Genomic DNA, 111,837 nt, shown 5'->3' on the forward strand with positions numbered 1-111,837 from the left:
CTTCCACTGGCGCGGGATCACCTCCAGCGTCCGCGTCACGTCCTCGCCGATCTTGCGCAGCCGCGTGCCGCCACAGCACGCGCAGGCCGCCGGGGGATCGATCACCACGCGCTCCCGCGGCAGATGCTCGGGGAAGGTCTGGCGCTCGGCGCGCTTGCGGGTAAAGCCCCGCACGGTCGTCGTCTGGGCGGCGGCCTGTTCGGCCGCGCGTTCGTCCTCGGTCGCGCCCGCTTCGAGCTCCTCGAACGCCAGCGCCAGCTGCTCGATCAGCCGTGCCGCACGTTCCGACCGCTGGCCGTAAATCTGCCGCTCGAGCTTGGCGATCTGCAGCTTCTGATAGGCGATCAGCGCCTGATCTTCCGAGGCCTTGGCGCGCGCCACCGCAAGGTCTGCGGCGACCTCCAGCGTCTTTGCGCGCTCAGCCGCCAACGCCTCCTTCAGCGCGGCGAGTTCGGCGGCAGCATCACCATCGGCGTCCATGCATCCTATGGAATCACATCTTCGCCGCGGTGTGACGTGCAAAGTGGAGCGTCGCCGCAATTATTTGATCAGCCCGCGCTCTGCGGCCGCCATGTGTGCTGGGGATTGCGCCAGTCGATCGCCTCGAGCAGATAACTCATTTGCGCCGCCGTCAGCGCCACCGCGCCGTCGACCGTGGCCGGCCACACGAAGCGCCCGCGGTCGAGCCGCTTGGCGTAGAGCGACAAGCCGATGCCGTCGTGCCACAACGCCTTGATCAAGGTCCCGGCGCGGCCCCGGAACACGAAGACGTCGCCGCCGAACGGGTCGCGGCCGAGCCCTTCCTGCACCAGCAGCGCCAGGCCCTGCATGCCCTTGCGCATGTCCGTATGTCCGGTCGCGATCCAGATCCGCACGCCCGCCGGAACCGGGATCATCGCAGCGCCTTGAGGGTTGCCGTCACCAACGCCGCCGGCGCAGACGCGCCGATCTCAACCCGCACGCCGCCGGCCAATTCCACGACGATCGCGGCGCCGTCTTCCCTCGTGGCCGCGGCCGTCCCACCGGCCTCCACGACGATCGCGCGGGCGAACCCAACCCCGCTCGTCCCGTCGCCAACCTCGTGCCGCCATTTGTAGATCAGGCTGGTCGATACCCCGTAGCGCCGTGCTACGTCCGCCACGATCGCCTCCGGCGCAAACGCCGCCGCCACGATCTCCCGCCGTTCCTCGCCGCTCCACCGCCGGCGCCGCTCCGGCCCCGTCAGCACCGTCATCTGGCTCATGCTGCGCTCTTACGCGCGCTCGTAAGAGCGCTCCTATGCGCGCAGCATCCGCGAAGCGCGAGGTCCCACACAAGGCGGCCCACGCCGGAGGGATACTGTAGCAACGGCCGTTCACAAACTTCTTGGGGCCAGCAGCCTCTTGTCGCCGGCAATGTCGGGCCCGAATCCTTTTCCGTCATTCCATCCGCCATATTGCGCGCATGATGACAATTCGGCCCGCACGCGACTGTGATGCCCCCGGTTTGCCCGGGATCGAGCGCAGTTCTGGTGAGATATTCCGGCAATCGCCGGGACTGGAATGGATCGCCGACGACACGGTCCAATCGGAGGAACAGCACCGCGCGCTGATCGCGACCGGCGTCGCCTTCGTTGCGGACCTGCCGGGCCATGGAATCGCGGCGTTCCTGAACGGAGAGGTGATGCCTGACGCCCTGCACATCTGGCAAATTGCCGTCCATCGCGACCGGCAGGGGCGCGGCATCGGCCGGAAACTGATCGAAGCGGCAGAGCAGTTCGCCGCCGATCATGAAATCCCTGCGCTGACCTTGACCACCTTCAGGGATGTGCCCTGGAATGAACCCTACTATCAAAGGCTTGGGTTCGTCACGCTGGAACGCGGAGACCTCGGCTCCCGGCTGAGGGCCGTTCTGGACGCCGAGGAACAGGCCGGGATGCCGGCAGCACGGCGCTGCGCCATGAGGAAGCCCCTCCACCAGGGGCATGGCTTGATGGCGGCCGTCACGGTCTGACCGCTGGAGCGACGGCGCCCCCGAACACCGCCACCAGCCCGCCAGCCGATGACTCTGTTGGAGCGCCATCCGATCCGGTTCCCGGCCGATCCGGTCGGAAGACCGAAAGCGATGCCGCCGAAAGCCCCGGTTCCGCAAGACCCCCCCCGGCACCGGGATTTTCGGCGATCGGAATGCGGCTCTCCGGTCTTCAGGCCGGAGACCGGATTATACCAACGGCCCCGAACGCTGACGCGTGGGGCCGTTGACACTCGCGGATTTTCTTTTGGGAAATCAGAGATTTCGCGAAAATCCGCGACCGGAGCCAACGGTCCGCTTTCGCGGCCGTTGGTATTACCCCGGCTGGTGCAGGCCGAAGGCCGGGTGATGAACCAGCTCGCCACGCGGCTCACTGTCGTCGAAGGGCAGGGCCTGAACCACCTCGGGGGGACAGCCGGTCACGCCCAGCCCAGGGAACGCGCGAAAGCCGAACCGGCCATAATAGGCGGGGTCGCCCACCAGCGCCGCGCCGCGGCTGGTCCGCCGCAGCCGGCAAAGGGCTTCCGCCATCAAGGCCGTGCCGATGCCCTGGCGGTGCCTCGACGGCAAGACCACGAGCGGGCCGATCAGCCCCCAGCCGTCCTGCGTCCCGACCCGCGCCGCGGAGGTGGCGAGATAGCCGACCACCTCGCCCGCGTCCTCCGCCACCAGCGAGAGGGCGAGCGCGCCCTCCGCCCGCAGCCTCTCGACGATGCGCGCCTCGGTTCCGGTGGATTGCGCAAGCATCAGCAGCGCTTCGGTGACAAGCCGGCCGATCGCCGGGATGTCACCGGCCGTTTCGTTGCGGATCAGCATGTCAGGCCCCCTGATTGTCGAGTTGGGCGCGCACGAAGGTGCGGCCGCGTCGCGAAATCCGGTATGGGCCGCCCGAGCGGGATTCGATCAGCCGCTTCTGCCGCAGCCGGTTGAAGACGGTCAGGTCGAAGTCGGCAAGGATCATCGCCTCGCGCGTGACGCACATCACGGACGTGATCTTGGGGCCGTCGCCACGCTCGTGAAGAATGCAGCCGCCGAGGGCCAGAACGTGCAGCGCACGTTGCTCATTGCGTGAGATGTTCATGGGATTCTTGTATGACAGACGTGAAAAGACACCCCGGGCGACTGCACCCGGCGGCTTTGACTTCACGCGGCTCTCTGCGATTCAGAGAGCCCTGTCACACAAGCTCTGACATCCAGTCCCCAGTTGGGGCGCGGCGAACGGTGCCGCCACGCACCCTTGAAATATCGGGGGCACACGCCGCTGACAACCGGAAACCCGCTGGGCACGCGCGCCGGCCAGCAGCCGATGATCGACACCGAATTGAGCCTTTCGGGGTGGAGCGGGTAGAACGTCACCCAGGGCGATCCACGCCGCAGGGTTACGGTCATGACACGCTTCCTGCACACGATGATCCGGGTCAGCGATCCGGAGGCCACCATCCGCTTCTTCGAACTGATCGGCCTGCGCGAGACGCGGCGGATGGAGAGCGAGAAGGGGCGCTTCACGCTGATCTATCTCGCGGCCGACGAGGACTTTGAAGCCGCCCGCGCCCACCGCGCGCCGGAGGTCGAGCTGACCTGGAACTGGGATCCGGAAGACTATCAGGGCGGCCGCAACTTCGGCCATCTCGCCTTCCAGGTCGCCGACATCTACGCCGTCTGCGCCCGGCTGATGGCGGCCGGCGTCACGATCAACCGCCCGCCGCGCGACGGCCACATGGCCTTCGTCCGCACGCCGGACGGCATCTCGGTCGAGTTCCTGCAGAAGGGCACGCCGCTGGCGCCGGCGGAACCCTGGGCGTCGATGCCCAATACCGGGAGCTGGTGAGCCGGCGGGGGGAGAACGCGTCTCCTATGACGCCGGGCGAAGCTTCGCCGTCTCGCGCCAGCGGGCGAGGCGGCGCATCGCCTCGGCCAGCGTCGCCTCGGTCTTGGCGAAGCAGAAGCGGATGTGGCTGCGCACGTCCCGCGCCCCGTAGAAGGACGACAGCGGCACCGCCGCCACCCCGGCCTCGATGGCGAGGCGGCGGCAGAAGGCGAGATCGTCGCCCTCGGCGTCGAGACCCTCGATCGGCGCCACTGCGAAATAGGTGCCCGCCACCTCGGCCATCTCGAAGCCGGCGGCGCGAAGGCCGGCGCCGAGCTGGTCGCGCCGCCGGGCGAGGTCGGCGCGCAGCCCGTCGAAATAGGCGTCGGGCAGATTGAGGCCGAAGGCCACCGCCGCCTGCAGTGCCGGCGGGGTGGTGAAGGTCACGTACTGGTGGGCGCGGGCGATCGGGCCGAGCAGCCTGGCATCCGCCGTCACATAGCCGACCTTCCAGCCGGTGACCGAGAACGTCTTGCCGGCCGAGCCGATGCGCACCACCCGGTCGCGCACCTCCGGGAGGGCGAACAGCGTCTGGTGGCGGCGGCCGTCGAACACCAGATGCTCGTAGACCTCGTCGGAGATCGCCACGAGGTCGTGCTCGAGCATCAGGTCGGCCAGCAGGCGCAGCTCCTCGGCCGAGAACACCTTGCCGATCGGGTTCATCGGCGTGTTGAGGACGAGGGCGCGGGTGCGCGGCGTGATGGCGGCGGCGATCTCGGCGCGCGGCAGGTTCCAGTCGGGCGGGGTGAGGCGGATTGGCACCGGCACCGCACCGGCACGGCGGATGATCGGCATGTAGGAGTCATAGGCCGGCTCGAACACCAGCACCTCGTCGCCGGCATTGAGCAGGGCGAAGAACGCATCGGCCAGCGCCTCGGTGGCGCCGGAGGTGACCAGCACCTCGCGCTCCCAATCGACATCGAGGCCGAGCCAGCGCTTGGAGCTCGCCGCCACCGCCTGACGCAGCGCCGGCAGGCCCATCATCGAGGGATATTGGTGCGGCCCCTCGCGCATCGCGCGGCTCGCCGCCTCCACCACCTCCGGCGGCTCCAGCCCCTCGGGGAAGCCCTGGCCGAGATTGACCGCCCCGGTCTCGGCGGCAAGGCGCGACATCGCCTCGAAGATGGTGGTGCCGGCCTCGCCGAATATGGGGTTCACCATTGTGCTGCCTCGCGCCGCATATGCTCGTGCTCTCGAAACCCTGCGATACGGTTTCCGGCCGATCAAGCGGGAGAACCGTGTCCAGCCCATGGAACCAACGGCCGGCTGTCGCCGCCGTTGGTCTCAACCCAACCCGCCGGCCTGGGTGATGAAGCGCACGATATCGTCGACACCCTGCTGCTTCGCCAGGCTGACGAACGCGAACGGCTTGTCGCCGCGCATGCGCTTCGTGTCCCGCTCCATCACCTCGAGGCTCGCGCCGACATGGGGGGCGAGGTCGGTCTTGTTGATCACCAGCAGGTCGGAGCGGGTGATGCCGGGGCCGCCCTTGCGCGGGATCTTCTCGCCCTGCGCCACGTCGATGACATAGATCGTGAGATCGGCAAGCTCGGGCGAGAAGGTGGCGGCGAGGTTGTCGCCGCCCGATTCGATCAGGATCAGGTCGAGCGCCGGAAAGCGGCGGCGCATGGTGTCGATCGCCGCGAGATTGATCGAGCAGTCCTCGCGGATGGCGGTGTGCGGGCAACCGCCGGTTTCCACGCCGAGGATGCGGTCCGATGACAGCGCCTGCATGCGCATCAGGATCTCGGCATCCTCCCTGGTGTAGATGTCGTTGGTGATGACGCAGACCTCGTAGCGTTCGCGAAGCGCAACGCAGAGCGCGGCGACGAGCGTGGTCTTTCCTGAGCCGACCGGGCCGCCGATGCCGACGCGCAACGGACCGTGGGGACTGTTCATGACCGGAAGATCCTCGAATACTGGGTTTCGTGGCTGAGCGAGGCGAGGTCGGCGCGCAGCGTCGCGCTGCCGAGATCGCCAAGCGTGAAGCGGGGAGCGTGGTGCGCCCGATCCCGCAGCCGCGGCAGCAGTGCGGCGATGAGGCGCTGGCCGTCGGTCTGGCCGATGATGTTCAGGCGGATCGCGGCGGAGGCGAGATTGGCGACGAAGGCCACCCCATAGGCCAGCGCGGTGCCCTCCAACGCCACACCATGGCGCGCCGCCACCGCGCCGACCGCGACGGGATAGGCGATGCCGCGCTCGGCCAGCGCCGGCAGGGCGTCGAGCCCCGGCGCCGGCCACGCGGCGCGAATGGCGGCAACGAAGCTGCCGCCCTGCGTCACGGTTTCCAGGTGCCGCTCGGCCGAGGGCTGCAGCGCGCACGCCCAGTCATTGGCGAGGCACACGCCGGCGTCATCGCCCTGGGCCGCCGCCCGCCACGCCGCGGCGAGCAGGATCTGATCGGTCCGCAGCGAGCCCATGGCGATGAGGTCGGAAAGCCAGATTTCGAGATCGGCGCGCGTGGCGAGCCAGCCGCGCTCGACCGCCTGTTCGAGCCCGTGGCTGTAGGCGAAGGCGCCGACCGGAAAGGCCGGCGACAGCCACACCATCAGCTCGATCGGCACGGCGATCGCCGGTCCGCCGGCGTCAGCCATGGTTGCGGTGCGCACCATGGGGCACGCCGCCATGCGCGTGGTGGCCGTGCTCATGATGGCCGTGCGCGTGATCGTGGCCATGGTCGTGATCGTGGTGATGATCGTGACCATGATCATGGCGATGATCGTCGTCGGTGCCGTGATGATGGCCGGACACCAGCGCGCCCTTGCTGCCATAGGCGCCGCCTTCGGGCTCGAACGGCCGCGTCACGGGCCGCACCGCAAGCCCGAGCCCCGCCGCCATCTCGGCCAGCACGTGATCGGGCTGGATATAGACCGCCTCGCCGGTGATCTCGGCCGGGGTGTGGCGGTTGCCGATGTGCCAGGCGAGCCGGGCCAGCGCACGGGCATCGGGCGCGGCGATTTCCAGCAGCGCCTCGACCGCGGCGCGAACCTCGATCAGCCGGCCGTCGTCGAGTTGCAGCGCGTCGCCCTGCGCCAGATAGGTCGCGGCATCGAGGTCGAGCAGGAACGCCACGCCGCCATCGCTGGTCATGGCGATCCGCCGCCGGAACCGCGCCTCGCGGTCGAGCGTGATGGTGTCGGCGCAGGCGCGGCCGGCGCGTTGGTCATGGCGGATCACGGTTGCGGCGCGCAGCATGGAAATATCCCTATCGGTTTCCGGCCGATCGCTTCGCGACGCCGGAAACATCTCGCTGAAATTCCCTTCGTGGATAACACGCGGGCCTTCGGTTTTGACCCGCCCTCGTCATGGCCGGGCTTGTCCCGGCCATCCACGTCTTTGCATCAATATGAGTTTTTAGTCGTGGATGCCCGCGACAAGCGCGGGCATGACGAGTCACATCTTACGGCCCCTGGTATTAGAGGATTTTCAGCGAACGGAATGCGAAACGCCGGCCCCTGGGGCCGGATTTCGCATCAGAACAAGAAATACCGCTGCGCCATCGGCAGCTCGGCCGCCGGCTGGCACACCAAAAGCTCGCCGTCGGCGCGCACCTCGTAGGTTTCGGGGTCGATCTCGATATTCGGCGTGGCGTCGTTCAGCACCATCGAAGCCTTCGAAATGCCGCCGCGCACGTTCTCGACCGCGACGAGGCGCTTGGCGAGCCCCAGCCGCTCCTTCAACCCGCCATCGAGCGCCGCTTTGCTGACGAAGGTGAGCGAGGTCGCCTCCACCGCCTTGCCGAAGGCGCCGAACATCGGCCGGTAGTGCACCGGCTGCGGCGTCGGGATCGAGGCGTTGGGGTCGCCCATGGGCGCGGCGGCGATCACCCCGCCTTTCAATACGAGGTCCGGCTTGACGCCGAAGAACGCCGGCGACCACAGCACGAGATCGGCGAGCTTGCCGGCCTCGATGGAGCCGATGTGCTTCGAGACGCCGTGGGCGATGGCGGGATTGATGGTGTATTTGGCGATGTAGCGCCGCACGCGATAATTGTCGTTGCCGTTGTCCTGCGGCAGCGGCCCGCGCTGCAACTTCATCTTGTGCGCGGTCTGCCAGGTGCGGATGATCACCTCGCCGATGCGGCCCATCGCCTGACTGTCCGACGACATCATCGACAGCGCGCCGATGTCGTGCAGGATGTCCTCCGCCGCGATGGTCTCGCGGCGGATGCGGCTCTCGGCGAACGCCAGATCCTCCGGAATGCGCGGCGACAGATGATGGCACACCATCAGCATGTCGAGATGCTCGTCGATGGTGTTGACGGTGAACGGCCGCGTCGGATTGGTGGAGGACGGCAGCACATTGGCGAGCCCCGCCACCTTCATGATGTCCGGCGCGTGGCCGCCGCCCGCGCCCTCGGTGTGGAAGGCGTGGATGGTGCGGCCCTTGAAGGCGGCGATGGTGTCCTCGACGAAGCCGGATTCGTTCAGCGTGTCGGAGTGCAGCATCACCTGCACGTCATAGGCGTCGGCGACCGCGAGGCAGTTGTCGATGGCGGCGGGCGTGGTGCCCCAGTCCTCGTGCAGCTTGAGCGCCGCCGCACCCGCCTCCACCATCTCGGCCAAGGCCGCCGGCAGCGCGGCATTTCCTTTGCCGGCAAAGCCGAGATTCATCGGGAACGCCTCGGCGGCGCGCAGCATCATCTCGATATGCCACGGCCCCGGCGTGCAGGTGGTGGCGAAGGTGCCGTGCGCCGGGCCGGTGCCGCCGCCCAGCATCGAGGTCAGGCCGGCATTCAGCGCCTCCTCGATCTGCTGCGGGCAGATGAAATGGATGTGGGTGTCGAAGCCGCCGGCGGTGAGGATCTTGCCCTCGCCGGCAATGATCTCGGTGCCCGGCCCGATGACGATATCGACGTTGGACTGGATGTCGGGATTGCCGGCCTTGCCGATGCGCGCGATCAGCCCGTCCTTCAGCCCGACATCGGCCTTGATGATGCCGGCGACGGCATCGACGATGACGGCGTTGGTGATCACGGTATCGACCGCGCCATCGGCGCGCGAGGCCTGCGACTGGCCCATGCCGTCGCGGATCACCTTGCCGCCGCCGAACTTGACCTCCTCGCCATAGGTGGTCAGATCGCGCTCGATCTCGATGATCAGGTCGGTGTCGGCGAGCCGCACCTTGTCGCCAGTGGTGGGGCCGAACATGCCGGCATAGGCGGCGCGTGAAATCCTGTAAGGCATCTCTCGTCCCCCGATCAAACGTCCAGCTTGCCCATCACCGCCTGGCGGAAGCCAAACACGGTGCGCGCGCCCGCAAGCGCAACGAGCTGCACGGTGCGCGACTGGCCGGGCTCGAAGCGCACCGCCGTGCCGGCCGGAATGTCGAGCCGGAAGCCACGCGCCGCCGCGCGGTCGAAGGCGAGCGCGGGATTGGTCTCGAAGAAATGATAGTGGCTGCCGACCTGGATCGGCCGGTCGCCGGTGTTGGTGACCTCGATGGTCGTCGTCGCGCGGCCGGCATTGAGCTCGATCTCGCCGTCCGCCGTGAACACTTCGCCAGGAATCATGACGGCCTCCGTCAGCGGATCGGATTGTGGACGGTGACGAGCTTGGTGCCGTCCGGGAACGTCGCCTCGACCTGCACGTCGTGGATCATCTCGGCAATGCCGGGCATCACCTGATCGCGCGTCAGCACCTGCGCGCCCTGCTCCATCAGGTCGCGCACCGGGCGGCCGTCGCGCGCGCCCTCCACGACGAAATCGGTGATCAGCGCCACCGCCTCGGGATGGTTGAGCTTGACGCCGCGTTCCAGCCGCCGCCGCGCCACCATCGCCGCCATGGCGATCAACAGCTTGTCCTTCTCGCGTGGTGTGAGGTTCATCGCTTCCTCCTCCGTCTCGCGGCGGCTCCTGGTTGTCGCATTTTCTTTCGCAAAACCGGTATCCGCTATTGCGGAAAATGCTCCTATCACATCATCCAGGCGCGCGGCATCGGCGCGCCGCGCAGGGCGTCGAGCGCCACCTGCATCGCCGCGCGCATGCGGCCGCCGCAACCGGCCAGCGCGCGCAGCACCAGCTTGCCCTCCCAGGCGCTGGCCGCGATCTCGACATCGCCGAGGCCCACGATCTCACGCCGCACGCGCTCCAGACAAGCTTCGGCCTCGGGCGCGACATGGAGCAGCGTGCCGATCACGTGCGCGCCCCCGGCTATGGCCGGCCGCGCCAGGGCGTCGGCGATCGCGCCGTCGAGCCGCACGGCCTCGGCGTGGACGAGGCGGCCGCCGCGGCGGATCGCCCACAGATCGTCGAGCATGCCGGCCTGCATGCGCTCGCCCGAGCCGTGCCGGCCGAGCACCAGGATGTCGAGCAGACTCAGAGTGGCGGTCTCCGCCATCTCGACCTCGATGCGGCGCGCCAGTCGCGCACCCGAGGACAGGATGGTCTCGCGCGGCAGCCAAGCCAGGGCGCTGCCGGGGGCAAGGCGGAGCGCGGTGGCGATGCGGGCGGGGACGTCGAGCGCCCGGTAGACGCGCTCGCCCGCGGCGCTGGTCGCTGTCACCCGGGCGCCGGGGCCGAGGTCGAAGTCGAGCCGCACCTCGTCGCCGCCGGCAATGCCGCCGCCGGTGTTGAGAATCACCGCCTCGCAGTCCGCGCCGGGGCCGGTATCGGGGAAGCGCACGCGCCAGCCGTCCGCCTCGTGGACGGTGGCGGCGAAGGTGCCGCGCGGGCCCGCACGGAACGCCGCCCGCACGCCGCCTTTGACGCGCAGCGTCTGCAGCGCCTGCGGCGAGGACTCAGATGGCGAGCTTGCGGCGGACATCCTCCTCCACCATCCCGGCACGGGTTCCCGACAGCACGACCTGACCTCGGTCGAGCACCGCGAAGCGGTCGGCGAGGTCGCGGGCGAACTCGAAATACTGCTCCACCAGCACGATGGCCATATCGCCCTTCGAGCGCAGATAGAGGATGGCGCGGCCGATGTCCTTGATGATCGAGGGCTGGATGCCCTCGGTCGGCTCGTCGAGCACCAGCAGCTTCGGCCGCATCACCATGGCGCGGGCGATGGCGAGCTGCTGCTGCTGCCCGCCCGAGAGATCGCCGCCGCGTCGGCGCAGCATGCCGTCGAGCACCGGGAAGAGGTCGAACACCTCGCCGGGAATCTCGCGCTCGCGGCGCGGCAGCACGGCAAATCCGGTCTCCAGATTCTCCTTCACGGTGAGCAGCGGAAAGATCTCACGGCCCTGGGGCACCAGAGCGATGCCGGCCTTGGCGCGCTGCTGGGCGGAGAGGCGCTGGATCTCCTCGCCGTTCCAGACGATGCGGCCGCGCGAGATCGGATGCTGGCCGACGATGGCGCGCAGCAGGCTGGTCTTGCCGACGCCGTTGCGGCCCAGCACGCACGTCACCTGTCCCGGCTCGGCGATCAGCGAGACGTCGCGCAGCGCCTGGGCCGCGCCATAGTGCAGATCGATGTCCTCGACACTCAGCATGCGGCTCCCCGTCAGAGCATCCAATCTGACTGCGCCAGATCGGATGCTCTAAGTTTGTGATTTATCGCATTCTCTTTCGCAAAACCGGTTCCCACTTTTGCGGAGAATGCTCTAGCGGCCGAGATAGACTTCGATGACGCGCTCATCGGCCGAGACCACGTCGATCCGGCCTTCCGCCAGCACCGATCCCTCGTGCAGGCAGGTGACCTTGACGCCGAGCGCGCGCACGAACGACATGTCGTGCTCGACCACGACGACCGAATGCCGGGTCGCGATCTCGCGCAGCAGCTCGGCGGTGTCCTCGGTCTCGGCGTCGGTCATGCCGGCCACCGGCTCGTCGACCAGCAGCAGCTTGGGATCCTGCGCCAGCAGCATGCCGATCTCCAGCCACTGCTTCTGGCCGTGGCTGAGGTCGCCGGCCGGCCGGGCGCGGTGCTCGATCAGGCGCACGCGGCTCAGCACCTCGTCGATGGCGTCGTCGGGGATGCGGTTGCGGGCGCCGAACAGCGCCGAGCGGGTGGTGCGCGGCCCCTTGAGCGCGAGGCGGATGTTGTCGGCCACGGTGTGGAACTCGAACACCGTGGGCTTCTGGAATTTTCGGCCGATGCCGAGATTGGCGATCTCAGCCTCATCGAGCATCGTCAGATCGTGGGTGCCGTCGAACAGCACCTCGCCCTCGTCGGGGCGGGTCTTGCCGGTGATCACATCCATCATCGTCGTCTTGCCGGCGCCGTTGGGGCCGATGATGGCGCGCATCTCGCCGGGCGCCAGCACCAGCGACAGCTCGTTGAGCGCGCGGAAGCCGTCGAACGACACGCTGACGCCGTCGAGATAGAGCACGCTGCCCTTGGCGCTGGCCTTCCTGGCCGCCGCCTCCTTCTGGGCGGCATCGTCAAGCAGGGCGTCGGTCATGTTGCGCTCTCCGCCTTGCCGGCCGCGGGCGCCTCGGGCGGCGGGCTCGGCTCACCGGCCTGTCCCCGCTTGGCCTCCCCGCGTTTCGCCAGCCAGCCCTGCAGCGTGCCGACGATGCCCTTGGGCAGCGCCAGCGTGACCAGCACGAACAGGCCGCCGAGCATGAACAGCCAATAGGGCGCGAGCAGCCCCGAGGTGAAGGTGGTCTTCATCGCATTGACGACCACGGCGCCGAGCGCCGCGCCGGTCAGCGTGCCGCGGCCGCCGACCGCCACCCAGATCACCGCCTCGATGGAATTGGCCGGCGCGAACTCGCCGGGATTGATGATGCCGACCTGCGGCACGTAGAGCGCACCGGCCACGCCCGCCATGCAGGCCGAGACCACGAACACCACGAGCTTGTAGCTCTCCACCCGGTAGCCGAGGAAGCGCGCCCGGCTCTCGGCATCGCGGATGGCGACCAGCACCTTGCCGAAGGTCGAGGTGACCAGCACGCGCGCCACCGCGTAGGTGAGCGCCAGCACGGCCACGCTGATCAGGAACAGCGCGATGCGCGTCGGCTGCGCCTGGACGTTGAAGCCGACGATGTCCTTGAAGTCGGTCAGGCCGTTGTTGCCGCCGAAGCCCATGTCATTGCGGAAGAAGGCGAGCATCAAGGCGTAGGTCATCGCCTGGGTGATGATCGACAGATAGACGCCGGTGACGCGGCTGCGGAAGGCGAACCAGCCGAACACGAAGGCGAGCAGCCCCGGCACCAGCGCCACCATCAGCATGGCGAACGGAAAGCTGTCGAAGCCGTGCCAGAACCACGGCAGCTCCTTCCAGTTGAGGAACACCATGAAGTCGGGCAGCACCGGATCGGCATAGACGCCGCGGGTGCCGATCTGGCGCATCAGGTACATGCCCATGGCGTAGCCGCCGAGCGCGAAGAACGCGCCGTGGCCGAGCGAGAGGATGCCGCAATAGCCCCACACCAGATCGAGCGCCACCGCGAGCGTCGCGTAGCACACATACTTGCCGAGCAGCGCCACGATGTGGATCGGCACATGCAGCGCCGAGCCCGGCGGCAGCAGCAGGTTGGACAGCGCCACGAACAGCGCCGCCACCCCCAGCAGGCCGAGGAAGATGAGGCTGCCGCGGTCGCCGAGCGCGGAGACGATCATGCGGGTGATCATGATTCCACCGCCCGTCCCTTGAGCGCGAACAGGCCACGCGGCCGCTTCTGGATGAACAGGATCAGCAGCACCAGGATGAGGATCTTGGCCAGCACGGCGCCGGCCACCGGCTCCATCAGCTTGTTGGCGATGCCGAGCGCGAAGGCCGAGACGAAGGTGCCCCACAGATTGCCGACGCCGCCGAACACCACCACCATGAAGCTGTCGATGATGTAGCTCTGGCCGAGATTGGGCGACACATTGTCGATCTGCGACAGCGCCACCCCGGCCACGCCGGCAATGCCTGAGCCCAGGCCGAAGGTCAGCGCATCGACGCGCGCGGTGGGAATGCCCATCGAGGCGGCCATGCGCCGGTTCTGGGTGACGGCACGCATGCGCAGGCCGAACGAGGTGGCCTTGAGCAGCAGCAGGAGCCCGGCGAACACGACCAGCGTGAACACCACGATCCACAGCCGGCCATAGGTGATCTGCATCCCCCACAGGTCGAAGGCGCCGGACATGAAGCTGGGATTGCCGACCTCGCGATTGGTGGGGCCGAAGGCGGTGCGCACCGCCTGCTGCAGGATGAGGCTGACGCCCCAGGTGGCGAGCAGCGTCTCCAGCGGCCGGCCATAGAGGAAGCGGATGATGCCGCGCTCGATGGCGATGCCGACGAGGCCCGAGACCAGGAAGGCTAAAGGCAGCGCGATCGCCAGCGAGAAGTCGAAGGCGCCGGGCGCGTAGGCTCGGAACAGCTCCTGCACCACGAAGGTGGTGTAGGCGCCGAGCATCACCATCTCGCCGTGCGCCATGTTGATCACGCCCATCACCCCGAAGGTGATGGCAAGGCCGATCGCCGCCAGCAGCAGCACCGAGCCGAGCGACAGGCCGTACCACACATTCTGCATGGCGGTCTGGATCTCGAGCCGCTTCTCGATCGCGACGATGGCGCGGCGCGCCTCCTGGGCGATGGAGAAGGGCGCGCCGGCGGTGGCGGCGCGCAGCGCGGCGATGGCGTCCTGGTCGGAGCGGGTGCGCAGGACGGAGATGGCGAGGAGCTTCTGGTCGGTGGAGGATTCGGGGCTCGCCAGCACCAGCGCCGCCTCGGTCTCGCGCAGAACCTTGGCGATGACCGGATCGTGCTCGCGCGACAGGGCGGCGCGCACTGCGGGCAGCGCCGTGACGTCGCGGGCGCGCAGCACCACCTCGGCGGCCTCGCGCCGCTTGGCGGGGTCGGCCACCTGCAGCCGCAGCGTGCCGAGCGAATTCTCGATCTGCCCGCGCAGCTTGTTGTTGGTGCGCACCAATTGCGCGCCCTTGGGCACGGCGGCGACCGGGTTGCCGATCAGCGCATCGAAGGCGCGGCCCTGAGCGTCGGTGAAGAACACGCCGCCGTCCGGCGTCACAGCGAGCCGGCGGTTGAGCAGCGCGTCCATCAGGCCCACCGCCTGCGGCGCGCCGGACTCGGCGATCTCGTCGATGGCCTTGGCGGTCTCGGAAAAATCGTTGGCGGCGAAGCGCGCCAGCGCCTCCTGCAGGGAGGCGGCCGCGGCCGGCAGCGCCAGCGCCGCGAACAGCGCCAGCACGGCGAGGACGCGCACCAGCGCCCGCCCGCCGCAATCCCGCAAGGCCGAGAGGCGGCCGGTCTGTCTGCCCGAAATGAAGGTCACCGTGATGGTCCGGAACGATGTGCGAGGGACGTCGCCGCGGCGGCTTGGCGCCGCGGCCGGGCGGGAGGGGAGCGGCCCTGAGCCGGCAAAGCTTCCGGCCGCGCCCTTGTTCATGCGGTTTCCGGCCGATCAGGCCGGAGAACCGCATTCCGGTCGCCGAAAACCCCGCTTGCGAAAAAAGGGTTTTCGGCGAGACCGTTTCCGGTATCCCGAAGGGATCAGCCGGAAACCGTATCAGGTCAGACTCAGCCGCCGCACTTGCCGGTCTTGGTGTTGAAGTTGCCGCACTTCTTCTCCACCCAGTCGGCCTCCAGGTCCTTGGAGCCTTCCAGGAAGTCCGACCACGCATCGCCCGGGACGAGGTCCTTGGTCTGCCACACCACGTCGAACTGGCCGTCGTCGCGGATCTCGCCGATCATCACCGGCTTGGTGATGTGGTGGTTGGGCAGCATCTTCGAGGTGCCGCCGGTGAGGTTGGGCACCTCGACGCCGATGATCGCGTCGATCACCTTGTCGGGATCGGTGGTGCCCGCCTTCTCGACCGCCTTGACCCACATGTTGAAGCCGATGACGTGCGCTTCCATCGGGTCGTTGGTCACGCGCTTCGGGTTCTTGGTGAAGTCATGCCACTTGGCGATGAACTCCTTGTTGTCGGGGGTGTCGACCGACTGGAAATAGTTCCAGGCGGCGAGGTGGCCGACGAGGTTCTTGGTGTCGACGCCGGCAAGCTCCTCCTCGCCGACCGAGAAGGCGACGACCGGAATGTCGGTGGCCTTCACGCCCTTGTTGGCGAGCTCCTTGTAGAACGGCACGTTGGCGTCGCCATTGATGGTCGAGACCACCGCCGTCTTCTTGCCGGCCGAGCCGAACTTGACGATGTCGGCGACGATCGTCTGCCAGTCGGAATGGCCGAACGGCGTGTAGTTGATCATGATGTCCTCCTTGGCCACGCCCTTGGCGAGCAGATAGGCCTCGAGGATCTTGTTGGTGGTGCGCGGATAGACATAGTCGGTGCCGGCGAGCACCCAGCGCTTCACGCCGCCGCCCTCCTCCGACATCAGATAGTCGACGGCGGGGATCGCCTGCTGATTCGGCGCGGCGCCGGTGTAGAACACGTTGCGCTCGCTCTCCTCGCCCTCATATTGGACGGGGTAGAACAGGATGCTGTTCAGCTCCTTGAACACCGGCAGCACCGACTTGCGGCTCACCGAGGTCCAGCAGCCGAACACGGCGGCGACCTTGTTCTGGGCGATGAGCTCGCGGGCCTTCTCGGCGAACAGCGGCCAGTTCGAGGCGGGATCGACCACCACGGCCTCGATCTTCTTGCCGAGCAGGCCGCCCTTCTTGTTCTGCTCCTCGATCAGCATCAGCATGACGTCCTTCAGCGTCGTCTCGCTGATCGCCATGGTGCCGGACAGCGAATGCAGGATGCCGACCTTGATGGTGTCCTCGGCACGGGCCCCGCCGATCCCAAGGGACAGGGATGCGAGCAGTGAGACGGCCCCAAGCATGCTGCGCCTGGTGAATGACATGAAAGTGCCTCCGGCTATTGGTTGGCTGCGCCTTGCCATGGGCAACCGCCGTGCCACATGGCCGACCACATGGCCGAGCGCGCCTCGCGCTGCAGCAAGGCGCTGTTCATGCTGCGATGCCAACCGTTCGCCGCAGGTCCACGCACCGGCGACGCCGACCGCCGCCTGCCCAATCTGACGACAGAACGGGCAGCGCGATCAAAATCTGGGCAGACGCCCGCCCACGCCATTGGCTGTCATCACGAAAACGTGCATGCGGTGCCGGCGGCCGCCCCCACGCGGCGCCGAGCCTGACGCAGCGGGCGGCAGCGTTGCCCGCCGAACGGGCAATCTACTCCCCCGCCTCACCCCCGCACGTAGGTACCCGGCGCCGGCGCGATCTCGGCGAGGCCGAGGTCGGGCCGGCCCATCGGCGGCGGCGCGGCCGGCGGGCCGGAGCGCCGCTTCAGCCATTCGAACCAGGACGGCCACCACGAGCCGGTCTGCGGCGGCACCTGCCGCACCCACGCTTCGGGGTCGATGTAGCGGTCCTGCTCCTGGCGGGTGGCGATGCGGAAATGGCGGTCGTGCCGGCCGGGCGGCGAGACCACGCCCTGATTGTGGCCGCCATTGGTGAGCGCGAAGGTCACCTCGCTGTCGGCCAGCAGGTTGAACTTGTAGACCGAGCGCCAGGGCGCCACGTGGTCCCACTCCGTGCCGAGCGCGAACACCGGGGCGCGGATGTCCTGCACCACCACCGGCCGTCCATCGACCAGGAAATGGCCGCGGGCGAGGTCGTTGTTGAGGTACATCGAGCGCAGATATTCGGAATGCATGCGGTAGGGCATGCGGGTGGCGTCGGTCGCCCAGGCCATGATGTCGAAGGACGGCTCGGGATCGCCCATCCAGTACTGCTTGACGATCTTCGACCAGATCAGGTCGTTCGAGCGCAGCAGGTTGAACGTGCCCTGCATCTGCGGCGCGGCGAGCACGCCCTGGCGCCACATCATGTCCTCCAGCAGGCTGACCTGGCTTTCATTGACGAACAGCTTGAGCTCGCCCGCCTCCTCGAAATCGGTTTGGGCGGCGAGGAAGCTGACGCTGGCCAGCCGGTCGTCGCCGTCGCGCGCCATCGCCGCCGCCGTGATCGCCAACAGTGTGCCGCCGAGGCAGTAGCCGACGCCGTGCGCGCGGCGGGCGCCGGTGATCGCCAGCGCCGCCTGCAGCGCCGGCAGCAGGCCGAGGCGGCGATAGTCGTCGAAGCCGACGTCGCGATCCTCCGGCGTCGGGTTCTTCCACGAGATCATGAACACGGTGAAGCCGGCCTCGAGCAGGTGGTTCACCAGCGAGTTGGCGGGCGACAGATCGAGAATGTAGTACTTCATGATCCAGGCCGGGATCATCAGCACCGGCTCCGGACGCACGGTGCCGGTGCGCGGCCGATACTGGATCACCTCGCACAGCGGCGTCTTCAGCACCACCGAGCCTTCCGCCGTCGCCACCGTCTCGCCGACGACGAAGGCATCGGTCGATCGCGGCCGCTGGCCGCTGGCCCGGCGCACCCAGTCCTCGGTGGCATTGAGCGCGCCCTCGATCAGACACCGGCCGCCGGTCGACATGATCCGTTCGAGAATCTCCGGGTTGGTGGCGGGGAAGTTCGACGGCGCCACGGTGTCGAGCACCTGGCGCGCGACGAATTCGAGCAGCGCACGGTCGGCGGCGGCGATCCCGTGGCCGCCGGTGGTCGCCTCGCGCCACCAGCGCTCGATGCCGAGAAACGCCTCGGCATAGAAGGAGAATGGCGCAATCCGCCAGCTCTCATGGCGGAACCGGCGGTCCTGCGGCAGCGCGCGCGCGGCGGGCTCGGACGTGCCGTCCGCCATCGAGGTCTGCATCGCCAGCCCGGCGAAGCGCGTCCATTCCTGGACCATCAGCAGCGACAGCTCGGCCTGCCGCGCCGGCGAGGTCGCGAGGTGCGCCGCCCAATTGTAGAGGGCGGTCTGCAGCGGAATTGGCGAGAAGCCGCCGGTGAGCGCGGCGAGGCCGGCGTGGAAGTAGCGGTCCCAGTCCGACTCCGCCGGCAGGATGGAGGCCGCCCGCCCGCCCTCCGGCGCTGGCGGGGTGTGCCGATGATCCGATACCGCGGTCTGCATGCTGATCGATCTCCGCTCGGGTCTCCGCGCGCGGGAGGCGTCCCGGGCCACGCTGTCGAGTCCCACTGGCGAGGCGCACCCGTCCAGGACGGGCGGCGGTTCATGAACGCAAATTATGACTCCGGTCCGTGACGCGGGGAAGAAATCCCCGGACGCGACGTCCGGCCGGCCACACGCGGGCACGCCGCCGCATTCCAAAAATCGCAGTTTCACCCATGGCTTACGGCGCAGGCTCGGCCACGGGCCACGATCGCTCGATCGCGCGGCCCGGCGGGGCGCCGGCCGCCCGGACGGGCCGGACGCCGGGCCGCGCCGTAGGGCCAGCCGCGGCGATCGGGCCTCGCGGCGACAGATTCGTCATGACGGGTGTTGATTTCGATGTTGCTTCGATATATCTAATTGCCATCGAAACCCAGAGAGGGACAGATGTTTCCGATGCACACGAACGGCGGCCGACAGCGCCGCCACTTTTCGGGCCGGACCGGCCCAGCGGCCGAGGAGCCCACTGGCGCCGACGCGCCGGACGGCGAACAGCGGCGCATGCGCCACCAACGGCGACACCAGCGAATGATGATGGAGAAAGAGATGTTCAATTCCAGGCCGGGAGGCCCCGGCGGCTTCGGCGGACGGCGCGGCCGCGGCCAACGCGATTTCGAGACCGACGGCTTCGCCCCCTGGGGCGAACAGCAGGGCGGCGGCCGCGGGCGGGGACGCGGCGGACGCCTGGGGCGCCTGTTCGCCCATGGCGACCTTCACCTCGTGGTGCTGCACCTCATCGCCGAGAAGCCGCGCCACGGCTATGAGCTGATCAAGTCGATCGAGGCCGCGGTGAACGGCGCCTACAGCCCGAGCCCCGGCACCATCTATCCGGCGCTGGCGCTGCTCGAGGAGCAGGGCTGGGTCGAGGCCGTCAGCGCCGAGGGCGGCAAGAAGCTCTATGCGATCACCGCGGCCGGCCGCGCCTATCTCGACGCCAACCGGGCGACGGTCGAGGCGATGCTGGCCCGCATGGCCGAGATCGGCGCCAGCCGCGCCGACGTGCCGGCGCCGGTGATCCGCGCCATGGAGAACCTGAAGCTCGCGCTGCGCATGCGCATGGAGCGCGGACCGCTCACCGAGGACGCCGCGCGCGCCATTGCCGAGGCGCTCGACCGCGCGGTCGCCGACGTTGAGCGGAGCTGAGGCGATGGAGCCAGGGATCCGCAAGCGGCTCCACGCCCTGTCGCGGGCGGGCAAGCTCGGCCGGCGGGTCGATGCCGGCCCGGTGGTGCTGGGCGAGGCCGCCAGCCCGGCGAACGGACGCGCGCCGGACCCCCGGCCGGCGCAGGCGCCGCCCGCGGAGGCCGCCGCCGGGGCGGAACGGCCCGAGCCTCTGCCGCGCCGTCATCCGGCTTGCGTCTGACCCGCTGCCGATTACCCGGGAGCCGGTCAAGCAGAAGGCCCGGCACGCGGCCGGGCCTTCGGGTGTTGCGAGATCTTTGGCGGTCCCGGCGCCTGCCGAGCGTGCTCTACCCCGCCGCGCGCCCGCGTTCGAGCGGCACGCCGTCGTCGCGCAGCAGCACATAGATCGCCGGGATGACCAGCACGGTCAGCGCGGTGGACGAGGCGAGGCCGAACACCAGCGAGATCGCCAGCCCCTGGAAGATCGGGTCGGTGAGGATGAACGCCGCGCCGATCATCGCCGCCGCCGCCGTCAGCACGATCGGCTTGAAGCGGATGGCGCCGGCCTCGACCAGCGCCGCCCGCAGCGGCACGCCGCGCGCCCGCACATGGCGGATGAAATCCACCAGCAGGATCGAGTTGCGCACGATGATGCCGGCGAGCGCGATGAAGCCGATCATCGAGGTGGCGGTGAACGGCGCATCGAACAGCCAGTGGCCGAGCACGATGCCGATCAGGGTCAGCGGCACCGGCACCAGGATGACCAGCGGCAGCCGGAACGAGCCGAACTGCGCCACCACCAGCAGATAGATGCCGAGCAGCGCCACGCCGAACGCCGCGCCCATGTCGCGGAAGGTGACATAGGTCACCTCCCATTCGCCGTCCCACAGCAGCGTGGGCTGGGAATCATCCTCCGGCTGGCCGTGATACTTGACGGTCGGCGGGCCGCCCGGCCCCCAATCGATGCCCTTCAGCGCATCCTCGACCGCGAACATGCCATAGACCGGCGCCTCATACCGTCCGGCGACCTCGGCGCTGACCATCTCGGCGAAGCGACCGTTGTGGCGGAAGATCGGGAAGGAGGCGAGCTCGCGCTTGGCCGTCACCACGTCGCCAAGCTCGACATTGGCGCCCTGGCGCGCGGTGCCGCCGGCCGGCAGCGGCGTCGACAGCACCTTCTCGCCCGGCGTCATGCCGGCGCGCGGCAAGGCGACGGTGATGTCGATCGGCTTCAGGCCGCCGCCGCGCTGCGAATAGCCGATCTTCACGCCGCCGATCAGCGCCGCCAGCGTGTCGTAGACCGCCTGCTCCTCGACGCCGTGGAACTCCAGCGCGTCCTGGTCGATCGAATAGCGCAGGCGTTCGCCGCGGGTGCCGAAGCTGTCGTCGACATCGACGACGAAATCGACCGACTGGAACGCCTGACGCACCTTGCGCGCCAGCTCGCGCCGGGTCTCGGCGTCGGGGCCGTAGACCTCGGCCAGCAGGGTCGAGAGCACCGGCGGCCCCGGCGGCACCTCCACCACCTTGACCGCCGTGCCGGCGGGCGCCGGCAGGTCCGCAAGGCGCTTGCGGATGTCGAGCGCGATGGCGTGGCTCGGCCGCTCGCGGTCGCCCTTCGGCACGAGATTGACCGACAGGTCGCCCAGCTCCGGCGTCTCGCGCGAATAGTAGTGACGCACCAGGCCGTTGAAGTTGAACGGCGCGGCCGTGCCGACATAGGCCTGGATCGAGGTCAGCTCGGGTAGGTCCTTCAGCCGCTCGGCGGCCGCAGTCAGCACCCGGTCGGTCTCCTCCAGCGAGGCGCCGCGCGGCAGATCGACCACCACCTGGATTTCCGACTTGTTGTCGAACGGCAAGAGCTTCACCCGCACCGTCTTGGTGGCGAACAGCGTGCAGGCGGCGAGCGTGGCGACGCCGACGACGGTGAGAAACACCTTGGAGCGGGTGCGGCCCGCGAGCAGCGGCCGCGCCACCCAGGCATAGAAGCGGCCCATGGCGCCGACATCGTGGCCGTCGCCGCCCGCCGTGCCGCGCTCGCGCTCGAAGCGGCGCCGCGCCACCTTGAGCAGCAGCCACGGGGTGATGGTGACGGCGACGAAGAACGAGAACAGCATCGCCATCGAGGCGTTGGCCGGGATCGGCGCCATGTACGGGCCCATCAGGCCGGACACGAACATCATCGGCAGCAGGGCCGCGACGATGGTCAGCGTCGCGACGATGGTCGGGTTGCCGACTTCCGCCACTGCTTCGATCGCCGTCTCGACCAGCCCTCGGTCGCCGCGCATCTTCCAGTGGCGCACCACATTCTCGACCACCACGATGGCGTCGTCGACCAGGATGCCGATCGAGAAGATCAACGCGAACAGGCTGACGCGGTTGATGGTGTAGCCCATCAGCCACGCCGCGAACAGCGTGAGCAGGATGGTGGTGGGAATGATCACCATCACCACCACGCCCTCGCGCCAGCCGATGGCCAGCGTGATGAGCAGCACGATCGACACGGTGGCGAGCGCGAGGTGGAACAGCAGCTCGTCGGCCTTCTCGGTCGCCGTCTCGCCATAGTTGCGGGTGACCGCGAACTCGATGTCGTTGGGCACGATGCGGCCCTTGACGATGTCGAGGCGCTTGAGGATGTCCTCGGCCACCACCACCGCATTGGCGCCCTTGCGCTTGGCGAGCGCGATGCTCACCGCCGGCCGCTTGTCGAGCCCGCCCTCGGCGTTGCGCGTCAGGGTCCAGCTCAGATGCTCCGGCTGGGCGGCGCCGACCTTCACGTCGGCGACATCCTTGACATAGACCGGGCGGCCGTCGCGCGAGGTCAGCAGCAGCAGACCGATATCGGGCATGCCCTGCAGCGTCTGGCCGGCGACCACCGGCACCGCGCGGCCCTGCTCGCGGAAGGTGCCGAGCTGGAACGAGCGGTTGGCGTTGGTGAGCTTGTCGACGAGCTGGTTGAGCGTGATGCCGTAGAGCGACAGCCGCTCCGGATCGGGCTCGACGCGGATCTGGTTGGCGCTGCCGCCGACGATGTAGCTGCCGCCGATCGAGTCGACCTTGCTCAACTCGTGCTGCAGCTCCTCGGCCACCTGGAACAGGCCGTTGTCGGTCCAGGCCGCCGCGCGCTCCGGCTTCGGCGACAGAGTGAGCACGACGATGGCGACATCGTCGATGCCGCGGCCGACGATCAGCGGCTCGGGAATGCCCTTGGGCAGGCCGGTGATGTTGGCGCGGATCTTGTCGTGGACCCGCAGCACCGCGGTATCCTGACTGGTGCCGACATAGAAGCGGGCGGTGACCATCACCTTGTCGTCGAGCGTCTGCGAATAGACGTGCTCGACCTCGTTGATGCCCTTGACGATGTCCTCGAGCGGCCGGGTGATCAGCTCCACCGCGTCCTCGGCCTTGTAGCCATCGGCGGACACCAGGATGTCGACCATCGGCACCGAGATCTGCGGCTCCTCCTCGCGCGGCACCGACTGCAGCGCGAGAAGCCCGACGATCAGGCTGCCCAGCAGCAGAAGCGGCGTCAGCGGCGACTGGATGAAGGTCTTGGTGAGACGGCCGGACAGGCCGAGCCGAACCTCGGGCTGGGTATTGCCGCTCATGGCGTCACCACCACTTCGCCGGCCTGGAGGCCGGACAGGATCTCGATCTGGCCATCGCGGGCCTCGCCGGGCTGAACGACGGCCTCGGTGCCGTCCTTCAGCCGCACGAAATGGGCGCCGGCCCGGGCATAGACGGCTGCCGCCGGCACGACGATGGCGCTGCGCCGGCCTGTCGTGACATAGACCCGGGTTCGTTCGCCGACGAAATAATTGCCGAGGCCCTCGACCTCGACGTCGGCGACCACGAGGCCGCCCTGGATCTCGGGATAGACGAGGCGCACGCGGCCCGTGCGCAGCGCCTCCTCGCCCTTGCCCTTCAGGTCATCGCTCCCCAGGCCGCGGGCGCCGATCCGGACGGGATCGCCGGCATGCATGATCTGGGCGTGGCGCTCGGGCAGGCGCAGGCGCAGGATGTAGCGGTCCTCGGCCAGCGTGGCGATGGTCTCGCCGGGCAGCACCACGCGCCCCACCGACACCGGCACGGTGAGCACCCGGCCGGCGCCGGGCGAATAGACCACGCCTTCCTTCATCTGCTGCTCGATCACGCCGCGCTCGGCCTGCATGGCGGCGAGCGTGCGCTCGGCAACGTCGAGTGCGGTGCGGGCCTGATCAAGCTGGGTCTGCGAGGAGACGCCGCGGCGCTTCAGCTCCTCGATGCGATCGAAATCGACCTTGGCCTGATCGCGCTGCGCGGCTTGCGAGCGGATGCGCTGGTCGGAGACCTTCATCTGCAGCAGCAGCTTCTCGTCGACCACGGTGGCGACCTCGGCGCCGGCCGGAATCTCGTCGCCCTCCTTGACATTGAGCTTGTCGATGGTGCCGCCGATGCGGGCGCGGGCGACGAGCTGGCGCACCGGCTCGACGGTGGCGAACACCGCCTTCCAATCCTCGACGGACGCGGGCTTGACGACGATCTCGGCCGCCGGTGCGGCGGAGGCGAACAGGACGCAGGCAAGGCCGGCGATGAGCGGTGTCGGACGCATCGGGTCTCTCCAGTGGCGTTTGACACATATATTAGAATACACTAATATAACAAGATGGAATTTGAGACGCTTGGCACCCGGGCCGCGGATGCGGAGGCCTTCCTGAAGGCGCTGGCCAACCGCCACCGCCTGATGATCCTGTGCGAGCTGCACAAGGGCGAGCGTTCGGTGAGCGAGCTGCAGGAAGCGATGGGTCTCAGCCAGTCGTCGCTATCCCAGCATCTGGCGCGGCTGCGGCTGGATGCGCTGGTCAAGACGCGCCGCGAGTCGCAGACGATCTATTATTCGATCGCCGCCGAGGGCGTGTCGCGCATCATCGCCGTGCTGTACGATTTGTTCTGCGCTGGGGCCTGCGGCGTCACGCCGCCGAAGGCACTGGGAGCGCGGGCGCGCCGCACACCCCCGTTTTGACGGCATGTTGTCCGTGAGGCCGCACGTCGGCACCCCGCATATCGAGATCCGCCGGCGCGCGGCGAGGCTTGCATCGCCCGCGCTTCCGGTGAATCGTCCCTCATCAAACCAATGACACGCCGGAACGAGCCGATGACCTCTCCCCTGCCGCACGCCCCCAGCACATCCCCCGCACCGTCCGCGGGAATCGTCGATGCCGCGGGCGTCGCCGCCGCCATGGCGCGCGATGCGATCGTGTGGGACGTGCGCGACGGCGCAAGCTTCGCCCAGGGCCACATTCCCGGCGCCGTCCATGTGCCGGGCGGCGAGCGCCTGCTGCGGCTGCCGACCCCGGAGGAAGGCGGCGAGCTGGCGTGGGTGGCGAACAGCCTCGGTGAGGCCGGGCTCGATCTCGAGCGCGAGATCATCGTCTATGCCACCCGCGGCAGCCCGTTCGCCTATGCCGGCGCGTTCGCGCTGCGCTATTTCGGGGCGCGCCGCGTCGCCACCTTCCATGACGGCATCGAGGGCTGGCGCGAGGCCGGCGAGACGGTCGAGACCAGCGAGAGCCGCCGGCAGCCGGTGACCGTCGAACTCCGGCTCGATCCGGCGCTTCTCATCCCGACCAGCGAGGTGCTGGCGCGGCTCGGCGCGTCCGACATGGTGCTGCTCGACGTGCGCACCCCCGGCGAGTTCGCCGGCACCGACGTGCGGGCCGCCCGCGGCGGCCGCATTCCCGGCGCGATCAACATCCCGTTCGAGGCCAACTGGCGCGATCCGGACACCGCCGCCAAGCTCGCCCGTGGGCTGGTGGCCGACAGCACCGGCATGCAGCTGAAGCCGCTCGACGAATTGCGCGGCCTCTATGCGGCGCTCGATCCGGCCAAGGAGATCGTGGTCTATTGCCAGTCGGGCGTGCGCGCCACCGAGACCGCGTCCGTGTTGACTGAGCTCGGCTTCGCCAGGGTGCGGCTCTACAAGCGCTCCTGGGTCGAGTATGCGGCGCAGCCCGAGGCGCCGGTGGTGACCGGCGGGGTCTGATAGGGTTTCACACCGGGCAGGTCGCGGCCGGCGCGCCGGGATGGGCGGCGAGCAGGTCGCCGGCGTCGTCCAGCGCCGGCTGAACGCTGGTGCCGCGGTTCAACCGCCCGTGCAGCGTCACCACCGTGCCGACGATGATGATCGCCGGGCCGCGCAGCGCCGCCTCGCGCACCTTGGCGGCGAGCGTGCCCAGCGTGCCGGTGACCACCGCCTGATCGGCGCGGGTGCCGTTGTCGACCACCGCCGCCGGCAGATCGGGGTCGGCGCCGCGGACGATGAATTCCGCCATCAGATCGTCGAGATGGGCGAGGCCCATATAGATCGCCACCGTCTGGCGCGGCTGCAGCAGGGCCTGCCAGTCGAGATCGACGAAGCCGTCGCGGCCATGGCCGGTGACGAACACGCAAGCCTGGGCGTGGTCGCGGTGGGTGAGCGGGATGCCGGAATAGGCGGCGCAGCCGCTGGCCGCGGTGATGCCGGGGCAGACCTGGAACGGGATGGCGTGCGCGGCCAGCACCTCGATCTCCTCGCCGCCACGGCCGAACAGGAACGGATCGCCGCCCTTGAGCCGCAGCACCCGCTTGCCCTCGCGCGCCAGCCGCACAAGCAGGCTGCAGATCTCGGCCTGGGGCAGCGTGTGCTGGCCCGGCGCCTTGCCGACGAAGATGCGCTCGGCCTCGCGCCGCACGAGATTGAGGACGCCGTCGTCGATGAGGCGGTCGTAGACCACGACGTCGGCCTTCTGCATCAGCCGCAGCGCCCGGAAGGTGAGAAGGTCGGGATCGCCCGGCCCGGCGCCGACCAGATAGACCTCGCCGCGCGGCGCCAAGGCGTGACCTTCGCCGTGAGTTTCGCCATGGGTTGCGGCGGCCTGTTCGAGCGCGGCCCGCAGGCTGGCGTCGGCGGCGCGGTCGTTGCCGGCCAGAGCGAGGTCGCCGACCGCGCCGTCCAGCACGTCCTCCCAGAACCGGCGCCGCGCTGCGGGCGAAGACAGCCGGTCGCGCACGCGGTCGCGGAAGCGGCCGACCAGACCGGCCAGCCGGCCATAGGCGGCCGGAATCGTACTCTCTAGACGCGCCTTGAGCATTCGCCCAAGGATCGGCGAGGCGCCCGAGGTCGAGATCGCGACGATCAGCGGGTCGCGATCGACGATCGCCGGCATGATGAAGTCGCACAATTCCGGCCGGTCGGCGACGTTCACCGGCACGCCGGCGCGTCTTGCCAGGGCGCCGAAGGTTTCGTCCCGGTCCGGGCTCGGGGTTGCGACGAAGCACAGTGCCCGGCCCTCCAGGTCGGCCGGCGTGGGGTCTCTCGGCTCGTGCCGAAGGTTGGGGTGATCGAGAATGGCCACGAAGTCCGGCGCAAGCTCGGGCGCGAAGGCGGTGACGCGGCCGCCGGCACGCAGCAGAAGCTCGGTGCGGCGCGCGGCGACCACGCCGCCGCCGATGACCGCGATGGGCTTGCCCTCGATATCGAGACAGATCGGCAGATGTCGCATGGTCACTCGCGCCTCCCGCGCGGGGCGGGCCGCATCGGCGCCGCCTCGTCCGTGCCGGCTCTCGAACGGCCGGCTTCGGGGACCAGCCTACCGGCCGCTCGTCATAATATCAATACATACGAATAATCGTATTCTTTCACGCGAACCGCCCCGGACGCTGGCGCTTGAAGCCGCCGCCACGCGCGGATTGTCGTTCCGGACATCACGGATTCCCCGAAAATCCGCGATCCCTGCCAGCGGCCGGCGATCGCCGCCATTGGCTTAACGCTCTGTCCATGTCTTGCGTGCCCAATGGTCACCATGCGACTTTAGCCTAAGTGTTGTCACATTTTGCTGCGATGCAGCACGCTCCGAATCGGAAGTTCAAGACCATGGCCTCATCCGTCGAGACGCCCGGCAGCATCGTCAGGCTCGGACCTGCCGATGCCGATCGCTATTGCGAGCACATGATGCGGCTCGATCAGGCGGCACGTGAACTGCGCTTCTTCGCCGATGTCTCGGATTTCCATGTGGTGCTGCATGCCGGCGCGGCGCTGTCGGACGGGCGGATCGTCATCGGCTTCGTCGTCGAGGACGAGATCCGCGGCGCCTGCGAGCTGATGCTGAGCGACGAGATCACCCGCACGGGGGAAGGCGCCTTCAGCGTCGAGGGCTGCTGGCGCCGCCACGGCATCGGCTCGCGCCTGATGGTGGCGATGATCGAGGAGGCGCGGCGCGCCGACATCCGCCGCATCGAGCTGTCGTGCCTGAAGTCAAACGTGCCGATGCAGTGCCTCGCCGCCGGCTTCACCGACGACCTGCGGTTCGAGAACGACACCGTGCTGGCCATTCTGCAGCGTGCGGGCGATGCGCCCGAGGTCGTGGGCGCACCGGACCTGCTCCAGGGCGCGGGCCCCGCTCATCCGTTCGCCGCCAGCCAGACGTCCTGAGGCCCGCTGAGCGATCGGCGTGTCCGCTGTTCCCGAATGAACGCCACGAAACGCTGCGCCCAGGCGTTGCGCGATGTGCTGCGCAGATGGCTGAAGCTCGCCAGCACATTGTTGACGACGACGCCGTCATGGCCGCCGCCGATGCCGACGCCGCGCCGCACGCGATAGGCGAACCGGCTGTCCGGCGCGATGTTCTCCAGTGCGGCGTGATGGAACTCGTGCGCCGGTATGGTGGCGCCGATCAGCCGCCCGGGCCAAGGCGAGACCGCCGTCTCCTCCAGCGTGACGAGGCCGTGGCCCTGCGGCCGTTCGTGCATCACCGTATCGGCCGGGATCGCCCCCACCATCGCGTGCGTGATGCCGCGCCATGTAATTCCGCGCGTCAGATACATCAGCCCGCCGCATTCGGCATAGACCGGAAGGCCGCGTGAGATCGCCTGGCGGATGTCGGCGAGGAGCGCGGTGTTGGCGGCAAGCCGCGCCGCCTGCGTCTCGGGAAACCCGCCGCCGATGAGCAGCGCATCGGCCGCCGGCAGGCGGCTGTCGGCCAGCGTGTCGAAGAACACGCAATCGGCGCCAGCCTGGGCCAGCGCATCGAGGTCGTCGGCATAATAGAAGCCGAAGGCGGCATCGCGCGCCACGGCGATGCGGACATCCCGGTGCCGTGAGGGCTCGACGATGCCGGGCGCGGCCGGCCGCGCAAGGGTCGCGGTGGCGGCAATGCCGATCAGGCGGTCGAGATCGACGCAATCCGCCACCAGGTCGCGGGCAGCGGCGATCACCGCGGCGGCACTCTCGGTCTCCAGCGGCGTGGTGAGGCCGAGATGGCGCTCGGCCACGGCCAGCGCATCGTTGCGCCGCACCGCGCCCAGCACCGGCACGCTGGTGTAGCGTTCGAGCACCTGACGCAGCTTGGTTTCCTGGCGCGCCGAGCCCACCTTGTTGAGGATGACCCCGGCAATCGTCACCTTGGGGTCGAACGCCGCATAGCCGGCGACCAGCGGCGCCGCGCCGCGGGTGATGCCGGTTGCATCGACGACCAGCACCACCGGTGCCGCGACCAGCTTCGCCAGCGCGGCGCTGCAGTCGCGCCCCTCCAGGTCGAGGCCGTCGTGCAGGCCCTTGTTGCCCTCGACGATGGCGATATCCGCTCCTCGCGCATTGCGCCGGAAGGTCGCGACGATCTCGGCCTCGCTCTGGGTGTTGAAATCGAGATTGTAGCAGGGCCGGCCGCTGGCGCAGGCGTGCCACAGCGGATCGATATAGTCCGGCCCCTTCTTGAAGGTCTGGACGGCAAGCCCGCGCGCCTCCAGCGCCGCGGCAAGGCCCAGCGTCAGCGTGGTCTTGCCGGACGACTTGTGGGTGGCGGAGATGAAGAGCCGGCTCACCATCTATCGTCACGCCTCAGAGCGCTCGGCCCGACGGCATCGGATCGGATCCGCCAAGCCCCTGATCTGGCGCCGCATTTGCGGAGACGGCTCCAGCCGGCGCCTTCGGCAAAAAGGGCATCAGCCGCAGCGCCAGGGCAACGATCAGCATCGCCATCGACACGCCGCTCGCGCCCAGCAGCAGCTCGGGCAGCGCGGGCACGTAGCGGCCGACCGCGCCGTCGAGGGCCGGGCTCGACACCTCCATGCCCGGGAACAGCGCCAGCGGAAACGCCTGCCCGCCGATGATGATGACGTAGAGCTGAGCGAGGCCGCCGATGAGGAACAAGGCCGAGGCCAGCTCGATCGCCAGCCGGCCCTTGGTGCCGCGCGGCGCAAACGCCAGCAGCGCCAGCGGCAGCACGGTGCCGATGCCGATCTGGCCGAGCCAGAAGATCAGTGGGAAAATGCCGCCGTCGCGCAGCAGGAACAGCTCGACGCCCTGGTGCGCGGCGGAATAGAGCTTGGTCACGTGCTGCACGGCGGTGAAATAAAGCACCGCCAATGCGAAGATTACCAGCAGGCCGCGGAACTTGCCCAGCATCTCCTCGGGCATCAGCTCGTCGCGGGTCTCGCGCGACATGGTGAGCAGCACCAGCACGGTGAAGGCCAGCCCATAGAGGAACGAGGCGGCGATGAACAGCGGCGCCAGGATCGCCGCGTCATAGGCCTCGCGCGCGATGAGGAAGCCGAAGATCGAGCCGGTGCCGGTGGTCAGCACCAGCCGCCAGCCGAAGGCGAGCCAGCCCATCGCCTTGCCGAACGCCGCCGACTTCGCGGCCTGCCGGTCCATCATCGAGAACAGGTAGGCCGCGACGATGACGACGAAGCCGGAATAGAGATAGATGTTCCAGGCGAAGATCGATTTGAAATTATAGGTAGTCATCGCCACCAGCAGCCGGTCCGGCCGGCCGAGATCGAGCACCAGCACGGCGAGCCCGCCGATCAGGAGCGCGATGGCGAGAAGGCCGGACAGCCGCGCATAGGGCTTGTAGGCCAGCCGGTTGAACACCGAGGACACCGAGGCGACATTGAGCGCGCCCGACGCCGCGACGATCAGGAACACCGCAAACACGTGCGGCAGGCCCCAGACGATCTGGTTGTTCATGCCGGTGACGATGTGGCCGTTCTCCTCCATGTACAGCGCCGCGCCGAGCCCGGCCGCGACCAGCGCGACATGAACGGCGATGAGCGCCCAGAACGGCGTGCTGTGGTCGTCGAGTGTCTGAAACGCCAGTTTCGCCATCGCTTGAGTCCACACGCTTGAAGGAGAGCGTCACAGCCCCCGGTAGCCGACGCCGGGATCGAGCCGGAGGTCGGCGCGGATGCGCGCCGGCGCCCGTGCCGCGACCGCCTTGGCGATCGCGCTATTGGGGTCGTTGAGGTCGCCGAACAGCATCGCCCCACCCTTGGCGGCGCAGGCCTCGACGCAGGCCGGCAGGCGGCCGGCATCGATGCGCGGCGCGCACAGCGTGCAGCCCTCCACCGTGCCCTTGCCGCGCGGTGCATCCGCCGTCTGGTCGTGCACCGGCTCGTGCACCAGCGTGCGCGCCTTGTAGGGACAGGCCATGATGCAGTAGCGGCAGCCGATGCAGATGTGGCGGTCGACCAGCACGATGCCGTCGGCGCGGCGGAACGAGGCGCCGGTGGGGCAGACATCGACGCAGGGCGCGCTGGCGCAGTGCTGGCACATCACCGGCACCTCGCGCGCCGCACCCGACGCCGGATCGCGCACGCTGACCTTGCGGATCCAGTGCGGATCGGTCGCCTTGTGGCCGGTGTCGGCCCAGCCATTCTCGGTGCGGCAGGCGGCGACGCAGGCGTCGCAGTCGGCCGGGCAGGCGTTGACGTCGATCAGCAGGCCCCAGCGCACCTTGGGCGAGACGGCTTCGCCCGGCGCGCGCGCCTCGGCCTCCGCGCCACCCATCGCATAGAGCGTGACGCCGGGAGCGAGCAGCACCGCCAGCAGGCCGCCGGCCCCGCGCAACAGCGCGCGCCGGTCGGCCGCGAGAGTGGTGCGGGTGTCGCGCGCATCGCTCATCGCCCGCCCTCCCGCGTCTGGTCGAGATAGGCCGCCAGATCCTTTGCGAGATCCGGCATCGTGCCGTCGCTGCCGGATGCCGCCTTGGCCGGCGCAGGGCGCGAGGCATGGCATTCGAAGCAATCGATCGACACCGCCGCATAGCTGTGGCAGGCGCGGCAGAAATGGCCGGGGTCGGCATAGCTCACCGGCTGGCCGTCGGTACCCGGCGCAGCGTGGCAGCTTATGCAGCCGGAAAGGCTGAGATCCTTGGTGCCAGAATCTTTCGTGCCCGGATCCTTCGTACCCAGTTCCTTGGTGCGTACCCCGCGATGCACCGTGTCATCGCGCTGGTGCATCAGCAGGGTCATGTGGTTGCGGCGCATGAAATCGGTGTCGCGCACGCACGCCTCGCCCTGCGCCTTCGGCGGATTGGGACGCGGCGTGCGGCCGGCGCCGGTGCCCTCGCCCGCAATGGCGCTGCCCGCCCCGATGAGCGAGACCAGCAGCGCAACCGCCATCGCTCTTGCGCGGATCATCGCTCAGTCTCCGAGGCCCATCTGGATGTAGCCGGTCGGGCAGACATCGGCGCAGATCTGGCAGCCGACGCACTTGGCGTAATCGGTGGTGACGTAGCGGCCGACCGCGCGCTGGTTCTTCGGTACGCGCGACACCGCCTGCTGCGGGCAGAAGATCACGCAGTTGTCGCACTCCAGGCACAGGCCGCAGCTCATGCAGCGCTCGCCCTCCTTGCGCGCCTGCTCCTCCGTCAGGCCGATGATGCGTTCGGCGAAATCGCCGAGCACCGCATCGGCCTCGACGTGGCGCTCCGCCCGCCGCGCCCGCGGCACATGGGCGAAGTGGCCCTTGAACAGATCCTTGTGCGAGACCACCTGCGTCGCGCTGCGGTCCTCGTAATTGTGGATGGCGAAATTGCCGGCCGAGGTGCCGCGCGCCTGCCGGTGGTCGTAGGGTGCCGGGGCGAGGCCGCGCTTTTCCAGCTCCGCCATCATGTCGAAATGGCGGACATCGATCTTGGGGCGCCGGTCGCCGAGCCGGCCTTCCAGGAAGTCGCCGATGGTCTCGGCGGCGATGCGGCCATGACCGATGGCGGTGGTGAGCAGATGCGGCTTTACTGCGTCGCCGCCGGCGAAGTGCTTCGGCATCGTCTTGACCTGGAACACCGGGTCGATGGCGATGGCGCCACGGCCGCTGTCGAGCCGTTCGAGCCCGTCGGCGAGGTCGGCCATCTGGCCGATCGCCGAGATGATCATGTCGCAGGGAATCTCGAACTCGGTGCCATCCACCGGCAGCGGCGTCATGCCCTTCATGGTGCATTCGCACACCCGCAGCGCGGCGACGCGGCCGGCCTCGTCCTTGATCACTTCGAGCGGCATGATGCCGCCCTTGATCTCGATGCCTTCGCGCAGCGCATCCTCGCGCTCGCGCTCGGCCGCCGTCATCTCGGTGATCGGGAACAGCGAGGTCAGCACCGCGCGCACGCCCTCGCGCCGCAGCGTGCCGGCGACATCGTGGGCGGTGTGGCCGAACTCGGTGCTGGGGCGCACATCGTGCTCGTTGGCGCGGGTGATGTGGCCGAGGCGGCGCGCCACCGAGGCAACGTCGATCGAAGTGTCGCCGCCGCCGACCACGACGATGCGCATGGCGGTGGAGAACACCCAGCCGCGGTTGAACGCGTCGAGGAATTCGATGCCGGTGATGCAGTTCTCCGCATCGGCGCCGGGCACCGGCAGCGGCCGGCCGCGCTGCGCGCCGATCGCCCAGAAGATGGCGTCGAACTCGCGCTCCAGATCGGCGATCGCCACATCCTGGCCGACGCGCGTGTTGAGCCGCGTCTCGATGCCGCCGAGCGCGAGGATGCGGCCGATCTCGGCGTCGAGCTTGTCGCGCGGCGTGCGATAGCCGGGAATGCCGAAGCGCATCATGCCGCCGAGTTGGTCGTGCGCCTCGAAGATGACGACAGCGTGCCCGGCGCGGCGCAGGAAATAGGCCGCCGACAGGCCGGCCGGCCCGCCGCCGATCACCGCGACTGTCTTGCCGCCGAGCGGCGCCGCCGCCGGCAGGGACAGGCCGTGCTCGATCGCCCAGTCGCCGACATAATGCTCCACCGCGTTGATGCCGACGAAATCGTCGACCTCGTTGCGGTTGCAGCCGTCCTCGCACGGCGCCGGGCACACCCGGCCCATCACCGCCGGAAACGGATTGGCCTCCACCATGCGCTGGAAGGCGTATTCCTGCCACGGCATGCCGGCCACCGGCGGCTTGTCCATGCCGCGGGCGATCGCCAGCCAGCCGCGAATGTCGTGGCCCGACGGGCAGCTCGCCTGACACGGCGGCGTGCGGTGAACATAAGTGGGGCACCGGTAGGAGCGCCCGGCCTGGAAGATCTTCTCGGTGAGATCGTCCCACGCCCACATGGTCTTGCCGGTCTCGAACCGGCGGAAGGTGAGCTTCTCGCCGCTGGTCACGTCACTCATCGCCGCTCCCCTCCTTTTGTGCCGCGGGCCCGCCATCGTGTTCGCCGTCCGGCGCGTCGTCTTCGTCGGACGCGTCACCCGTCCGCGATCCGCTCAGCACGATGGCGTTCGACACCATCTGATGCACGCTGACGATCGCCTCCATGTCGAAGCCGTATTTGGGCAGGATCTTCGAGAACTGCGCCTTGCAGATCGCGCAGATCGCCGCCATGTGCGTCACGCCGTGCTCGTCGGCGACGGCGCGCAGCGCCCGCATGCGCGGCTGGGCGCCCTTGATGCGGACGTCCATCAATTCATCGGTGAGAAGCCCGCCGCCACCGCCGCAGCACAGCGTGCTCTCGCGGATGGTCTCCGGCGCCATGTCGTAGAAATGGTTGCAGACCGTGCGCAGGATGGCGCGCGGAATCTCGAACTGGCCGCCGGGCTCGTCGCCCATGCGCGAGGCGCGTGCGACGTTGCACGAATCGTGGAAGGTCAGGCGGATGTGGTCGTTCTTCGACTTGTCGAAGGTGAGCCGCCCGGCCTTGATCAGATCCCAGGTGAATTCGCAGATGTGCTGCGGCCGCGGGTATTTCGGATCGAGGAAATCGAACGGGCCGGCCAGCGTGTCGAGGAAGTTGTAGGCGACGCGCCAGGCATGGCCGCATTCGCCGAACACCAGCCGCTTGACGCCGAGATCCTGCGCCGCCTTGCGGATGCGCAGCGCCACATTGCGCATGTTGTCGGTGGAGCCGATGAACATGCCGAAATTGGCGGCTTCCGAGGCATGGGAGCTGAAGGTCCAGCTGATGCCGGATTCGTGCAGCACCTTGGCGTAGCCGATCAGCCCCTCCATGTGCGGCGAGGCGAAGAAGTCGGCACTCGGCGTCACCAGCAGGATCTCGGCGCCCGGCTCATCGAGCGGCAGGCGGACGGCGACGCCCGTCTCCTCCTCGATCTCCTCCTCCAGCCCCTGGAGCGTCGCTTTCAGCGCCTTGGGCGGCAGGCCGAGATTGTTGCCGATCCTGAACACCTTGCCGATGATCTCGTTGGAATACTTCTGCCCCTTGCCGATGGTGTCCATGATGTCGCGCGCCGCCATCGAGATCTCGGCGGTGTCGATGCCATAGGGGCAGAACAGCGAGCAGCGCCGGCACTGCGAGCATTGGTGGAAGTAGCTGAACCACTCCTCCAGCACCGCCTCGGTGAGATCCTCCGCCCCGACCAGCGACGGCGCGATCCGGCCGGCCAGCGTGAAGTGGCGGCGATAGACCTTGCGCAGCAGATCCTGGCGCGCCACCGGCATGTTGTTGGGATCGCCGCTGCCCAGGAAGAACTGGCACTTGTCGGTGCAGGCGCCGCATTTGACGCAGGAGTCGAGATAGACGCGCAGCGCCCGCGAGCTTTCCAGCAGCTCGCCGAGCCGGGCGATCGCCTTCTCCTGCCAGCCCTCGACGAGTTGGCCGGGGAAGCCCAGCGCCTCCTGGTGCGCGGGCGCCGCCACATAGGGCTTGGAGCCTGCCATCGCGCCGGGCGCGAGCGCCGGACACTCCAGCGGGTCGCCGTTGGCGCGGTCCATGATGTTGTCGTCGCCGGCCATGACGTCAGCCCTCCCGCGCCGCCGGCGCCAGAGCGGCCGGCGAGGTGTGGCGCCGCTCGCGCGCATCGTCGGCCTGGTTGCGCGACGGGCTGAACCACACGCCGACGCCGTGCAGCAGCTTCGAGAACGGGAACACCAGCGCCAGCACCGCAACGAGGCCGAGATGGAGGAGCAGCACCGGATCGGTGGGCAGCGGCTGCCAATCGACATGCACGAGCCCGAGCCAGAACGCCTTCACCGCGACGATGTCGGTGCGCGCGACATAGGTCATCGCAAGGCCGCTCGCGCCGATGGCAACAAGCAGCGCAAGCACCAGATGATCGGACGGCCCGGAGATGAAACGCACGCGCGGAACCAGCAGGCGCCGCGCCCACAGCGCCAGCAGCGCGCCGACCATGGTGAAGCCGGCCAGCACGCCGAGCGGCTGGATGAGCTGCACCAGAAGCGGCACCGGCTCCAGGACATAGCGCAGATGGCGTGCCACCACGAGCGCGAGCGAGACGTGGAACACCCAGCCGAACAGCCAGGTCCATTTGTTGGAGCGGAACAGGCTCTCGAACAGCGCCACCTCGCGCAGCATCCGCGCCGCCGCCCCGGCGCGGGTGAGCGGCGCCGGCGTCGTCGGGATCTTCAAGGGAACCGGCGTCCGCGCATACAGCCAGACGCGATAGGCGAGCCCGCCGGCGAAGATCAGCGCCACGGCATAGGCCAGGACGACGAAAGCATCATTCGCCACCGTTTCCTCCCCGGAGGCCGCGGCTTCTTGACGAGCCGTCGGGCCAGTTCTGCGACGTCGAACAGGATGGGGAAACGCCGGCCTGCGACCATCGGCAACGGGGCCGCGGCCGGCGTTCGCCTCACACGCAGCCGGTCGGCTTGGGCAGGCCGGCGATCTTGCACGCCTGCTTGGCCGGGCCGTAGGGGAACAGCGAATAGAGATACTTCTGGTCGCCCTTCTCCTTGCCGTACTTCTTGGTCATCTCCTTGACCAGCACGCGCACGGCCGGCGCCACCTGGTACTCCTCGTAGTAGGAGCGCAGGAAGTTCACGACTTCCCAATGCTCCGGCGCCATTTCGATGTTCTCGGACTTGGCGATCAGCAGCGCGAGCTCCGGCGACCATTCGGCAATGTCGACGAGGTAGCCCTCCTCGTCATGGGCGACGGCGGAGCCGTTGAACTGATAGGCTGACATGGTGCTGTTCCCTCGGTTATCGGTTCGAAAGTGCTGCTCCGATCGGAGCCAATGCTTAAGCCAGGACTAGAGCCACGCGCAGACGCGCCGGTTGCGCGCGGCGAGATCGACGAAGCCCGCATAATCGACGACCGTGATGCCCTCGATCAGATCCTCCGGCTTCAGGCCGCGCGCGGCGAGATCCGGCCCCAGCACATAGATCGCACAGGTGCGCTGGTGCTCGCGCAGATCGTTGGCAATCGCGGTGCCCTTGCGGGCGCCGACCACCGCGTCCTCGATCATCAGCACGCTGTCGCCGTCGAGGGCGTGGTTGAGGCAGCTCGCCATCGCGCTGCGCTCGAACGGCGACTTGTTGATGGTGTGAAGCGTCGTCATGACGGCCCCTTCAGAAGCTCAAGACCACGTCGCTGTCGCGGATGATGCGCGCCATCTCGGCGCGGTCGACGAGATGGATCGACGGCTTCTCGGCATAGTCGTCATCCTCGTCCTCATAGGTGATCGGCATCAGGTCGCTCTCGCTCAGGCCGCGCTCGGCCAGCGATTCGCGCTCGACATAGAGCTTGCGCACCTCGTAGTCGCCGAGCGCGCGATAGGTCTTGGCGAAGTTCTTCGAGCCGATGCCCGCGGTGTCCTGGCCGGCGGCGATCTGGAACACGCCGTCGTCGAGAAAGGCGAGGCTGACATCCTGCTCGAACGCCGCGCCGATCAGCACCACCTCCAGCGATTCGAGCGCATAGATCGAGCCGTGCGGCGCCTTGCGGTTGATGTAGAGAAATTTCTTCGTGTTGCCCTCGGACATCGCTTTGCCCTCAATCCCCGAACACGACGAGCCGGTCGGCCTCGATGCCGGCCTCGATCAGCTGGCCGAGACCGGAGATCCGGAAGCCCGGCGCGATATTGTCGCCGCTCTTGCCGTGGCGCTTGGCCTCGCTCTCATCGAGGATGCCGCGCCGCTGCGCGGCCGCGATGCAGACCACGAGATCGATGCCGTGCTGCTCAGCGAGCTCGCTCCACAGCTTCTGCAGATTGCGGTCGTCCTGCGGCGGCACGGTGTAGCGCGTGCCGTTGTTGACGCCGTCATGGTAGAAAAACACGCGGAACACCTCGTGGCCGCCGGCAAGGACGGCCTTGGTGAAGTGATAGGCCGTATCCGACGCTTGGTGCGTGTAGGGGCCTTCATTGACGACAATGCCGAAGCGCACGGGCTGGTCTCCCTGATGGGGCAGCGCGGTCGAAGTGCCGCCGCGCCGTTCCGCCGACTGCCGAGATCGAGGTGATGCAGGCCGCTCAGAACCGGACGTGCGCCGACATGTTCATGGTCTTGCGCGCGCCGGTCCAGGTGTCGAGGTGGTGCCGAGTGAAGGCGAAACCGGTCAGCTCGAAGAAGCGCGGCCAGCCGATGCGCTCGATCCACTCGCCGATGCGCTCATAGTCCTTGGCGTTGGCCTTGTAGGTCGAGAGGATGGTGCGCACCACCTCGGCGACCTCCGGCCAGCGCGGCGGATTGTTCGGCAGATTGGCGACGACCAGCTTGTGGAACGCCGGCTTGGAGCGCGCGTTCGAGTGCTTGCCGCCGACCCACACCGCGATCTTGGTCGAATCGGCGCCGTTGATCTGCATCGGCGGACAGGGCGGGTAGCAGGCGCCGCAGCACACGCACTTCTGCTCGTCCACCTCCAGCGACGGCTTGCCGTCGACCATCGCCGGGCGGATGGCGGCGACCGGGCAGCGCGCCACCACGGCGGGACGCTCGCACACCTTGGCGACGAGATCGTGATTGATCTTCGGCGGCTTGGTGTACTGCACATTGATCGAGATGTCGCCCTGGCCGCCGCAATTGATCTGGCAACAGGAGGTGGTGATGTGCACGCGGTTCGGCATCTCCTCGCGCACGAACTCCTCGTGCAGCATGTCCATCATGCTCTTCACCACGCCCGAGGCGTCGGTGCCGGGGATGTCGCAGTGCAGCCAGCCCTGGGTGTGGGAGATCATGGTCACCGAATTGCCGGTGCCGCCGACCGGAAATCCCGCGTCTGTGAGCGCGTCAACCAGCGGCGCCACCTTGTCGGCGGCGCTGACCATGAACTCGATGCTGCTGCGGGTGGTGAAGCGCACATAGCCTTCGGCGAAGCGGTCGGCGATGTCGCACAGCGTGCGGATGGTGAACACGTCCATCTGGCGCTGGGTGCCGGCGCGCACCGTCCACACCTCCTCGCCGCTCTTGGCGACATGGCGCAGCACGCCGGGCCGCGGGCGGTCGTGCCACGCCCACGCGCCGTAGTTCCGCTTCAGCACCGGATGCATGAACGGGAACGGATCCGGGACGCCGGATTCGATCGGATGGCGCAGTTGCTCCGCCGTGCTCATGAGCGTGGTCCCCCAGATGTCTGATCGTGCCGGCTGTGGCCGCCGGCTTGAAGCGAAGGATGCGGACGGGCGGCGTCAGTCGGCCGCGACGTCGAGGCCGGCCTCGCGGGCCTTGCGCTCGAAGTACTTCGCCGCCTCATCCGTGAAGTCGTCGGTGCGCACGTAGCAGGAGGTGCGCGGATGGTTGACCATGTTGGGGTCCGGCTCGATGCCGATGCCTTCGAGGAAAGCCGGCAGGCCGATGCGGTCCATGGTCTCGCCGATCCGCTCGTGCTCCAGCGCATTCTCGGCGAAGAAGTCGATGACGGTGCGGGCGAACTCGACCAGCCGGTCAAAATCCTCGTCCGTCTCGAGCCTGAAGAACGGCACGATCATCGTGCCCATCAGGTCGCCGATCTTGAGGGCGCGCTTGCCGCCCATCAGGATCGAGGCGCCGCGCTCGTCGCCCGGCGACAGCGCCTTGGGCATCACGTTCAGGCAGTGCATGCAGCGCACGCACGAGCGGTTGTCGACATCGAGCGTGTCGTCGTCATTGAGCGACAGCGCGCGCGTCGGACACATGGCGATGACGTGGTCGATGGCGTATTTGCGGCCGACCCTGGCGACATAGGCCTTCACCTCGGCCTGGTCGACCTTCATGTCGTCGCGCCAAGTGCCGATCACCGCGAAGTCGGAGCGGTGGATGGCGTTGACGCAGTCATTGGCGCAGCCGGAGAACTTGAACTTGAACTTGTAGGGCAGCGCCGGACGGTGCATCTCGTCCAGGAACTCGTTGATCACCCGCCGGTGCGCCTTGACCTCGTCATAGCACGACATCTCGCAGCGGGCATGGCCGACGCAGCTCATCGAGGTGCGCAGCGCAGGCCCCGCGCCGCCGAGATCGAAGCCCATGGCGTTGAACTCGTCGAACGCCTTCTGCACATTCTCGGTGGAGCAGCCCTGGAACATGATGTCGCCGCTCTGGCCGTGCAGCGCGACGAGGCCCGAGCCGTGGCGCTCCCAGACGTCGCAGAGCTGGCGCAGCAGATCGGTGGTGTAGTGATAGCCGGCCGGCGGCTGGATGCGCAGGGTGTGGAATTCCTTCGAGGCCGGGAACCTGTCGGCGACCTCGGAGAAGCGGGGAATGACGCCGCCGCCATAGCCGAACACCGAGACGGTGCCGCCCTTCCAGAAGCCGAGGCGCTCCGTATAGGAGTGTTCGAGCTGGCCGAGCAGGTCGTTCATCATCGGCGCGTAGGGCTTGTCCGATGCATCGCGCAGGCGCTTCAGCCCGGTGACGAAACTCGGCCACGGCCCGCTTTCGAGCTGATCGAGAAGCGGCGTGCGATGCTGGTCCGCCGCCGTGCCGTTGCCCTGCGCGCGATCCGAACCCGTCTTGTCGAGCGACATGCGACTCCATCCCCCTCGGTGGTGTCCGCCGGGAGGCCGCGCCCCGCCGGAGTTTCCTTCCCTTTCGCTAGGCCTCGGGGCGCCGTCTTCGCGGTGCTCCACGCATGGGGCGTTGCGCCCTGGCCTGCGTCACAATGCTCTTTCCAAGCATGCTTGTTGTGCGCATAATAACAAAAAATTCGAATGTGCGAATAAAAAAATGAATGGCCGCGGGCGCGGCGGTTTCGCCCCGCGGGACCGGCGATCCGCTTGTCGTAGCGGCCGGCCGAAAGCGACGGAAACGCAACGGGATGGCGGCTCGTTTGGGCCGCCGCGGGAGGACGGGATGCGGATTGGACAGCGGATGCCGGAGCGAGGGCGCGGGCCTTCACAGGCTTGGGCCGCGCCCGCCGGCGGCGGGCGGAGCGGCGGCACGCGGAACGCCACCGATCCCGGCATTCAAGGCGCGGGAGCGGCCGCATGATCCAGATCAGCGACCTGATGATCGCCCATCCCGAGCTTGTGAGCTTCCGCCAGCTTGAGACGCTGGTGGAGGCGGCGGCCGCCTCGGGCGAGATCCACCTCTATTTCGACATCAAGCCGGAATTCGCCGATACGCCGCGCGACTGGGACATGCGGCTCGAACTGATCTTCCTGTCGGCGCAGGCGCGCCCCGATGCAGGCACGGCGCAATGACCGACAAGACCCGGCTCGATGTGATCGTCGCCCCTTATGGGCGGGAGGTGCGGCTCGACGAGGTGCCGTTCGAGAGCGGCATGCGCCTGCTGCGCATCACGATCCGGGAGGGCCGGCGCTTCACCGTCCTCGATCTCGATGCGCGAAGCGCGGCCGAGTGGGGGCGGGTCATGACCGAATGGTCGAACAGCCAGGCCGGTTGTGACTCGAGCCGCTGCGCCTCATAATCGCAGCATCGTACGAATACGGAAGCTTCGCGCCGGGACCACAACACACGACGCCAACGTCAAGCCCGGCGCCGAACGGAAAGAGTGGGGAGAAACGCGGTGGCACATATCGTGATCCTGGGCGCCGGCCTCGGCGGCGTCATCATGGCCTACGAGATGAAGGATCAGATGGGGAAGGGAGACACCCTCACCGTCATCACCAAGGATCCGATCTATCATTTCGTTCCGTCGAATCCGTGGGTGGCTGTCAATTGGCGGACGCGCGAGGCGGTCGAGGTCGATCTCGCCCCGGTGTTCGCCCGGCGCGGCATCGATTTCCGGCCGATGCCGGCGACCCGGGTGCATCCGGACCAGAACCGTGTCGATCTCGCCGACGGCTCGTCGATCTCCTACGACTTCCTGATCATCGCCACCGGTCCGGAGCTGGCGTTCGACGAGATCGAGGGGCTCGGGCCGGAGGGCTACACCACCTCGATCTGCCACGTCGACCACGCCACCGAGGCGGCCGCCAAGTTCGAGGAGTTCTGCAAGAACCCCGGCCCGATCGTCACCGGCGCGGTGCAGGGCGCCTCCTGTTTTGGCCCGGCCTACGAGTACACCTTCATCCTCGACACCGAGCTGCGCCGGCGCCGCATCCGCGACAAGGTGCCGATGACCTTCGTGACCGCCGAACCCTATATCGGCCACCTCGGGCTCGACGGCGTCGGCGACACCAAGGGCCTGCTCGAAGGCGAGATGCGCCAGCACCACATCAAGTTCATCACCAGCGCCCGGGTGAAGGCGGTCGAGCCCGGCAAGATGACCATCGAGGAGATCGCCGACGACGGCTCGATCAAGAAGACCACCGAGTTGCCGTTCGCCTTCTCGATGATGCTGCCGTCGTTCCGCGGCATCGGAGCGCTGCGCGGCATCGAGGGTCTGGTCAATCCGCGCGGCTTCGTGCTGATCGACCAGCACCAGCAGAACCCGACCTACAGGAACGTGTTCGCGGTCGGCGTCTGCGTCGCCATTCCGCCGATCGGGCCGACGCCGGTTCCCTGCGGCATCCCCAAGACCGGCTTCATGATCGAGTCGATGGTGACGGCGACCGCCAACAACATCGCCCAGATCCTGCGCGGCGAACAGCCCACCCACCAGGGCACCTGGAACGCCGTCTGCCTCGCCGACTTCGGCGATTCCGGCGTCGCCTTCGTCGCCCAGCCGCAGATTCCGCCGCGCAATGTCAACTGGTCGTCGTCCGGCGTCTGGGTGCACAATGCCAAGATCGCCTTCGAGAAATACTTCATCCGCAAGATGCGCCGCGGCGAGAGCGAGCCGTTCTACGAGAAGGCGATGCTCGACATCCTCGGCATCGGCAAGCTGAAGAAGGTCACCACCGACTGATCCGGTTCCCGGTCGGGGCGCCCGGCCGCATCGGCCGACGCCCACCGGGTTCGACAACACAGTCCTGACGCCGGCCACCGCTCCCGCTTCGGGGCGCGATGGCGCGCGTCCAGAAATTGCCGGTCGGCGCCGCCGCGCGGGCCGGGCGCTCGCGTTCCCTGCCCCGCCGCCCTGCCACCCCGCTAGGAAGGATTCCCGTATGTCGCTCGACAAGCCTGCCGGAGGCGAGGGGGCGGCGACCGGCCCTCTCGGGTCGGCGATCGCCCTCGCGCCGGGTCTCGTTCTCTGCGCCATTCTCGCCTTCGTCTCGGTCCAGATCGAGCCGTGGGGCACCAAGGCGATGCTGGCGCTGGTCGGCACGCCCGTCACCATCACCGCACCGGTGATCGCGCTCCTCATCGGCATGGCGTTCCACCCGCTGGTCGCGCGGCCGGCCTTCACGCCGGGCATGACGTTTGCCATCAAGAAGCTGCTGCGCTGGGCGATCGCGCTGTTCGGCCTGAAGATCGCGCTGTCTGACATCATCGGCCTGGGCCTGGGAACGGCGGTCATGGTCATCGTGTCGATGGCGGCCACTTTGGCGTCCGGCGTGGCGCTGGCCCGCCTGCTCGGCCGCAGCGATTCCTACGGCGCGATCGCCGGCGGCGCCACGGCGGTGTGCGGCGCCTCGGCGGCGCTGGCCACGGCCTCGGTGCTGCCGCACTACAAGGGCCGCGAGTCCGACATGGCGTTCGTCGCGGTCACGGTGAACATCCTGGCGACGCTGGCCATGGTGTTCTACCCGCCGATCTGCGCCGGGCTGGGGTTCGACGAGCGCACCATCGGCATCTTCCTCGGCGCCACCATCCACGACGTCGCCCAGGTGGTCGGTGCCGGCTATGCGGTGTCGGACACCGCCGGCAATGTCGCCACCGTGGTCAAGCTGTTCCGCGTCTTCATGCTGCTGCCGGTGGTGCTTCTGGTCGGCTGGTGGTTCGCGGCCGAGGGCGGCGACGTGCACAAGGCGAAGGTGCCGGTGCCGGTGTTCGCCATCATGTTCCTGGTGTTCGTCGCCATCAACAGCGTCGGCATCCTGCCGGTGGAGATCAAGTCGGCGCTGGTCGAGGCGTCGCGCTGGGGCCTGCTGATCGCCATCGCCGCGCTCGGCTTCAACACCTCGCTCGCCACCATTTTGCGCATCGGCCCGCAGCATCTGCTCGTGGTGCTGGGCGCGACCCTGGTGATCTTCGTCCTGCCCTTGGTGTGGCTGCTGATCCTCGGATAGAGCGGCCGCGAATTTCTCCGCGCGAGAGGTTGGGCTTGTTGACAAACCTGGCTTTGCGCATTCGTATATTGAAATGTATGAAACTTAAACAATGCGGTGCGTCATGCCGCGAGAGGGGGGAGACATGGCTGAGGCGGCGAACGGCGACGGCAATGCGAAGACGATGACGATCATCGTCACCAAGGGCACGCTCGATTGGGCATATCCGCCCTTCATCCTGGCCACCACGGCGGCGGCGATGGGCGTCGAGGTGACCATGTTCTTCACCTTCTACGGCCTGTCGCTGCTGCAGAAGAAGCTCGATCTCCAGGTGTCGCCGCTCGGCAATCCGGCGATGAAGATGCCGATGATGGGCATGCACATGGGCATGCCCAACATCGTCGCCATGCTGCCGGGCGTCGAGGCCGGGGCCACGGCGATGATGAAGAACATGATCAAGAACAAGGGTGTGGCCTCGGTGGAGGAGCTGCGCGAGGCGGCGATCGAGGCCGACGTCAAGATCATCGCCTGCCAGATGACGATGGATCTGTTCGAGCTCAAGACCGAGGACATGATCCCCGGCGTCGCGCTCGGGGGGGCCGCCACCTACATGGAGAAGGCGCTGGCCTCCGACATCAATCTCTACATCTGACCGGCCGCGGCCGGCACTGGCACCGGCCATATGACCGGCCCTGCATAACAAGCCGACCGCATAAGAAGCCGACCGACATTGGAGGAAAACTCATGGCCGACAAGGTGCTCGACGCCAAGGGGCTCAACTGCCCGCTGCCGATTCTGCGTGCCAAGAAGACGCTGAAGGAGGTGCCGTCGGGCGGTACGCTCGAGGTGCTGGCGACCGATCCGGGCTCGGTTGCCGACTTCGCCGCCTTCTGCCGCTCGACCGGCAACGAGCTGCTCGAATCGTCGTCCGCCGACGGCGTCTACCGCTTCCTCATCAAGCACACCGGGTGAGCGCCAAGCCGGCTGCCGCGTCCGGGCAGGCGCGGCGGCCGGCATCCGGGCAGACGGCCGAACGCTTGAGCGCTCCAAATAAATAGCCGGCAAACCGAAACGTGGCGTGCCGCCGCGATCCTGCGTGGAGCAGGAGCCGCACGAACTGTCCCGCCAAGCCCGCGCCTGCCGGAAAGCCTGTATTATGTCACAGGAATCTGCCGCACGCGGGCGCCGCCCTTCACAAACATTCGCAGACACAAAGACGCGGATGGCCGGGACAAGCCCGGCGATGACGGCAGCGGGGGAAACCCGCCTGACCCGCCCCGCACCCTGGACCCGCACCCGCGCAGCGTTGGACACGACCCCACCGAGCGCGGGGCCGGCTGCGTTGCGCTTGACGCGGTGCAATATATTTAATAATTTTGATATTCATTCCTATGAAGCCCTCGAAGCGAGGGCCCGGCGTGCCCGAACTTGGCGCGCCGCCGCCAAACGATGATGACCGCCAGCATTTCCCGCCACCTTCTTTGACAGCGAAATGAGGGTGATCTAGCTTTGCTGGCGGACTGAGGACACAAATGCCGTCTGTCAAGTTGAAACAAATCAAGGCGCCGCTTGATTCCGAGATGATGCTCGCCAACGCCCAGGAGGCGAGCGACTTCCTCAAGGCGTTGGCCCACCAGTCCCGGCTGGTCATCCTGTGCATGCTGGCCGAGGGCGAGAAATCCGTCGGCGAGCTTGAGGAGCTGCTGTCGCAGCGCCAAGCCACCGTGTCCCAGCAGCTCGCCCGGCTGCGGCTGGACGGGCTGGTCACCACCCGGCGCGACGGCCAGACCATCTATTACAGCCTCGCCTCGGACGATGTCCGCGTCATCCTCGGCGCGCTCTACGAGGTGTTCTGCCAGCCCAAGCGCCGCCGCCGCTGACCACGTGCCGCCGCCGCTCAGTGCGTGGGCCGGGGTCCGGGCCTCGAGGCGCGGGCCTTGAAGGCCGGCGGCGCGGTGTCGACGGAGCATCTGACGCGCCCTCACCCCTAAGGAGGGCTTGCGATCGCGACCGGCGCGGCTAGGGTCCACCACCCCATAGGACCGACCGGAACCTTTCGCCATGGCCACGTCTCTCCGTCCGCGCCGCAGCGTGCTCTATATGCCGGGCTCCAACGCCCGCGCCCTGGAAAAGGCCCGCACCTTGCCGGCCGACTGCCTGATCCTCGATTTGGAAGATGCGGTGGCGCCCGACGCCAAGGAGGTCGCCCGCACCCAGGTTGCGGCCGCGGTCAAGGCCGGCGGCTTCGGCTTGCGCGAGGTGTTCATCCGCATCAACGGCCTCGACACGCCGTGGGGCGCGGCCGACCTCGAGGCCGCTGCTGCGGCCGCCCCCGACGTCATCCTGATCCCCAAGGTGTCCGACCCCGAGGACCTCGTCCGCATCGGCCGGGTGCTGGCCGAGGCCGGCACGCCGGAGGCGACGCGGGTGTGGGCGATGATGGAGACGCCGCGGGCCATGCTGGCGGCGCTGGAGATCGCCGACGCGGCGCGCGATCCCCTCACCCGGCTTGCCGGCTTCGTGATGGGCACCAACGATCTGGCCAAGGACACCCGCGCCCGCTGGGTGCCGGGCCGCGCCCCGATGCTGCCCTGGCTGATGACCTGCGTCGCCGCCGCCCGCGCCAACGGCCTCGACATCGCCGACGGCGTCTACAATGCGCTCGCCGACGAGGAAGGGTTCAAGCGCGAATGCGCTGAGGCCCGCGACCTCGGCTTCGACGGCAAGACGCTGATCCACCCCAATCAGGTCGCCCCCTGCAACGCCGCCTTCTCGCCGACGCCGGAGGAGGTCGCGTGGTCGCGCACGGTGATCGCCGCGTTCGATGCGCCCGAAGCTTCAGGAAAGGGTGCGCTGCAGGTCGAGGGCAGGATGGTCGAGCGCCTGCACGCCGAGATGGCGCGCCGGGTGGTGGCCATCGCCTCGTCCATCGCCGCCCGCGAGGGAGCCTGAGCCATGCACCCCAAGACCTCCGCCGGCAATTTCTTCGAGGACTTCCGCCTCGGCCAGATGATCCGCCACGCCGTGCCGCGCACGGTGACGGTGGGCGACGTCAGCCTCTATACCGCGCTCTACGGCATGCGCTTTGCGGTGCAGTCGTCGGACGCCTTCGCCGCCACGGTCGGCTATCCCAGGAGCCCGGTCGACGACCTGCTGGTGTTCCACATCGTGTTCGGCAAGACGGTGCCGGACGTGTCGCTGAACGCCATCGCCAATCTCGGCTATGCCGGCGGGCGGTTCCTGAAGCCGGTCTATCCCGGCGACACGCTGCATGCGGTGTCCGAGGTGATCGGGCTGAAGGAGAACTCCAACCGCAAGACCGGCGTGGTCTATGTCCGCTCCACCGGCTTCAACCAGCACGGCGAGGAAGTGCTCGACTATGTGCGCTGGGTGATGGTGCGCAAGCGCGACGAGAGCGCCCCAGTTGTCGAGCAGCACGTGCCGACGCTGCCCAAGGCGCTGGCGCCCGCCGCGCTCGGCACCGCCTGCCCGCGCATCGACACCGCCGAGTGGAACGAGGCGCTGGCCGGCAGCCCCTACCGCTATGACGACTATGAGGTCGGTGAGCGGATCGACCATGTCGACGGCATGACGGTGGAGGAGGCCGAGCATCAGATCGCCACCCGCCTCTATCAGAACACCGCCAAGGTGCACTTCAACCAGCATTCCGAGGGCAAGGGCCGGTTCGGCCGGCGGCTGATCTATGGCGGCCACGTCATCTCGCTCGCCCGCGCGCTGTCGTTCAACGGCCTCGCGAATGCCTTCCACGTCGCCGCCATCAATGGCGGGCGGCACGTGGCGCCGCTGTTCGCCGGCGAGACGGTTTTCGCGTGGAGCGAGGTGCTGGACAAGCAGCCGCTGCCGGCGCGCAGCGATGTCGGCGCGCTGCGCATCCGCACCATCGCCACCAAGGACAAGCCGACAACGCTGTTCCCCGACAAGACCGGCGAGGACTACGACCCGGCGGTGATCCTTGACTTCGACTACTGGGTGCTGCTGCCGCGGTAGAGGGGCGCCTCTCTTCCTTACCTCTCCCCTTGCGGGCTACGGCATTCACGGATCTGATTCTGTGCTGAGCCATCAATGGCTTAATGAACAGGCTGCGGTTGTCTCATCGAGAACGCGGTGGATCGGCAGTTACCGGGGGCCGCAGGATTGAACTCGTCATGCCCGCGCTTGTCGCGGGCATCCACGTCTTGAAAACCTATTTGAAAACAAAGACGTGGATGGCCGGGACAAGCCCGGCCATGACGACGGCGGGCTTGTGCCAGACGCCGCAGGCGCAAGTCACGCCGAAAGAGATCGCGTTTCGGCTCGATCTCTCTCGGCCCAGGCGATTCAGATCCATGAATACCGTAGCCCCTTGCGGGAGAGGTCGGATCGCGTCAGCGATCCGGGTGAGGGGTTCTTCCAACTCACGCGTCCCCCTCGCCCGCCTCGCGATCCTCAGGATCGCTCGGCCCCCTCTCCTGCAAGGGGCGAGGGACGAGACGGCGCGTCCAGCCCCGGCTGGTCTCGCAGATGCTCGACCAGCCGGCGGCTGTAGGGCGCAAGCTCGACCATTCTCCGCACGCAGATGGTGAGCTCGCGCTGGGCCCAGGGGTCGTCGAGATCGACGGTGCGGATGGCCATGGCGCGCATGGCGCGGTTCGCCGTGCTCTGCGGCACGATGCCGAGCCCGACCCCGCATTCCACCATGCGGCAGACCGCGTCGAATGAGCGCAGCTGCACCCGCAGGCGCAGCTGCCGGCCGATGCGCGCCGCCTTGTCGGCGAGGAAGCGCTGCAGCGCCGAGGCGCGGTCGAGCCCGACGAAATCATGGTCCAGCACGTCGGAGAAGGTGACGCGGCCTTCCGCCGCCAGCGGCGCATCGGCCGCCACCACCAGCACGAAACGGTCGGAGCGGAATGGGAAGGTTTCGAGCGAGCCGGTATCGACCGTGCCGGCGACGATGCCGATGTCGGCCACGCCCTCGGCGATCAGCACCACGATCTCGTCGGACAGCCGCTCCTCGATATCGACGCTGATCTTGGGATTGGCGGCGAGAAAGGCGCTCAGCGCCTCGGGCAGAAACTCGGTGAGCGCATTGGTGTTGGACAGCACCCGCACCTGACCGGCGAGCCCGCCGGAATAGGCGGCAAGCTCGGCATTCATCTGCTCGGCATGGGCCAGCATCAGCCGGGCGTGCTGCAGCAGCGTGCGTCCGGCATTGGTGGGGGTCACGCCCTGGCGGCCGCGCACCAAAAGCGCCGCGCCGAGCGAGGCCTCCATCTTGCGCAGGCGGGTGGAGGCCGCCGCCAGCGCCAGATTGGCCCGCGCCGCGCCGGCGGTGATGCTGCCGGCCTCGGCGACGTGGCGGAACAGGTCGAGGTCGATCAGGTCGAAGCGCATAGGGACCCTTCGTCAACGGCGAAGGCATCTTAGACAAAAAACAGATTGCGTGACCACATGGCATCCGTCACCTTCGTCTTCGGCGAAGTGATGCACGGCACGTGCCGGGATCCCGCCGGCGGCGGCGCGCGTTTCGAGCGTGACGGCCGCGGCCGGCCGCCGGTCCGTCCCTTATGGTCAATGTCAACGGCCTGACACGCGATTGTCGTCAGGACGCCTTGGCTGAGCGGGCAGGTGCTGGTCCGGTCGTCAGGTTTGTCCGCCGCCGGCAGCCGAGCAGAGGCAGGAGTCGAAGGAATGGCAGAGGTGCGAAGCCCCGTCGAACGGCCGTTGTCGCCGCATCTGATGATCTACCGGCCGATGCTGACGATGATGAGCTCGATCCTGCACCGCATCACCGGTGCCGCGCTCTATCTCGGCACGCTGCTGCTGGTGGCCTGGCTGGTCGCCGCCGCCACCTCGCCGGCCTGGTTCGATCTCGTCAACTGGGCGTTCGGCACCTGGGCCGGCCAGGTCGTGCTGATCGGCTACACCTGGGCGCTGTTCCAGCACATGGCCGGCGGCATCCGCCACTTCATCTGGGATTTCGGCCGGGGCTTCGGCCCGGTGGCGCGCGAAGTGCTCACCCAGGCCTCGTTCGTCTTCTCCGGTGCCCTGACCGCCGCCGTCTGGGCGGCCGCCTATTTCCTGCGCTGAGGCCACCATGTCCGGATCCAACTCCTCGATTCGCACGCCGATGGCGCGGGCCCGCGGCCTCGGCTCGGCCAAGCGCGGCACCGAGCATTTCTGGGCCGAGCGCGTCACCGGCGTGGCGCTGATCCCGCTCACCTTCGTCCTGGCCTTCGCGCTGGCGTTCCTGGCCGGCAAGGACCACGCGACCGTGGTGCAGTGGATCGCCAACCCGCTTCTCGCCATTCCGCTGGTGCTGGTGATCGCCACCGGCGTCCATCACATGAAGATCGGCATGCAGGTGATCCTCGAGGACTACGTCCACTCCGAGCCGATCAAGTTCGCCGCGCTGATGCTGAACACCTTCTTCAGCTATGCGGTCGGCGCCACCGGCGCGTTCGCCGTTCTCAAGATCGCTTTCGGGGGCTGAGCGCCATGTCGACCAACGGTTCTTCCAACGGCGCCGCGGCGCCGGCGTTCACCGGCGCGGCCTATCCGGTGATCGAGCACGCCTATGACGTGGTGGTGGTCGGCGCCGGCGGCGCGGGCCTGCGCGCGGTGGTCGGCTGCTCGGAGGCCGGCCTGCGCACCGCCTGCGTCACCAAGGTGTTCCCGACCCGCTCGCACACCGTTGCGGCGCAGGGCGGCGTCGCCGCCTCGCTCGGCAATATGGGCGAGGACGACTGGCGCTGGCACATGTACGACACCGTCAAGGGCTCCGACTGGCTCGGCGACCAGGACGCGATCGAGTACATGGTGCGGAACGCCCCGGCCGCCGTCTACGAGCTGGAGCACTGGGGCGTGCCGTTCTCGCGCACCGAGGACGGCAAGATCTACCAGCGCCCGTTCGGCGGCATGACCACGCATTTCGGCAAGGGCATCGCGCAACGCACCTGCGCCGCCGCCGACCGCACCGGCCACGCCATGCTGCACACCATGTACGGCGCGGCGCTGAAGCACCGGGCCGAGTTCTTCGTCGAGTATTTCGCGCTCGACCTGATCATGGACGGCGGCGCCTGCCGCGGCGTGATCGCGCTCAAGCTCGACGACGGCACGCTGCACGCCTTCCGCGCCCACAAGACGGTGCTGGCGACCGGCGGCTACGGCCGCGCCTATTTCTCGGCCACCAGCGCCCACACCTGCACCGGCGACGGCAACGCCATGGTGCTGCGCGCCGGCCTGCCGCTGCAGGACATGGAGTTCGTGCAGTTCCACCCGACCGGCATCTACGGCTCGGGCTGCCTGATCACCGAGGGCTCGCGCGGCGAGGGCGGCTACCTCGTCAATTCCGAGGGCGAGCGCTTCATGGAGCGCTACGCGCCCTCCGCCAAGGATCTGGCCTCGCGCGACGTGGTGTCGCGCTCGATGACCATCGAGATCCGCGAGGGCCGCGGCGTCGGCAAGAACAAGGACCACATCTTCCTGCACCTCGACCATCTCGATCCGGCGGTGCTGGCCGAGCGCCTGCCCGGCATCTCGGAGAGCGCCAAGATCTTCGCCGGCGTCGACGTCACGCGCGAGCCGATCCCGGTGATCCCGACCGTCCACTACAATATGGGCGGCATCCCGACCAATTATCACGGCGAGGTGCTGACCAAGACCGACGGCAACCCCGACCATGTGGTGCCGGGCCTGTTCGCCATCGGCGAGGCCGCCTGCGTGTCGGTGCACGGCGCCAACCGGCTGGGCTCCAACTCGCTGATCGACCTCGTGGTGTTCGGCCGCGCCGCCGGGGCGCGCTGCGCCGAGACCACCGATCGCGGCGCCCGCCACGCGCCGCTGCCCAAGGACGCCTATGAGCCGGCGCTGGCCCGGCTCGACCGCCTGCGCCACGCCACCGGCGCGACGCCGACCGCCACGCTGCGTCTCGAGATGCAGAAGGTGATGCAGTCGAACTGCGCGGTGTTCCGCACCGGCGAGGTGCTGGAAGAGGGCAAGACGCTGATCCATCAGGTCTGGCAGGCCGCCGACGACATCCGGGTCTCCGACCGCTCGCTGATCTGGAACTCCGACCTCGTCGAGACGCTGGAGTTCGACAACCTCATCGCCCAGGCGACGGTGACGATGGAGGCTGCGGCAAACCGCACCGAATCGCGCGGCGCCCACGCCCGCGAGGATCATCCCGACCGCGACGACGCCAACTGGATGAAGCACACGCTGCTGTGGGCCGACCCGGTCAAGAAGTCGGTGACCATCGACTACCGGCCGGTGCACACCTACACGCTGTCCACCGACATCGAATACATCGAACCGAAAAAGCGCGTCTACTGACGCGCGGCCGCCGTCCGCAACGACTTCAAGACGAGGGACCGATGGTCCAGTTCACGCTGCCGAAGAACTCCAAGGTCACGAATGGCAAGGTGTGGCCGCACCCGCACGGTGCGGTCAACGTCACCGAGCTGCACGTCTATCGCTGGAATCCCGAGGACGGCCAGAACCCGCGCATCGACACCTATTTCGTCGATCGCGACGACTGCGGGCCGATGGTTCTCGACGCGCTGATCTGGATCAAGAACAAGATCGATCCGACGCTGACCTTCCGCCGCTCGTGCCGCGAAGGCATCTGCGGCTCCTGCGCGATGAACATCGACGGCACCAACACGCTCGCCTGCACCAAGGGCATGGACGAGGTGAAGGGGGTCATCAAGATCTATCCGCTGCCGCACATGCCGGTGGTGAAGGATCTGGTGCCCGACCTCACCGGCATCTACGCCCAGCACGCGGCGATCGAGCCGTGGCTGAAGACGGTGACGCCGGCGCCCGAGAAGGAATGGATCCAGACGCACGAGGACCGCGCCAAGCTCGACGGGCTCTATGAGTGCATCCTGTGCTTCTGCTGCTCCACCTCGTGCCCGAGCTACTGGTGGAACGCCGACCGCTATCTCGGCCCGGCGGTGCTGCTGCAGGCCTATCGCTGGCTGATCGACAGCCGCGACGAGTTCACCGGCGAGCGGCTCGACCATGTCGAGGATCCGTTCCGGCTCTACCGCTGCCACACCATCCTGAACTGCTCGAAGGCGTGCCCCAAGGGCCTCAACCCGGCCAAGGCGATCGCCGAGATCAAGCGGATGCTGGTCGAGCGCCAGACCTGATCGGGTTTGCGTGGACGGGAACCTGCGGGTCCGGACAGCATGGCCGGAACAGTCCCGGTCATCGCCGGGCTTGTCCCGGCGATCCCGACACCCTGGTCATCCCGCCGGCCGCCCTCTTGGACGACACCGCCGCGATCCCATCGAGATCGCCGGGACAAGCCCGGCGATGACCACGGTGAGCGCGCGCAAGCATCTCCGACGGTTTCCAGTCGACCCCTTCGGAATACCGGAAAATTCTTTGTAAACAAAGACGTTGATGGCCGGGACGGAGCCCGGCCATGACGGCGGCGGGTCAAGCCACCGGCCAGAAGGTCAATTGAACAGCTGGTACTGCCGGCCGAACGAGCCGCCGACGCGCTGGAAGCCCTCGCGCGCCGCGGTGTAGTTCTGGTTCAGGTTCAGCGCCTTGGCGTAGGAGCCGGCCGCCTTCTCCTTGTCGCCGATCTTCTCATAGGCTTGGCCGCGGGCGACCCAGGCGTCGATATTGCCCGCGTCTGCCGTCACCGCCTCGTCGAAGTCGTCGGCCGCCATCTTGGGGTCGTTCAGCGCCATGTAGGACATGCCGCGCGCCACGAACGGCTCGGACACGTTCGGCGCCAGCCCGATGGCGGTGGAGAAGTCGTCGATGGCGAACTTGTGCTGGCCCTGCGACTGATAGACCAGACCGCGATTGTGGTAGGCCTGGGCGTTGTCCGGCTTCAGCTCGATCGCCTTGTTGAAATCGGCCAGCGCCTGATTGGCCTGTCCCTGCAGGCGATAGACCGTGCCGCGCCCGACGAAGGCCGCCGAATAGGAGGGGTCGATGCGGATGGCGGCGTTGTAGTCGGCCAGCGCCTGATCCGACCGGCGCATCTTCTGGTGCACCAGCGCGCGGTTGGCGTAGGCCTGGGCGTAGTTGGGGTCGATCTGGATGGCGCGGTTGAAGTCGGCCAGCGCCTCCTGGTACTGGCCGGCGCGGCCATAGACCGATCCGCGCATGTTGTAGGCCTGCGGATCGTTGGGATTGCGCTGCACCACCTCGGTCAGCGACTGGAGGTTGGTCGAGGCGGCATAGCGAAGATCGTCGTCATCGCTGCCGGCGCCAACGCCGACACCCACCGTCTGGCAGCCGGCCATCAGAAACCCGGCCGCCGCCACCGCGGCAAGACGCCGGATCGCGTTGCGCCGGATCGCGTTGCGCAGGCCCATATCCATCGCTGTGTTCATCACGGGGTGTTCGGTCGACAATGCGGCGTTCTCGGGGCGACGGCCCATCCGCCACGCAAAATTCCCCGGCCGGCGGACTGTCCGCGCCGCATGAGGGCGCGTTTCAAGCAACGACGCGCGCCGGACCCGCCGGCCCGTTCGCGCGTCCGTGTCATCGCGTCTGCAGTTGGGGCATCATCCGATACGGCTGCCGGTCGATCCCTGCGGGATACCGGAAACGGTCGGACCGGACGCTCCAAAACCCTGTTAAGACCCTGAATCCCGCATTTCCGATCGCAGGCCCGTCCCGAGGCCCTGCGGAAAATGCTGCCGGCGGACCGCCCGGTCAGGCGCGCGGCGCGCGGCTCATGCCGCCGGGGCCGCCCATGCCCGGGCGCAGCACCTTCGGCTTGCTCGGGAGCAGGCCTTCGCGCTGGGCACGCTTGCGCGCCAGCTTGCGGGCGCGGCGCACGGCCTCCGCCTTCTCCCGGGCCTTCTTCTCGGACGGCTTCTCATAGTGGCCGCGAAGCTTCATCTCGCGGAAAATGCCCTCGCGCTGCATCTTCTTCTTCAGCGCCTTGAGAGCCTGATCGACATTATTGTCGCGAACGATGACCTGCACGCGTGTGCCTTTCGGGTCCTGGTCAAAACGGGATCAAACGGGAACGGCGGCCCCGCTGCGCGAGAGGCTTCGCGCAGGGATCGACGCCGCGGCCGCGCCCTTAGCAAAACCGGCACCATTTGTCCATGGCGTCCGCGGCCTCCCGCGCCGGAATCGTGCCGATACGCGGTTTCCCGCGTCGGCGGGCGCGGCCTGCCGTTTCGACAGGCGCGCCTTACGGTGTCCGGCATCCCGACGGGATCGGCCGGAAACCGGTCAGATGTGCAGCGCGCGCTTGTCGACCGCCAGCGCCGCCTCCTTCACCGCCTCCGGCAGCGTCGGGTGGGCGTGGCAGGTGCGGGCGATGTCCTCGGCGCTCGCGCCGAACTCCATGGCGATGGCGGCTTCCGCGATCATGTTGCCGGCGTCCGAGCCGATGATGTGGACGCCGAGCACCCGGTCGGTCGCCGCATCGGCCAGGATCTTCACGAAGCCCTCGGTCTGCTGGTTGGCCTTGGCGCGGCCATTGGCGGTGAACGGGAACTTGCCGACCTTGTAGGCGATGCCGTCCTTCTTCAGCCCGTCCTCGGTGCGGCCGACGGTCGCCACCTCCGGCGCGGTGTAGAGCACGCCGGGGATCACCGCATAATTGACGTGGCCGGCGCGGCCGGCGAGCAGCTCGGCCACCGCCACGCCCTCCTCCTCGGCCTTGTGCGCCAGCATCGGCCCGGCGATGACGTCGCCGATGGCGTAGATGCCGGGCACGGTGGTGGCGTAATGCTCGTCGACCACGACGCGGCCTTTCTGGTCGAGCGCCACGCCTACCGCCTCAAGCCCCAGCCCGGCGGTGAACGGCACCCGGCCGATCGCCACCAGCACCACATCGGCCTCGATCTTCGACGCCTCGCCGCCGGCCGCCGGCTCGACGGTGAGGCTGAGCTGTTTGCCCGAAGTGTCGATGGCGCTGACCTTGGAGCCGAGGCGGAAGGTGAAGCCCTGGCGCTCGAGGATGCGCTGGAACTGACGACACACCTCCGAATCCATGCCGGGCAGGATGCGGTCGAGGAACTCGACCACCGTCACCTCGGCGCCGAGCCGCCGCCACACCGAGCCGAGCTCGAGCCCGATCACCCCGGCGCCGACCACCACCAGCTTGCCCGGCACGTGATCGAGCGCCAGCGCGCCGGTGGAGGAGACGATGCGGGTCTCGTCGATGGCGATGCCGGGAAGCTGGGCGACGTCCGAGCCGGTGGCAATGACGATCGCGGCGGCCTCGAGCACCTGGGTCGCGCCGTCCTCGGCTGTGACCTGGACGCGGCCGGGGGCGAGGATGGTGCCGAGCCCGTGAAAGCTGTCGATCTTGTTCTTCTTGAGCAGGAACTCGATGCCCTTGACGTTGCCGTCGATCGCCTCCTGCTTGAAGGCCATCATGGTCTTGAGGTCGAGCGCCGGCTTGCCGACCTTGATGCCCATCTTGGCGAAGGCGTGGCCGGCCTCATCGAACAGCTCGGAGGCGTGCAGCAGCGCCTTCGACGGGATGCAGCCGACATTGAGGCAGGTGCCGCCGAACGCCTTGCGCTTCTCGACCACCGCGACCTTGAGGCCGAGCTGGGCGGCGCGGATGGCGCAGACATAGCCGCCGGGGCCGGTGCCGATGACGATCAGATCGTAGGTCATGAAATCATTCCATTGTTCGGCGGAACACGCAAATTCCTTCACGAGCAAGGGCGGGAGCGACTACGCTAGTCGCGATATCAGCATCTCCGATATCAAGGTCCACCCTCACAGAGATCAGCATGCTCAGTTCCGTTTCCCAATTTTTGGCAAGCGCGAACCAATTACCTAACCTCTGCCCCTCGTCCCCGTCGGCCATAACAACCGCAACATCAAGATCGCTGTCAGGTCTATGGTTGCCGCGCGCACGGCTTCCAAACACCCAAACCTCTTTGATTTGCGGTACAGATCGCGCCCATTCCGCGATACGTGGGAACCAAATAAGAAGTTCCGGATCCATCACACGTCCAGCACCAGCCGGGTCGGATCCTCCAGCGCTTCCTTCACCCGCACCAGGAAGGTGACGGCGTCCTTGCCGTCGATGATGCGGTGGTCGTAGGACAGCGCCAGATACATCATCGGCCGCGCCACGATCTGGCCGCCGCGCACCACCGGCCGCTCCTCGATGCGGTGCATGCCGAGGATCGCCGACTGCGGTGCGTTGAGGATCGGCGTCGACATCAGCGAGCCGTAGACGCCGCCATTGGTGATGGTGAAGGTGCCGCCCTGCATGTCCTCGATGGTGAGCTGGCCGTCGCGGGCGCGCTTGCCGTAGGCGGTGATCACCTTCTCGATCTCGGCGATGGTGAGGCGGTCGGCGTCGCGCACCACCGGCACGACGAGGCCCTTGTCGGTGCCGACGGCGACGCCGACGTGGTAATAGTTCTTGTAGACGATGTCCTCGCCGTCGATCTCGGCGTTCACCGCCGGCATCTCGCGCAGCGCCTGCACGCAGGCCTTGACGAAGAAACCCATGAAGCCGAGCCGCGCGCCGTGCTTCTTCTCGAACGGCGTCTTGTATTCGTTGCGCAGGTTCATCACCGCGCTCATGTCGACGTCGTTGAACGTCGTCAGCATGGCGGCGGTGTTCTGCGCCTCCTTCAGCCGCCGGGCGATGGTCTGGCGCAGCTTGGACATGCGCACGCGCTCCTCGCGCGCGCTGTCGTCGGGCGCGGAGGGGGCGCGCACCTTGATCGGCGCGGCCGGCGCGGGCGCCCGCACCGGCGCGGGCGCCGGGGCATAGGCGGGGGCCGGCGCAGGCGCGGCGGCGGCGGCCAGCATGTCGCCCTTGGTGACGCGGCCGTCCTTGCCGGTGCCGGCGACGGTTGACGGATCGATGCCGCTTTCGGCGGCAAGCCGGCGCACCGCCGGGCCGTGCTCGACGGCGGGCTTCGCGGCCGGGGCCGCGGCGACAGGCGCGGGCGCAGGCGCGCTCTTCGCCGCCGGCTTGGCGCCGCCGGCGGCCCCTTCCTGCAGCAGGCCCAGCACCGCGCCGACGCCGACGGCGTCGCCCGGATTGGCCAGCACCTCGGCCAGCACGCCGGCGGCCGGCGCCGGCACCTCGACGGTGACCTTGTCGGTCTCGAGCTCGACCAGCGGCTCGTCGGCGGCAACCGCCTCGCCGGGCTTCTTGAACCAGCGGCCGATGGTGGCCTCGGTGACCGACTCGCCGAGCGTGGGAACGCGGATTTCCATCGTCATCGTCTCTTCTTCGCCCGCCGGGGGCGCCTCCCAATATGTGCCGCGGGTTTGCCGCCGGTCTCAGGCCGCCAGCGCCTCGTCGAGGAACGCCTGGAGCTGCGCGAGGTGCTTGGACATCAGGCCGGTGGCGGTGGCCGCCGCCGCCGGACGGCCGACATAGCGCGGCCGCCGCGTCTTCGCCCCGATCTGGCCGAGGATCCATTCGATGTAGGGCTCGACGAAGAACCACGCGCCCATGTTGCGCGGCTCCTCCTGGCACCACACCATCTCGGCGTGCTTGAAGCGCTGCAGCTCGTGCAGCAGCGCCTTGGCCGGGAACGGATAGAGCTGCTCCAGCCGCAGGAAATAGACGTCGTCGACGCCGCGCCGCTCGCGCTCCTCGAACAGGTCGTAATAGACCTTGCCCGAGCACATCACGACGCGGCGGATCTTGTCGTCGGAGACCAGCTTGACGCGATCGGTCGGCATGCTCTGGGCGCTGTCGAGCAGCACGCGGTGGAACGACGTGCCCGACACCATGTCGTCGAGATGCGACACCACGCGCTTGTGGCGCAGCAGCGACTTCGGCGTCATCAGGATCAGCGGCTTCCTGAAGTCGCGCTTCAACTGCCGGCGCAGGATGTGGAAGTAGTTGGCCGGCGTCGAGCAGTTGGCGACCTGCATGTTGTCCTCGGCGCAGAGCTGCAGATAGCGCTCCAGCCGCGCCGAGGAATGCTCGGGCCCCTGCCCCTCATAGCCGTGCGGCAGCAGGCAGACGAGGCCGGACATGCGCAACCACTTGCGCTCGCCCGCCGACAGGAACTGGTCGAACACCACCTGCGCGCCATTGGCGAAGTCGCCGAACTGCGCTTCCCAGGCGACCAGCGTGTTGGGCTCGGCCAGCGAATAGCCGTATTCGAAGCCGAGCACCGCCTCCTCCGAGAGCATCGAGTTGATGACCTCGTAGCGGGCCTGGCCGTCGCGGATGTGGTTGAGCGGCGTGTAGCGCTCCTCGGTCTCCTGGTCGGTCAGCACCGAATGGCGCTGCGAGAAGGTGCCGCGCTCCGAATCCTGGCCCGACAGGCGCACATTGTAGCCCTCGACGCACAGCGAGCCGAACGCCAGCGCCTCGGCCATGCCCCAGTCGATGCCCTCGCCGCTCTCGATCATCTTGCGGCGGCCTTCGAGCACGCGATGGATGGTGCGGTGGACGTGGAAGCCCGCCGGCACCTCGGTGATCCGCAGGCCGACCTCCTTCAGCGTCTCGACCGGCACGCCGGTATCGCCGCGGCGCGGATCCTCGGCGTCCTTGGCCGCCTTGATGCCGGCCCAGCGGCCGTCGAGCCAATCGGCCTTGTTGGGGCGGAACGCCTGACCGGCCTCGTACTCGGCATCGAGCCGGGCGCGCCAGTCGGCCTTCATCTTCTCGATCTCGCCGTCGGTGACGACGCCTTCCTCGACCAGCTTCCTGCCGTAGAGCTGCAGCACCGTCGGATGCGAGCGGATGCGCTTGTACATCAAGGGCTGGGTGAAGGCCGGCTCGTCGCCCTCATTGTGGCCGAAGCGCCGGTAGCAGAACATGTCGATGACGACAGGCTTCTGGAAGCGCTGGCGGAACTCGGTGGCGATCTTCGCGGCATAGACCACCGCCTCGGGGTCGTCGCCATTGCAGTGGAGCACCGGCGCCTCGACCATCTTCGCCACGTCCGACGGATAGGGCGAGGAGCGCGAGAAGCGCGGATCGGTGGTGAAGCCGATCTGGTTGTTGACGATGAAGTGGATCGAGCCACCGGTGCGGTGGCCGCGCAGCCCCGACAGGCCGAGACACTCCGCCACCACGCCCTGGCCGGCGAACGCCGCGTCGCCATGGATCAAGAGCGGCAGCACCGCGCGCCGGTCGTCCGGCTGGCAGTGAAGCTGGTCCTGCTTGGCGCGCACCTTGCCCAGCACCACCGGATCGACGATCTCGAGATGCGAGGGGTTCGGCGTCAGCGACAAATGCACCTTGTTGCCGTCGAACTCGCGATCCGACGAGGCGCCGAGGTGATACTTGACGTCGCCCGAGCCCTCGACATCGTCGGGGTGGAACGAGCCGCCCTTGAACTCATGGAACAGCGCGCGGTGCGGCTTGCCCATCACCTGCGCCAGCATGTTGAGCCGGCCGCGGTGGGCCATGCCGAGCACGATCTCGCGCACGCCGAGATGGCCGCCGCGCTTGATGATCTGCTCCATCGCCGGGATCACCGCCTCGCCGCCGTCGAGGCCGAAGCGCTTGGTGCCGGTGTATTTGACATCGAGGAACTTCTCGAAGCCCTCGGCCTCCACCAGCTTGTTGAGGATGGCGCGCTTGCCCTCGCGGGTGAAGTGGATCTCCTTGTCCGGACCCTCGATGCGCTCCTGGATCCACGCCTTCTCCATCGGATCGGAGATGTGCATGAACTCGACGCCGAGCGTCTGGCAGTAGGTGCGGCGGAGAATGACCAGCATCTCGCGCACGGTCGCGAATTCGAGGCCGAGCACGTGGTCGATGAAGATCTTGCGGTCGTAGTCGGCCTCGGTGAAGCCGTACGAGACGGGATCGAGCTCGCCATGGTCGTGGCGGGTAGCGATGCCCAGCGGATCGAGGTCGGCGTGCAGATGGCCGCGCATGCGGAAGGCGCGGATCATCATGATCGCGCGCACCGAGTCGCGCGAGGCGCGCTGGATCTGCTCCTCGGAGATGACGGCGCCGCGGCTGGCTTCGGCGGATTTGGCGCGGATGCGCTCGCCGACCGTCTTCTCCAGCGCCGACCAGTTGCCGTCGAGCGCGGAGACCAGCTCGCCATTGGCCGGCACCGGCCAGTCGGCGCGCTTCCACGAGGCGCCGCGGGCGCTGCGCGCGGCCTCGCCGCGGTTCTCGTCGAGATCGGCGAAGAAGTCGCGCCACTGCGCCTCCACCCCCGCCGGATCGGTCTGGAAGCGGGCGTAGAGATCCTCGATATAGGCGGCGCTGCCGCCGGAGAGGAACGCGGTCTGGGCGAGCAGCTTGTTCTTGTCCTGGCGTGCCATGCGACACCTCCGGAGCGCCACGGCGCTCCCGCTTTGCAGTCATACGGTTTCCGGTCGATCCCTTCGGACGCCCGGAAACGGCCCCGTGGGTGGACCGCAATTGAGACAGCGGCCTCGTTGCTGGTGCGGCCCGCTCTGGGCCGAGCCGTCTGCGGAAAGGCGCCGGCGGATGCCGCCGGCGCCTTGCCAAGTTCGTGTCAGCCCTTCAGCACTTCGACCAGGGTCTTGCCGAGGCGGGCCGGCGAGGGCGACACCTTGATGCCGGCGGCTTCCATCGCCGCGATCTTGCTGCCGGCATCGCCCTTGCCGCCGGAGATGATGGCGCCGGCATGGCCCATGCGGCGGCCGGGCGGGGCGGTGACGCCGGCGATGAAGCCGACCATCGGCTTCCTGCGGCCGCGCTTGGCCTCGTCGATCAGGAACTGCGCCGCCTCTTCCTCGGCCGAGCCGCCGATCTCGCCGATCATGATGATCGACTCGGTCTTGGGGTCGGCGAGGAACAGCTCCAGCATGTCGATGAACTCGGTGCCCTTGACCGGATCGCCGCCGATGCCGACCGCGGTCGACTGGCCGAGACCGACCTGCGAGGTCTGGAACACCGCCTCATAGGTCAGCGTGCCGGAGCGCGACAGCACGCCGACCGAGCCCGGCTTGAAGATGTTGCCCGGCATGATGCCGATCTTGCACTCGCCAGCGGTCAGCACGCCCGGGCAGTTCGGGCCGATCAGGCGCGACTTCGAGCCTTCGAGCGCACGGCGCACCCGCACCATGTCGAGCACCGGAATGCCCTCGGTGATGCAGACGATCAGCGGGATCTCGGCATCGATCGCCTCGCAGATGGCGTCGGCCGCGCCAGGCGGCGGCACGTAGATCACCGAGGCATCGGCGCCGGTGGCCTCGCGCGCCTCGGCGACGGTGTCGAACACCGGCAGGCCGAGATGGGTCGAGCCGCCCTTTCCGGGCGAGGTGCCGCCGACCATCTTGGTGCCGTAGGCGATGGCCTGCTCGGAGTGGAAGGTGCCATTCTTGCCGGTGAAGCCCTGGCAGATGACCTTGGTGTTGCTGTCGATCAGGATGGACATTCAGCGTCTCTCGCCTGGAGCGGAGGGTTGATCGGGGTCACCTCCCCCTGCAGGGGGAGGTCGGCGCGCCAGCGCCGGGTGGAAGAAAGTCCAGCGGCCCGCAACGCAGCCACCTGCGCCGCGATCGTCTCGATCACGCCGGAGAGGTTCTGCGTCACGTCATTGTTCCAGAAGCGCAGGACCGTGACGCCACGTTCCTGCAGCCAGACCGTGCGCCGGTGATCGCGCGCCGCCTGCCGGGCCTCCCCGTGCTGGCCGCCGTCGATCTCGACCGCCAGCCGCAAGGCCGGACAGAAGAAGTCCAGCACGTACGGGCCGGCCGGATGCTGCCGGCGGAAGGTGGCGCCATCGACTCCGCGACCGCGAAGCCGCATCCACAGCCGCCGTTCCGCATCGGTCGCCTCGAGCCGCAGGGCCCGTGCCCGCGCGGTCTTCGCCGCCGTGCGGTTGAAGCGCGGAGCGTCGGCGACCCCCACCCGGCGAGCGTCGCTCGCCGACCTCCCCCTTGCAGGGGGAGGTGAGGCCTGATCCGCCATGACGGCTTCGATCATCCGCCGCTCCTCTTCACCAGCCATGGTGCCGTTCAACCTCCCCCTGGAAGGGGGAGGTCGGCGCGTCAGCGCCGGGTGGGGGTTCCCGCACCGCAGCGCCCGCGCCCGGCACCGGTCACTTTCCGCGCACCGCGCTGACGATCTTCTGGGCGGCGTCGTCGAGGTCGTCGGCCGAGATCACGTTGAGGCCGGACGCGTTGATGATCGCCTTGCCCTTCTCCACATTGGTGCCTTCGAGGCGCACCACCAACGGCACGTTGAGGCCGACCTCCTTGACCGCGGCGATGACGCCCTCGGCCAGCACGTCGCACTTCATGATGCCGCCGAAGATGTTGATCAGGATGCCCTTCACGTTCGGATCGGCGGTGATGATCTTGAACGCCGCGGTGACCTTTTCCTTGGAGGCGCCGCCGCCGACGTCGAGGAAGTTGGCCGGCTCCTCGCCATAGAGCTTGATGATGTCCATGGTCGCCATGGCGAGACCGGCGCCGTTGACCATGCAGCCGATGGTGCCGTCGAGCGCGACGTAGGAGAGGTCGTACTTCGACGCCTCGATCTCCTTCTCGTCCTCCTCGGTGAGGTCGCGCAGCGCCACCACGTCGGGGTGGCGGTAGAGCGAGTTGCCCTCGAAGGCGATCTTGGCGTCGAGGCAGCGCAGCTTGCCGTCCTTGGTGACGATGAGCGGATTGATCTCCAGCATCGTCATGTCCTTGGCGACGAACGCCGTATAGAGCTGCGTCGCCAGCTCGCCGGCCTGCTTGGCGAGGTCGCCCTTGAGGCCGAGCGCACGCGCCAGCGTGCGGCCGTGGTGCGGCATGATGCCGGTGGCCGGGTCGATCGAGAAGCTGACGATCTTTTCCGGCGTGTCGTGGGCCACGGCCTCGATGTCCATGCCGCCCTCGGTCGAGACCACGAAGGCGATGCGCGAGGTCGAGCGGTCGACCAGCATCGACAGATAGAGCTCCTTCTCGATGTCGGAGCCTTCCTCGATATAGAGGCGGTGGACCACCTTGCCAGCCGGGCCGGTCTGCACGGTCACCAGCGTGTTGCCGAGCATCTGCGCGGCGTAGGTCTCGACCTCCTCGACCGACTTGGCGAGGCGCACGCCGCCCTTGTCGCCGGCCGCCGGCTCCTTGAACTTGCCCTTGCCGCGGCCGCCGGCGTGGATCTGCGACTTCACCACCCACAGCGGACCGCCGAGCTCCTTGGCCGCGGCGGCGGCTTCCTCGGGCTTGAAGATGGCGACGCCGCGCGACACCGGCACGCCGAATGTCTTCAGCACCGCCTTGGCTTGGTATTCGTGAATATTCATGTGGTCCCTGCCCCTCCTCCCGCGGCCGTCACGGCCACGGCAAGGTGTTCATCCCTGATTGCTGTTCGATCCGCGGGTTCAGGGCCGGCGCCGGTGCAGGCTGCACCGGCGCGCCTTGCCCGCGGCGTTTCTCACTGACCGAGATCGGGCGCGATCTTGATGCAGGCCTCGATCAGGCCCTGCACGGAGGCGACCGACTTGTCGAACATCACGCGCTCGTCGCGGTCGAGATGGATCTCGACCACGCGCTCGACACCCTTGGCGCCGATCACCACCGGCACGCCGACATAGATGTCCTTCAGCCCATACTGGCCGTTGAGATAGGCGGCGCAGGGCATGACCCGCTTCTTGTCCTTGAGGTAGGCGTCGGCCATGACGATGGCGGACGCCGCCGGCGCATAGAAGGCCGAGCCGGTCTTGAGCAGGTTGACGATCTCGGCGCCGCCGTCGCGGGTGCGCTGGATGATCTTGTCGAGCCGCTCCTGGCTGGTCCAGCCCATCTTGACGAGGTCGGGCAGCGGGATGCCGGCGACGGTGGAGTAGCGCGGCAGCGGCACCATGGTGTCGCCGTGACCGCCCAGCACGAAGGCGGTGATGTCCTCGACCGAGACGCCGAACTCCTCGGCCAGGAAGTAGCGGAAGCGCGCGCTGTCGAGCACGCCCGCCATGCCGACCACCATGTTCTTGGGCAGGCCGGAGGCCTTCTGCAGCGCCCACACCATGGCGTCGAGCGGGTTGGTGATGCAGATCACGAAGGCGTTCGGCGCGTATTTGCGGATGCCGGCGCCGACCTGCTCCATGACCTTGAGATTGATGCCGAGCAGATCGTCGCGGCTCATGCCGGGCTTGCGCGGCACGCCGGCGGTGACGATCACCACGTCGGCGCCCTCGATCGCCTCATAGCTCTGGGTGCCGGTGAGCTTGGCATCGAAGCCGTCGACCGGGGAGGACTCGGCGAGGTCGAGCGCCTTGCCCTGGGGAATCCCCTCCATGATGTCGAACAGGACGATGTCGCCGAGTTCCTTGAGGCCGGCGAGATGGGCGAGGGTGCCGCCGATCTGGCCAGCGCCGATCAGGGCAATCTTGTTGCGCGCCATGAGCTGCTGGTTCCTGGTGGTCGAATGTTCCTGGTGGACGAAGGTCCTGGTGGACGCAGGGTCCGGATGGACGAAGGCCCGATGGACGAAGGTCCGCGGCCCGAACGGGGCGGCCGGGGCCGCCGGCCGGTTCGGATCTGTCGAAGTCGGATTTCGTCGATCGGACCAAGGGCCGGTCCACGGAATCCGACACGGGGGTCGGTGCCTGTGGGCGCTGCCGGCCTGCCGCTCTGCGGCAGATGCCGGACGTCCCGCTTGGCAATCTTCCCATATCGCCCCGCTTGGCTTGCATCAAGCCACGGCGGATCAAGGGAAAATGCCGCTCGGGCGGCAGATGGACGCAGGCCGGGCGCCATGGTGCGGCGCGGGAAACGGGCCGGATATCAGATATTTGCGGATTGCGGGCTGAGCGCCCGGGCCTTCGGGGACCATGCCGGCGCGACCGATTTACAAATTTCATTATTTGTAATTTGTAACTGCCGCTGCATGCAACCTTCGGCTAGGTCACGACAAAACCGCCTGGGCGGCGCCAGCCGCCGCCGCCCGCGCCGACGCCGGCTGCACAAAACCGCGCGCGTGAGCCGAGGTCCGGAACCTGCGGGCACGCCCGCTCACAACAGCCCGCCATAGAGCGCCCGCAGCACCAGCCGGGCGGCGGCGGCGACCCGCAGGTCGATCTCGTCGCGCGGCACCTCACAGTCGGCCGCCACCGCCACCGGGTCGATGAACCGGTGCAGCACGTCGAGGATCACCGCCGTCGCCTTGTCGCGGCTGCGCACCCGGAACAGCTGGGCGCCGACGCCGTCCTCGATGATGCGCTCCATCAGCGTGCGCACGCGCTGGCGGTGGCGGCGCGAGACGAGGCGGCCGCCGGAGAAGGCGGCCAGATGCAGCGCATTCAGGTTGGGTTCGGCCTCGGCGCGCTCGCGCAGGCCCCGGGCATAGGCCAGGATCAGCCGCTCCAGCTTGTCGTCGGCCGGGTCGGGGGCGTCGGCCACCGTCTGCAGCAGCGCCTCCAGCTCCTTCAGCCAGTCGGCGGTGATGGCGTCGACCAGCGCCTCCTTGGAGGGGAAGTAGCGGTAGACATTGGCGTGGGTCATGCCGGCTTCGCGGGCGATCGCCACCACCGTGGTGCGCTCCAGCCCGAAGCGGCGGACATGATCGGTGGCGATGCCGAGCAGCGCCTCGCCACGCCGCCCTGCCTGACGCGCCGCCGAAGGCCTTGGCGCGGCCGGGCGCGGGGCGGCGGCGGGCGCGTCCGCCATGGCTCAGGTCTCGACCAGACCGGTGGCGTCGCCGCTGGCCTCCGAGTCCGGCCGCCCGTGCGGCAGCGCGAGATAGTCGGCCGAGCGCATCTCGGTCAGGCGCGAGGCGGTGCGGGCGAAGGCGAAGCTCTCATAGCCCGCGCTGCCGACCCACAGCGCCTCGGGCGCGGCCGCGGCCGAGGCCAGGAGCTTGACCCGGCTGTCATAGAGCGTGTCGACCAAAGTGATGAAGCGGCGCGCCTCGTTGCGGCTGGTCTCGTCCATCTGCGGCACGCCATCGACGACGAGAGTGTGGAAGTTCTCGGCGATGGCGAGATAGTCGGCCGGGCCCAGCGGCTGCTCGCACAGGTCGGCAAAGCCGAACCAGGCGGCGCCGCGCGCGGCACGCGGCACGGCGAGGCTGCGGCCGAGCAGGCCGATGCGCGCCGGCCCGCCGCCATCGCAGCCGGCGATCCGCCGCCACGCCTTGTCCAGCGCGAAGCGGGCGCCCTCATCGGCCGGCACGTGCCAGACGGGAATGCCGTCGAGCTTCTCCATCCGGAAATCGGTGCGCGAGTCGAGGCGCGCAACCTCGACCTGCTCGGCCAGCAGGCCGAGAAAGGGCACGAACAGCGCCCGGTTCAGGCCGTTCTCGTAGAGCCGCTCGGGGGGGACGTTGGAGGTCGCCACCACCACGACGCCGAGCGCGAACAGCCGGCCGAACAGCCGGCCGAGGATCATGGCGTCGGCGATGTCGGTGACGTGGAACTCGTCGAAGCACAGAAGCGTCGCCTCACCGGCCAGCGCCTCGGCCACCGGCGCCACCGGGTCGTCGCCCTTGACCTCGCCGTGCTTCTTCCTCTGCCGCCAGTCGTGGATGCGCCCGTGCACGTCCTGCATGAAGGCGTGGAAGTGCACCCGGCGCTTCCGGGCGAGCGGCGCGGCCTGGAAGAACAGGTCCATCAGCATGGTCTTGCCGCGGCCGACCTCGCCCCAGATGTAGAGCCCGCGCGGCACGGCCACCGACTTGCGGCCGAACAGCCAGCCCAGCGCCGAGGACTTCTGGGCCAGATGATAGACCGCCAGCTCGCGCGCCAGGGCGTCGAGCCGCGCGGCGACCTTCTCCTGCGCGGCGTCGTGTTCGATCTCGCCGTGGTCGGCGAGGGCCTGGTAGCGTTCAAGACAGGAGGCGTGCATCGGTGTGTCGGCTGGGTGTCCAGGCCCAGCAGTTAGGGGGTGCCGGTGCGCCGCACAAGGGCAGGGCGCATCGGGCGGCGGCGCCGGCAGGGCGCGACCGGCAATGGCGCCACCGGCAGCGCCCGCCGCCGCGCCATCGTCAAGTTGCCTGCCAAGTTGCCTGCCAAGTTTCCGGCGAAGTTGCCGCTTGGTGCTAGAGGCGGGTTCCGCTGGGTCAGAGGCGTGCTCTGCTCAGGGTCAAGACTTCGGATTGCTGGGCACAACCTCGGTTGCTTGTTGTTTTCGCTCCAAATGGGCAACCTAGTTTGGTGATATTTCCCGCCTTGAATCCCACGGCCTCCCGATTATCGACAAAAGTATGACGCGACCTCGGTCGTATAGTCCTCGATTTAGGATATGAGGCCTATTCTTAGCTATTATCGGCTTATTTTCTGCATTGACGGTCGCATTACTGCAATGCAACGATTTGACTTGTCCCGGATTGTGCAATGCAGCATAAGCGTATGTCGAATCTGCACGGATATATCGAACGAACGGTTCCCCCCGGCAGCTCGATCGATCCCAGCGTGTGGAGCGCTATGGCTATGATGCACGAGCCTCTGAGTGTCGGAGGCGTCATCCGGAAACTTTGGACCGGCGAGGCGCCGCTCTATCGCGACCACCTTCTGCGACTGGCCCCCGATGACCGCCGCCTGCGGTTCGGCCTGGACGCCACCGACCAGTCGATTGCCGAGCACGCCGCCAAGGCGTTCGGCGGCGGCGCGGTGATCCACGGCTTCTTCATCGACGGCGTGCTGCGCGGTGCCGCCGAGCTGCACATCCTCAAGTCGCCGCCGCCGGTCGAGGCCGAGATCGCCTTCAGCGTCGAGGCCGAGTACCGCAAGTCCGGCGTCGGCTCCGCCCTGTTCGGCCGCACCCTGCTGGTGGCCCGCAATCGCGGCGTCGCCACGGTGACCATGAACTGCCTGCCCTCGAACCGGCCGATGCAGTCGCTGGCCAAGAAGTTCGAGGCCAAGATCCATTACAATCTCGCCGACGTCATCGGCGAGCTGAAGACCCCGGGACCGACGCCGCTGTCGATCTGGCGGGAGATGGTGACCGACGGCACCGACATCGCCGCGAGCCTGATGGACGCCCAAGTCCGCGCCCTGCGCGCGGGCTGATATCAAGATCCGCGCCCTGCGCGCGGGGTGATATCGCACACCTCGTGCCTTTCGGCGTTCACTCCCGGCCCATGCTCCGCCGGAGCGGGACAGCGCCCTGACGCGGGCCGGGCGGCGGCACGCCATCGCCGATCGCACCAAGCCGATCCGATCCGTCCTGCCGGCCGTATCTGCTGCAGTGCAATCGGCGCCGTCGGGTTGCGAGGTGTCACGCCTGGGGCACGTGCGGGGGAAAACAAATGGAATTGGCGTTCTGGTGCGTCCTGGTCATGGGCGTGATGCCGGTCGTGACCGTCGGCATCGCCAAAGCCCGGGGGGTGGACAATCACGCGCCGCGCGACTGGGCGCAGACCATCGACGGCTATCGCAAGCGCGCCTACGCCGCCCACCTCAACCATTACGAAGCGTTCCCGCTGTTCGCGGCCGCCGTGCTGGTGGCGGCGACGCAGGGCGCGCCGATGGCGACGGTCAATGCGCTCGCGCTCGCAGTGGTAGCGGCCCGCCTCGTCTATACTGCCTGCTATGTCGCCGATCTCGCGACGCTGCGCTCGCTGGTGTGGCTTGCGGGCTGGGGCCTGACCATCGCCATCTTCGTGCTCCCGGCGTTGTGATCGAACGCCTCCCGTCTCGCCCACCGTCCGGGCGTCGCAGGTCGACCTCGCGGCGAATTGCTGCTGCGAACGGCCCCAAACGCTGACGCGTGGGGCCGTTGACGGCCGGTCAGCCGGCGCGGCGTTGCGCCCCGGCCTCGCCGGAAAGCGCCGTGGTCAGGCCAAGCTCGTTGAGCTTGGCCATGATCGACTCGACCGGCCGCTTGAGCCGCATGCTGATCATGTGGACCGGAACACGCTCGTTCGCGAGTTCCCGCAAGGCGTGGACCGCCTCGGCACTCCAGCCGATCCGATCGGTTTCGTCCATGTGAGCCTCCCGTGGGTGAGGTTTCCGTGCGTGCGGCGTCTTCCACCCGGCCGGAACTGGCCGGATGTCCCCGGACAACCGCGGGCGCGCGCAGAGGTTCCCCCCGACACGGAATCGCCCCATTTCGCCGGCGACGGCGGGCGCGAATGAAGGCGCCTCGCGCTAGGCGCGGAGTCGCGCACCCCCCACCCCCGACCCCTCCCCACCGCTCGCCAAGCTCGCGGGGGGAGGGGAGCAAAGGGGCGCCTCTTCTCCCCACGAGCACAACGAGGAACGGCCGGGACAGGCCCGCGGCCTGCTCCCCTCCCCCCATGAACGCAGTGAATGGTGGGGAGGGGTCGGGGGTGGGGGGCTTCGCTGTTCAACCGGGAAGATGGTCGACGCGGGACGAAACCCAAGACCCGAAATTGGCCGGAAGCCGTCTCGGTTTGCCACCGGAAACCCGGCACGCCGACGACGAAAGCGCCTCGCGCCGGGCGCCGTTGGCGTGGGGTTGGCCCGGACAGTTTCTGTTCAGACGCCGATGACCCGGTGCGCCTCGGCCAGCACGGCCAGCACGTCGGCGCCCATGAAGATGAAGCCGCCGACGCCGGCCTCCTTCACCGGGCCTTCCTGCTCCGGCGCCGGCTTGCCGGCGAGCCACAGATGCGCCGCGCCGGCCGCCTTCAGCGCCGCAGCAGCCGCCACCGCCTCCTCGGCATAGAGCGCGTCCGACGAGCAGATGCAGGCCACGGCGGCGCCGCTCGCCTTGAAGGCCGCGGCCAGCGCCGCGAGATCGGTTCCGCCATCGGCCACAAAGCCGTCGTTCGAGACGGTCTCGATGCCGCCGGCCTCGAAGAAGTTCTTGGCGAAGGTGGCGCGCGCGGTGAACGCCGCGATCGGGCCGAGATTGGCCAGGAACAGCTTCGGGCGGACGCCGGTTTTTTCCAGGTGGCGGTCGGCGGCATCGCGCAGCGCCTCGAACGGCTCGGCCAGCCGGCCGGGCAGGAGCGGGGCGAAGGCGACCGCGAGCGGCGCCGCCTGGAGCGTCACCGGCGCCACGTCCAGCACCGTCACCTCGGCCTCGGCGATCAGCGGGAATTCGGAAACGCCGGTGACCGGCTCCTTGCGGCGGGCGATCGCCTTGGCGTGCTCGGCGCGGGTGGCGGCGACCTTCGCCTGCACCGAACCGGCCTGCAGCGCCGCGGCGAGCCCGCCTTCCGCCTCGATCTCCTGGAACAGCGCCCAGGCGCGGGTCGCGAGCTCGTCGGTCAGCGTCTCGATTCCGCCGGTGCCGGCGGCCGGGTCGGCGACCTTGGCGAGGTGGGATTCCTCGATCAGCACGATCTGGGTGTTGCGGGCCATGCGGCGGGCGAAGGCATCGGGCAGGCCGAGCGCCGCGGTGAACGGCAGCACGGTGAGGCCATCGGCGCCGCCGGCCCCGGCGGCGAACGAGGCCACCGTGCTGCGCAGCAAATTCACCCACGGGTCGCGCCGGGTCGACATCCGCCACGCGGTCTCGCCGACGATGCGCAGCGGCGCGGGGTCGAGCCCGCAGGCCGCCTCCAGCCGCGCCCACAGCCGGCGCAGCGCCCGGAACTTGGCCATGGTGAGGAACTGGTCGGCGTCGGCGGCAAGCCGCGCATAGACGAAGCGGCGGGCCTCCTCGAGCGGAATGCCGCCGGCCTCCAGCGCCCGCAGATAGGCCACCCCGGCAGCCATCACGAAGGCCAGCTCCTGCACCTCGGAGCCGCCGGCATCGTGCACCGGGCGGCCGTCGGCGACGGCGAACGGCCCGCGGAAGCCGGCCTTGGCCAGCGCCGCGATCTCGGCGGCGAAATCCGCCGCCAGCGCCGGCCAGGCGTCGGCGAGGCCGCCGCGCACCGCGGCGGCGCCCAGCGGATCGATGCCGAACGACACGTCGAGGGCAGCGGCATCGACGCCGAGCCCGGCCACCAGCGCAGCGAAGATCCCCGGCGCCGCCTTGGCCTCGGGGCCGAGGTCGAAATCGATGGCGACGGCGTCGAGCACGACGTCGGCGAGCGCGGCCGAGATCGCCTCGGCCGAAGCCGGCAGGCCGAAGCCGCGGGCGCCGATGGCGCCGTTGAACACCAGCGTCAGGCCGGTGGCGCCGCCTTCGAGATCCTCCAGCGCCTGGGCGTTGGCCCCGGCGGGATCGGGGATGTCGACGCGGGCCATCACCCGCCACGGTGCCCCGGCGGCGCGGCCGGCGATCGGCGCGCGGTCGGCGCGGCGCGGATAGATCGGCTCGATGCGAATGCCGTCGGCGGTGGCGGACACCAGCTTCCTGTCGAACGGCGCCCCCTTCAGCACGTTCTCGACCACCTTCAGCCAGTCGTCGCGGGTGGCGGCGGGAAAGTCGGACGCGAGCGCGAGGTCGGTCATCGGGCGAGGCTCCCCAGAGCGGTCATCTGCAAAAAGGCCGGCGCGGTTGGACGGCGATGCTGGATAGCGGTTTTGCGGAAGAAATCGGGTTCGATCAAGGACCGTTCGATCAAAGACCGGTCGAACAGGACGTGATGCAAATTTCGGCCGCGCGGACCGCCATTCCCCCTCGGTCGAACCGCGCGCGCCCCCGGCGTTCATCACGCCGCCAACTGCGGTTGCGGGCAAAACGAAATTCGCGCCGGCCGGCACCATGGCCGAAATCTACGCAGGATTTGCCGCGTGCGCCATCGCGACGCGAGCGCGCACGCCCTTGAGCCCGGCGCCACCGATTTCGTGCGCTTTCCTTGAACCTCCCCGCCGGGCGCCGCGACCAACGGAGGACGAGGCCGCAAGGCACCGCAACCGCCAGCCCGAGGAGACCGCCATGACCCGCTCTGCCAGCACCCGCTCTGCCAGCACCCGCTTGACCAAGACCGCCATCGCCACCGCCCTCGCCGCCGTCATGTTCGGCGCCGCCGCGCTCGGCACCGCCGGCCCGGCCCAGGCGTGGCATCCGCACCCCCATCATCATCACCACCATGGCGGCCACTGGCATCGCGGCCATGGCGGCGCGATCGCCGGCGGCGTCGCGGCCGGACTGCTGCTCGGCGGCATCGCCGCGGCGGCGGCGGCCAATTCCGACCGCGAGTGCTACCTGCAGGACCGTTTCGACCGCTGGGGCAACTATATCCGCACCGTGCGGGTGTGCCGTTGATGCGGGCCTTCGCTTCGGGATGCCGAAAGCCCGGAGCAACCGAAACCCGGCCAGCCTGCTCCGGAGCCTTGGCTTGACGCCAGCTTCGGCGTGACGGTCCGGGCGCCGACCCCGAGTTCGCCTTCGGCGCGCCCGAAGCGAGCGGCCGCCCCGCACCCGCCCCAATCCCCTGGCGGTGCGGGGCGGTTCGGCGTTTGATGCGAAGATGCGGATTTTCTTTACGGAATCGGGAATTTCATGAAGATTCGCAGGCGGACCCAACGGCCGGCTCCCGCCGCCGCTGGCATGAGGTGATCCGTCCATGGCCAAGGGCACGCCGGCGACGCTGGCGCTGGAGCGCGCGAACGAGCCGTTCACGCTGCACGAATACGTCTACGACCCCGACGCCGACCGTATCGGCCTGCAGGCGGCCGACGCGCTCGGCATCGAGCCGGCGCGCCTGCTCAAGACGCTGATGGTCGAGGCCGGCGGCAAGCCGGCGGTGGCGATCATCGCCTCCGACCGCACGGTGAGCCTCAAGAAGCTCGCCGCCGCGGCCAAGGTGAAGGAGGCGGCGATGATGGCGCCGGCCGCGGCCGAGCGCATCACCGGCTATCATGTCGGCGGCATCTCGCCGCTCGGCCAGAAGAAGCGGGTGCCGGCCTTCCTCGACGCGGCGGCGATGGCGCACGCCACCGTGCTGGTGAATGGCGGCCGGCGCGGCCTGCAGATCGAGCTTGCGCCCGCCCGCCTCGCGGCGCTGACCGGGGCGCAGGTGGTCGATCTGGAGCATGCGCCGGGTTGATCAAACGGCGTCCGACCCGATCTGCCGGAAAGCGCATCGTGCGGTTTCCCAGCCCAATCGGCCGGAAACCGCATCACCCCAGCGCGGCCTTGACCCAGCCGGACGCCTTGCCGAAATCCATGCGGCCGCCGAAGCGCTCCTTCAGCACCGCCATCACCTTGCCCATGTCCTTCATGCCGGCGGCGCCGATCTCAGCCACCACCGCGGCGATCGCCGCCTTCGCCTCGTCCTCGCCGAGCTGCTGGGGCAGGAAGGAGGCGATGATGTCGATCTCCTCGCGCTCCTGGGCGGCGAGCTCGGGGCGGCCATTGTCGGCGTAGATCGTCGCCGACTCCTGGCGCTGCTTGATCATCTTGGCCAGCAGCCCGAAGATCTCGTCGTCCGACAGCGGCCCCTTGCCGTTGCCGCGGGCGTCGATGTCGCGGTCCTTGAGCGCGGCGGTGATCAGCCGCAGCGTCGACATCCTGCGCTTGTCCTGGGCCTTGACTGCGGCGGTCAGCGCCTCGGTGAGGGTGGTGCGGATCACGGGACAAACCTTTCGTAAGCTGACAAAGCGCCCGCCGGAACGACGGCGGCATCGCTTTATCTGATTGATAAAACGTGGAAATTTCCATTCGTGCGGCGGTTGACGCGCGGACCGTTGTCACTTAGGTTCGCAGGTCAAGATCCGACAACGTCCCGTGTCCGGGCGTCGCGTTTGCGGCGTGCGCCCGCGCGCGGCCACATATGTAGGCGAGCGATGGGCAGCGAACAAGACAATCAGAACACCGGCTGGCAGGACCCGAAGCCCACCGCGCTCCTGGTGCTGGCCGACGGGCTGGTGCTCGAAGGGTTCGGGCTCGGCGCCACCGGACAGGCGGCCGGCGAGGTGTGCTTCAACACCGCGATGACCGGCTATCAGGAGATCCTGACCGACCCGTCCTATGCCGGGCAGATCATCACCTTCACCTTCCCGCACATCGGCAATGTCGGCACCAATGACGACGACATCGAGACCGTCAACATGGCGGCGGTGCTCGGCGCCTGCGGCGTGGTGCTGCGCGCGCCGATCACCGGCGCCTCGAACTGGCGCGCCGCCAAGCATTTCGACGCGTGGCTGAAGGCACGCGGCATCATCGGCATCTCCGGTCTCGACACCCGGGCACTCACGGCCCGCATCCGCGAGGCCGGCATGCCGAACGCGGTGATCGCCCACGCGCCGGACGGCGGGTTCGACGTCGAGGCGCTGAAGCGCGCCGCCGCGGCGCTGCCCGCGATGGACGGGCTCGACCTCGTGCCGAAGGTCGCCGCCACCCAGCGCTACGGCTGGGACGAGACGGTGTGGGCGTGGCCCGGCGGCTATGGCCGGCAGCAGGCGACGAGCCGCCACGTCGTCGCCATCGACTACGGCATCAAGCGCAACATCCTGCGCCTGATCGCCACCACCGGCGCCAAGGTCACGGTGGTGCCGCCGACCGCCTCGGCGGCCGACATCCTGGCCTTGAACCCGGACGGCGTGTTCCTCTCCAACGGCCCCGGCGATCCGGCGGCGACCGGCCAGTATGCCGTGCCGGTGATCCAGACGCTGCTGGCGGAGAAGGTGCCGACCTTCGGGATCTGCCTCGGCCACCAGATGCTCGGCCTCGCGGTCGGCGCCCGGACGCGCAAGATGCGCCAGGGCCATCACGGCGCCAATCACCCGGTCAAGGACCTCACCACCGGCAAGGTCGAGATCACCTCGATGAACCACGGCTTCGCGGTGGACCGCGACTCGCTGCCGGGCAACGCGGTGGAGACCCACGTGTCGCTGTTCGACGGCTCGAACTGCGGCATCGCGCTCACCGACCGGCCGGCCTTCTCGGTGCAGTACCACCCCGAGGCCTCGCCCGGCCCGCAGGACAGCCATTACCTGTTCGCCCGCTTCGCCGAGATGATGGCGAGCCGCAAGGCGGTGGTCTGAGGCGGTTTTCCGGTTTCGGGCTTCGCGCCCCCTCGAAAAGCCCCCCACCCCCGACCCCTCCCCACCATTCACTGCGTTCATGGGGGGAGGGGAGAAGGCCGCGGGCCTGTCCCGGCCGTTCCCCGTTGTACTCGTGGGGAGAAGAGGCGCCCCTTCTCCCCTCCCCCCGCGAGCGGTGGGGAGGGGTCGGGGGTGGGGGGACGCGCCGCCGTCCGGGTGGGGGAACGCGCCGCCCGGCGCGCGTGATCTTCATTCGGGCGCTTGTCACCTTCACCCCGCCGCGCCCTGCCTGACCGGATTTCCGCCGATCCTTCAAAATTTAAGCAGTCGGGAGAGCGGCGGTTAACGCTATTTCCACCGCTGGTGTGCATGCTGCCGGTCCTGTGCGAGGCGCAGGAGGGCGGCATGTCGAGGGTGCAGATCACGGCGTTTGCGGCGGTGCTTGCGGCCATCGCTTTCACATGGCTCGCCAATGTCGCGGCCTCGGTCGGCGACTCGCTGACGAGCCAGCTCGCCCGCAAGCAGGCCAACCCGCCGCCGGTCCGCACCCGCGTCATCACCTCGATCCTCGATCCCGACCCGACCATCGTCGGCGCGATCCCCAAACGGGCGGACGGCCTGCGGCCCTGAATCTCTTCCCGACCCGACGCGACCCGCCCCGGCCCGCCGGACGATTTGTCGCAAAGTCGCCGGATCGCGGAGAGGTTTCGTTAACCTTTCGGTCACCACCGCGCGCCTAGGCTTGGCGCGGCCTTCCGGACAACCATCTGCAACCCGGAAGGCGGCCTTGCCGGATCGCCGACCTCCGCGGCGGCGTCCGGCGAGCGGGCTACGCGTCTCCGGCTTCGTGAGCCGGACTCCATCTGCTGACCAAGGGAGGCGCGCGTGAGTGTTGCTTTGAGACGGAATCTCCGCCGGATCACCCTGATGCGCCGTGTGGCGACGGGCATCGAATACGGCCTGCTGGCGATCGGGGCGGCGATCGTCGGCTTCGCCACGCTGATCCTGGTCGAGGACACCGGCCGCGACCGGGTGGCCGTGCGCACCCAGCCCGCCATCCTCGACGCCGGCCCCGTCCACCCGGTTGCGGCACCCGAGACGGTCGGCAGCATTCCCGCCGCCGAGCTGCGGCGCTGAGGCGCGACGCCGCTTCCTTCGCAGTCCGCGCTACGGCGACACCTTGGCGCGCGCCTGCTCGGCCATCTCCTTGAGACTCTTGCGCAGGTCGGCCGGCGTGGTCAGCCGCTGCGGGAACGTCACCCGCGCCGTCTCGTCGCCGCAGGCGAGATCGAGCCCCTCGGGATCGCAGCCGGTGACGCTCCAGCGCCCATCCGGCGCCCTGGCGAGCCGCGTCGCATAGAGCCGGACGGCATCCGCATGGTCCTCGTTCATGTGGGCGAGGATGCCGGGCTCGGCCTCGATCAGCGCCCCGGCATCGTCGATCGCGGTCAGCACGTCGGCCGGGGCGACCGCGGCCGCCCGGCCGAAGCCGCCATTGAGGTGGACGGCCGCCAGCTCCATGCGCCAGAAGCCGAAATCCGGCAGCTGCACATAGAGCTGCGACTTCGGATGCTTGGCCAGGAAGCGGCGGCGGGCGCGCGCATCCTCCACCCGCGTGCAGCGGCCGACCAGCGACAGGCGGGGATGGGCCAGCGGATCGCCCTTGCCGGTCTCGGCCAACAGCAGCGAGGCGCGGCCGTCGGCGGCGAGGTTGCGGGTGTGCAGCGACAGGCCCGACAGCAGCAGAATGGGGGCGCCGTCGACGTCGGTGGCGACATTGACCAGCGTGGTCAGCGGGAAGCCCGACTGCGGATCATTGGTGGCGAGCGCGCCGGAGCGGGCGGTGCGAAGCAGGGTCCTGGCCAGCCCGGCGGCATCGAATCCGGCGGCCGGATTGAGCGGCAATTCGATGCCGGTGCCGGTGATCGGCGGCGCGGCGTCCGGCGGCTGAGCACCCATCGCCTTCTCCCTGTTCGGTTTTTCGGCGTTCCGCCGCGATCCTTCCGCCGATCCGGACGCAGCGCTCCGGACGGGTATCGCGCAACGGACATCCGACTATATATTGGTGTCGGCGCGCGCCGGTCACAGATCGGCCCCGATCACGGTTTTTTTCGCAGCCTCGCGGGCTGCGCCGGAGATGCTGCGCGCCCCTGTTCCCCGGTGACGCTGCGTCGCCGCGATGCAAAGGTCCCTTTCATGCCGACCATCGCCCTTGTCGACGACGACCGCAACATTCTCACCTCGGTCACGATCGCGCTCGAGTCCGAAGGCTATCGCATCATGACCTACACCGATGGCGCGTCGGCGCTCGAAGGCTTCAAGACCAGCCCGCCCGATCTCGCCATCCTCGACATCAAGATGCCGCGCATGGACGGCATGGAGCTGCTGCGCCGGCTGCGCCAGAAGACCGACATGCCGGTGATCTTCCTCACGTCCAAGGACGAGGAGATCGACGAGCTGTTCGGCCTCAAGATGGGCGCCGACGACTTCATCCGGAAGCCGTTCTCGCAGCGCCTGCTGGTCGAGCGCGTCAAGGCGGTGCTGCGCCGCGTCACGCCCAAGGACGGCACCACGCCGCCGCGCGAGACCGACACCGCCAGGGTGCTGGAGCGCGGCCTGCTGCGCATGGATCCCGAGCGCCACACCTGCACCTGGAAGAACGAGCCGGTGACGCTGACGGTCACCGAGTTCCTGATCCTGCAGGCCTTGGCGCAGCGGCCGGGCGTGGTGAAGAGCCGCAACGCGCTGATGGATGCGGCCTATGACGACCAGGTCTATGTCGACGACCGCACCATCGACAGCCACATCAAGCGCCTGCGCAAGAAGTTCAAGGTGGTCGACGACAATTTCGAGATGATCGAGACGCTCTACGGCGTAGGCTACCGGTTCAAGGAATGACGCCGCCGATGGCGCCCGTCCGGCCACAGCTCCAGATTCAGCTTCAGGCAGATTGCCGATGACGGCCGACATCGAGGAGCGGCCGATCGGCAAGCGCCGCGGCCAGCGCAAGGTGCGCGCCGCCGGCTGGACGGTGCGGCTGCGCCAGAGCGCAACGACGCTGGTGTTCTCGAGCCTCACCCGCCGCATCGTCGTCCTCAACCTGACCGGTCTCGTCGCCCTGGTCGCCGGCATCCTCTATCTGTCGGAGTTCCGGGCCGGGCTGATCGATGCGCGCATCCAGAGCCTCCTGATCCAGGGCGAGATCATGGCCGGCGCGGTGGCGGCCTCCGCCACGGTCGAGACCAACACCATCCAGATCAACCCCGACCGGCTGCTCGAACAGCAGCTCGGCGAATCCTATTTCGACGACTCGGTGTCGCCGCTCGAATTCCCGATCAATCCCGAGCGGGTGGCGCCGCTGCTGCGCCGGCTGGTGTCGCCGACCAAGACCCGCGCCCGCATCTATGACCGCGACGGCATGCTGGTGCTCGACAGCCGCGGCCTCTACGGGCGCGGCGACATCCTGCGGCTCGATCTGCCGCCGCCGATCGACAAGGCGAGCGGCCTGGAGAAGGTGTGGGGCGAGGTGCAGCGCTGGTTCACCCGCGGCGCGCTGCCCTTCTACAAGGACCTGCCGGCCAATGCCGGCAAGAGCTACCCCGAGGTGGCCCAGGCGCTGGCCGGCGCCAAATCGAGCATGGTGCGCATGAACGACCGCGGCGAGGTCATCGTCTCGGTCGCGGTGCCGATCCAGCGCTTCCGGGCGGTGCTCGGCGCGCTGCTGCTGTCGACCCAGGGCGGCGAGATCGACGCGCTGGTCGAGCAGGAACGCTACGTCATCGTGCGGGTGTTCGTGGTGGCGGCGCTGGTGATGATACTGCTGTCGGTGCTGTTGGCCGGCACCATCGCCGGGCCCGTGCACCGGCTCGCCGATGCCGCCGAGCGGGTGCGCCGGCGCATCAAGGGTCGGGTCGAGATTCCCGACTTCACCACCCGCGCCGACGAGATCGGCCACCTGTCGGGCGCGCTGCGCGACATGACCGACGCGCTCTACCGGCGCATGGAGGCGATCGAGAGCTTCGCCGCCGACGTCGCGCACGAATTGAAGAACCCGCTGACCTCGCTGCGCTCGGCGGTGGAGACGCTGCCGCTGGCCAAGAGCGAGCAGAGCCGCGGGCGGCTGCTGGAGATCATCCAGCACGACGTCAAGCGGCTCGACCGGCTGATCTCCGACATCTCGGATGCGAGCCGGCTCGACGCCGAGCTGCAGCGTCAGGTGGCCGAGCCGGTCGATCTCAAGCAGCTGCTGTCGGCGGTGGTGACCGTCGCCAATGAGGTGCGGCGCGACGACGGGGTGACGATCCTCGCCAGCTTCGTCGAGCTGCCCGGCGTGGCGCCGGCCCGCCAGTTCGTGGTGCCGGGCCATGATTCGCGGCTGGGGCAGGTGGTGCACAATCTGATCGACAATGCCCGCTCGTTCTCGCCGCAGGGCGGCACGGTGCAGGTGACCTGCCGCCGCCTGCCCGACGAGGTCGAGATCACGGTGGAGGATGACGGGCCGGGCATCGGCCCCGACGCGCTGGAGAAGATCTTCACCCGCTTCTACACCGACCGGCCGGACCAGGGCTTCGGCCAGAATTCCGGCCTCGGCCTGTCGATCTCGCGCCAGATCGTCGAGGCCCATGGCGGCGAGATCTGGGCCGAGAACCGGCCCGGGCCGGCCGAGGATGGCGACGAGGCCGTTCTCGGCGCCCGCTTCGTCGTCCGCCTGCCGGCGGCGTGAGCGCGCAACGGAGGGCCGCCATGCTCGCCACCGGCCGCACCATCCATGCCAGCGCGGTGCTGGTGGGCGAGAGCGCGGTGGTGATTCGCGGCCCCTCCGGCTCCGGCAAGTCGCGCCTCGCCCTCGGCCTGATCCGCCTCGCCGAGGCCGGCACGCTGCCCTTCGCCCGGCTGGTCGGCGACGACCGGGTGGCGCTGGCCGCGGCCTCCGGCCGGCTGCTGGTGTCGCCCGCCCCCAACATTGCCGGTCTGATCGAGGTGCGGGGCCTCGGCGTGCTGCCGCTTCCCCACGAGCCGCTGGCGGTGGCCGGGCTGATCGTCGATCTCGCGGCCGAGGACGGCGCCCGGATGCCGGCGGCCGACAGCGCCCGCACGAGCCTTTTCGGCATCGAGGTGGCGCGCCTGCCGGTCGCCGCCGGCGCCGATCCCTTGGCGCTGGTGGCGGCGCTGATCGCCGGCGGCCGGCCCGCGCCCGCCGCCTCCCCCTGGGGCCGCCTCTTGCGCTGAGGGAACCGGTGCGGCAATGATGCCGGCGGTCCGAGAGGCGGGCGTTGGTCCGTTTCCGGCGGAGCGGGGCATGATCGGTCTGGTATTGGTTACCCACGGGCGGCTGGCCGTCGAATTTCGTGCTGCCCTGGAACACGTCATGGGGGCCCAGCGGCAGATCGAGACCGTGACCATCGGTCCCGACGACGATATCGAACAGCGTCGCCACGAGATCATCGCTGCGGTCGAGGCGGTCGACAGCGGCGAGGGCGTGGTTCTGCTCACCGACATGTTCGGCGGCACCCCGTCCAATCTCGCCATCTCGGTGATGAACCGGCCGGGCATCGAGGTGGTGGCCGGCATCAACCTGCCGATGCTGGTCAAGCTCGCCACGGTGCGGGACGAAATGCCGCTTGCCGACGCCGTTTGCCAAGCGCAGGAAGCTGGCCGTAAATACATCTACATCGCGAGCCGGCTGCTGAACGGGAAGTGAACCAGGCGTTGCAACGCGACGCCCGGACCGGAAACCCGCGGAGTCGCAACGGGGGTGGCGCCATCATGAACGAGTTCCAGGCGAACGGCGGCTCCAACGGCAGCCACAATGGCGGCGCCGGCAACGGCGCCGATGGCGGCGACGGCGCGCTGCGCCGCGAATTGCAGATCGTCAACAAGCGCGGCCTGCACGCGCGCGCCTCGGCCAAGTTCGTGATGCTGGCGGAGACCTTCGAGGCCGACATCACCGTCTCGCGCTGCGGCGAGACGGTGGGCGGCACCTCGATCATGGGGCTGATGATGCTGGCCGCCGCGCCGGGCACCTCGATCGAGATCGCCGCCAGCGGCCCGCAGGCGCAGGAGGCGATGGAGGCGCTGAGCGCGCTGGTCGCCGACCGCTTCGGCGAGGGCGAGTAAGTCCGCCGCCCCCTGAGGTTGACCCGCCCCCGTCGTCGCCGGGCTTGGCCCGGCGACCTCGACACCTTGATCATCCCGCCGGCCGCCCTCTTGTCCGACACTGCGGCTTTCCGATCGAGATCGCCGGGCCAAGCCCGGCGATGACCACGGCGAGGGCGAGCAGCATCTCATACGGTTCTCCGGCTTGATCCGCCGGAAACCGTGTCAAATCCTCAAATGTCCGACACGACCTTCCGTCCCGCGGCATAAAGAAATCTTTATATGTTTATTGACTCGGGTGGCTGGTCTGCTAGACCAGCGCCGAACGCGGCCGGGTGCGCCCCGCCGCGCCTTATCCATATGCCGAGGTGGTCATGAGCAAGGATTACGTGGTCAAGGACATCGCTCTCGCCGAGTGGGGCCGCAAGGAGATCGACATCGCCGAGACCGAGATGCCCGGCCTGATGGCGACCCGCGCCGAATACGGCCCGGCGCAGCCGCTGAAGGGCGCGCGCATCGCCGGCTCGCTGCACATGACCATCCAGACCGCGGTGCTGATCGAGACGCTGGCCGCGCTCGGCGCCGACATCCGCTGGGCGTCGTGCAACATCTATTCGACCCAGGACCACGCCGCCGCGGCGATCGCCGACCGCGGCATCCCGGTGTTCGCCGTCAAGGGCGAGAGCCTGGAGGACTATTGGGAATACACCCACCGCATCTTCGAGTGGGCCGACGGCGGCGCCCCCAACATGATCCTCGACGATGGCGGCGACGCCACGCTCCTGGTCCATCTCGGCCTGCGCGCCGAGCAGGGCGATGTGGCCTTCCTCGACAAGCCGACCTGCGAGGAAGAGGACGTGCTGTTCGCCTCGATCAAGCGCCGCCTCAAGCACAAGCCGGGCTGGTACTCCAAGCTCGCCGGCTCGATCCGCGGCGTCACCGAGGAGACCACGACCGGCGTCCACCGCCTCTACATCATGGAGCGCGAGGGCAAGCTGCTGTTCCCGGCCATCAACGTCAATGACAGCGTCACCAAGTCGAAGTTCGACAATCTCTATGGCTGCCGCGAGTCGCTGGTCGACGGCATCCGCCGCGGCACCGACGTGATGATGGCCGGCAAGGTGGCGATGGTCGCCGGCTTCGGCGACGTCGGCAAGGGCTCGGCCGCCTCGCTGCGCCAGGCCGGCTGCCGGGTGCTGGTGTCGGAGATCGACCCGATCTGCGCGCTGCAGGCGGCGATGGAAGGCTATGAGGTGACCACGATGGAGGACGCCGCGCCGCGCGCCGACATCTTCGTCACCGCCACCGGCAATGTCGACGTCATCACCATCGACCACATGCGGGCGATGAAGGACCGCGCCATCGTCTGCAACATCGGCCACTTCGATTCCGAGATTCAGGTGGCGGCGCTCAAGAACCTCAAGTGGCACAACGTCAAGCCGCAGGTGGACGAGATCGAGTTCACCGACGGCAAGCGCATCATCCTCTTGTCGGAAGGCCGGCTCGTGAACCTCGGCAACGCCATGGGCCATCCGAGCTTCGTGATGAGCGCGTCCTTCACCAACCAGACGCTGGCGCAGATCGAGCTGTTCACCAAGCCCGGCCAGTACGAGAACAAGGTCTATACGCTGCCGAAGAAGCTCGACGAGAAGGTGGCGCGGCTGCACCTCGACAAGATCGGCGTGAAGCTCACCCAGCTGTCCGACAAGCAGGCGAAGTACATCGACGTGCCGGCCGAAGGGCCGTTCAAGCCGGACCACTACCGGTATTGAGCACGGCGCGCCGGGCGCAATCGCTCGGTCTCCGTAATAGCGGAGACCGGCTTTGCGAACGAGACTGCGATAATTCGAAGCGTTGAAGCGCCCGGTCCGATGCCGTCGGATCGGGCGCTTTTGCGAGTGCGTCTTGCGCCGTTCGCCGGCGCGTCAGCGGCGGATCACGCCTTCGGCTGATCCGCCCTACGTCCGCATCCGTCGTCCGCCCGGCTTGCCCTTGACCCCCGGCTTCTTGCCCGGCCGGAAGTCGTCCGGCGTCAGCGGCAGGTCGCGATTGTGCGGCCCCATCTCGTCCAGCGTCGGCTTGCGGGGACCGCGGCCGGACGACGGCGCGGCGGCGAGCGCCGGGCGCTTGGCGGTCGGGTCGTCCACCACCGCCAGTTCGGCGGTCCGCAGCCGCTTGATCTCGTCGCGCAGCATCGCCGCGGTCTCGAAATCGAGATCGGCGGCGGCGGCGCGCATGCGGGTCTCCAAATCGGCGATCACCGTCTCGAAATTGTGGCCGATGGTGGCGGCGGCCGCCGCCGGGCCGGCATCGACGCGCACATGGTCGCGCTCATAAACGCTGTCGAGAATGTCGGCGATGCCCTTCTTCACGCTCTCCGGCGTGATGCCGTTGGCGGCGTTCCAGGCGAGCTGCTTGTCGCGGCGGCGGCTGGTCTCGGCCATCGCCCGCTGCATCGAGCCGGTGATGCGGTCGGCATACAGGATCACCTTGCCGTCGACATTGCGCGCGGCGCGGCCGATGGTCTGAACAAGGGATGTTTCGCTGCGCAGAAAGCCTTCCTTGTCGGCGTCGAGAATGGCCACCAGCGCGCATTCGGGAATGTCGAGGCCCTCGCGCAGCAGGTTGATGCCGACCAGCACGTCGAACGCGCCGAGCCGCAGATCGCGGATGATCTCGATGCGCTCGATGGTGTCGATGTCGGAATGCATGTAGCGCACGCGCACGCCCTGCTCGTGCAGATATTCGGTGAGATCCTCGGCCATGCGCTTGGTCAGCACGGTGACCAAAGTGCGATAGCCGGCGCGCGCCATCGCCCGCGCCTCGCCGAGCAGATCGTCGACCTGGGTGCGCACCGGGCGCACCTCGACCGGCGGATCGACCAGCCCGGTGGGGCGGATCACCTGCTCGACGAACACGCCGGCGGTGCGCTCCATCTCCCAGGTGCCCGGCGTCGCCGACACGGCGACCGTCTGCGGCCGCATGGCGTCCCATTCCTCGAAGCGCAGCGGCCGGTTGTCGAGGCACGACGGCAGGCGGAAGCCGTATTCGGCCAGCGTCGCCTTGCGCCGGAAGTCGCCGCGATACATGCCGCCGATCTGCGGAATGGTGACATGGCTTTCGTCGATGAACACCAGCGCATCGTCGGGGATGTATTCGAACAGCGTCGGCGGCGGCTCGCCGGGCCTTCGGCCGGTGAGATAGCGCGAATAGTTCTCGATGCCCGGGCAGACGCCGGTGGCCTGCAGCATTTCGAGATCGAAGATGGTGCGCTGCTCCAGCCGCTGCGCCTCGATCAGCCGGCCGGCGGCGTTGAGCTCGTCGAGCCGGATCTTCAGCTCCGCCTTGATCGAGGCGATCGCCTGCTGCAGCGTCGGCTTCGGCGTCACATAGTGCGAATTGGCGTAGACCTTGACGAAGCCGAGCGCGCTCTTGGTCTCGCCGGTCAGGGGATCGAACTCGTCGATGCGCTCGACCTCGTCGCCGAACAGCGAGATGCGCCACGCGCGATCCTCATAGTGGGCCGGGAACAGCTCGATGGTGTCGCCGCGCACGCGGAACATGCCGCGGGCGAAGTCGAGCTGCCCGCGCTTGTACTGAAGCGCCACCAGATCGGCGATGATCTGGCGCTGGTCGAGCCGGTCGCCGACGCTGATTGAAAACGTCATCGCGGTGTAGGTCTCGACCGAGCCGATGCCGTAGATGCACGACACCGAGGCGACGATGATCACGTCGTCGCGCTCCAAGAGCGCCCGCGTCGCGGCGTGGCGCATGCGGTCGATCTGCTCGTTGATCGAGGAATCCTTCTCGATATAGGTGTCGGTGCGCGGCACGTAGGCTTCGGGCTGGTAGTAGTCGTAATAGGAAACGAAGTACTCGACCGCGTTGTCGGGGAAGAAGCTCCGGAACTCGCCGTAAAGCTGGGCGGCCAGCGTCTTGTTGGGCGCGAGAATCAGCGCCGGGCGCTGGGTGGCCTCGATCACCTTGGCCATGGTGAAGGTCTTGCCGGAGCCGGTGACGCCCAGCAGCACCTGATCGCGCTCGCCGCTCTCGACCCCGGCCACCAGCTCGCGGATGGCGTTGGGCTGGTCGCCCTGCGGCTCGAACGGGCTCTTGATCACGAACCGGCGCCCGCCCTCGCTCTTCTCCGGCCGCGGCGGGCGGTGCGGCGTCCACACCTGGTTGGCGTGGATCGGGTTGCCGCTGCGGATCAGCCGCTCCAGCGCCTCGGCGCTGGCGCCGACGCCATAGGCCTCGCCCGCGAACGCCGCCTGCGGCGCCTCGGCGAAGCCTTCGGGCTGGCCGTCGTCGTGGGTGCCGGCGGGCTCGCCATAGCCCGTCATGGCGCCGTGGCCGGCGGTGCCGTCCTTGATGCCGGGATTGAGCAAAGCGGCGAGCGACGGGTCCATCGACGGCGCCGGCGGGCGCGCCGCCCGGCTGCGGGCGCGCGGCTTTTTGGGGGGCTGCGGCGTGTCGGGGGGCTGCGGCATGCCGCGACTATATGGGCCCGCCGGGCCGGCAAGAAAAGCCGGGCGGCTCCTCCGCGGGCCGGGGGCGCTGGCGGGAGTGGCCGAAGGATGGCTCCGGGCTCCCGAAGGGATCAACCGGAGCCCGGACTCACGGCCGCTGGGTCTGGAAGGTGTCGCAGGCGGCAAGGTCGCCGCTGCGCAGGCCGCGGGTGAACCAGGCGGTGCGCTGCTTCGACGAGCCGTGGGTGAAGGAATCCGGCACCACCCGCCCCTGCGCCTGCTGCTGCAGCCGGTCGTCGCCGATGGCGCTGGCCGCCCGCAGCGCCTGCTCGATGTCGCCGTCCTCCAGGATCTTGAAGCGGGAATCGGCGTGGTGGGCCCACACGCCGGCATAGCAGTCGGCCTGCAGCTCGACCCGCACGGAGAGCGCGTTGGCGTCGCTCTGAGACACCCCCTGCTTGGCCTGCTGCACCCGCGGCAGCACGCCCAGCACGTTCTGGACGTGGTGGCCTACCTCGTGGGCGATGACATAGGCGGCCGCGAACTCGCCGGGCGCGCCGAAGCGGCGGTCGAGGTCGTTGAAGAAGCTGAGGTCGAGATAAACCTTACGGTCGCTCGGGCAATAGAACGGCCCCATCGCCGACTGGCCGAGCCCGCAGGCCGATTGGGTGGCGCGGGTGTAGAGCACCAGCCGCGGCGGCGGATAGGCGCGGGACTTCTCGCGGAAGATCTCCTTCCACACGTCCTCGGTCTGGGCCAGCACGACGGAGACGAACTGGCCCTGCCGGTCGGTCGGCTGGCTGGTGGAGGCGGGCGGCGGTCGGTGCTGCTGCTGCTGATATTGCGGGGCGCCGCCGCCCTGCAGCATCTCCAGCCCGCCGATCAGGAGCGCCGGGTTGATGCCGGTGGCCCAGGCGATGAGGCCGACGACGATCAGCCCGCCGATGCCGAGCCCGCCGCGGCCGCCGGGAAAGCCGCCGAACCCGCCGGGACCGCCCTGGCCGTAATCGCCGCCGTCGCCGCGCCGGTCCTCGACATTGTCGCTGCGCCGGTAATCTTCCCACCGCATGGCGTTCTCCCTGGGGGCTCGCCGCAACTATATGGCCAACGCCGGGGTCCGAGGCAATGCGCACCGGACGGGCGGGCGGAAGGCGCTCCAATACCAACGGCCGCGAACGCGGACAGTTAGAGCATTTTCCGCACAAGTGGATACCGGTTGTGCGAAAGAAAATGCGACAAACCAGAAACTTAGAGCGTCCGATCTGATGCAGTCAGATCGGATCACGCTCTAGTTCCGGTTTAAATCTGGAGGCCGGCGGATGCGCGCAGATCCTTCAAGAGCAGGAAGAGCGTGAGCGGCTGCGCGGGAAACCGGGCAAACCCGAACCGCTCGTAGAAGGCGCGCGCCTTGTCGTCCTTGGCGTGAACAATCACGGCGCGGATTCCGGCTATGTCGGCGGCAGCCAATGTCCGGCGCAAGGCATCCTTGAGAAGTGCGCCACCGAGCTTGCGCCCCTGATAAGCCCGGTCGACCGCCAGCCGCGCCACGATCATCACCGGAACGGGGTGGCGGGGCATCCCGCGCGCCATCCGCTCCGGAGCTTCTTCCAGGCTGACGTCCCCAACGGTCAGGCAGTGATAGCCCGCCACCGCATCGTCGATCACGGCGACGTAGGTCTGCGAGCTGCCGGATTTCTGGTTCTGCAGCGCAAAAGCCTGGAGAAACCGGTTGAGGGCGGGATGGCCGCAATCGAACCGGGCCGTGTCATGGCCCGGTCCAAGCTTCTCGATATGGACGGACCCCGGGCTCAATCCGCCGGGCCGTCGTCTTGAAGCAGGCGGGCAAGGCGCGGATGCACCACCGGCGGAGCGTCCAGGCGCTGCTGGAATTCGGCCCAGTCCTCCGGGCTCAAGCGAATGGAACGGTGCTCGGCCAGCACCTCCTCGGCGCGCTGCACGGCGCTGTCGAGGACGAACTCGGTCAACGTCTTGTGGCTGGCTTCGGCGGCGCGCCGCAGCGTCTGCTTGGCGGCCGGCGACAGCCGGAGATCCAGCTTCTCGGACCGGGTGGTGCGGGTGCTCATGCGCTGTCCTCTCCAATTATTCATACCACAAAGCGCCCGACATTGTCATGACAGATTGCCAAGTATCTGCTCCCTTTGACGCAGCCTGAGCCCCCGGACCTCGTCATGGTTGTCTGTTCAAGCCTGCCTACCGCCGGGGGGCAACGTCCCATCGTTTGCCGAACCCTGTTCCCGAACGACGCTATGTCTCGCTGGATATTTCGCGGGCGCAGCCATAGTGTCCCGCGAGACATGGGGGCGGGCAGTGCGGGGACGGTGGGTCGGTGCGTTCGGCGGCGGAGCGGTGATCGGCACCCTCGGCGGCCTCATCGGATTGGGTGGCGCCGAATTCCGGCTGCCACTGCTGATCGGGGCGTTCCGCTTCGCGGCGCTCGAAGCGGTGATCCTCAACAAGGCCATGAGCCTGATCGTCGTGGCGACAGCCCTGCTGTTCCGCACGCGGACGGTGCCGCTCGACGCGATCGCCGCCCACTGGCCGGTCATCGTCAACCTGTTGGCGGGCAGCCTGATCGGGGCGTGGTTCGGCGCCGGGTGGGCGATGCGGCTCAAATCCGCCTCGCTCTACCGGGTGATCGCGGTGCTGCTGGTGGCGATCGCCGGGGTTCTCCTGCTCGGACACGACGTGTCGTCGAGCGGACCGTTGTTGCTGACCGGCACGGCGCAGGTGGTGGCCGGGGTGGTCGCGGGGTTCGTCATCGGCGTGGTCGCCTCGCTCCTCGGCGTGGCCGGCGGTGAGCTGCTGATTCCGACCCTCGTCCTGCTGTTCGGCGCGGACATCAAGCTCGCCGGAAGCCTGTCGCTGGCGGTCAGCCTGCCGACGATGATCGTGGGCTTCACCCGCTACAGCCGCGATCAGAGCTTCGGCGTTCTCGGCCGCAACCGGGCCTTCGTCCTGATCATGGCGGCCGGGTCGGTGGCAGGCAGCTTCCTTGGCGCCCAGTTGCTCGGGATCGTGCCGGGCTCCGTCCTGATCCCGCTATTGGCTGGGTTGCTCCTGCTCTCTGCCGTCAAGGTCTGGCGGCACTGAAATTTCAGGACGTCTGCGTTCCCGCCCCCGCCGACGCAAAACCGGTTCCCACTTCTGCGGCGAATCCTCTAATACGGTTTCGGCCGATCAGGCCGGAAACCCTATTCCGCTCGCTGAAAAATCCCTTCCGGATCAAGGATTTTTCGGCGAGATCGTTTCCGGTGTCCCGAAGGGATCATCCGGACACCTTGAAACAGGACAGCATGGTGCGGGTTCGTGTTCCCATGCTCCGGCCGACCTTCGAGCGCGAGGACGCCCTGATGGCGGCGGGCCACGCGCCGGTGGCCGGCTGCGACGAGGCCGGGCGCGGGCCGCTCGCCGGCCCGGTGGTGGCCGCCGCGGTGATCCTCGACCCCGCCTGCATCCCCGACGGCATCGACGATTCCAAGAAGCTCGACGCCGGCCGGCGCGAGGCGCTGTTTGCGGCCATCCTCGCCTGCGCCGAGGTCGGCGTGGCGCTGGCGCCGCCGGCCCGCATCGACCGGGACGACATCCGCCAGGCCTCGCTGTGGGCGCTGGCCCAGGCCGTCGCCGCGCTGCCGCGCCGGCCGGCGCACGTGCTCACCGACGGCCGCGACCTCGCGCCCTGCGGCTGCCCCGGCACCGCCGTCATCAAGGGCGACGCGCTCTGCCTGTCGATCGCCGCCGCCTCGATCGTCGCCAAGGTGGTGCGCGACCGGCTGATGTGCGGCCTCGACGCGCTCGCCCCCGGCTATGGCTTCGCCGGGCACAAGGGCTACCCCACCGCCGCCCATCGCCGCGCGCTCGAAGCGCTCGGTCCCTGCGATCATCACCGCCGCTCGTTCGCGCCGATCCGCGGCGCGGTAGCCGCGTCCGTTGCGGGACAGGAGCCCGGCCGATGAAGCTCGACGACACGCCGCTGCGCTCCTCGCGCCTGCTGGAGGCGCTGCGCGGCCGGCCCCGCGCGCTGGTCTACAGCGTCATCCTCGGCCACAGCCTGGCGATGGCGCTGGCCATGCTGCTGGTGCAGGCCAGTCCGCCGCGCGAGGTGGTCGAGGCGCTGGTGATCGGCCGCGAAAGCCTGCTCGGCACGCCCGCCCATCCGCCGCTGACCGGCTGGGTGCTCGGCTTCGCCTATTGGCTGGGCGGCGGCCGGCTGTGGGCGCTGTCGCTGGCCGGGGTGCTGGCCGATGCGGTGGCGCTGTGGGCGGTGTTCCGTCTCGCCCGCGGCATCGTCGGCGAGCGCCAGGGCGCGTTCGCCACCGTGCTCTTGGCCGGCGTCGCCTGGGTCACTTGGCTGCCGCCGGCGCTGAGCCCCGACCGGCTGCTGCTGCCGCTGTTCGCGCTCACCGCTCTGCATCTGTGGCGGGCTGCCGGTCAGGGCCGCCGGCTCTATTGGGGGCTGGTGGCGCTCGATCTGGCGCTGCTGGTCATCACCAAATATTCCGCCGCGGTGCTGGCCGGCGTGGTGGTGCTGGCGCTGGCGGCGGCGCCGAAGGGCCGCGCCGTGTTCCGCCGGCCCGAGCCGTGGGGGGCGGTGGCGGTCGCCGCCGCGCTGATCTGGCCGCACATCCTGTGGGTGGCGACCGACGACGGCCTGCCGTTCGACCACGCGGTGGGCAGCCTCGGCGCACCCGACCTTGTCGGCGCGGCCGAGGCCTGGGGCGGCCTGCTGCTGCTGGGCGTGCTGGGCCACGCCGCACTTGCCGTGCTGGTGGCGCTGGCGGTGGTGCCGCGCCGGAGCGAGGGCGATACCGTGCCGGTGTTTCCGCGGCCGGAGCCCGACATCACCGCCCGCCGCTTCGCGCTGACTTTGGCGCTGGCGCCGGCCCCGGCGGTGGCGATGGCCGGTTTCGTCCTCGGCCTGCCGGCGAAGACCGAGACGCTGGTGCCGCTGTTCGCCTTCTCCGGCCTCGGCGCGGTGCTGCTGCTCGGCCCGGCGATCCCGCTCTACCGCCACGCGCTGGTCGGCCGGGCGCTGGTGCTGGCAACGCTGGCGCCACCGGCCGTGGCGGCGATGATGGCGGTCGCCGCGCCCTATGGGCGGGGCCCCGGCGCCGACACCAACTGGCCGAGCGGCGAGATCGCCGGCTGGTTCACCGAGGTCTATCGCATCCGCACCGGCCAGCCGCTGGCCATCGTCGCCGGCGACGTGTGGACCGGCGGCACGCTGGCGCTGGCCAGCCGCGACCGGCCGCAGCTCCTCCTCGACGGCAATCCGGCCCGCACGCCCTGGATCACCGAGGAGACGGTGGCGCAGGCCGGCGTGCTGGTGGTGTGGCGCATCGAGGGCGCCAATCCCCACCCGCCGGTGAGCCTGCGCACCCGCTTTCCCGGCATGACCATCGAGGCGCCGCGCAGCTTCGACTGGGCGATCAAGGGCCGCCTGCCGCCGGTCCGCATCGGCTGGGCGGTGATCCCGCCGCAGGGCGGGTGATCATACGGTTTCCGGCCAATCAGGCCGGAGAACCGTATGCCGTTCGCCGAAAAATCCCTTCCGGATCAAGGATTTTTCGGCGAGACCGTTTCCGGTATCCCGAAGGGATCAACCGGAAACCGTATGATCACTCGACCATGCGCCCTTCGGCCAGCGCCCGCTTGACCGCCAGGAAGTCGCGCCACGCCAGCCGCTTCTGCAAGGGCTGGCGCAGCAGATAGGCCGGGTGCAGCGTCGCCATGGCGCGGATGTCGCGCGTGCCGGCGCGATAGGTCAGCCAGCGGCCGCGGGTCTTGAGGATGCCGTCCTTGGTGCCGGTCAGGCTCGACGCCGCGAAGCCGCCGAGGAACACCAGCACGTCGGGATCGACCAGCTCGATCTGGCGGGTGATGAAGGGCAGGCAGATCGCGCTTTCCTGCGGCGTCGGCGTGCGGTTGCCGGGCGGCCGCCACGGCACGATGTTGGCGATATAGACCTTGGTGCGGTCGAGCCCGATCGCCGCCAGCATGCGGTCGAGCAATTGGCCGGCGCGGCCGACGAACGGCTTGCCCTGGCGGTCTTCCTCCGCTCCCGGCGCCTCGCCCACCAGCATCAGTCTCGCATCCGGCGCCCCGTCGGCGAACACCAGCCGCGAGGCGGTGGTCTTGAGCGCGCAGCCGTCGAACCGCTCCAGGATCGCCCGCAGTTCGTCGAGCGACGCGGCCGAGCGGGCGGCTTCGCGCGCGGCCATCACCGCCGCATCCGGCGGCGGCGGGGCGGGGGCGGCGTCGGGCTCCGGCGCGTGGGCCGCCCGGCGCGGCGGCGGCGCGGTGGGGAAGCGGTGCGGCGCCTCCGCCCCCGGCCGCGCGGAGGCCGGCGGATCGGGCGGCAGATCGGGCGGCAGATCGGGCGGAAAGGCTTGCGCCCGCCGCTCGGCCTCGCGGGCGGCCTCGGCGAACCGGTCGTGCGGCGTCTCGGCGAGCGCCACGTCGATGCCCGCCCCGGCATAGAAGGCCAGCAGGTCGGCAAGCGCAGTCTGGAGGTCGGGGGCGGTCATCGCCGTCACTTTATCAGCGCCGGCCGCCGATCGCACCGTTGGTGGAATTGTCAGAGCCGGCAAGTCGTGGAATGACCATATTGAAAAAATCCAAGACTGGGAGGGAAAGACCGATGAGCGAGGCCGAGCTGCCCCCGCGCGAGCGCATGGATTTCGACGTGGTGGTGGTCGGCGCAGGCCCGGCCGGGCTTGCCGCCGCCATCCGCCTCAAGCAGATCGCCCCCGACCTCGCGGTGGTGGTGGTCGAGAAGGGCTCGGAGGTCGGCGCCCACATTCTGTCCGGCGCGGTGGTCGATCCCTCGCCGCTCGATGCGCTGCTGCCCGGCTGGCGCGGCGAGGATACCCCGTTCAAGACCGCCGTCACCGACGACCGCTTCTACTACTTCAGCCAGCGCGGCGGCGTGCGCCTGCCCAACTGGCTGATGCCGCCCTTGATGTCCAACCATGGCTGCTACATCGTCTCGCTCGGCAATGTCTGCCGCTGGCTGGCGGCCAAGGCCGAGGCGCTGGGCGTCGAAATCTATCCCGGCTTCGCCGCCGCCGAGGTGCTCTATGACGACGCCGGCGCCGTCATCGGCATCGCCACCGGCGACATGGGCATCGCCCGCGACGGCCACCACAAGGACAGCTTCACCCGCGGCATGGAGCTGGCCGGCAAGTACGTGCTGTTCGCCGAGGGCGCGCGCGGCCAGCTCACCCGCCAGCTCGTCGCCCGCTTCAAGCTCGACGGCGGCGTCTCGCCGCAGAAATACGGCATCGGGCTCAAGGAGCTGTGGCAGGTGGCGCCGGAGAAGTCGAAGCCCGGCCTTGCCCAGCATTCTTTCGGCTGGCCGCTCGACGACGCCACCAGCGGCGGCTCGTTCCTCTACCATCTGGAGGACAACCAAGTGGCGGTCGGCTTCGTGGTGCATCTCGACTACGAGAACCCGACGCTGTCGCCGTTCGACGAGTTCCAGCGCTTCAAGCACCACCCGCTGATCGCCGACACCTTCGCCGGCGGCAAGCGCCTCGCCTATGGCGCGCGCGCCATCAGCGAGGGCGGCTGGCAGTCGGTGCCGAAGCTGGTGTTCCCCGGCGGCGCGCTGATCGGCGATGCCGCGGGCTTCCTCAACGTGCCGCGCATCAAGGGCACCCACAACGCCATCGCCTCCGGCATGCAGGCGGCCGAGCAGGCCGCGGCCGCCATCGCCGCCGGCCGGGCGGGCGACGAGCTTGCGGCCTATGATGCGGGCTGGCGCGCCAGCGGCATCGGCGCCGACCTCAAGCCGGTGCGCAACGTCAAGCCGCTGTGGGCGCGCCACGGCCTCAAGCTCGGCGTGACGCTGGCCGGGCTCGACATGTGGACCAACACGCTGGGCTTCTCGCTGTTCGGCACGCTCAAGCACGACAAGCCCGACAACGCCACGCTGAAGCGGCTCGACGAGGTGACGCCGATCGCCTATCCGCGGCCGGACGGGAAGCTGTCGTTCGACAAATTGTCCTCGGTGTTCCTGTCCAACACCAATCACGAGGAGGACCAGCCGGTCCATCTGACGCTGAAGGACCCGGCGGTGCCGATCGCCCACAATCTGCCGCTCTATGGCGAGCCGGCGCGGCTCTACTGCCCGGCCGGGGTCTATGAGGTGGTCTATGGCGACGAGGCCACGCAGAGCGACCCGCGCTTCGTGATCAACGCCCAGAACTGCGTCCACTGCAAAACCTGCGACATCAAGGACCCGACGCAGAACATCGTGTGGGTGGCGCCCGAAGGCGGCGGCGGGCCGAACTATCCGAACATGTGAGGGTTTTCGGGCGGGGTTTTGGGATTGGGGCTTCCGGTTTCGGGTTTCGCGCGCGCGAAGAAGCCCCCGACCCCTCCCCGCCATTCACTGCGTTCATTGGGCAGGGGAGAAATGGGGGGAGGGGAGCAGGCCGCGGGCCTGTCCCGGCCGTTCCCCGTTGTGCTCGTGGGGAGAAGAGGCGCCCCTTTCTCCCCTCCCCCCGCGAGCTTTGCGAGCGGTGGGGAGGGGTCGGGGGTGGGGGGCTCTTCGCGGGGCGAAGACCGTCGCTAGCCGCATGGCCGGGCTGCCGGCGATGCCGGAGGGTCGCTCTTGTTGGCGGGACCGCAGATCATTACGAACATATGTTCAAAATACCGCGTGCCGGGTACCGCGCGCTGCGGCCGGTCGCCCCGGCCGGTCATCCTTGGCCGGTCACCCTTGGCCGGGGAGGCTCGATTGACGATGTCGCCGGATCCCGTTCCCGCACCGCAACCCTTGACGGCCGGAACCGTCCCATCCCACGCCGGCTGCCTTCTCTGCGGCGACCGCAATCCGTTGTCGCTGAAGCTGCGGTTCACGCCCGATGGCGCCGATGGCGTGCAGGGGTCGTTCGCCTGCCGCGAGATCCTGCAGGGATATGACGGCATGGTGCATGGCGGCGTCATCGCCGCGCTGCTCGATTGCGCGATGACGCATTGCCTGTTCCATCACGGCATCGAGGCGGTGACGGCCGATCTCCAAGTCCGTTATCGCCTTCCGCTGTCCTGCCGGGCGCGGGTCGATCTCCGGGCGCGCTTCGTCCAGTTTCATCCGCCGCTCTACCGGCTCACGGCCGAGATCCGGGTCGGCGATCAACTCGTCGCCCGCGCCGCGGGCGCGTTCATCGACGCGGCGCGCCGGCCGGCGCCCGTCGGCAACGGAACTTGACGCTGCGTCCGGCTGACCGGACTGGATTTCGCATGGCGTCCGCGCGCAAGGCGAGGCGGCGGCAACCGCTGCTGGCCGGTGACGCACGGAAACAGTATTGTTCTGCATGCCGATCCTCACCGTCCTGTTCGCCCTCGCCGCGGTACTGGCCGCCGCGCTCGGCATCGCGGCCCTGCTCACGCGGCGGGCGACCCGCCGGCTGGAGGCGCGCTTTCCGTCCACCGGCACCCGGGTCGATGCCGGCGGCGGCACGATCCACGTGCTCAGGTTCGGGTCCGCCCCGGCGCCGGACCGGCCGGCTGTGCTGCTGCTGCACGGCGCGCCCGGCTCGGCCGCCGACCTCAAGGCACTGGGCGAGCGCCTGACCCACGGCGCCGCGGCGCTGCCGGTGCTGGTTCCCGACCGGCCGGGCTCGGGCTGGAGCGGCCGGCCGGGCGGCGACGCCGATGCCGCGCTCGGCCGCCAAGCCGCACTGATTCGCGGCGCGATGCAGGCGCTGGGCGCCCGCCGGGTGCTGATCGTCGGTCATTCGTTCGGCGGCGCGGTGGCGCTGCGCTACGCGCTCGACCATCCGGACGAGGTGGCCGGGCTGGTGCTGGTCAATCCCGCCACCCATCCGCGCCCCGGCGGCCTGAAGCGGGTCCAGGCGGCGGCCGAGGCGCTGCTCACCGGGCCGCTGTTCACCCACACGCTGGCGACGCCGCTGAGCCTCGCCGCGCTCGAGAAGGCGACCGCGCGCATGTTCGCGCCCGAGCCGCTGCCCGCGGGCTATCTCGACGCCAGCGCCCTGGCGCTGGCGATGACGCCGGAGCGCTTCCACCACACCATGCAGGATTTCATGCGGCTGCGCGGCGAGCTGATCGCCCAGGCGCCGCGCTACCCGGCGCTCACGGCGCCGCTCACACTGATTCTCGGCACCGCCGATGCCGTCGTGCCGCCGGCCGATCACGGCGAGGTGCTGGCGCGGCAGCTGGCGGGGCGGGCCGCCCCGGCGGTGCGGGTGGTGCGGATCGAGGGAGCCGGCCACATGCTGCATCGCGGCCATGCCGGGCGGGTGGCCGAGGAGACCGGCCGGCTTGCCGGCGCGCTGCTGGCCGAGGACGTGCTGGCCCATGTGATGTCGGCGCCGATGTCGACGGCGATGTCGGAGCCGGCATCGGCGGCGCGGCCGGAATCGCCCGCGTGAGCGCCGGCCGGGACCGGATTTTGCGCGCCGAACGGCGAAGTTCGCGCCATCCGCGGTGCTGCGCACGGCGGATTTGCGCTCCAGGGTCGTATTCTGCGGATCGATGCGCGAAATCCGCCGCGCAGCCCGCCGCCCCGCCCGCCCCGGCGCGCCAGCAAACGCACCTGCCCGCGTCAGCAAACGGACTTGCCCGCGGCGAATGTCGCCTCTAAATGCTACTCTTCGATCGTGGCCGCGCAGGGATGCGGTCGGTTTCGGCTGGGAGTTTCCTTTGGCCGTCGTGTTACCGTTCGAATCCGCGCCCGAAGCCTCGATCGAGAGCCTCGTGCGGCTTGTGCAGCCCGACATGGAGCGGGTGAACGCGACGATTCTGTCGCGTACCGGCTCCGACGTCACCAAGATCCCCGAGGTGGCCAACCACCTGATCTCCTCGGGCGGCAAGCGGCTGCGTCCGATGCTGGTGCTCGCCACCGCCCAGATGTGCGGCTATCAGGGCGACGCCCAGACCAAGATCGCCGCCGCGGTGGAATTCCTGCACACCGCCACGCTGCTCCACGACGACGTGGTCGACGAGAGCGAGCTGCGCCGCGGCAAGGCCACCGCCCGCATGCTCTGGGGCAATGAGATGAGCGTGCTGGTCGGCGACTTCCTGCTCGGCCAGTCGATGCGGATGATGGTCGAGGTCGGCTCGCTGCGCTGCATGGAGATCCTCTCCACCGCCGCCGCGGTGATCGCCGAGGGCGAGGTGATGCAGCTCGCCGCCGCCAAGAACACCGAGACCACCGAGGACGCCTATCTCGCGGTGATCCGCTCCAAGACCGCCGAGCTGTTCGCGGCCGCCGCCGAGTTCGGCCCGGTGCTGGCCGGCCGCCCGAAGGCGGAGGAGGCGGCCTGCCGCTCCTACGGCACCAATCTCGGCATCGCCTTCCAGCTCGTCGACGACGCGCTCGATTATGGCGGCCGCGCCGCCGAGCTCGGCAAGAATGTCGGCGACGACTTCCGCGAGGGCAAGATCACCCTGCCGGTGGTGCTGGCGTTCCGCCGCGGCAATGACGCCGAGCGGGCGTTCTGGCGCAAGGCGCTGGAGCAGGGCGAGGCCGACGACGCCGCGCTCGAGACCGCGGTCGGGCTGATGCACAAGCACCGCGCCATCGAGGACACCTGCGAGCGCGCCAAGCACTACGGCGCCATCGCCACCGACGCGCTGGGCTTGTTCCCGGCCTCGCCGGTCAAGCGGGCGCTCGCCGACGCGGTGGCCTTCGCCATCTCCCGAGCGCATTGATTCGAACGGCCCCGGACGCTGACGCGTGGGGCCGTTGGTCTGGCTCCGAACTTCTTGCACCGACGAAAACGCCGGCCCTCGGGCCGGCGTTTTCGTTTGCCGTGGCGCGGTGGCCTGACCACCCGCCGGAGAACCGGATCACCCGTGCGGCCGGCCGCTCCGCCCGGCGGTGGCCGGCAGCGGCGCCAGATGGTCGAACGGAAGCTGCGGCAGCGCCGCGGCGTCGACCGTGAACAGCAAATGCTGCACCATCACCAGAGGCGGGAAGGTGCCGGGATCGCCCGGCGCGCCGCGTGTCACCGGGTCGGCCTTGTCCAGCCCGGCGAGCGGCGGCGTGCTGGCGAGGCCGACCGGCCGCGGATCGGTGGCGGGAAGCTCGGCGGCGGCGACCTCCAGCCGGGCGACCGGCAGGCTCACCGGCTCGGGCCGGGACGGCGCGGCCGCGGGTGCGGCGCCCGTGGCGTGGGCCGCCGCCCGCACCGCCAGCCCGGCACCGGGCCGCAGCAGGCTGCCGGTGACCTCCGGCGCCTCGGCCGGCGTCCAGCCCGACGCGGACCCGGGCGACGCGGAATTGGACGAGGCCGGATTGGGCGGGGCGAACAGGTCGGCCGCGGTCGGCGGCAGGCGGACGATGTCGGGCCGCACCGCCGCCAGCGCCCCGCCGAACAGCAGCGGCACGGGGGCGCTCGCCGCTTGCGTGGGGCCGGCGCCGCTGGAGGCGCCGGTCTGCGCCGACCAGCCCGGCGCCAGCAGCATGATCGCCACGCCGAGCGCCACCGGCAGGCCGGCCGCCGCCACCAGCGCCGCCGCCCGCCGCCGGTGCGACGGCTGCGACGCGGCCTGACGCGGCGCGCGCCCGGTCGGCGCGGCGCGCGAGGGCTCGAACCGCGGGGGCTTGCCCCTTGAAGGATTGGAGCGGGACGCCGTGGACTGCAACGTCATGGACCGGAACGTCATGGAAGATGACTCCATGGCAGACGAATCCGTGGGCAGGCGAATCCGGGGCAGAGGAATCCGGGGCAGGCGAATCCGGGAACGTGAATTCATGAGACGCAACGCAAAATTCTCGATCCGGCCGCGACGTGCCGCGGCCCGCACCCGAGTGTCGGCGATCATCATTGCCGTGGCGTTAATGGCGGTGGCCGGGTGCGGCATCCCGCCGATGCCGACATGACGCCGGCACGGCCTGACCGGCACGCTCGCGAACGGCAGATGACCAGAACACGTGATCCGAACACGGGATCAGTATTCGTCCCCCGGCCACACCGGCCGGAGACCGTTTGGGAGGCTCGCACGCCAACCGGGCGATTTGGCGGCAAGGACGGCGGACCCGGCGCACCCCGGCGATGCGCCCGGCGCATGCGGCGCCGCTCTCCGCGCGTCCGTCAGCGGCCCGGCGCGCCCGCCGCGGTCTGCGGCGCGGCATGCACCAGCCGCGGCACCGTGCGCTCGTCGATCGACACGCTCTTGACCAGCGCCTGCACCTCGTCGCCGACATCGAGGCCGAGGGCGGCGAGCGCCAGCCGCGTGGCATAGGCATGGACCCGCTCGCCGCCGGCGAGCGCCACCGTCACCAGCGCGAACGGGCCGCCATCGGTCTCCACCCGCTCCACCGTGCCGAACAGCACGGTGCGCACGCTGACGCCGCCGGGCCGGCCGACCGCCAGCGTCACATTGGTCGAGCGCACGGCGATGCGCACCGGCCCTTCGGCCGGCTCGATGCGGCCTGGCACCACGATCTCGCCGGCCGGGTGCTCGACCAGCGTCACCGCGAACTCGGGATCGAAGCGCTTGACGCGGCCGGTGATCACCGACACCGCCTCGAAACGGTCGGCGGCGGTGGCATAGAGGGTCGGCGCCAGCACCTCGGCCGGCGGGCCGATCGCCGTCGCCTTGCCCCCTTCGAGCTTCACCACCCGCGCGGCGAGGCGCGCCACCTCCTCCACCGCGTGCGACACATAGACGATGGGAATGGCGAACTCGTCGCGCAGCCGCTCGATGAACGGCAGCACCTCCAGCTTGCGCTCGGCATCGAGCGAGGCCAGCGGCTCGTCCATCAGCAGCAAACGCGGGCTCGCCAACAGCGCCCGGCCGATGGCGACGCGCTGGCGCTCGCCGCCCGACAGCGTCATCGGCCGGCGGTCGAGCAGATGCGAAATGCCGAGCACCTCGACCACCGGATCGAACGCCACCACCCGGCCGGCGGCCGGGGTGAAGAAGCGGCCGTAGGTGAGATTGGCGCGCACCGACAGATGCGGGAACAGTTGGGCATCCTGGAACACCAGGCCGAGCCGGCGGCGGTGCGGCTTGAGATCGATGCCGCGGCCGGTGTCGAGCAGCACCGTGTCCTCGACCTCGATGCGGCCGCGCTGCGGCCGGGCAAGGCCGGCGAGCAGGCGGATGACGGTGGATTTGCCCGAGCCGGAATGGCCGAACAGCGCGGTGATGCCGCCCTCGGCCGCGAAGGCGACGTCGAGCGCGAACGCGCCCTGCACGTGGTGGCAATCGAAGCGGATCATCGTACGCCCCGCGCGCCGGGCCGCCGGCCCATTTCCAGACGACGGGTCATCGCGTCACTCGACCCGCACGCCGCGACGGTCGCTGCGGCGGGCCATGATCTCGGAGGCGACCAGCGCGGCGAGCGAGATGACCACGGCGACCAGCGACAGGCGAAGCGCCGCCATCTCGGCGCCGGGCACCTGGGTGTAGCCATAGATGGCGGCCGGAATGGTGCGCGTCTCGCCGGGAATGCTCGACACGAAGGTGATGGTGGCGCCGAACTCGCCCAGCGCCTTGGCGAAGCACAGCACCGCCCCGGCGATGACGCCGGGCAGCGCCAGGGGCAGCGTCACGGTGACGAACACCCACAGCGGCGGCGCGCCGAGCGTGGACGCGGCCTGCTCCAGCCTTGTATCGACCGCCTCGATGGTCAGGCGGATCGCCCGCACCATCAGCGGAAAGCCCATCACCGCGCAGGCCAGCGCAGCACCCGTCCAGCGGAACGAGAACACGATGCCGAACGTGCTCTCCAGGAAGCTGCCGACCGGGGCGCGCCGGCCGAAGGTGAGCAGCAGCATGTAGCCGGTGACCACCGGCGGCAGCACGAGGGGCAGGTGCACCAGCCCGTCGAGCACGGTCTTGCCGGGGAAGCGGCCGCGCGCCAGCAGCAGCGCCACCAGGATGCCGAACGGCAGGCTGGCGAGCGTCGCCACGCCCGCCACCTTGAGGCTGAGCTGGATCGCCACCCATTCGTCTGCGGTCAGTGTCCCCATCGGCCGGGGGCGTCCTTCGTTATTCGGGTTCCGGCTTGATCAACCGGAACCCGAATTATGTCCAGCGGCCGCCCTCAGGCCGGGGCAGCCACGGCAGGTGTCATACGGTTTCCGGCCGATCAGGCCTTCGAGCCGTATTCCGATCGCCGAAAATCTCGTTATCGAACAAAAGGTTTTCGGCGAGGCTGTTTCCGGTATCCCGAAGGGATCAACCGGAAACCGTGTCACGTCTTCGGCACGATGGTGAAGCCCTCGCCGGTGAGGATCTTTTCGGCGGTGGGCGAGCGCAGGAAGGCGAGGAAGGCCGCGGCGTCCGGATTGGCCGAATTGGCGGTCAACGCGATCGGATAGAGCACCGGGTCGTGGCTGCCTTCCGGGAAGGTGCCAACCACCTTCACCTTCGGCTCGGCCTTGGCGTCGGTGGCATAGACGATGCCGAACCTGGCCTCGCCGCGGGCGACCAGCGCCAGCGCCGCACGCACGCTCTCGGCCCCGGCGATCTTCGGCTCGATCGCCTCCCACACGCCGAGCGCGCTCAGCGCCTGCTTGGCGTAGTTGCCCACCGGCACGGCGGGGATGGCGCCGGTGGCGAGGCGCGAATCGCCGATCGCGTCGGCGAGCGGGAAGTCCTTGGCGATCTTGAGGTCGGTCGCGGCGTCGAGCGGGGCGATCAGCACCAGCGCATTGCCGAGCAGGGTCTCGCGGCTGCCCTCCTTGATCAGCTTCTTCTCAGCGGCCCAATCCATCCAGCGCAGGTCGGCCGAGGCGAAGACGTCGGCCGGCGCGCCCGATTCCATCTGGCGGGCCAGCGCCGAGGAGGCGGCGTAGGAGAACGACACCTTCTTGCCGGTCGCCTTCTCCCATTCGGCGCCGATGGCGTTGAAGGCGGTGGTCAGGCTCGCCGCGGCGAACACCAGCACCGGCTTCTGCTCCGTCGGCGCGGCCGGCTCGGCTGCTTTGGCCGGCTCCTTGCTCTTGGCGTCCTTGGCGAGCGACGGCAGCGAAGGCTGGAGCGCCAGCGCGAGAAGGCCGGCGAGGGCGACGGAGGCGATGCGGCGGGAGGGTGTCCAAGCCATGGGATATCCTTTCGTGATGCGCTATTTTCTAGCGAATATAGCGGGCGGCGCAACACGGCGGAAGCTCGGCTGAAAGGGGCGCGCCAGCCGCGCCCGCTCGGCCGTTTCCCTTCTGCCTTTTCTTCGTGCAAACCACCGGCCCAGCCTTGCCGCCGCCGCGGGCCGCGGGTACCTCTCGCCTCACCACCGCTTGGAGGTGCATCCGATGGCGTCCGACTCCCGCAGTGCCGATCACCCCCGCAGTGCGCCCGACGCGCGCGTCACCCGGCGGCTGGCCTTCCTCATCACCGGCTACGAGCCGCTGCCGCCCGAGAAGCAGCACGCCCGCTTCGTGCGCGAGATCGGCCGGTTCGAAACCACCTGGGGCGTCAAGGCCAAGGTGTCGGAGGCCGAGGGGCTCGACCAGCCGGTGCCGCGCTGGACGGTCGAGACGGTGGCGCCGGGCTGGACGGTCGACACCGAGCTCCGGCTGTTCGACTGGCACGAGGTGGTGGCGGCCGATTTCAGCCGCACCGAGCCGCGCCGCATCCTCGACGGGGTGATGGCGCTGGCCGATTTCGTGCTCACCGGCACGCTGTTCCGCTACGCCCGCTGCAATTTCCGCTACGCTCTGTTCTTCCTCTATCCGCTGGTGCTGCTGGGGCTGATCGCCGCCGCCGGCATCTATTCGGGCATCTGGTATGCGGGGAAGGCCCATACCGCGCCGCTGCTTGGCTTCCCGGCCGGCTTCACCGTGTCGTGGATCCTCTACCGGCTGGTGCGCAACCGGCTGTTCCTCGCCTATATCCTCGACGACTGGTCGTTCGCCCGCGACCTGGTGCGCGCTCGCCGGCCCGATCTCGACGCCAGGCTCGACCAGTTCGCGGCCTCGATCATCGAGGCCCTCGCCACCACCAAGGCCGACGAGGTCGTGCTGATCGGCCACAGCCTGGGCGCGGCGCTGATGGTGGAGGTGCTGGCCCGCGTGCTGGAGCAGCGGACGGGTGCAACGCCGCAGCCGGCCGAAACGGCGCCGCAGAGCGAATCAACGCCGCCGCAGAGCGCGCCCGCGGCGGCGCAGCGGCCGTTGGCGTTGATGACCTGCGGCTCCTCCATCCTCAAGATCGGCCTGCACCCGGCGGCCCGCCGGTTGCGCGAGGATGCCGCGGTGGTCGCCAACAATCCCAAGGTGTTCTGGGTCGAATATCAGGCGCTGGTCGACATCATCAATTTCTACAAGTGCAATCCGGTGCGGGAGATGGGCGTGAAGGCCGATCGACTGCCGGAAGTGCGCACGGTGCGTATCCGCAACATGCTGAAGGAGGAGACCTACCGCCGGTTCCGCGGCGACTTCTTCCGCATGCACCGCCAGTTCGTGATGGGCAACGAGCGGCGCTACCATTACGACTACTTCATGATCCTGTGCGGCCCGGTGCCGCTGGAGACGCGGGTTTTGTCGCCGGATGCGGCGATGGCCGCAGTTTGTGCGGAAGGGGCGGCTGCCGCCCCGGTGGCCGGGGCCGCGTCATGACGCCGGATCTCGCCAAGATCCTGTGGCTGGTCGGCGGCGTCGGCTGGTATGTGATCCGCTTTCCCTATGAGCGGCGCAACAAGCGCAAGAACAGGATCGTCAAATCCCAGTTCGACATCCGCGAAACGCTTCTACTCGCCTGCTCGTTGTCGGGGCTCGGCATCGTTCCGCTGATCTATGTCTTCACGGGATTTCCCGCCTTCGCCGATTATCCCTTCCGGTGGCCGCTGGCGGCGGCCGGCGCGCTGGTGATGGTGGCGGCGCTGGCGATGTTCCGGCTGAGCCATCGCGACCTCGGCCGCAACTGGTCGGTGAGCCTGGAGTTGCACGACTCCCACAGCCTCGTGACCGAGGGAAGTTATCGCTACGTTCGCCACCCGATGTACACGGCGTTCTGGCTGTTGGCGCTGGCGCAGGTGCTGTTGCTGCCGAATTGGATCGCAGGTCCGGCCGGTCTTGTCGGTTTCGGCATCCTGTTCTTCGGCCGGATCGAGCGCGAAGAGGCGATGATGCTGTCGATCTTCGGCGACCAATATCGCGAATACATGAAGCGTACGGCGCGCATCTTTCCGGGGCTGTACTGACGCGGCGGCAGCCGCGCGTGGCGCGGTGGCAACAGGTTGCCAGCGAACGCCCCCCGGCCCGCATCGGCGCTGGCGTTTCCTGCCGCCGGTGGAGTATGAGGGATTCGCCCAGTGCAACCTCCCGGCGGTTACGGATTCGTCAGAACATGCTCGGATTCCAGCGGTTTTTCTTCGCGGTCGGCGCCTTCGCCTGCTTCGCTCTCGCCACCGCCCAGGCCGCCCCGCCGGCGCAGACCACCGAGACCCGGGTCTATCTGCTGCGCGGGCTCGCCAACATCTTCTCGCTCGGGCTCGATGATCTCGCCGACAAGCTGTCGCGCCGCGGCATCCACACCGCGGTCGCCAACCACGCCGACGCCGACGCGCTCGCCGATGAGATCATCGCCCGCCGCGCCGCCGGCTGGCGCGGGCCGGTGGTGCTGGTCGGTCATTCGCTGGGCGCCGATGCGGTCTATCCGATGGCGGCGCGGCTGGCCGCGGCCAAGGTGCCGGTGTCGCTGGTCGTCAGCTTCGACCCGGTCGGCTACCAGACGGTTCCGCGCAACGTCGCCAAGGCGGTCAATTACTACCTGTCGGGCTGCTGCAATGCGGTTCGCGCCGGTGACGGCTTCAAGGGCTCGCTGACCAATTTCGACCTCGAGGGCAAGAGCGATCTCGGCCATCTCAACATCGAGAAGTCGCCCCAGCTCCATGAGGAGGTGATCGCCCGGATCGTCGCGCTCAAGGCGCCGCCGCGCAAGCGGACGACGCCGAGCCAGCCGGCGCCCGACACCGCCAAGGACGCGACCAAGCCGGCGACCGAGGTGACCGGCGCCGCCCCGGCATCGACCACCGCCGGCGTGCCGGCCGCAACTCCCGCGACGACGCACTGACCGTCCCGAAGGGCTGCGCACCCCAGACAGAACGGCCGGGCTCGGCGCCCTGCCAGGGCCGAATCAATCGGAAAGCCCGATTCGGCGTCTCGGCTATTGCCGGGAGCCTCCAGATGGCGGGTTCACAATGAAGCAACCGAGCCGATTCGGATCGGACGGGCGCTTAGGTATACTGATCGCGTCCCGTTTACTTCGGCCAAGAAACTAAACGAAGGCCAATAGCAGGCCATCGCAGCATCACAAGCCCGCAACACTTACACCGAGCGTCGTCTTTTTCGTGAATTCGGCGCTCAGCGTACGAAGCGACGTACCCGACCCCGCAACCCGGGCAGGAAAATTTGTCGCCTTCTTTGGTCGGGAATTCGTTGAGGTCCATGCTTCTTATGTAGCAAGGTACCTATATAAATTCTACGGCTGTTCCCAAGCTAGGTTTGAACTGGCCTGCTATTATTTGTTTTTGGGCTTTCTTGGAGCAGAACGGCCTCAGCTCGGGGTCTTGCGCCGCAGCCGCACCACCACGTCGACCCGTGCCACCTCATAGCCGGCCGGCGGCTCAGGCGTCCGCTCCAGCGCCACCTGGCTGGGCGCAATGTCCACCAGCTCGTTTTCCTGCTCCAGGAAAAAGTGGTGGTGGTCGTGGACGTTGGTGTCGAAGAAGGCGCGCGAGCCGTCGATCGCCAGTTCCCGCAGCAGGCCGGCTTCGGTAAACTGATGCAACGTGTTGTAGACGGTGGCCAGCGAAACCGGGAAGCGCGCATGCTGCGCCTCCTCGTGCAGAATCTCGGCCGAGATGTGCCGGTCACCCTTGGAGAACAGCAGCCAGCCCAGCGCCAGCCGCTGGCGGGTCGGCCGCAGGCCGGCATCCTTGAGCATCTGCCGCACGTCGTGGAACGGACAGCCGGTCCGCGCCTGATGGAGCATCGGATCCCGCAGGCGCGCCACCGGCAGGATTTCGCTGTCGCGCGATTGAGTCCGGTCGCGCGGCGCAACCTCGGTCTGGCGATTGAAGCGAGGGAGCTCGTTCATCGTCGGTTGGCTGTCCATTGGTCTGCGGTCGCCCGGCATCAACTCATCACACTGTAATTGCACGGCCCTCGGGCCTCACGACGGGTGACGATGCGTTGGGAGTCCGCTCGTTGCTGGAAAACATCATACGCAGCACGGCCGCGTCTTGCAACACGGTTGCAACAAGCGCTTTTTGCATGCCGCCGCTTCACGGCTGCATAACCTCGGCTGCGGCCGTCACCGGCTTTGATGACACCTTTTTCGTATGTTAGGAGAGCGCATCTGGGAGTGAAGGATGGCAGCGAATTCTGCAGTTAAGGCCGGGGGGAGCGATTTGCAGGCGTCTTCGATGGAGCGACGGTCGAGTTACGGCTACGAAGATCTGATCGCCTGCGGGCGAGGCGAGATGTTCGGTCCCGGCAATGCGCAATTGCCGCTGCCGCCGATGCTGATGTTCGACCGTATCGTCGAGATTTCGGAGGAGGGCGGCGAGCATGGCAAGGGTCTGGTCCGCGCCGAGCTCGACGTGAAGCCGGATCTGTGGTTTTTCGCCTGTCACTTCAAGGGCGACCCGGTGATGCCGGGCTGCCTCGGGCTTGACGCCCTGTGGCAGATGGTCGGCTTCTTTCTCGGCTGGCTGGGCTCGCCGGGCCAGGGCCGGGCGCTCGGCCTGGGCGAGCTGAAATTCAGCGGTCAGGTGCTGCCGAGCGTCAAGAAGGTGGTCTACGGCGTCGACTTCAAGCGAGTCATGCGCTCGAAGCTGGTGCTCGGCATCGCCGACGGCTGGCTGGCCGCCGACGGCAACATCATCTATCGCGCTTCGGATCTGAAGGTCGGACTGTTCCGTGCCGGCGAACCGGCCCCCCAGGGAGCCTGAGGTCCGACTGCCCTGTGCGGCGCCCGCGCCGCCAATGAGCGCTCAAGAGGCTCACCATGAGACGAGTCGTCGTCACCGGAATGGGGATCGTGTCCTCGATCGGCAACAATGTGCAGGAGGTCACCGCCTCCCTGCGCGAGGCGCGGTCGGGAATCGTGTTCGCGGAGGAATATGCCAAGCTCGGCTTCCGCTCGCAGGTGCATGGCGCGCCGACGCTGAATGCCGAGGAGGTGGTCGACCGCCGGGCGATGCGGTTTCACGGCGGCGGCACCGCCTGGAACCACGTGGCGATGGAGCAGGCGATTCGCGACGCCGGGCTGGAGGAGAACGAGATCTCCCACGAGCGCACCGGCATCGTGATGGGCTCGGGCGGCACCTCGACCAAGACCATCGTCGAGGCCGCCGACATCACCCGCACCAAGGGGCCCAAGCGCATCGGACCGTTCGCAGTGCCCAAGGCGATGTCGTCAACCGCCTCGGCGACGCTCGCCACCTGGTTCAAGATCAAGGGGATCAGCTATTCGATCTCCGCCGCCTGCGCCACCACCAACATCTGCATCGGCAATGCCTATGAGCAGATCAAGTGGGGCAACCAGGACATCGTGTTTGCCGGCGGCTGCGAGGATCTCGACTGGACGCTGTCGGTGCTGTTCGACGCCATGGGCGCCATGTCGTCGAAGTACAATGACCGGCCGCAGGTCGCCTCGCGTGCCTACGACGCCAACCGCGACGGCTTCGTCATCTCCGGCGGCGCCGGCGTGCTGGTGCTGGAGGAGCTGGAGCACGCCAAGGCCCGCGGCGCCCGCATCTATGGCGAGGTCGCGGGCTACTCTGCAACCTCGGACGGTGCCGACATGGTGGCGCCCTCCGGCGAAGGCGCCGAGCGGGCGATGCGGCTGGCCATCTCCCAGGTCAAGTGCCCGATCGACTACATCAATCCGCACGCCACCTCGACGCCGATCGGCGACCTCAAGGAAATCGAGGCGCTGCGCGCGGTGTTCGGCGCCGATAAGTGCCCGCCGATCTCGGCCACCAAGTCGCTGTCGGGGCACTCGCAGGGCGCAACCGGCGTCCACGAGGCGATCTACTCGCTCCTGATGATGAACAACGGCTTCATCTGCGAGAGCGCCAACATCGAGGAGATCGATCCCGCCTTCGCCGACATGCCGATCGTTCGGCAGCGCATCGACAATGCCAAGATCGGTTGCGTGCTCTCCAACGGGTTCGGCTTCGGGGGAACCAACTCGTCCATCATTCTGAAGCGGCTCGATGCCTGACCGGTCGGCACCACGCGCGCCGGGGCCGCGTTGGCGCCGGCGGGGCGGGCCGGCCGGCGGACATCGATAGCCGCCGAAAAATCTTTGGACACGGTCAGGACAGACGCTTTCCGTCACGCAGGTGTCGCACGCGCGCGGCACCACAGACCGATACGCTCAGCGGGATGGAAGGCAGCACATGGGAATCGTGGGCATGAACGGGCTCCTGCACGGCAAACGCGGTCTGGTGATGGGGGTGGCCAATGATCACTCCATCGCCTGGGGCATCGCCAAGACGCTTGCCGCGCACGGCGCTTCCCTCGCCTTCACCTATCAGGGCGAGGCGCTCGGCAAGCGGGTGAAGCCGCTTGCCGCCAGCGTCGGCTCCGACGTGGTGCTGCCGTGCGACGTCGAGGACCTCTCGACCGTCGATTCGGTGTTCTCGCAGCTCGGCGCGCTGTGGGGCAGCCTCGACTTCGTCGTCCACGCCATCGCCTTTTCCGACAAGAGCGAGCTGAAGGGCCGCTACGCCGACACCACGCGCGAGAATTTCGTGCGCACCATGGTGATCTCGTGCTTCTCCTTCACCGAGATCGCCAAGCGCGCCGCCGCGCTGATGCCGGCCGGCGGCTCGATCATCACCCTCACCTATGGCGGCTCGACCCGGGTGATGCCCAACTACAACGTCATGGGCGTGGCCAAGGCGGCGCTGGAGGCCTCGGTACGCTACCTCGCGGTCGACTACGGGCCGCGCGGCATCCGCGTCAACGCCATATCGGCCGGCCCGGTCCGCACGCTGGCCGGCGCCGGCATCTCCGATGCCCGGCTGATGTTCAACTACCAGAAGCGCCACGCGCCGCTGCGCCGCACGGTGACGACCGAGGAGGTCGGCGGCGCCGCGCTCTACCTGCTGTCGGACCTGTCCACCGGCACGACCGGCGAGGTCCATTTCGTCGATTCCGGCTACAACATCATCTCGATGCCGCACCCCGAGGCGCTCAAGACCGTGGATGCGGCCGAGGAGGCTGCCGAAGCGCGCGAGGCCGCCGAGGCGAAGGCCGCCGCCGGCCACGCCGCGGAGTGATGCGGAACCGGGCGATCACGCCGTGATCCCCAAGACGTGATCCCCAAGGATCCAATCCCCAAGGATCGGTTCCCCAAGAAGAGACGATCCCCCAGGAATCGGAAGAGGGCCGCCCCGGTCGGAGCGGCCCGCTGGTGTCATACGGTTTCCGGCTGATCAAGCCGGAGAACCGTATGCTGTTCGCCGAAAAATCCCTTCCGGATCAAGGATTTTTCGGCGAGATCGTTTCCGGTATCCCGAAGGGATCAACCGGAAACCGTATCAAACCGCCGCGATCACCGCGATCTCGACGAGATAGTCTGGCGTCACCAGCTTCGCTTCCACGGTGGCGCGCGAGGGCGTGTTGCCCTGTGCCACCCACGGCTCCCAGGCCGCGTTCATCTCGGCAAACGTCTTGATGTCGGCGAGATAGATGGTCGCCATCAGGATCCGGGTCTTGTCGGTGCCGGCGGCGGCCAGCAGCCGGTCGATCTGGCCGAGGATCTGCGCCGTCTGCTCGGTCACGCTCTTGCCCTTGGGGTCGTCGGCCACTTGGCCGGCGAGATAGACCGTGCCGCCGTGGACCACGGCCTGGCTCATGCGCGGCCCCATGTCGATGCGGGTGATGCTCATCAGTGTCTCCAATTGAGGGTCAGGGAGTGGGCGGGTAAGCGTGCCGGCAACCGGCAGCGTCGTCGATCTCGCCGTGGCGGCCGTCCTCGGCGAGCCAGGCGACGTAATCGGGGCTCACCGGCACCTTGCCGAAGCCGCCGGGCAGGTCGAGCACGTAGGTGGGCTGGGCGAGGCCGGAGGCGGTCCTGCGCAGCGCGCGCACCAGTTCCCGGCCGGTGGCGAGGCTGGTGCGGTGATGCGCCGTGCCGGGCGCCAGATCGGCATGGTGCAGGTAATAGGGCTTGATGCGGGTCTCGACCAAGGCCCGCATCAGCGCCGCCAGCACGTCGGGATCGTCATTGATGCCGGCGAGCAGCACGCTCTGCGACAGCATCGGAATGCCGGCATCGACCAGCCGAGCGCAGGCGGCGCGCGCCGCCGGGGACAGCTCGCGCGCATGGTTGGCGTGCAGCACGACCCAGGTGGCCTGGTTCGGGCTTTTCAGCGCCGCCACGAAATCGGCGGTGACGCGCTCGGGCGCCACCACCGGCACGCGGGTATGCCAGCGCAGCACCTTGACGTGGGCGATTGCCGCCAGCCGCTCAACCACCTCGGCGGCGCGGCGGGCCGAGACCATGAACGGATCGCCGCCGGTGAACACCACCTCCCATATGTCGGGGTGCCCGGCGATATAGGCGAGTGCGGCGTCCAGCGCCTCCGGCGTCAGGGCGCCCGCCCCAGGCCCGACCATCTCGCGCCGGAAGCAGAACCGGCAATAGACCGGGCAGGCATTGACCAGCTTCAGCAGCACCCGGTCGGGGTGGCGGTGGACGAGGCCGGGGAGCGGGCTGAAGGCGTCATCGCCGATCGGATCGGCGCGCTCGGCCGGGCCGCGGTCGAACTCGCGCGGATCGGGCACGAACTGCCGGGCGATCGGGTCGGCGGGGTCGGCCGCATCGATCAGCGCAGCCACCGCCGGGGTGATCGACACCGCATAGCGCGCCGCGACGCGGGCGATCGCCTCGCGCCGGCCGGGCGGCACGAGGCCCGCGGCAACGAGGTCCTCGGCCGAGGTCAGGGCTTTGGCGGGTTCGCTCATCCGGCTCGTTTACCCGCTTTCCCCGGCGAACACATCGGCCACCGGCGCCCACATCACCTGCTCGATGTGCGGCGCCCCGGTCGCCAGCATCACCAGCCGGTCGAGCCCGAGCGCGATGCCGGCCGCCTCCGGCATGAGCGCCAGCGCGGCGAGGAAATCCTCGTCGATCGGCACGCGCGTGCCGTAGATCCGTTCCTTCTCGGCCATCGCCTCGCGGAAACGCCGGCGCTGCTCGGCCGGGTCGGTCAGCTCGCCGAAGGCGTTGGCGAGCTCCACCCCGCAGACATAGAGCTCGAAGCGCTCGGCAAGGCGCGGGTCGGCCGGCTTGGGCCGGGCCAGCGCCGCCTCGGGCAGCGGATAGTCGACGAGCAGGGT

Annotated in this window: 112 protein-coding genes (2 of these 112 cut by a window edge); 47 read left to right on the plus strand and 65 right to left on the minus strand. The window is 68.8% G+C overall.

Features of this window, described 5'->3' with window-relative positions; genetic code table 11:
• From tnpC to tnpA, 3 genes are all read right to left on the minus strand, one after another.
• On the minus strand, positions 1-480 hold the start of the coding sequence (tnpC, locus tag BLTE_RS15100; RefSeq protein ID WP_126398497.1) for an IS66 family transposase. Its footprint begins 1,170 nt before the window's first position; 480 of the gene's 1,650 nt are visible here — the first part of the coding sequence; the start codon lies at positions 478-480; the stop codon falls past the left edge of the window.
• Between the two features lie 68 nt (positions 481-548).
• A complete protein-coding gene (gene tnpB, locus BLTE_RS15105) occupies positions 549-896 on the minus strand; it encodes an IS66 family insertion sequence element accessory protein TnpB (protein ID WP_126397729.1) in 348 nt (115 codons plus the stop codon).
• Positions 893-1,243 (minus strand): IS66-like element accessory protein TnpA, encoded by a 351-nt coding sequence (tnpA, locus tag BLTE_RS15110; RefSeq protein ID WP_126397727.1) that lies wholly within the window; start codon positions 1,241-1,243, stop codon positions 893-895. The genes tnpB and tnpA overlap by 4 nt, the downstream gene beginning before the upstream one ends.
• Before the next feature lie 200 nt (positions 1,244-1,443).
• Here tnpA and BLTE_RS15115 point away from each other — a divergent pair, with 200 nt between their 5' ends.
• Positions 1,444-1,992, plus strand: coding sequence for a GNAT family N-acetyltransferase (locus BLTE_RS15115; protein WP_126401466.1), 549 nt, complete (start codon positions 1,444-1,446; stop codon positions 1,990-1,992).
• Positions 1,993-2,325: 333 nt separating this feature from the next.
• On the opposite strand, the gene BLTE_RS15120 is transcribed toward BLTE_RS15115, so the two are convergent.
• Together BLTE_RS15120 and BLTE_RS15125 are read right to left on the minus strand one after the other, a co-directional pair.
• Complete coding sequence (locus BLTE_RS15120) at positions 2,326-2,826, minus strand: GNAT family N-acetyltransferase (protein WP_126401467.1); 501 nt, start codon at positions 2,824-2,826, stop codon at positions 2,326-2,328.
• 1 nt (position 2,827) lies between these two features.
• Positions 2,828-3,157 (minus strand): YjhX family toxin, encoded by a 330-nt coding sequence (locus BLTE_RS15125; protein ID WP_425290278.1) that lies wholly within the window; start codon positions 3,155-3,157, stop codon positions 2,828-2,830.
• A 240-nt stretch (positions 3,158-3,397) separates the two neighbouring features.
• On the opposite strand from BLTE_RS15125, the gene BLTE_RS15130 reads away from it, so the two are divergent.
• Complete coding sequence (locus BLTE_RS15130) at positions 3,398-3,838, plus strand: VOC family protein (RefSeq protein WP_126401468.1); 441 nt, start codon at positions 3,398-3,400, stop codon at positions 3,836-3,838.
• 24 nt (positions 3,839-3,862) lie between these two features.
• On the opposite strand, the gene BLTE_RS15135 is transcribed toward BLTE_RS15130, so the two are convergent.
• The 13 genes from BLTE_RS15135 to urtA form a co-directional block, all read right to left on the minus strand.
• Entirely contained in the window at positions 3,863-5,038 is a 1,176-nt protein-coding gene (locus BLTE_RS15135) for an aminotransferase (RefSeq protein ID WP_126401469.1), read from the minus strand.
• 123 nt (positions 5,039-5,161) lie between these two features.
• Positions 5,162-5,776, minus strand: coding sequence for an urease accessory protein UreG (gene ureG / locus BLTE_RS15140; protein WP_126401470.1), 615 nt, complete (start codon positions 5,774-5,776; stop codon positions 5,162-5,164).
• Positions 5,773-6,552: an urease accessory protein UreF gene (locus BLTE_RS15145; RefSeq protein WP_244600011.1), complete on the minus strand. Its 780-nt coding sequence runs from the start codon at positions 6,550-6,552 to the stop codon at positions 5,773-5,775. The genes ureG and BLTE_RS15145 overlap by 4 nt, the downstream gene beginning before the upstream one ends.
• Positions 6,464-7,072, minus strand: a complete 609-nt coding sequence (locus BLTE_RS15150) for an urease accessory protein UreE (protein ID WP_244600012.1) — start codon at positions 7,070-7,072, stop codon at positions 6,464-6,466. Before BLTE_RS15150 ends, BLTE_RS15145 begins: the two co-directional genes overlap by 89 nt.
• Before the next feature lie 278 nt (positions 7,073-7,350).
• The gene (ureC, locus tag BLTE_RS15155) at positions 7,351-9,063 is read right to left on the minus strand and encodes an urease subunit alpha (protein ID WP_126401472.1); all 1,713 of its coding nucleotides are present in this window, start codon (positions 9,061-9,063) and stop codon (positions 7,351-7,353) included.
• 14 nt (positions 9,064-9,077) lie between these two features.
• Positions 9,078-9,389: an urease subunit beta gene (locus BLTE_RS15160; RefSeq protein WP_126401473.1), complete on the minus strand. Its 312-nt coding sequence runs from the start codon at positions 9,387-9,389 to the stop codon at positions 9,078-9,080.
• 11 nt (positions 9,390-9,400) lie between these two features.
• Positions 9,401-9,703, minus strand: a complete 303-nt coding sequence (locus tag BLTE_RS15165) for an urease subunit gamma (RefSeq protein WP_126401474.1) — start codon at positions 9,701-9,703, stop codon at positions 9,401-9,403.
• Positions 9,704-9,789: 86 nt separating this feature from the next.
• A complete protein-coding gene (locus tag BLTE_RS15170) occupies positions 9,790-10,641 on the minus strand; it encodes an urease accessory protein UreD (RefSeq protein ID WP_126401475.1) in 852 nt (283 codons plus the stop codon).
• A complete protein-coding gene (gene urtE / locus BLTE_RS15175; RefSeq protein WP_126401476.1) occupies positions 10,616-11,311 on the minus strand; it encodes an urea ABC transporter ATP-binding subunit UrtE in 696 nt (231 codons plus the stop codon). Before urtE ends, BLTE_RS15170 begins: the two co-directional genes overlap by 26 nt.
• A 111-nt stretch (positions 11,312-11,422) precedes the next feature.
• Complete coding sequence (gene urtD / locus BLTE_RS15180; protein ID WP_126401477.1) at positions 11,423-12,223, minus strand: urea ABC transporter ATP-binding protein UrtD; 801 nt, start codon at positions 12,221-12,223, stop codon at positions 11,423-11,425.
• Positions 12,220-13,398, minus strand: coding sequence for an urea ABC transporter permease subunit UrtC (gene urtC / locus BLTE_RS15185; RefSeq protein ID WP_126401478.1), 1,179 nt, complete (start codon positions 13,396-13,398; stop codon positions 12,220-12,222). The genes urtD and urtC overlap by 4 nt, the downstream gene beginning before the upstream one ends.
• On the minus strand, positions 13,395-14,978 hold the full coding sequence (gene urtB, locus BLTE_RS15190) for an urea ABC transporter permease subunit UrtB (protein WP_244600240.1): 1,584 nt from the start codon (positions 14,976-14,978) through the stop codon (positions 13,395-13,397). The genes urtC and urtB overlap by 4 nt, the downstream gene beginning before the upstream one ends.
• A 314-nt stretch (positions 14,979-15,292) precedes the next feature.
• Positions 15,293-16,579 carry an urea ABC transporter substrate-binding protein gene (gene urtA / locus BLTE_RS15195; protein WP_126401480.1) on the minus strand — a complete coding sequence of 429 codons (1,287 nt, stop codon included), beginning with the start codon at positions 16,577-16,579 and terminating at the stop codon, positions 15,293-15,295.
• A 57-nt stretch (positions 16,580-16,636) separates the two neighbouring features.
• Here urtA and BLTE_RS18190 point away from each other — a divergent pair, with 57 nt between their 5' ends.
• Positions 16,637-16,873: a hypothetical protein gene (locus BLTE_RS18190; protein ID WP_160140642.1), complete on the plus strand. Its 237-nt coding sequence runs from the start codon at positions 16,637-16,639 to the stop codon at positions 16,871-16,873.
• A 50-nt stretch (positions 16,874-16,923) separates the two neighbouring features.
• On the opposite strand, the gene BLTE_RS15200 is transcribed toward BLTE_RS18190, so the two are convergent.
• The gene (locus tag BLTE_RS15200) at positions 16,924-18,711 is read right to left on the minus strand and encodes a PHA/PHB synthase family protein (protein WP_126401481.1); all 1,788 of its coding nucleotides are present in this window, start codon (positions 18,709-18,711) and stop codon (positions 16,924-16,926) included.
• 585 nt (positions 18,712-19,296) lie between these two features.
• On the opposite strand from BLTE_RS15200, the gene BLTE_RS15205 reads away from it, so the two are divergent.
• Together BLTE_RS15205 and BLTE_RS15210 are read left to right on the plus strand one after the other, a co-directional pair.
• Positions 19,297-19,893 (plus strand): PadR family transcriptional regulator, encoded by a 597-nt coding sequence (locus BLTE_RS15205; protein ID WP_244600013.1) that lies wholly within the window; start codon positions 19,297-19,299, stop codon positions 19,891-19,893.
• A gap of 4 nt (positions 19,894-19,897) precedes the next feature.
• Positions 19,898-20,113: a hypothetical protein gene (locus tag BLTE_RS15210; protein ID WP_126401483.1), complete on the plus strand. Its 216-nt coding sequence runs from the start codon at positions 19,898-19,900 to the stop codon at positions 20,111-20,113.
• A 106-nt stretch (positions 20,114-20,219) separates the two neighbouring features.
• Here BLTE_RS15210 and BLTE_RS15215 read toward each other — a convergent pair whose 3' ends face one another.
• Both BLTE_RS15215 and BLTE_RS15220 read right to left on the minus strand, forming a co-directional pair.
• On the minus strand, positions 20,220-23,480 hold the full coding sequence (locus BLTE_RS15215) for an efflux RND transporter permease subunit (RefSeq protein WP_126401484.1): 3,261 nt from the start codon (positions 23,478-23,480) through the stop codon (positions 20,220-20,222).
• Entirely contained in the window at positions 23,477-24,463 is a 987-nt protein-coding gene (locus BLTE_RS15220) for an efflux RND transporter periplasmic adaptor subunit (protein WP_126401485.1), read from the minus strand. Before BLTE_RS15220 ends, BLTE_RS15215 begins: the two co-directional genes overlap by 4 nt.
• A 54-nt stretch (positions 24,464-24,517) precedes the next feature.
• Here BLTE_RS15220 and BLTE_RS15225 point away from each other — a divergent pair, with 54 nt between their 5' ends.
• Both BLTE_RS15225 and BLTE_RS15230 read left to right on the plus strand, forming a co-directional pair.
• Positions 24,518-24,874 carry an ArsR/SmtB family transcription factor gene (locus tag BLTE_RS15225; protein ID WP_126401486.1) on the plus strand — a complete coding sequence of 119 codons (357 nt, stop codon included), beginning with the start codon at positions 24,518-24,520 and terminating at the stop codon, positions 24,872-24,874.
• Positions 24,875-25,006: 132 nt separating this feature from the next.
• Positions 25,007-25,894 (plus strand): sulfurtransferase, encoded by an 888-nt coding sequence (locus tag BLTE_RS15230; protein WP_160140643.1) that lies wholly within the window; start codon positions 25,007-25,009, stop codon positions 25,892-25,894.
• Between the two features lie 7 nt (positions 25,895-25,901).
• On the opposite strand, the gene cysG is transcribed toward BLTE_RS15230, so the two are convergent.
• Positions 25,902-27,392: a siroheme synthase CysG gene (gene cysG, locus BLTE_RS15235; RefSeq protein WP_126402242.1), complete on the minus strand. Its 1,491-nt coding sequence runs from the start codon at positions 27,390-27,392 to the stop codon at positions 25,902-25,904.
• 371 nt (positions 27,393-27,763) lie between these two features.
• Between cysG and BLTE_RS15240 the strand changes: the two genes are divergently transcribed.
• The gene (locus BLTE_RS15240) at positions 27,764-28,321 is read left to right on the plus strand and encodes a GNAT family N-acetyltransferase (protein ID WP_126401488.1); all 558 of its coding nucleotides are present in this window, start codon (positions 27,764-27,766) and stop codon (positions 28,319-28,321) included.
• Here BLTE_RS15240 and BLTE_RS15245 read toward each other — a convergent pair.
• The 13 genes from BLTE_RS15245 to dsrA all read right to left on the minus strand — a co-directional run bounded on the left by BLTE_RS15245 (position 28,291) and on the right by dsrA (position 40,794).
• A complete protein-coding gene (locus BLTE_RS15245; protein WP_244600014.1) occupies positions 28,291-29,712 on the minus strand; it encodes a cobyrinic acid a,c-diamide synthase CobB in 1,422 nt (473 codons plus the stop codon). The genes BLTE_RS15240 and BLTE_RS15245 overlap by 31 nt on opposite strands.
• Before the next feature lie 13 nt (positions 29,713-29,725).
• Positions 29,726-30,994, minus strand: a complete 1,269-nt coding sequence (gene nrfD, locus BLTE_RS15250; RefSeq protein WP_126401489.1) for an NrfD/PsrC family molybdoenzyme membrane anchor subunit — start codon at positions 30,992-30,994, stop codon at positions 29,726-29,728.
• Positions 30,995-31,024: 30 nt separating this feature from the next.
• A complete protein-coding gene (gene dsrO, locus BLTE_RS15255; protein WP_126401490.1) occupies positions 31,025-31,789 on the minus strand; it encodes a sulfate reduction electron transfer complex DsrMKJOP subunit DsrO in 765 nt (254 codons plus the stop codon).
• Entirely contained in the window at positions 31,786-32,307 is a 522-nt protein-coding gene (locus tag BLTE_RS15260; protein WP_126401491.1) for a hypothetical protein, read from the minus strand. Before BLTE_RS15260 ends, dsrO begins: the two co-directional genes overlap by 4 nt.
• Before the next feature lie 3 nt (positions 32,308-32,310).
• Positions 32,311-34,266 carry an NAD(P)-binding protein gene (locus BLTE_RS15265; protein WP_126401492.1) on the minus strand — a complete coding sequence of 652 codons (1,956 nt, stop codon included), beginning with the start codon at positions 34,264-34,266 and terminating at the stop codon, positions 32,311-32,313.
• The gene (dsrK, locus tag BLTE_RS15270; RefSeq protein ID WP_197723240.1) at positions 34,259-35,845 is read right to left on the minus strand and encodes a sulfate reduction electron transfer complex DsrMKJOP subunit DsrK; all 1,587 of its coding nucleotides are present in this window, start codon (positions 35,843-35,845) and stop codon (positions 34,259-34,261) included. Before dsrK ends, BLTE_RS15265 begins: the two co-directional genes overlap by 8 nt.
• Before the next feature lie 4 nt (positions 35,846-35,849).
• Positions 35,850-36,581 (minus strand): respiratory nitrate reductase subunit gamma, encoded by a 732-nt coding sequence (locus BLTE_RS15275; protein ID WP_126401493.1) that lies wholly within the window; start codon positions 36,579-36,581, stop codon positions 35,850-35,852.
• Between the two features lie 121 nt (positions 36,582-36,702).
• Complete coding sequence (locus tag BLTE_RS15280; protein ID WP_126401494.1) at positions 36,703-37,038, minus strand: TusE/DsrC/DsvC family sulfur relay protein; 336 nt, start codon at positions 37,036-37,038, stop codon at positions 36,703-36,705.
• 66 nt (positions 37,039-37,104) lie between these two features.
• A complete protein-coding gene (gene tusB, locus BLTE_RS15285) occupies positions 37,105-37,413 on the minus strand; it encodes a sulfurtransferase complex subunit TusB (protein ID WP_126401495.1) in 309 nt (102 codons plus the stop codon).
• Between the two features lie 10 nt (positions 37,414-37,423).
• Positions 37,424-37,837 (minus strand): sulfurtransferase complex subunit TusC, encoded by a 414-nt coding sequence (gene tusC, locus BLTE_RS15290; RefSeq protein WP_126401496.1) that lies wholly within the window; start codon positions 37,835-37,837, stop codon positions 37,424-37,426.
• 10 nt (positions 37,838-37,847) lie between these two features.
• A complete protein-coding gene (gene tusD / locus BLTE_RS15295) occupies positions 37,848-38,240 on the minus strand; it encodes a sulfurtransferase complex subunit TusD (RefSeq protein WP_126401497.1) in 393 nt (130 codons plus the stop codon).
• An 85-nt stretch (positions 38,241-38,325) separates the two neighbouring features.
• On the minus strand, positions 38,326-39,405 hold the full coding sequence (dsrB, locus tag BLTE_RS15300) for a dissimilatory-type sulfite reductase subunit beta (RefSeq protein ID WP_126401498.1): 1,080 nt from the start codon (positions 39,403-39,405) through the stop codon (positions 38,326-38,328).
• Between the two features lie 75 nt (positions 39,406-39,480).
• Complete coding sequence (gene dsrA / locus BLTE_RS15305) at positions 39,481-40,794, minus strand: dissimilatory-type sulfite reductase subunit alpha (protein WP_126401499.1); 1,314 nt, start codon at positions 40,792-40,794, stop codon at positions 39,481-39,483.
• Between the two features lie 459 nt (positions 40,795-41,253).
• On the opposite strand from dsrA, the gene BLTE_RS15310 reads away from it, so the two are divergent.
• From BLTE_RS15310 to BLTE_RS15350, 9 genes are all read left to right on the plus strand, one after another.
• A complete protein-coding gene (locus tag BLTE_RS15310; RefSeq protein WP_126401500.1) occupies positions 41,254-41,469 on the plus strand; it encodes a sulfur relay protein DsrC in 216 nt (71 codons plus the stop codon).
• Positions 41,466-41,696, plus strand: coding sequence for a DUF6967 family protein (locus tag BLTE_RS15315; protein ID WP_126401501.1), 231 nt, complete (start codon positions 41,466-41,468; stop codon positions 41,694-41,696). Before BLTE_RS15310 ends, BLTE_RS15315 begins: the two co-directional genes overlap by 4 nt.
• A gap of 99 nt (positions 41,697-41,795) precedes the next feature.
• Entirely contained in the window at positions 41,796-43,079 is a 1,284-nt protein-coding gene (locus tag BLTE_RS15320; protein ID WP_126401502.1) for an NAD(P)/FAD-dependent oxidoreductase, read from the plus strand.
• Positions 43,080-43,278: 199 nt separating this feature from the next.
• Entirely contained in the window at positions 43,279-44,343 is a 1,065-nt protein-coding gene (locus BLTE_RS15325) for a YeiH family protein (protein ID WP_126401503.1), read from the plus strand.
• Positions 44,344-44,467: 124 nt separating this feature from the next.
• Entirely contained in the window at positions 44,468-44,974 is a 507-nt protein-coding gene (gene dsrE2 / locus BLTE_RS15330; protein ID WP_126401504.1) for a sulfur carrier protein DsrE2, read from the plus strand.
• Between the two features lie 92 nt (positions 44,975-45,066).
• Positions 45,067-45,294 carry a sulfurtransferase TusA family protein gene (locus BLTE_RS15335; protein ID WP_126401505.1) on the plus strand — a complete coding sequence of 76 codons (228 nt, stop codon included), beginning with the start codon at positions 45,067-45,069 and terminating at the stop codon, positions 45,292-45,294.
• Positions 45,295-45,854: 560 nt separating this feature from the next.
• Entirely contained in the window at positions 45,855-46,202 is a 348-nt protein-coding gene (locus BLTE_RS15340; protein WP_126401506.1) for an ArsR/SmtB family transcription factor, read from the plus strand.
• A 181-nt stretch (positions 46,203-46,383) separates the two neighbouring features.
• The gene (locus BLTE_RS15345) at positions 46,384-47,274 is read left to right on the plus strand and encodes an HpcH/HpaI aldolase/citrate lyase family protein (protein ID WP_126401507.1); all 891 of its coding nucleotides are present in this window, start codon (positions 46,384-46,386) and stop codon (positions 47,272-47,274) included.
• Positions 47,275-47,277: 3 nt separating this feature from the next.
• Positions 47,278-48,330, plus strand: coding sequence for a MaoC family dehydratase (locus BLTE_RS15350; protein WP_126401508.1), 1,053 nt, complete (start codon positions 47,278-47,280; stop codon positions 48,328-48,330).
• Positions 48,331-48,768: 438 nt separating this feature from the next.
• Here the strand turns inward: BLTE_RS15350 and BLTE_RS15355 are convergent, their stop codons facing one another.
• Positions 48,769-49,713 (minus strand): LysR substrate-binding domain-containing protein, encoded by a 945-nt coding sequence (locus BLTE_RS15355; protein ID WP_126401509.1) that lies wholly within the window; start codon positions 49,711-49,713, stop codon positions 48,769-48,771.
• Positions 49,714-50,010: 297 nt separating this feature from the next.
• Between BLTE_RS15355 and sdhC the strand changes: the two genes are divergently transcribed.
• Genes sdhC through BLTE_RS15375 form a run of 4 tightly spaced genes read left to right on the plus strand, consistent with a single transcriptional unit; the run spans position 50,011 to position 53,474 of the window.
• The gene (sdhC, locus tag BLTE_RS15360; RefSeq protein WP_126401510.1) at positions 50,011-50,409 is read left to right on the plus strand and encodes a succinate dehydrogenase, cytochrome b556 subunit; all 399 of its coding nucleotides are present in this window, start codon (positions 50,011-50,013) and stop codon (positions 50,407-50,409) included.
• Positions 50,410-50,416: 7 nt separating this feature from the next.
• Positions 50,417-50,812 carry a succinate dehydrogenase, hydrophobic membrane anchor protein gene (gene sdhD, locus BLTE_RS15365; protein WP_126401511.1) on the plus strand — a complete coding sequence of 132 codons (396 nt, stop codon included), beginning with the start codon at positions 50,417-50,419 and terminating at the stop codon, positions 50,810-50,812.
• A 5-nt stretch (positions 50,813-50,817) separates the two neighbouring features.
• The gene (sdhA, locus tag BLTE_RS15370) at positions 50,818-52,653 is read left to right on the plus strand and encodes a succinate dehydrogenase flavoprotein subunit (RefSeq protein WP_126401512.1); all 1,836 of its coding nucleotides are present in this window, start codon (positions 50,818-50,820) and stop codon (positions 52,651-52,653) included.
• A 41-nt stretch (positions 52,654-52,694) separates the two neighbouring features.
• Positions 52,695-53,474 carry a succinate dehydrogenase iron-sulfur subunit gene (locus BLTE_RS15375; RefSeq protein WP_126401513.1) on the plus strand — a complete coding sequence of 260 codons (780 nt, stop codon included), beginning with the start codon at positions 52,695-52,697 and terminating at the stop codon, positions 53,472-53,474.
• Positions 53,475-53,786: 312 nt separating this feature from the next.
• Here the strand turns inward: BLTE_RS15375 and BLTE_RS15380 are convergent, their stop codons facing one another.
• From BLTE_RS15380 to zapE, 12 genes are all read right to left on the minus strand, one after another.
• Positions 53,787-54,680 (minus strand): tetratricopeptide repeat protein, encoded by an 894-nt coding sequence (locus BLTE_RS15380; protein ID WP_244600015.1) that lies wholly within the window; start codon positions 54,678-54,680, stop codon positions 53,787-53,789.
• A 325-nt stretch (positions 54,681-55,005) separates the two neighbouring features.
• Complete coding sequence (gene rpsU, locus BLTE_RS15385) at positions 55,006-55,281, minus strand: 30S ribosomal protein S21 (protein ID WP_126401514.1); 276 nt, start codon at positions 55,279-55,281, stop codon at positions 55,006-55,008.
• Positions 55,282-55,536: 255 nt separating this feature from the next.
• Positions 55,537-56,937, minus strand: a complete 1,401-nt coding sequence (lpdA, locus tag BLTE_RS15390; protein WP_126401515.1) for a dihydrolipoyl dehydrogenase — start codon at positions 56,935-56,937, stop codon at positions 55,537-55,539.
• Between the two features lie 4 nt (positions 56,938-56,941).
• Entirely contained in the window at positions 56,942-57,274 is a 333-nt protein-coding gene (locus BLTE_RS15395; RefSeq protein WP_126401516.1) for a nucleotidyltransferase domain-containing protein, read from the minus strand.
• Positions 57,274-58,515, minus strand: a complete 1,242-nt coding sequence (odhB, locus tag BLTE_RS15400) for a 2-oxoglutarate dehydrogenase complex dihydrolipoyllysine-residue succinyltransferase (protein WP_126401517.1) — start codon at positions 58,513-58,515, stop codon at positions 57,274-57,276. Before odhB ends, BLTE_RS15395 begins: the two co-directional genes overlap by 1 nt.
• Positions 58,516-58,575: 60 nt before the next feature.
• Complete coding sequence (locus tag BLTE_RS15405; RefSeq protein ID WP_126401518.1) at positions 58,576-61,542, minus strand: 2-oxoglutarate dehydrogenase E1 component; 2,967 nt, start codon at positions 61,540-61,542, stop codon at positions 58,576-58,578.
• Between the two features lie 197 nt (positions 61,543-61,739).
• Entirely contained in the window at positions 61,740-62,624 is an 885-nt protein-coding gene (gene sucD, locus BLTE_RS15410) for a succinate--CoA ligase subunit alpha (protein ID WP_126401519.1), read from the minus strand.
• Positions 62,612-63,175 carry an endonuclease domain-containing protein gene (locus tag BLTE_RS15415; protein ID WP_244600016.1) on the minus strand — a complete coding sequence of 188 codons (564 nt, stop codon included), beginning with the start codon at positions 63,173-63,175 and terminating at the stop codon, positions 62,612-62,614. The genes sucD and BLTE_RS15415 overlap by 13 nt, the downstream gene beginning before the upstream one ends.
• 115 nt (positions 63,176-63,290) lie before the next feature.
• A complete protein-coding gene (gene sucC, locus BLTE_RS15420; protein WP_126401520.1) occupies positions 63,291-64,487 on the minus strand; it encodes an ADP-forming succinate--CoA ligase subunit beta in 1,197 nt (398 codons plus the stop codon).
• A gap of 131 nt (positions 64,488-64,618) precedes the next feature.
• Positions 64,619-65,584: a malate dehydrogenase gene (gene mdh, locus BLTE_RS15425; RefSeq protein WP_126401521.1), complete on the minus strand. Its 966-nt coding sequence runs from the start codon at positions 65,582-65,584 to the stop codon at positions 64,619-64,621.
• Positions 65,585-66,195: 611 nt separating this feature from the next.
• Entirely contained in the window at positions 66,196-66,849 is a 654-nt protein-coding gene (locus BLTE_RS15430; protein ID WP_126401522.1) for a TetR/AcrR family transcriptional regulator, read from the minus strand.
• A 3-nt stretch (positions 66,850-66,852) separates the two neighbouring features.
• Positions 66,853-68,025 carry a cell division protein ZapE gene (gene zapE / locus BLTE_RS15435; protein WP_126401523.1) on the minus strand — a complete coding sequence of 391 codons (1,173 nt, stop codon included), beginning with the start codon at positions 68,023-68,025 and terminating at the stop codon, positions 66,853-66,855.
• Between the two features lie 584 nt (positions 68,026-68,609).
• On the opposite strand from zapE, the gene BLTE_RS15440 reads away from it, so the two are divergent.
• Both BLTE_RS15440 and BLTE_RS15445 read left to right on the plus strand, forming a co-directional pair.
• Positions 68,610-69,188: a GNAT family N-acetyltransferase gene (locus tag BLTE_RS15440; protein ID WP_160140644.1), complete on the plus strand. Its 579-nt coding sequence runs from the start codon at positions 68,610-68,612 to the stop codon at positions 69,186-69,188.
• Positions 69,189-69,427: 239 nt separating this feature from the next.
• Positions 69,428-69,799 (plus strand): MAPEG family protein, encoded by a 372-nt coding sequence (locus BLTE_RS15445; RefSeq protein WP_126401525.1) that lies wholly within the window; start codon positions 69,428-69,430, stop codon positions 69,797-69,799.
• Positions 69,800-69,908: 109 nt separating this feature from the next.
• Here BLTE_RS15445 and BLTE_RS15450 read toward each other — a convergent pair whose 3' ends face one another.
• Both BLTE_RS15450 and BLTE_RS15455 read right to left on the minus strand, forming a co-directional pair.
• A complete protein-coding gene (locus BLTE_RS15450; protein WP_126401526.1) occupies positions 69,909-70,106 on the minus strand; it encodes a hypothetical protein in 198 nt (65 codons plus the stop codon).
• A 513-nt stretch (positions 70,107-70,619) separates the two neighbouring features.
• Positions 70,620-72,491 (minus strand): methylmalonyl-CoA mutase subunit beta, encoded by a 1,872-nt coding sequence (locus BLTE_RS15455; protein ID WP_126401527.1) that lies wholly within the window; start codon positions 72,489-72,491, stop codon positions 70,620-70,622.
• A 427-nt stretch (positions 72,492-72,918) separates the two neighbouring features.
• Between BLTE_RS15455 and BLTE_RS15465 the strand changes: the two genes are divergently transcribed.
• Both BLTE_RS15465 and ybaK read left to right on the plus strand, forming a co-directional pair.
• Entirely contained in the window at positions 72,919-73,248 is a 330-nt protein-coding gene (locus BLTE_RS15465; protein WP_280177355.1) for a hypothetical protein, read from the plus strand.
• A 301-nt stretch (positions 73,249-73,549) separates the two neighbouring features.
• Positions 73,550-74,032, plus strand: coding sequence for a Cys-tRNA(Pro) deacylase (gene ybaK / locus BLTE_RS15470; RefSeq protein ID WP_126401530.1), 483 nt, complete (start codon positions 73,550-73,552; stop codon positions 74,030-74,032).
• Positions 74,033-74,105: 73 nt separating this feature from the next.
• On the opposite strand, the gene BLTE_RS15475 is transcribed toward ybaK, so the two are convergent.
• Positions 74,106-74,558 (minus strand): GatB/YqeY domain-containing protein, encoded by a 453-nt coding sequence (locus BLTE_RS15475; protein ID WP_126401531.1) that lies wholly within the window; start codon positions 74,556-74,558, stop codon positions 74,106-74,108.
• A gap of 213 nt (positions 74,559-74,771) precedes the next feature.
• On the opposite strand from BLTE_RS15475, the gene carA reads away from it, so the two are divergent.
• From carA to BLTE_RS15490, 3 genes are all read left to right on the plus strand, one after another.
• Entirely contained in the window at positions 74,772-75,971 is a 1,200-nt protein-coding gene (gene carA / locus BLTE_RS15480; protein ID WP_126401532.1) for a glutamine-hydrolyzing carbamoyl-phosphate synthase small subunit, read from the plus strand.
• Between the two features lie 369 nt (positions 75,972-76,340).
• Positions 76,341-76,601, plus strand: coding sequence for a hypothetical protein (locus tag BLTE_RS15485; protein WP_126401533.1), 261 nt, complete (start codon positions 76,341-76,343; stop codon positions 76,599-76,601).
• A 297-nt stretch (positions 76,602-76,898) separates the two neighbouring features.
• Positions 76,899-77,108, plus strand: a complete 210-nt coding sequence (locus BLTE_RS15490; RefSeq protein ID WP_126401534.1) for a hypothetical protein — start codon at positions 76,899-76,901, stop codon at positions 77,106-77,108.
• A 30-nt stretch (positions 77,109-77,138) separates the two neighbouring features.
• On the opposite strand, the gene BLTE_RS15495 is transcribed toward BLTE_RS15490, so the two are convergent.
• Entirely contained in the window at positions 77,139-77,930 is a 792-nt protein-coding gene (locus BLTE_RS15495; protein ID WP_126401535.1) for a HugZ family pyridoxamine 5'-phosphate oxidase, read from the minus strand.
• Between the two features lie 237 nt (positions 77,931-78,167).
• On the opposite strand from BLTE_RS15495, the gene BLTE_RS15500 reads away from it, so the two are divergent.
• From BLTE_RS15500 to ahcY, 6 genes are all read left to right on the plus strand, one after another.
• Entirely contained in the window at positions 78,168-78,869 is a 702-nt protein-coding gene (locus tag BLTE_RS15500; RefSeq protein ID WP_126401536.1) for a response regulator transcription factor, read from the plus strand.
• Between the two features lie 58 nt (positions 78,870-78,927).
• On the plus strand, positions 78,928-80,694 hold the full coding sequence (locus BLTE_RS15505) for a sensor histidine kinase (protein ID WP_126401537.1): 1,767 nt from the start codon (positions 78,928-78,930) through the stop codon (positions 80,692-80,694).
• Between the two features lie 20 nt (positions 80,695-80,714).
• Positions 80,715-81,200, plus strand: a complete 486-nt coding sequence (locus tag BLTE_RS15510; protein ID WP_126401538.1) for an HPr kinase/phosphorylase — start codon at positions 80,715-80,717, stop codon at positions 81,198-81,200.
• Between the two features lie 70 nt (positions 81,201-81,270).
• Positions 81,271-81,672, plus strand: coding sequence for a PTS sugar transporter subunit IIA (locus tag BLTE_RS15515; RefSeq protein ID WP_126401539.1), 402 nt, complete (start codon positions 81,271-81,273; stop codon positions 81,670-81,672).
• A gap of 65 nt (positions 81,673-81,737) precedes the next feature.
• A complete protein-coding gene (locus BLTE_RS15520) occupies positions 81,738-82,088 on the plus strand; it encodes an HPr family phosphocarrier protein (protein ID WP_126401540.1) in 351 nt (116 codons plus the stop codon).
• Positions 82,089-82,441: 353 nt separating this feature from the next.
• A complete protein-coding gene (ahcY, locus tag BLTE_RS15525) occupies positions 82,442-83,839 on the plus strand; it encodes an adenosylhomocysteinase (RefSeq protein ID WP_126401541.1) in 1,398 nt (465 codons plus the stop codon).
• Positions 83,840-84,025: 186 nt separating this feature from the next.
• On the opposite strand, the gene uvrB is transcribed toward ahcY, so the two are convergent.
• From uvrB to BLTE_RS15545, 4 genes are all read right to left on the minus strand, one after another.
• Entirely contained in the window at positions 84,026-86,557 is a 2,532-nt protein-coding gene (gene uvrB, locus BLTE_RS15530) for an excinuclease ABC subunit UvrB (protein ID WP_126401542.1), read from the minus strand.
• 127 nt (positions 86,558-86,684) lie between these two features.
• Positions 86,685-87,605, minus strand: coding sequence for a KPN_02809 family neutral zinc metallopeptidase (gene ypfJ, locus BLTE_RS15535; RefSeq protein WP_126401543.1), 921 nt, complete (start codon positions 87,603-87,605; stop codon positions 86,685-86,687).
• Between the two features lie 230 nt (positions 87,606-87,835).
• A complete protein-coding gene (locus BLTE_RS15540; protein WP_126401544.1) occupies positions 87,836-88,348 on the minus strand; it encodes a GNAT family N-acetyltransferase in 513 nt (170 codons plus the stop codon).
• Positions 88,345-88,620, minus strand: coding sequence for a type II toxin-antitoxin system TacA family antitoxin (locus tag BLTE_RS15545; protein WP_126401545.1), 276 nt, complete (start codon positions 88,618-88,620; stop codon positions 88,345-88,347). The genes BLTE_RS15540 and BLTE_RS15545 overlap by 4 nt, the downstream gene beginning before the upstream one ends.
• 244 nt (positions 88,621-88,864) lie before the next feature.
• On the opposite strand from BLTE_RS15545, the gene BLTE_RS15550 reads away from it, so the two are divergent.
• From BLTE_RS15550 to BLTE_RS15560, 3 genes are all read left to right on the plus strand, one after another.
• Positions 88,865-89,647: a sulfite exporter TauE/SafE family protein gene (locus BLTE_RS15550; protein ID WP_126402247.1), complete on the plus strand. Its 783-nt coding sequence runs from the start codon at positions 88,865-88,867 to the stop codon at positions 89,645-89,647.
• 203 nt (positions 89,648-89,850) lie between these two features.
• Positions 89,851-90,510, plus strand: a complete 660-nt coding sequence (locus BLTE_RS15555) for a ribonuclease HII (protein ID WP_126402248.1) — start codon at positions 89,851-89,853, stop codon at positions 90,508-90,510.
• Positions 90,507-92,045 (plus strand): glycosyltransferase family 39 protein, encoded by a 1,539-nt coding sequence (locus tag BLTE_RS15560; protein WP_126401546.1) that lies wholly within the window; start codon positions 90,507-90,509, stop codon positions 92,043-92,045. Before BLTE_RS15555 ends, BLTE_RS15560 begins: the two co-directional genes overlap by 4 nt.
• Positions 92,046-92,172: 127 nt before the next feature.
• On the opposite strand, the gene BLTE_RS15565 is transcribed toward BLTE_RS15560, so the two are convergent.
• Complete coding sequence (locus tag BLTE_RS15565) at positions 92,173-93,081, minus strand: uracil-DNA glycosylase (protein ID WP_126401547.1); 909 nt, start codon at positions 93,079-93,081, stop codon at positions 92,173-92,175.
• 113 nt (positions 93,082-93,194) lie between these two features.
• Here BLTE_RS15565 and BLTE_RS15570 point away from each other — a divergent pair, with 113 nt between their 5' ends.
• The 4 genes from BLTE_RS15570 to BLTE_RS15585 all read left to right on the plus strand — a co-directional run bounded on the left by BLTE_RS15570 (position 93,195) and on the right by BLTE_RS15585 (position 98,236).
• Positions 93,195-94,862, plus strand: a complete 1,668-nt coding sequence (locus tag BLTE_RS15570) for an electron transfer flavoprotein-ubiquinone oxidoreductase (protein WP_126401548.1) — start codon at positions 93,195-93,197, stop codon at positions 94,860-94,862.
• Between the two features lie 312 nt (positions 94,863-95,174).
• Positions 95,175-95,768 (plus strand): PaaI family thioesterase, encoded by a 594-nt coding sequence (locus tag BLTE_RS15575; protein ID WP_197723241.1) that lies wholly within the window; start codon positions 95,175-95,177, stop codon positions 95,766-95,768.
• A 106-nt stretch (positions 95,769-95,874) separates the two neighbouring features.
• Positions 95,875-96,954: an alpha/beta fold hydrolase gene (locus BLTE_RS15580; RefSeq protein WP_126401549.1), complete on the plus strand. Its 1,080-nt coding sequence runs from the start codon at positions 95,875-95,877 to the stop codon at positions 96,952-96,954.
• A 271-nt stretch (positions 96,955-97,225) separates the two neighbouring features.
• A complete protein-coding gene (locus BLTE_RS15585) occupies positions 97,226-98,236 on the plus strand; it encodes a polyprenyl synthetase family protein (RefSeq protein WP_126401550.1) in 1,011 nt (336 codons plus the stop codon).
• A 138-nt stretch (positions 98,237-98,374) separates the two neighbouring features.
• Here the strand turns inward: BLTE_RS15585 and BLTE_RS18195 are convergent, their stop codons facing one another.
• From BLTE_RS18195 to modA, 4 genes are all read right to left on the minus strand, one after another.
• Complete coding sequence (locus BLTE_RS18195) at positions 98,375-99,193, minus strand: hypothetical protein (RefSeq protein WP_160140645.1); 819 nt, start codon at positions 99,191-99,193, stop codon at positions 98,375-98,377.
• Positions 99,194-99,621: 428 nt separating this feature from the next.
• On the minus strand, positions 99,622-100,755 hold the full coding sequence (gene modC, locus BLTE_RS15595; RefSeq protein WP_126401552.1) for a molybdenum ABC transporter ATP-binding protein: 1,134 nt from the start codon (positions 100,753-100,755) through the stop codon (positions 99,622-99,624).
• Positions 100,756-100,809: 54 nt separating this feature from the next.
• Positions 100,810-101,508 (minus strand): molybdate ABC transporter permease subunit, encoded by a 699-nt coding sequence (gene modB, locus BLTE_RS15600; RefSeq protein ID WP_126401553.1) that lies wholly within the window; start codon positions 101,506-101,508, stop codon positions 100,810-100,812.
• Positions 101,509-101,732: 224 nt separating this feature from the next.
• Positions 101,733-102,584, minus strand: coding sequence for a molybdate ABC transporter substrate-binding protein (gene modA, locus BLTE_RS15605; protein WP_126401554.1), 852 nt, complete (start codon positions 102,582-102,584; stop codon positions 101,733-101,735).
• A 205-nt stretch (positions 102,585-102,789) separates the two neighbouring features.
• Here modA and BLTE_RS15610 point away from each other — a divergent pair, with 205 nt between their 5' ends.
• The 3 genes from BLTE_RS15610 (at position 102,790) to BLTE_RS15620 (ending at position 105,550) form a co-directional block, all read left to right on the plus strand.
• On the plus strand, positions 102,790-104,094 hold the full coding sequence (locus BLTE_RS15610) for an alpha/beta fold hydrolase (protein WP_126401555.1): 1,305 nt from the start codon (positions 102,790-102,792) through the stop codon (positions 104,092-104,094).
• Positions 104,091-104,678 (plus strand): protein-S-isoprenylcysteine O-methyltransferase, encoded by a 588-nt coding sequence (locus tag BLTE_RS15615; protein ID WP_126401556.1) that lies wholly within the window; start codon positions 104,091-104,093, stop codon positions 104,676-104,678. Before BLTE_RS15610 ends, BLTE_RS15615 begins: the two co-directional genes overlap by 4 nt.
• A gap of 146 nt (positions 104,679-104,824) precedes the next feature.
• Entirely contained in the window at positions 104,825-105,550 is a 726-nt protein-coding gene (locus BLTE_RS15620; RefSeq protein WP_126401557.1) for an alpha/beta hydrolase family protein, read from the plus strand.
• 483 nt (positions 105,551-106,033) lie between these two features.
• On the opposite strand, the gene irrA is transcribed toward BLTE_RS15620, so the two are convergent.
• Positions 106,034-106,471 (minus strand): iron response transcriptional regulator IrrA, encoded by a 438-nt coding sequence (gene irrA / locus BLTE_RS15625; protein WP_244600242.1) that lies wholly within the window; start codon positions 106,469-106,471, stop codon positions 106,034-106,036.
• A 379-nt stretch (positions 106,472-106,850) separates the two neighbouring features.
• Between irrA and fabA the strand changes: the two genes are divergently transcribed.
• From fabA to fabI, 3 genes are all read left to right on the plus strand, one after another.
• Positions 106,851-107,432, plus strand: a complete 582-nt coding sequence (fabA, locus tag BLTE_RS15630) for a 3-hydroxyacyl-[acyl-carrier-protein] dehydratase FabA (protein WP_244600018.1) — start codon at positions 106,851-106,853, stop codon at positions 107,430-107,432.
• A gap of 56 nt (positions 107,433-107,488) precedes the next feature.
• Positions 107,489-108,709: a beta-ketoacyl-ACP synthase I gene (gene fabB, locus BLTE_RS15635; protein WP_126401559.1), complete on the plus strand. Its 1,221-nt coding sequence runs from the start codon at positions 107,489-107,491 to the stop codon at positions 108,707-108,709.
• Between the two features lie 193 nt (positions 108,710-108,902).
• On the plus strand, positions 108,903-109,772 hold the full coding sequence (gene fabI / locus BLTE_RS15640; protein WP_126401560.1) for an enoyl-ACP reductase FabI: 870 nt from the start codon (positions 108,903-108,905) through the stop codon (positions 109,770-109,772).
• Positions 109,773-110,033: 261 nt separating this feature from the next.
• Here the strand turns inward: fabI and BLTE_RS15645 are convergent, their stop codons facing one another.
• The 3 genes in view from BLTE_RS15645 to epmA are tightly spaced (at most 19 nt apart) and all read right to left on the minus strand, a layout consistent with a single transcriptional unit that may run on beyond the window.
• Positions 110,034-110,384, minus strand: a complete 351-nt coding sequence (locus BLTE_RS15645) for a RidA family protein (protein ID WP_126401561.1) — start codon at positions 110,382-110,384, stop codon at positions 110,034-110,036.
• Between the two features lie 19 nt (positions 110,385-110,403).
• Positions 110,404-111,462 (minus strand): lysine-2,3-aminomutase-like protein, encoded by a 1,059-nt coding sequence (locus BLTE_RS15650; protein ID WP_126401562.1) that lies wholly within the window; start codon positions 111,460-111,462, stop codon positions 110,404-110,406.
• A gap of 9 nt (positions 111,463-111,471) precedes the next feature.
• Positions 111,472-111,837: the end of an EF-P lysine aminoacylase EpmA gene (epmA, locus tag BLTE_RS15655; RefSeq protein ID WP_126401563.1), read on the minus strand. 696 nt of this gene lie beyond the right edge of the window; 366 of the gene's 1,062 nt are visible here — the last part of the coding sequence; its start codon lies beyond the right edge, outside the window; the stop codon is at positions 111,472-111,474.

The organism is Blastochloris tepida (genome assembly GCF_003966715.1).
Taxonomy (GTDB): Bacteria; Pseudomonadota; Alphaproteobacteria; order Rhizobiales; family Xanthobacteraceae; genus Blastochloris; species Blastochloris tepida.

Coding starts and splice junctions, on each gene's coding strand:
- BLTE_RS15620 (WP_126401557.1), top strand. CDS start 104,825: ATGCTCGGATTCCAGCGGTTTTTCTTCGCGGTCGGCGCCTTCGCCTGC.
- BLTE_RS15210 (WP_126401483.1), top strand. CDS start 19,898: ATGGAGCCAGGGATCCGCAAGCGGCTCCACGCCCTGTCGCGGGCGGGC.
- ureG (WP_126401470.1), bottom strand. CDS start 5,776: ATGAACAGTCCCCACGGTCCGTTGCGCGTCGGCATCGGCGGCCCGGTC.
- modB (WP_126401553.1), bottom strand. CDS start 101,508: ATGGGGACACTGACCGCAGACGAATGGGTGGCGATCCAGCTCAGCCTC.
- BLTE_RS15120 (WP_126401467.1), bottom strand. CDS start 2,826: ATGCTGATCCGCAACGAAACGGCCGGTGACATCCCGGCGATCGGCCGG.
- odhB (WP_126401517.1), bottom strand. CDS start 58,515: ATGACGATGGAAATCCGCGTTCCCACGCTCGGCGAGTCGGTCACCGAG.
- BLTE_RS15415 (WP_244600016.1), bottom strand. CDS start 63,175: ATGATCGAAGCCGTCATGGCGGATCAGGCCTCACCTCCCCCTGCAAGG.
- dsrB (WP_126401498.1), bottom strand. CDS start 39,405: ATGAGCACGGCGGAGCAACTGCGCCATCCGATCGAATCCGGCGTCCCG.
- BLTE_RS15650 (WP_126401562.1), bottom strand. CDS start 111,462: ATGAGCGAACCCGCCAAAGCCCTGACCTCGGCCGAGGACCTCGTTGCC.
- BLTE_RS15150 (WP_244600012.1), bottom strand. CDS start 7,072: ATGCTGCGCGCCGCAACCGTGATCCGCCATGACCAACGCGCCGGCCGC.
- urtD (WP_126401477.1), bottom strand. CDS start 12,223: ATGACCGACGCCCTGCTTGACGATGCCGCCCAGAAGGAGGCGGCGGCC.
- BLTE_RS15555 (WP_126402248.1), top strand. CDS start 89,851: ATGGTGCGGGTTCGTGTTCCCATGCTCCGGCCGACCTTCGAGCGCGAG.
- tusC (WP_126401496.1), bottom strand. CDS start 37,837: ATGTCCGAGGGCAACACGAAGAAATTTCTCTACATCAACCGCAAGGCG.
- urtC (WP_126401478.1), bottom strand. CDS start 13,398: ATGATCACCCGCATGATCGTCTCCGCGCTCGGCGACCGCGGCAGCCTC.
- dsrA (WP_126401499.1), bottom strand. CDS start 40,794: ATGTCGCTCGACAAGACGGGTTCGGATCGCGCGCAGGGCAACGGCACG.
- lpdA (WP_126401515.1), bottom strand. CDS start 56,937: ATGACCTACGATCTGATCGTCATCGGCACCGGCCCCGGCGGCTATGTC.
- BLTE_RS15430 (WP_126401522.1), bottom strand. CDS start 66,849: ATGGCGGACGCGCCCGCCGCCGCCCCGCGCCCGGCCGCGCCAAGGCCT.
- ypfJ (WP_126401543.1), bottom strand. CDS start 87,605: ATGCGGTGGGAAGATTACCGGCGCAGCGACAATGTCGAGGACCGGCGC.
- dsrK (WP_197723240.1), bottom strand. CDS start 35,845: ATGGCCGGCGACGACAACATCATGGACCGCGCCAACGGCGACCCGCTG.
- BLTE_RS15335 (WP_126401505.1), top strand. CDS start 45,067: ATGGCCGACAAGGTGCTCGACGCCAAGGGGCTCAACTGCCCGCTGCCG.
- BLTE_RS15240 (WP_126401488.1), top strand. CDS start 27,764: ATGGCCTCATCCGTCGAGACGCCCGGCAGCATCGTCAGGCTCGGACCT.
- zapE (WP_126401523.1), bottom strand. CDS start 68,025: ATGCACGCCTCCTGTCTTGAACGCTACCAGGCCCTCGCCGACCACGGC.
- BLTE_RS15280 (WP_126401494.1), bottom strand. CDS start 37,038: ATGTCAGCCTATCAGTTCAACGGCTCCGCCGTCGCCCATGACGAGGAG.
- BLTE_RS15165 (WP_126401474.1), bottom strand. CDS start 9,703: ATGAACCTCACACCACGCGAGAAGGACAAGCTGTTGATCGCCATGGCG.
- BLTE_RS15520 (WP_126401540.1), top strand. CDS start 81,738: ATGAACGAGTTCCAGGCGAACGGCGGCTCCAACGGCAGCCACAATGGC.
- tusB (WP_126401495.1), bottom strand. CDS start 37,413: ATGACGACGCTTCACACCATCAACAAGTCGCCGTTCGAGCGCAGCGCG.
- sdhC (WP_126401510.1), top strand. CDS start 50,011: ATGGCAGAGGTGCGAAGCCCCGTCGAACGGCCGTTGTCGCCGCATCTG.
- BLTE_RS15560 (WP_126401546.1), top strand. CDS start 90,507: ATGAAGCTCGACGACACGCCGCTGCGCTCCTCGCGCCTGCTGGAGGCG.
- BLTE_RS15325 (WP_126401503.1), top strand. CDS start 43,279: ATGTCGCTCGACAAGCCTGCCGGAGGCGAGGGGGCGGCGACCGGCCCT.
- BLTE_RS15245 (WP_244600014.1), bottom strand. CDS start 29,712: ATGGTGAGCCGGCTCTTCATCTCCGCCACCCACAAGTCGTCCGGCAAG.
- BLTE_RS15135 (WP_126401469.1), bottom strand. CDS start 5,038: ATGGTGAACCCCATATTCGGCGAGGCCGGCACCACCATCTTCGAGGCG.
- BLTE_RS15130 (WP_126401468.1), top strand. CDS start 3,398: ATGACACGCTTCCTGCACACGATGATCCGGGTCAGCGATCCGGAGGCC.
- BLTE_RS15395 (WP_126401516.1), bottom strand. CDS start 57,274: ATGGATCCGGAACTTCTTATTTGGTTCCCACGTATCGCGGAATGGGCG.
- ahcY (WP_126401541.1), top strand. CDS start 82,442: ATGAGCAAGGATTACGTGGTCAAGGACATCGCTCTCGCCGAGTGGGGC.
- BLTE_RS15445 (WP_126401525.1), top strand. CDS start 69,428: ATGGAATTGGCGTTCTGGTGCGTCCTGGTCATGGGCGTGATGCCGGTC.
- BLTE_RS15545 (WP_126401545.1), bottom strand. CDS start 88,620: ATGAGCACCCGCACCACCCGGTCCGAGAAGCTGGATCTCCGGCTGTCG.
- BLTE_RS15265 (WP_126401492.1), bottom strand. CDS start 34,266: ATGAGTGACGTGACCAGCGGCGAGAAGCTCACCTTCCGCCGGTTCGAG.
- carA (WP_126401532.1), top strand. CDS start 74,772: ATGGGCAGCGAACAAGACAATCAGAACACCGGCTGGCAGGACCCGAAG.
- fabB (WP_126401559.1), top strand. CDS start 107,489: ATGAGACGAGTCGTCGTCACCGGAATGGGGATCGTGTCCTCGATCGGC.
- BLTE_RS15565 (WP_126401547.1), bottom strand. CDS start 93,081: ATGACCGCCCCCGACCTCCAGACTGCGCTTGCCGACCTGCTGGCCTTC.
- dsrE2 (WP_126401504.1), top strand. CDS start 44,468: ATGGCTGAGGCGGCGAACGGCGACGGCAATGCGAAGACGATGACGATC.
- BLTE_RS15115 (WP_126401466.1), top strand. CDS start 1,444: ATGATGACAATTCGGCCCGCACGCGACTGTGATGCCCCCGGTTTGCCC.
- BLTE_RS15355 (WP_126401509.1), bottom strand. CDS start 49,713: ATGCGCTTCGACCTGATCGACCTCGACCTGTTCCGCCACGTCGCCGAG.
- sucD (WP_126401519.1), bottom strand. CDS start 62,624: ATGTCCATCCTGATCGACAGCAACACCAAGGTCATCTGCCAGGGCTTC.
- BLTE_RS18195 (WP_160140645.1), bottom strand. CDS start 99,193: ATGACGTTCCGGTCCATGACGTTGCAGTCCACGGCGTCCCGCTCCAAT.
- BLTE_RS15170 (WP_126401475.1), bottom strand. CDS start 10,641: ATGTCCGCCGCAAGCTCGCCATCTGAGTCCTCGCCGCAGGCGCTGCAG.
- BLTE_RS15450 (WP_126401526.1), bottom strand. CDS start 70,106: ATGGACGAAACCGATCGGATCGGCTGGAGTGCCGAGGCGGTCCACGCC.
- fabA (WP_244600018.1), top strand. CDS start 106,851: ATGGCAGCGAATTCTGCAGTTAAGGCCGGGGGGAGCGATTTGCAGGCG.
- BLTE_RS15145 (WP_244600011.1), bottom strand. CDS start 6,552: ATGGCCACGATCACGCGCACGGCCATCATGAGCACGGCCACCACGCGC.
- BLTE_RS15225 (WP_126401486.1), top strand. CDS start 24,518: ATGGAATTTGAGACGCTTGGCACCCGGGCCGCGGATGCGGAGGCCTTC.
- BLTE_RS15615 (WP_126401556.1), top strand. CDS start 104,091: ATGACGCCGGATCTCGCCAAGATCCTGTGGCTGGTCGGCGGCGTCGGC.
- modC (WP_126401552.1), bottom strand. CDS start 100,755: ATGATCCGCTTCGATTGCCACCACGTGCAGGGCGCGTTCGCGCTCGAC.
- BLTE_RS15495 (WP_126401535.1), bottom strand. CDS start 77,930: ATGGGTGCTCAGCCGCCGGACGCCGCGCCGCCGATCACCGGCACCGGC.
- sdhD (WP_126401511.1), top strand. CDS start 50,417: ATGTCCGGATCCAACTCCTCGATTCGCACGCCGATGGCGCGGGCCCGC.
- modA (WP_126401554.1), bottom strand. CDS start 102,584: ATGGCTTGGACACCCTCCCGCCGCATCGCCTCCGTCGCCCTCGCCGGC.
- BLTE_RS15160 (WP_126401473.1), bottom strand. CDS start 9,389: ATGATTCCTGGCGAAGTGTTCACGGCGGACGGCGAGATCGAGCTCAAT.
- BLTE_RS15220 (WP_126401485.1), bottom strand. CDS start 24,463: ATGCGTCCGACACCGCTCATCGCCGGCCTTGCCTGCGTCCTGTTCGCC.
- irrA (WP_244600242.1), bottom strand. CDS start 106,471: ATGCTCCATCAGGCGCGGACCGGCTGTCCGTTCCACGACGTGCGGCAG.
- BLTE_RS15405 (WP_126401518.1), bottom strand. CDS start 61,542: ATGGCACGCCAGGACAAGAACAAGCTGCTCGCCCAGACCGCGTTCCTC.
- BLTE_RS15580 (WP_126401549.1), top strand. CDS start 95,875: ATGCCGATCCTCACCGTCCTGTTCGCCCTCGCCGCGGTACTGGCCGCC.
- nrfD (WP_126401489.1), bottom strand. CDS start 30,994: ATGGCGAAACTGGCGTTTCAGACACTCGACGACCACAGCACGCCGTTC.
- BLTE_RS15610 (WP_126401555.1), top strand. CDS start 102,790: ATGGCGTCCGACTCCCGCAGTGCCGATCACCCCCGCAGTGCGCCCGAC.
- BLTE_RS15205 (WP_244600013.1), top strand. CDS start 19,297: ATGTTCAATTCCAGGCCGGGAGGCCCCGGCGGCTTCGGCGGACGGCGC.
- cysG (WP_126402242.1), bottom strand. CDS start 27,392: ATGCGACATCTGCCGATCTGTCTCGATATCGAGGGCAAGCCCATCGCG.
- BLTE_RS18190 (WP_160140642.1), top strand. CDS start 16,637: ATGGCCGACCACATGGCCGAGCGCGCCTCGCGCTGCAGCAAGGCGCTG.
- BLTE_RS15570 (WP_126401548.1), top strand. CDS start 93,195: ATGAGCGAGGCCGAGCTGCCCCCGCGCGAGCGCATGGATTTCGACGTG.
- fabI (WP_126401560.1), top strand. CDS start 108,903: ATGAACGGGCTCCTGCACGGCAAACGCGGTCTGGTGATGGGGGTGGCC.
- BLTE_RS15340 (WP_126401506.1), top strand. CDS start 45,855: ATGCCGTCTGTCAAGTTGAAACAAATCAAGGCGCCGCTTGATTCCGAG.
- BLTE_RS15500 (WP_126401536.1), top strand. CDS start 78,168: ATGCCGACCATCGCCCTTGTCGACGACGACCGCAACATTCTCACCTCG.
- dsrO (WP_126401490.1), bottom strand. CDS start 31,789: ATGAGCGATGCGCGCGACACCCGCACCACTCTCGCGGCCGACCGGCGC.
- BLTE_RS15310 (WP_126401500.1), top strand. CDS start 41,254: ATGATCCAGATCAGCGACCTGATGATCGCCCATCCCGAGCTTGTGAGC.
- BLTE_RS15350 (WP_126401508.1), top strand. CDS start 47,278: ATGCACCCCAAGACCTCCGCCGGCAATTTCTTCGAGGACTTCCGCCTC.
- BLTE_RS15315 (WP_126401501.1), top strand. CDS start 41,466: ATGACCGACAAGACCCGGCTCGATGTGATCGTCGCCCCTTATGGGCGG.
- ybaK (WP_126401530.1), top strand. CDS start 73,550: ATGGCCAAGGGCACGCCGGCGACGCTGGCGCTGGAGCGCGCGAACGAG.
- BLTE_RS15440 (WP_160140644.1), top strand. CDS start 68,610: ATGATGCACGAGCCTCTGAGTGTCGGAGGCGTCATCCGGAAACTTTGG.
- uvrB (WP_126401542.1), bottom strand. CDS start 86,557: ATGCCGCAGCCCCCCGACACGCCGCAGCCCCCCAAAAAGCCGCGCGCC.
- ureC (WP_126401472.1), bottom strand. CDS start 9,063: ATGCCTTACAGGATTTCACGCGCCGCCTATGCCGGCATGTTCGGCCCC.
- BLTE_RS15380 (WP_244600015.1), bottom strand. CDS start 54,680: ATGAACACAGCGATGGATATGGGCCTGCGCAACGCGATCCGGCGCAAC.
- BLTE_RS15455 (WP_126401527.1), bottom strand. CDS start 72,491: ATGACCGACCTCGCGCTCGCGTCCGACTTTCCCGCCGCCACCCGCGAC.
- sdhA (WP_126401512.1), top strand. CDS start 50,818: ATGTCGACCAACGGTTCTTCCAACGGCGCCGCGGCGCCGGCGTTCACC.
- sucC (WP_126401520.1), bottom strand. CDS start 64,487: ATGAATATTCACGAATACCAAGCCAAGGCGGTGCTGAAGACATTCGGC.
- BLTE_RS15375 (WP_126401513.1), top strand. CDS start 52,695: ATGGTCCAGTTCACGCTGCCGAAGAACTCCAAGGTCACGAATGGCAAG.
- urtE (WP_126401476.1), bottom strand. CDS start 11,311: ATGCTGAGTGTCGAGGACATCGATCTGCACTATGGCGCGGCCCAGGCG.
- mdh (WP_126401521.1), bottom strand. CDS start 65,584: ATGGCGCGCAACAAGATTGCCCTGATCGGCGCTGGCCAGATCGGCGGC.
- BLTE_RS15200 (WP_126401481.1), bottom strand. CDS start 18,711: ATGCAGACCGCGGTATCGGATCATCGGCACACCCCGCCAGCGCCGGAG.
- urtA (WP_126401480.1), bottom strand. CDS start 16,579: ATGTCATTCACCAGGCGCAGCATGCTTGGGGCCGTCTCACTGCTCGCA.
- BLTE_RS15345 (WP_126401507.1), top strand. CDS start 46,384: ATGGCCACGTCTCTCCGTCCGCGCCGCAGCGTGCTCTATATGCCGGGC.
- BLTE_RS15505 (WP_126401537.1), top strand. CDS start 78,928: ATGACGGCCGACATCGAGGAGCGGCCGATCGGCAAGCGCCGCGGCCAG.
- BLTE_RS15230 (WP_160140643.1), top strand. CDS start 25,007: ATGACCTCTCCCCTGCCGCACGCCCCCAGCACATCCCCCGCACCGTCC.
- BLTE_RS15485 (WP_126401533.1), top strand. CDS start 76,341: ATGCTGCCGGTCCTGTGCGAGGCGCAGGAGGGCGGCATGTCGAGGGTG.
- tnpA (WP_126397727.1), bottom strand. CDS start 1,243: ATGAGCCAGATGACGGTGCTGACGGGGCCGGAGCGGCGCCGGCGGTGG.
- BLTE_RS15645 (WP_126401561.1), bottom strand. CDS start 110,384: ATGAGCATCACCCGCATCGACATGGGGCCGCGCATGAGCCAGGCCGTG.
- BLTE_RS15260 (WP_126401491.1), bottom strand. CDS start 32,307: ATGATCCGCGCAAGAGCGATGGCGGTTGCGCTGCTGGTCTCGCTCATC.
- BLTE_RS15490 (WP_126401534.1), top strand. CDS start 76,899: ATGCGCCGTGTGGCGACGGGCATCGAATACGGCCTGCTGGCGATCGGG.
- BLTE_RS15510 (WP_126401538.1), top strand. CDS start 80,715: ATGCTCGCCACCGGCCGCACCATCCATGCCAGCGCGGTGCTGGTGGGC.
- BLTE_RS15515 (WP_126401539.1), top strand. CDS start 81,271: ATGATCGGTCTGGTATTGGTTACCCACGGGCGGCTGGCCGTCGAATTT.
- BLTE_RS15215 (WP_126401484.1), bottom strand. CDS start 23,480: ATGAGCGGCAATACCCAGCCCGAGGTTCGGCTCGGCCTGTCCGGCCGT.
- BLTE_RS15465 (WP_280177355.1), top strand. CDS start 72,919: ATGACCCGCTCTGCCAGCACCCGCTCTGCCAGCACCCGCTTGACCAAG.
- tnpB (WP_126397729.1), bottom strand. CDS start 896: ATGATCCCGGTTCCGGCGGGCGTGCGGATCTGGATCGCGACCGGACAT.